We start from the raw sequence: 112,673 nt of genomic DNA on the forward strand, positions 1-112,673 counted from the left end.
ATTTGGTGAGACGGGTGGTGCCGGGGCCGATCAGTGGAGCAGACTTCCTTGTAGTTCGGCGCGCAGGTCCGGGGTGAGGACCGCCCCCGCGCGGTCCACCAGGAGCGCCATTTCGTAGCCGACGAGGCCGATGTCGCACTCGGGGTGCGCGAGAACGGCCAGGGACGAGCCGTCCGAGACGGACATGAGGAAGAGGAATCCCCGCTCCATCTCGACGACCGTCTGGGCCACGTTGCCGCCTTCGAAGATCCGGGAGGCGCCGGCCGTCAGGGAGGTCAGTCCCGAAGCGACGGCCGCGAGCTGGTCCGCGCGGTCGCGCGGGAACCCCTCGGACAGTGCCAGCAGGAGGCCGTCGGCGGACACGACGACGGTGTGGGACACCCCGGGGGTGTTGTCCACGAAGTTGGTGATCAACCAGTTGAGGTTCTGTGCCGCCTGGCTCATCGGGCTCAACTAACGCTCCTGCTGGTGAGTGGGGTTCGGGAAGCTGCCGGTCTGGGTGGTACCGGCCTGACGACCCTGTGCGATACCCCGACGGAGATTGGTCAGCCGGCCGCGCACGTCATCGGGGGCGCGCGAGACCTGGGGACCGCTCTGGTGCTGTTGCTGCTGAGCCGTGCCCGGGACGAGGTTCGCCTTGGGCACCCGGCGCGGCAGGCCGGAGGTGGTGACGCCGCCCGCGGCCGGCTGCCGGACGCGTTCGGCCTGCCGGACCAGCTCGTCGTTGGGCGAGCTGCGCCAGGCGGTGGAAGCGGACCGCTGCGGGCCGGTGGGGCCCTGCGGCTGCTGCGGCTGCTGGGGTTGCTGTTGCTGCTGGGGTGCCGGAGCCGGGTCGTTGCCCTGCTCCTGTCCGCCGCCACCGTGGAACCAGTTGGTCTCCAGCGTGTCGTACAGCGGCGTACGGCCGTCGCCCGGGCCGGACGCGGGCGGCAGCGCCCACGCGTCGGACACCGCGCGCTCGTCGGGCCGCTGCGCGGAACCGCCGTTGCCCTGCTGCTCCGGGTGGACCGGCCGCTGCTGCGGGGCCGGCGGACGCGGGGCGCCCGGGCCGGCTCCGTGCATGCCGTTCGGCTGCGGACGCTCGTACTGGCCGGTGACGGCCGGGCCCGCGGTGTTCGGACGCTCCGGGAGGGAGTGACGGCCCGTGGCACCGTTGTCCTGGCCCGGCATCTGGAACTGGCCGGTGGAGCCGTTGTCGTAACCCTGCGGAGCGGGGAACTGGCCCGTCGCGGCCGGGTTCTGCCCGCCCGGACCGCCCTGCGGGGCGCCGAAGATGTCACCGCGGGTGTACTGGCCGGTGTTCTGGGCGCCGTTCGCACCGGGCTGGGTGTACTGGCCGGTGTTCTGGGTGCCGTTCATACCGGGCTGGGTGTACTGGCCCGTGTCCTGGGAACCGTTCGCACCGGGCCGGGCGTACTGGCCCGTGTTCTGCGGGGCATCGGCACCGGGGGCGCCGTAGGCGGGCGCACCGGGGTTCTGACGCTCGTCGAACCGGGGGATCTCCGCCGTCGCACCGGGGCCCTGCCGGTCGTCGAACCGGGGCATGGCCGAGGTCCGGGCGACGTCCGGCTCCTCGTGACCGCGCGGGGCGTCCAGAGAAGCACGCGGCACCGGCGGCTGGGCGTTCTCGTCGCTCCAGCTGGGCACGCGCGGCTGCTGCTGGTCACCGCCGGGCAGCTCCGGGCGCGCACCACCGCGCGGCGGCAGCTGCGGACGACGGCCGCGCTCGGGCTTTCCGCTGCCACGCTGCGGCGGCACCTGGCCGCGACCGCCACCGAAGGCGTCCTGCTCCTGCAGTCCGCCCGCACCCGCGGCCTGCATGCCCTGCGGGACACCGGGTGCCTGGCCACCGAAGCCGGCACCCGCACCGGCCGGAGCCGGACGGCCCTGCGGAGCCGGGCCGGGAGCACCCCGGTCGAACAGCGACGGCGTGGAGTTGCCCGGCTGACCCTGCGGCCCCCGCGCTCCGTCGGGCCGGCCCGCGCCGTCCCGCCCGGGCAGTGCGGCCCGCGGCCCCTGACCGGCACCGAGCAGGCCACCGCCGGACGCGCCGGCACCGAGAGCACCGCCCGCGGACTGACCGGCACCGGCGGCACGCCGTGCGGCCGCGGCACCCGCGGCCGCCTGCGCGGCGGCGGGGCCACCGCCACCCGCGCCCGGCTGACCCGGCTTGCCCTGCGGCTTCTTGCCGCCCTGGGCGACGTCGACGGGCAGCATGACCAGCGCGGTCGTACCACCGGAGTCGGACGGACGCAGCTGGATGCGGATGCCGTGGCGCTGCGACAGACGGCCGACCACGAACAGACCCATGCGGCGGGAGACGGAGACGTCCACGGTGGGCGGCGAGGCGAGCCGCTCGTTGATCGCCGCCAGGTCCTCCGGCGACAGACCGATACCGGTGTCGTGGATCTCGATCAGCACGCGACCGTCGGGCAGCGCGTGACCGGTGACCTTGACCTTGGTCTGCGGCGAGGAGAACGAGGTCGCGTTCTCCAGCAGCTCGGCGAGCAGGTGCACGAGGTCGTTGACCACGCGGCCGGCCACTTCGGTGCTCGGCACGGAGGACAGCTCGATGCGCTCGTACTGCTCCACCTCGGAGGCGGCGGCACGGAGGACGTCGACCAGCGGGACCGGACGGGTCCACCGGCGGCCGGGCTCCTCACCCGCGAGGACCAGCAGGTTCTCACCGTTACGGCGCATACGGGTGGCGAGGTGGTCCAGCTTGAACAGCGAGGAAAGCTGGTCCGGGTCGGCCTCGCGGGACTCCAGCTCGGAGATCAGCGACAGCTGGCGCTGGATCAGGCCCTGGGAGCGGCGCGAGAGGTTGGTGAACATCGCGTTGACGTTGCCCCGCAGAAGGGCCTGCTCGGCGGCGAGGCGGACCGCCTCGCGGTGCACGTCGTCGAAGGCCGCGGCCACCTTGCCGATCTCGTCCCGGGAGTGCACACCGACCGACTCCACGGACGTGTCGACGTCCTGCGGGTCGGACTCGGACAGCTGCTTGACCAGCTCGGGCAGCCGCTCCTGGGCGACCCTGGTGGCGGTCTCCTCCAGTCGGCGCAGCGAGCGGATCATGGAGCGGGCCACGACGAAGGCGCCGACCAGCGACACACCGAGCACGAGCAGGATCAGCACACCGGAGACGATCGCGTCGCGCTCGGTGGCGCTGCGCAGCTCACGGGCCTTCTGTTCCATGTCCTCGAGCAGCGTGAGCTCGATGTTCTTCATCTGCTGGATCTTGGTGGAGCTGTCGTCCAGCCAGTCGCGGTAGGACCGCTTGCTGACCGACGAGAGGCCGAACTCCGAGGCCAGGGCACGCCCGGCGTACTCGTCGGTGGCCTTGATCGTGCTGTTGCCCTCCTCGATCGGCAGCAGCAGCTCGGTGGCGGCGACATCGCCGTAGATGCTCTTGAAGCTGCGGATCTCGGACTTCTGGCTCGCCAGCGCCGACTCGGCGTAGAGCCGGTCGTTGTCGGAGAGTTCGCCCTTGGTGGTGTTGCTGGCGGGCAGCGCCGCGGCGAGGACCGCGCGCTGGATCGACGCGTACTCCTTGGCGGAGGAGAAGGACGCCAGGGCGCGGGTGCGCTGGATCATGTCGGGGTTGCTGGTCGCCTCCGCCATGTCCTGCGAGAGCTCGACCAGCTTCTCGATCAGACGGTGGTAACCCTCGACGGTCTGCGTGGAGTTCTTCTCCGACTGGAACGCCGTGTTGCGGATCTTCTCGAGCTCGCCCAGTTCACCGGCGAGCTGCACCAGGTTGTCGCGGACGCCCTTGAGGTTGCCGTCCTTGCTGGCGTCGTCGATCTCCTCGGAGCTGTCGATGAAGAGGTTGCGCGCCCGGTCGGTCTTCTCGCGGTAGCCCTTGACCGAGAAGTCGGTGGCCTTGCCGCCGTGTGCCAGCGGGCCGGCCGACTGGTCGCGCTCCTCCTGGAGCGCGTGGGCCAGTTCGGTGGCCTGCTTGGTCATGTCCGTCAGCAGCTTCATGTTGTCGAGCTGCTGGATGTCGTCCATCGACTGGTTGATACGCAGCGCGCCCAGCGAGGTGGCCGCGACCACCGGGAGGGCGAGCAGCGACACCAGACGGGTCGAGATGCGCCAGTTCCGCAGGGCTACTCGCGACCCCGGGCCGGTCGGGTTCTTCGGGGCGGCCGAGGCGGGGCTCGGCGCGGTGGCGCCGGACCCTTCACCGCCCTTCCCGGCCGCGTCCGGGCCCTGGATCTGGGCGTGCTGGGGCGAGGAGCTGACGGCCTTGGGGCCAGTCCCGCCCTGCGGCTCCGGCTCCGCCGAAGCGCTGCCATCCCTCTTGAAACGTCCCTGCACTAGCGTCGCAACCTCTGAACCAGGCACCCCTCCGCGTGAACGGCGAGGCACGGTGTCGGCGTCATAGGGGCGCCCTGAATACGCCCCCGTGGTGGTCGTGAGTGACCGGCGCTGGTTCCCCTCTTCTCGCCCGCCACTCGGCGCGTCTGTGCGCCCCCTGTGCGCCGGCTCGATCCTGCGGCGGTCCGTGGAATTCCAGCACAGTGCAGGATCTCCAACAAGGCCCACAGCCCTACCCGTGAGATACGTGACACCGCGTGAGTGACGAATCACCAGGGGTAGAAAGTGATCTCGTCCATAAGGGACGTATGCCCGCGAGTCGGTGGGGTGGTCCGGGTGTCCCAGTCGCCATGATCAGGAGCGGAATGATGGCTTCAGGGGGTGAATGTCCGATTCCACCTCGATGGAGCGCGAGTCGGAATGGGTGGTTTGTCCGGTACCTCGTGAGCAAACTCACACCCTGATCAAGGTCTTCGGCCACGGTCGGCGGGGAATTGCATGTTTAGCCTGACGCTTTACAGGGATGGCGAAACCGACAACCCGCGCCCTCGCCGGGGTCTCCGACCCCCTCCGGGCGCCCGTGAACAGGACAGGGTCAAGTAAACAGTGAAGACGACGACGATGTTCCACAAGATCGCCAACCCGCGGCGCACCACGCTGGCGCACCTGGACGGCGCCGATGAACTGCAGACTCCGGTCCAGCAGGAGCACACCGTCGACCTCCCGGCCCAGACCGCCAACCCCAAGCGCACCGTCCTCATGGAGATCCCGGTCGCGGCCGACGCCGCGCAGTGACACCGGTCCATACGCACACCGGCCGCGAAACACTCAAGGCCCACCGGACGAGGGGCGCCCCACGGCAACGGGGGCGCCCCTCGTCGTTGCGTGAGGCGAGGACCCCTGCGCGTTAGCCTGGAGCGTCAGACTTCAGCCGATCGGTCAAGGGGACAAGCATCCCGTGCGCATCGCCAGATTCTCCATCGACGGGAACGTCGCCTTCGGCGCGGTCGAGGGCGAGAGGCAGGACGAGCTCGTCCTGGACATCATCAAGGGCATCCCGTTCGCGGACTTCGAGCTCTCCGGCACCAAGGTCCCGGTGAGCAAGGTCAGGCTGCTGCCCCCGGTGCTGCCCAACAAGGTGGTGGCCTTCGGCCGCAACTACGCCGAACACGCCAGGGAACTCGGCAACGAGGTGCCCGACGCCCCGTTCGCCTTCTTCAAGCCCTCCACCTCGGTGATCGGCCCCGGCGACGAGATCCAGTACCCCTCCTTCTCCCAGGAGGTGCACCACGAGGCCGAGCTGGCCGTGGTCATCGGCCGGATGTGCCGCGAGGTCCCGCGCGAGCGCGTCAAGGACGTGGTCTTCGGCTACACCTGCGCCAACGACATCACCGCGCGCGACGTGCAGAAGCGCGAGAAGCAGTGGGCCCGGGCCAAGGGCTTCGACACCTCCTGCCCGCTCGGCCCCTGGGTGGAGACGGACATCGACATCGCCACCGCGGGCGACCTGACCATCCAGCTCACGGTCAACGGCGCCCAGCGCCAGCTCGGCCGCACCAGCGAGATGATCCACTCCATCGAGGACCTGATCGTCAACATCTCCGAGGCCATGACGCTGCTCCCGGGCGACGTCGTCCTCACGGGCACCCCGGCCGGCGTCGGCCCCCTCAACGTCGGCGACGAGGTCGCCGTCACCATCGAAGGCATCGGCACTCTCACCAACAAGGTTGTCAAGCGTGGCTAGCGCACCCGGCTCCTCCGTACGCGTCCGTTTCTGCCCGTCGCCCACCGGTAACCCCCATGTGGGCCTGGTCCGCACGGCCCTGTTCAACTGGGCGTTCGCCAAGCACCACGGCGGCACCCTGGTCTTCCGCATCGAGGACACCGACGCGGCCCGCGACTCCGAGGAGTCCTACGCCCAGCTGCTCGACTCGATGCGCTGGCTCGGCTTCGACTGGGACGAGGGCCCCGAGATCGGCGGCCCGCACGCCCCGTACCGGCAGTCGCAGCGCACGGACCTCTACAAGGACGTCGCGCAGAAGCTCCTCGACGCCGGTCACGCCTACCGCTGCTACTGCTCCCAGGAGGAGCTGGACAGCCGCCGCGAGGCCGCCCGCGCCGCCGGCAGGCCCTCCGGGTACGACGGCCACTGCCGCGAGCTGACCGACGCCCAGGTCGCGGAGTACCAGGCCCAGGGCCGCGAGCCGATCGTCCGCTTCCGGATGCCCGACGAGACGATCACCTTCACGGACCTGGTCCGCGGCGAGCTGACCTTCACCCCGGAGAACGTCCCGGACTACGGCATCGTCCGCGCCAACGGGGCCCCGCTGTACACGCTGGTCAACCCGGTCGACGACGCCCTGATGGAGATCACCCACGTCCTGCGCGGCGAGGACCTGCTCTCCTCCACCCCGCGCCAGATCGCCCTGTACAAGGCGCTGACCGAGCTGGGCATCGCCAAGCGGACCCCGGCCTTCGGCCACCTGCCGTACGTGATGGGCGAGGGCAACAAGAAGCTCTCCAAGCGTGACCCGGAGTCCTCCCTCAACCTGTACCGCGAGCGCGGCTTCCTCCCCGAGGGCCTGCTCAACTACCTCTCCCTGCTCGGCTGGTCGCTCTCCGCCGACCAGGACGTCTTCTCCGTCGACGAGATGATCGCGGCCTTCGACGTCGCCGACGTGCAGCCGAACCCGGCCCGCTTCGACCTGAAGAAGTGCGAGGCGATCAACGGCGACCACATCCGCATGCTGGACGTGAAGGACTTCACCGAGCGCTGCGCCCCCTGGCTCAAGGCCCCCTTCGCGCCCTGGGCCCCGGAGGCCTTCGACGAGGCCAAGTGGGAGGCCATCGCCCCGCACGCGCAGACCCGCCTCAAGGTCCTCTCCGAGATCACGGACAACGTCGACTTCCTGTTCCTGGCGGAGCCGGCCTTCGACGAGGCGTCCTGGAACAAGGCCATGAAGGAGGGCAGCGACGCCCTGCTCCGTACGGCCCGCGAGAAGCTGGAGGCGGCCGACTGGACGTCCCCGGACTCCCTCAAGGAGGCCGTCCTGGCCGCCGGCGAGACCCACGGCCTCAAGCTCGGCAAGGCCCAGGCCCCGGTCCGCGTCGCCGTCACCGGCCGCACGGTCGGTCTGCCGCTCTTCGAGTCCCTGGAGGTCCTGGGCAAGGAGAAGACGCTGGCGCGCGTCGACGCGGCGCTGGCGAAGCTGGCGGCGTAGTCCATAGGACGTTGAAGGGGCGGTGCCCGGACACTTCCGGGCACCGCCCCTGGCCTGATGCTGGATGAGCTGGATGAGCGGACCCCGGCCGCCGCACAGGCCGATGCGGCGGGCGATGAGGTCGGCCTCGCGCTGCCGAAGCTGATCGACGGCACCGGTGACCCACCGACTCCCACCCCCGGGCGCGCGGCACGGTCATGGAGCGGGGGCCGGGCGGGCACCCCCGGAAACGGTCACGCACCGGGCTTCCGTGCCCGTTCTAGATGCGCGAGTTACGCAGGGACTGCCATACAGCCCCGGTCAGCGCCCGCGTCGCCCGTGGGACCGACAGACGCTCGTGCTCGCGGTACAGAGCCCAGTTGTATCGCACGAGCGACAGCTTGTTGGAGGACAGCGATCCCGCCTGGTGGGCCCTGTACACCGCAAGCGGCTCAGTCAGGCCCCGGGCGTCAGCGCCGTCCCGCATGATCGACAGCCAGAGGGCGTAGTCCTGACGCTTGCGCATCTCAGGCATCAGCCTCGTGCCCAGGGCATTGCGGTCGTACATGGCGGTGAGAGCACCGATGTGGTCCTGGACCAGCATCGCGCGGTAGTCCACGTGCTTCCGCGCACGGACCACCCGCCCGTTCGGGACCCAGTCGGTGCTCTCGCCGTCGTAGTCGGCGTCCATCTTGAAGTACGAGGTGAACGTCAACGGCGCAGTGGCCTCCGCGGCGAAGGCGAGCTGCTTCTCGGTCTTCTCCGGAAGCCACATGTCGTCGCTGTCGAGAAAGGCGATGTAGTCCCCGCGGGCCCGCTCGATCGCGAGGTTGCGGGCCCGGCCCGCACCTCCCTGTTCGGGTGCCGACTCCGGCAGGACGCGCTCGTCCTGCTCGGAGAACTCGCGAAGCAGGTCCATGGAGCCATCGGAGGACTGGTCGTCGGTGACCAGGAGCTCCAGGTCGCTGTGGGTCTGCGTGAGTACCGATCGGACGGCTGCGCCGAGGGTGGGTGCCGAGTTGTACACGGGCATCACGACAGACACCAGGGGCACAGCGTTTCTCCTTGCCGGATCAGGAACGACGGTCCATTCAAACATCGCAATCGAGCAGCCGATGTGCCCCGGTTCACGGAGATCCGCAGGAATCTCCGTGAACCGGGGCGGACGGTCCGGCCCACGACTCCGGCTGCCTAAGCTGGGTGTCATGCCGGTCAAAGCCGTGGTCTGGGACGTCGACGACACGCTCTTCGACTACACCACCGCCGACCGCGAGGGCATGCGCGCCCACCTGGTGGCCGAGGGGCTCCTCGCCGGGTACGGGTCGGCCGAGGAGGCCCTCGCGCGGTGGCGGGAGGTCACCGAGCAGCAGTGGGCGCGGTTCGCCGCGCGGGAGGTGGACTTCGAGACACAGCGGCGCGACCGCACCCGGGTCTTCCTGGACCGGCCGCAGCTGACGGACACCGAGGCCGACGACTGGTTCCGGCGGTACGTCACGCACTACGAGTCCGCCTGGAGCCTCTTCCCGGACGTGCTGCCCGTCCTCGACGCCCTCGCCGCCGGCCACCGCCACGCCGTGCTCTCCAACTCCAGCCTCCATGTCCAGGACCGCAAGCTGCGCGTCCTCGGCATCCACGACCGCTTCGAGGCCATCCTGTGCGCCGCCGAACTGGGCGTCTCCAAGCCCGAGGCCGGCGCGTTCCTCGCCGCCTGCGACGCGCTGGCGCTGCCCCCGCACCAGGTGGCGTACGTCGGTGACCACCCGGAGATCGACGGCCGGGGAGCCGCGGAGGCAGGGCTGCTGTCGGTGTGGATCGACCGCGGCGGCGCGTACGCGACCGTCGACCCGCCCGTCGGACCCCGCCGTATCGCCTCCCTCGCCGAACTTCCCGCGATACTCGCCGCCGATACCCGTTTTGGAGCCCCGTCCTCCTTCAGGTAATGTTCTTCCTGCGCCGAGGGGAGCGGGCCGGAAGGCCGGAGCCCCGAGCGTCGAACTAGAACAAGAACCCCTTGCGGGGGCTTGCGTTCCAGTGGCCTATGGTGTAATTGGCAGCACGACTGATTCTGGTTCAGTTAGTCTTGGTTCGAGTCCAGGTAGGCCAGCTCGCAGAGCTCATCTGCACCCGCGGATCTGATCCGCAAAGCCCCCGTTGTGTAGCGGCCTAGCACGCTGCCCTCTCAAGGCAGTAGCGCCGGTTCGAATCCGGTCGGGGGTACTGGTTCCGATCATCTCGGGACTGCTGGGGCCCCCGTTGTGTAGCGGCCTAGCACGCCGCCCTCTCAAGGCGGTAGCGCCGGTTCGAATCCGGTCGGGGGTACGACTGGTCTAAACCATCATTGGTCTATGGTGTAATTGGCAGCACGGCTGATTCTGGTTCAGTTAGTCTTGGTTCGAGTCCAGGTAGACCAGCAGGATCTGCGGCGACGCATGATCCACGCCCCCGTTGTGTAGCGGCCTAGCACGCCGCCCTCTCAAGGCGGTAGCGCCGGTTCGAATCCGGTCGGGGGTACACAGTGAAAGCCCTCCACCTCGGTGGAGGGCTTTCGGCGTTCCCGGACACGCACCCGGGAAGCGAGGGAGGGCCCGCCGCGGCGTTGAGGCGGGCCCGTTCCCACGGGACGGTACGGAAAGAGTGGTCAGGAGCGGCGCAGCGCCTCGGAGAGACGGGCTGCGGCGTCGATGATGGCCTGGGCGTGCATCCGGCCCGGGTGGCGGGACAGGCGCTCGATGGGGCCGGAGACCGAAACGGCGGCCACCACGCGGTTCGACGGCCCGCGCACCGGCGCGGAGACGGACGCCACGCCCGGCTCGCGCTCGCCGATCGACTGGGCCCAGCCCCGGCGTCGTACGCCCGAGAGGGCCGTCGCCGTGAACCGGGCGCCCTGCAGGCCCCGGTGCAGTCGCTCCGGCTCCTCCCAGGCCATCAGGATCTGCGCCGAGGAACCGGCCTTCATCGTGAGCGTGGAGCCCACCGGCACCGTGTCCCGCAGACCCGAGAGACGCTCCGCCGCGGCCACGCAGATGCGCATGTCGCCCTGGCGGCGGTAGAGCTGGGCGCTCTCGCCGGTGATGTCGCGGAGATGGGTGAGCACCGGGCCCGCCGTGGCGAGCAGCCGGTCCTCACCCGCCGCCGCGGCCAGTTCGGCCAGGCGCGGGCCGAGAATGAAGCGGCCCTGCATGTCGCGCGCCACCATGCGGTGGTGTTCCAGCGCCACGGCCAGGCGGTGGGCCGTGGGTCGTGCCAGTCCGGTGGCCCCGACCAAGCCCGCGAGGGTGGCCGGACCGGACTCCAGAGCGCTCAGGACGAGGGCCGCCTTGTCCAGAACGCCGACGCCGCTACTGTTGTCCATGCAACGATACTTGCGTCTCACTCTGTGAAACGCAAGTTCAATTTTCCGTGGAACCCGCCACTCTGGAAGTACGGAAGCAACGCGGCCCGTGGACCACCGGGCCTGGCGGCGGACGCCCGGAAGCAGGGGTGCGGGCGCCGTCTCCCCACAGATCTAGTTGGACCGGCGCACCACGTGCCGGCCGGAGGGACAGCGATGGGTAGGACACTCGCGGAGAAGGTCTGGGACGACCACGTCGTCCGGCGCGCCGAGGGCGAGCCCGACCTCCTCTTCATCGATCTGCACCTGCTGCACGAGGTGACCAGCCCGCAGGCCTTCGACGGCCTGCGCAAGAACGGCCGCCCGGTGCGCCGTCTCGACCTCACCATCGCCACCGAGGACCACAACACCCCGACCCTCGACATCGACAAGCCGATCGCCGACCCGGTCTCCCGGGTCCAGCTGGAGACGCTGCGGGCGAACTGCGCCGAGTTCGGCGTCCGGCTGCACTCGCTGGGCGACGTCGAGCAGGGCGTCGTACACGTCGTCGGCCCGCAGCTGGGTCTGACCCAGCCGGGCATGACCGTCGTCTGCGGCGACTCGCACACCTCCACGCACGGCGCCTTCGGCGGACTCGCGTTCGGTATCGGCACCTCCCAGGTCGAGCACGTCCTGGCCACCCAGACGCTGCCGCTGGTCCGCCCGAAGACCATGGCGATCACCGTCAACGGCGAACTGCCCGACGGTGTCACGGCCAAGGACCTGATCCTGGCGATCATCGCGAGGATCGGCACCGGCGGCGGCCAGGGCTACGTCCTGGAGTACCGCGGCGAGGCCATCGAGAAGCTCTCGATGGAGGCCCGGATGACCATCTGCAACATGTCGATCGAGGCCGGCGCCCGCGCGGGCATGATCGCCCCCGACGAGACGACGTTCGCCTACCTCGAGGGCCGCCCGCACGCCCCGAAGGGCGAGGACTGGGACGCGGCCGTCGCCTACTGGAAGACGCTCAGGTCCGACGAGGACGCCGAGTTCGACGCCGAGGTGGTCATCGAGGCCGCCGAACTGTCACCGTTCGTCACCTGGGGCACCAACCCGGGCCAGGGCGCCCCGCTTTCCGCGTCCGTCCCCGACCCGGCTTCGTACGAAGACGCCTCGGAGCGGCTCGCCGCCGAAAAGGCCCTGGAGTACATGGGGTTGGAGGCCGGCCAGACGCTGCGCTCCATCAACGTGGACACCGTCTTCGTAGGTTCCTGCACCAACGGCCGCATCGAGGACCTGCGCGCCGCCGCGGACATCATCAACGGCCGCAAAGTCGCCGACGGCGTACGGATGCTGGTCGTCCCGGGCTCCGCGCGGGTCGGCCTGCAGGCCGTCTCCGAGGGCCTGGACGTGGTCTTCAAGGAGGCCGGCGCCGAATGGCGGCACGCGGGCTGCTCGATGTGCCTGGGCATGAACCCCGACCAGCTCGCCCCCGGTGAGCGCTCCGCCTCCACCTCCAACCGCAACTTCGAGGGCCGGCAGGGCAAGGGCGGCCGCACCCACCTGGTGTCCCCGCAGGTCGCCGCCGCCACCGCGGTCCTCGGTCACCTGGCCTCCCCGGCCGACCTCGCCGCCGCCGACGCCCGTACGCCCGCTGGAGTCTGATCAGTCATGGAAGCATTCACCACCCACACCGGCCGGGCCGTCCCGCTGCGCCGCGGCAACGTCGACACCGACCAGATCATCCCCGCCCACTGGCTCAAGAAGGTGACCCGGGACGGGTTCGAGGACGGGCTGTTCGAGGCCTGGCGCAAGGACGCGTCCTTCATCCTCAACCAGCCCGAGCGGGAGGGTGCGACCGTGCTGGTCGCCGGCCCCGACTTCGGCACCGGCTCCTCCCGTGAGCACGCCGTCTGGGCGCTGCAGAACTACGGCTTCAAGACCGTGATCTCCTCCCGCTTCGCCGACATCTTCCGCGGCAACTCGCTGAAGAACGGCCTGCTGACGGTGGTGATCGACCAGAAGACCGTGGACGCGCTGTGGGAGCTCACCGAGGCCGACCCCACGGCGGAGATCACCGTCGACCTCCAGGCCCGCGAGGTGCGCGCCGAGGGCATCACCGCCTCCTTCGAGCTCGACGAGAACTCCCGCTGGCGGCTGCTGAACGGGCTCGACGACATCTCCATCACGCTGCAGAACGAGGCGGACATCGCCGCGTACGAGGCGAAGCGCCCGTCGTTCAAGCCGAGGACGCTCACGGCCTGATCCGCGCCGCGGCCGAAGTCCTCGCCGGAGGTCGACTTTCGGCCACCGGATCATCCCTCCCGTACCCCCGATCGCCTCGATCGGGGGTACCGGCATGTCTGCACCCGTTCGGCCCCGCGTGCCGCCTTGAGGGCCATCAACTTGCCGCGTTATGAAGGTGGTTGTTGGGGTACACGTGTCACGTGCCCGTGATCCCCGCGTGTGCCCGGACGGCCGTCCGAGGCGGCAGTTGCCCCCTGCGCAGGCGACAACTCGCCCCAGATGGCACAATCTGTGCATGGAACACGACGGCCAACTCCGGCTCTATACGGCGGTCGCGGTCCAGCTCAAGGAAGCGCACGCAAAGGTGCGCGCACTGCAAGTCCCGGAGGGCGTACGGATGGCGCTGGCCCGGAAGCTGCTGGTCATTACGGCCGCGGCCAAACATGATCTCGCCGGTGCGGCAAGGCGTCTGGAGCGGTTCACCGAGGACCTCGACGAGGGTCGATTCCCCGAAGAGGAACGCTGAACCAGTCGAGACAACCGAGTTCGTTGCGGCACAAGGGTGATTAGCCCGTTTCGTGTTTGATTTGCGGTATATATCTGCCTAACGTGCGAAAAAGCTTGAACACTTTCGTTCTGGCGATGTCTCCGAAGGGGAAGACGTGAACAAGGCGCAGCTCGTAGAAGCGATTGCCGACAAGGTGGGCGGCCGCCAGCAGGCCGCCGAGGCCGTCGACCACGTACTGGACGCCATCGTCCGCGCGGTCGTCTCGGGTGAGCGGGTCTCGGTCACCGGCTTCGGTTCGTTCGAGAAGGTCGACCGTCCGGCCCGCTATGCCCGTAACCCCCAGACGGGCGAGCGGGTTCGGGTCAAGAAGACCTCCGTTCCGCGCTTCCGTGCGGGTCAGGGCTTCAAGGACCTGGTGAGCGGCTCGAAGAAGCTGCCGCGCGGCGGTGAGGTCTCGGTCAAGAAGGCGCCCAAGGGCAGCCTGACCGGCGGCGCTTCGGCCACGGTCAAGAAGGCCGCCGCGAAGAAGACGGCGGCGAAGAAGGCCGCCACCGCGAAGAAGACGACGGCCAAGAAGGCCCCGGCGAAGAAGGCCACCACCAAGACGGCGGCGGCCAAGAAGACCACGGCCAAGAAGGCGCCCGCCAAGACCACGGCGACGGCGAAGACCACCGCCGCGAAGAAGACGGCCGCCCAGAAGGCCCCGGCGAAGAAGGCGACGGCCAAGAAGGCGCCCGCCAAGAAGTCGACCGCGCGCAAGACCACCGCCAAGAAGACCACCGCCCGCAAGAAGTAGCGGGCCGGGGCCCGTCCCTTCGGGTAAGCGGCACTCACGCGCCGGGCCGGACTCCCTCGGGAGCCCGGCCCGCGGTGTGTTCCGGAACCCGGGGCCGGCGCCCGGGCGGTCAGAACGTCTGGAGCGTCACCAGCGTGATCCGCCGGGCCGCGCCCTCGCCCTCGGTCTCGATGCGCACCCGCTGCCCGGGACGCAGCAGCCGCAGACCCCCCGCGTCGAACGCCGGGGCGTCGAAGGGCACCGGTGTGCCGTCGTCCAGGAGCACCTGACCGCTGCGGCTGTCGGGGTCGTAGGTGTACGCGGTGGCCTGCATGCCGGCAGCCTACTGCTCCGTGATGAGCGACCGCGCGGCGACCGCGGCCGTGTGAGGGCCCACGCCCAGCGCCAGCGCCGCCCGCAGATCGTCACCGGTGTCCACGTCCTGCCGTACCGAGTCCACACCGTCGAGGTCCAGCTCCACGGCTCCGGACTCCCGGTGCCGGACCCGGGAACCGGGGCCGAAGAACGGGCGCAATTCCCGGCCCCGGCTCGCGGCCAGCAATGTCGTGCCGAACCCGGCGGCGTCGGCGAGAAACGCCCGCGGGAATTCGGCGGCCGTATCGAGAACACGGGTCAGTTCCGGCGGGCGAAGCGCCGGGAGATCGGCGTTGAGGGCCGCGACACAAGCCGCGCGGCGAGCGGCGCCCGCCACCGTCGCGGCATGGGTGAGAGCCGCGTTGAGGCCACCGCGCGGCTCGTCCGGGACGATTCCGGCACCCAGCGCGGCCAGCTCCCGGGAGGCGAGGGCGTCGTCCGTGACGACCACCACATCCCGTACCGCCGGGCATTCCAGCGCGGCCGCCACCGTGTCCTGGGCGAAGGAGAGCGCGAGGCCCGGACGCAGATCGTCGTCCGCGGTGTCCGAGAGCCTGCTCTTGGCCTGGGCCAGCGGCTTCAGGGGTACCACCAAGGTCCACTGCACGAGTGTCACGTCCCTCTCCTGTCGCGGCCATTGTCACCCGGAGCACGGGGCCGCCGGGGGGCCGGGGAAGGGGTGCGGGGCTCCTTGCGAGGGCGGTGGCGGGGAACGGGCGGGCGTACGGTGTTCTCGACAGACCGGCGGCCCGGGGCGACACTTGTGCGGCCCGCCCGGCCTCCGGGTCCGGGCCCCGGGCCCGTCATTCGGAAGAGGAAGGTGTACTTGTGCCGCGCCGCAGAATCGGCTTCTGGTACCGCTTCGCCGCGGTTCTCTGCAAACCGCCGCTGGTGGTTCTGCTCAAGCGGGACTGGCGTGGAATGGAGAACATTCCGGCCGAGGGTGGATTTATCACCGCGGTGAACCATAATTCGCACATCGATCCCTTCGCCTACGCGCACTTTCAGTACAACACCGGACGCGTTCCGCGATTCCTGGCGAAGAGCGGGCTTTTCAACAAGGGATTCATCGGCGCCGCGATGCGCGGCACCGGGCAGATCCCCGTCTACCGCGAGAGCTCGGACGCGCTCAGCGCCTTCCGGGCCGCGATCAACGCCGTGGAGCGCGGCGAATGCGTCGCCTTCTACCCCGAGGGCACCCTCACCCGCGACCCGGACGGCTGGCCCATGACCGGCAAGACCGGTGCCGCGCGCGTCGCCCTGCAGACCAAGTGCCCCGTGATCCCGGTCGCCCAGTGGGGCGCCAACGAGTTGCTGCCGCCGTACGCCAGGAAGCCCAGCCTGCTGCCGCGCAAGACCCACCGGGTGCTGGCCGGGCCGCCGGTGGACCTCGACCGCTTCTACGAGCGGGAGATGACCCCGGAACTGCTCAAGGAGGCGACGGAGGTCATCATGGCGGCCGTGACCCGCCAGCTGGAACAGATCCGCGGCGAGGAGGCCCCCGAGACGCCGTACGACCCGCGCCGGGAGCGGATCGAGCAGCGCCGCAGGACATATAGGCAGAAGCGGCAGAAGCGGGAGGAGCGGACGCGGGGCGGCCGGCCCACCGCGCGGGAAGAGGGGCTGGGCACGTGAGCGAGCCGGTCAAGGCGGCCGTCTTCGGCACCGGATCGTGGGGGACGGCCTTCGGCATGGTCCTCGCCGACGCGGGCTGCGACGTCGTGCTGTGGGGGCGGCGCCCCGAACTCGCCGAGGCGGTCAACTCCACCCGCACCAACCCCGACTACCTGCCCGGGATCGAACTCCCGAAGAACCTGCGGGCCACCGCGGACGCCGCCGAGGCCGCGCGCGACGCCGATTTCACCGTCCTCGCGGTCCCCTCGCAGACACTGCGCGGCAACCTCGCCGACTGGACGCCGCTGCTCGCGCCCGGCACGGTCCTGGTGTCGCTGATGAAGGGCGTCGAACTCGGTTCCGCGATGCGGATGAGCGAGGTGATCGACGACGTCGCCGAGGTCGGCGCCGACCGCATCGCCGTGGTCACCGGGCCCAACCTGGCCCGGGAGATCGCCGCCCGGATGCCGGCCGCCGCCGTGGTGGCCTGCACCGACGAAGGTGTCGCCCAGCGGCTCCAGACCGCCTGCCACACGCCCTACTTCCGGCCGTACACCAACACCGACGTCATCGGCTGCGAGCTGGGCGGCGCCGTGAAGAACGTGATCGGGCTGGCCGTCGGCATCGCGGACGGCATGGGGCTCGGCGACAACGCCAAGGGCTCGCTCATCACCCGCGGCCTCGCCGAGACCACCCGGCTCGGCGTCGCGCTCGGCGCCGACCCGCTGACCTTCTCCGGACTGGCGGGCCTGGGCGACCTGGTCGCCACCTGCTCCTCGCCGCTGTCGCGCAACCACACCTTCGGCACCAACCTCGGCAAGGGCCTGACCCTCAAGGAGACCATCGCGGTCACCAAGCAGACCGCGGAGGGCGTCAAGTCCTGCGAGTCGGTGCTGGACCTGGCCCGCAGGCACGGCGTCGACATGCCGCTCACCGAGACGGTCGTCTCCATCGTGCACGAGGGCAAGCCCCCGGTGGTCGCCGTCAAGGAGCTGATGTCGCGCAGCGCGAAGCCCGAACGACGCTGAGCGACGGCCCCCTCCGTTCGGCTCACGCACGGCGTTGCGGGCGCTGCGTCCCGGCACCGCGGGCGGGTACTCTCATCGCGATATGAGCACCGAGAACCTCCCCCAGAGCCCCGAGCAGCCGTCCCGCAAGCCGCGTGTGGCCGTCGTGTTCGGCGGGCGCAGCTCCGAACACGGGATCTCCGTGGTCACCGCCGGCGCCGTCCTCAAGGCCATCGACCGGACCGCGTACGACGTCCTGCCGATCGGCATCACCCAGGACGGCCGCTGGGCGCTCACCGCCGACGAGCCGGAACGCATGGCGATCACCGACCGCCGTACGCCCAGCGTCGACCAGCTCGCCGAGTCGACGGAGGGCGGTGTGGTGCTCCCCGTCGACCCCGCCGACCGCGAAGTCGTCTACAGCGAGCCGGGTTCGGTGCCCAAGGCGCTCGGCGAGGTCGACGTGGTCTTTCCGGTGCTGCACGGCCCCTACGGCGAGGACGGCACCCTCCAGGGGCTCCTGGAGCTCTCCGGCGTCCCCTACGTAGGCTCGGGGGTGCTCGCCTCGGCCGTCGGCCAGGACAAGGAGTACATGAAGCGGGTGTTCACCTCCTTCGGGCTGAAGGTCGGCCCGTACATGGTGATCCGGCCGCGCGAGTGGCAGCGGGACGAGTCCGCCGCCCGCAGGAGGATCGTCGACTTCGCCGGCGAGCACGGCTGGCCGCTGTTCGTGAAGCCCGCGCGCGCGGGCTCGTCGATCGGCATCACCAAGGTCGACGATCTGTCCGGCCTGGACGAGGCGATCGCCGAGGCCCGGCGCCACGACCCGAAGATCCTCGTGGAGGCGGCGCTGCGCGGCCGCGAGATCGAGTGCGGTGTGCTGGAGTTCGAAGACGGCCCGCGCGCCTCGCTGCCGGCCGAGATCCCGCCGCCCGACGCGCACGCGTACTACGACTTCGAGGCCAAGTACATCGACTCCACGCCCGGCCTCGTGCCCGCGCCGCTGACCGAGGAGGAGACGGCCGAGGTGCGGCGGCTCGCGGTGGACGCGTTCGACGCGGCCTCCTGCGAGGGGCTGGTCCGCGCGGACTTCTTCCTCACCGAGGACGGCGAGTTCGTGATCAACGAGATCAACACCATGCCCGGCTTCACGCCCATCTCGATGTACCCGCAGATGTGGCAGGCCACCGGGGTGAGCTACCCGGAGTTGGTCGACCTGCTGGTGCGGGCGGCGCTGCGCCGGCCGACCGGGCTGCGCTGAGCCGCGTACGCACCCTTCAGAAGGCGATCCCCTCGGGGATCGCCTTCTTGACGACCGGGGCGAGATCGATCAGTACGCCCGTGCTGTCCCGTCCGTCGACCACCTCGACCTCGACATACGCCTCGCGGTTGGCGGTGGTGAAGCGCTGCACGTCGTCGTCCTGCGTCTCCATGAGCCAGTCGACGCCGTTCACTCCGCCCGGCACCGCGTCGGCGTCGCTTCCGTTGGCCACCTTGGGGTCGGCCATCTTCGGCGGCCGCTCGACACCGCACCGCAGTATGATCGCCACGCCGCCCCAGCCCGCGGTCAGTTCGGACGCGGGTTCGGGATCGTCGCGACTCTCACCGTCCACCTTCGCCGGCAGGGCCTTGTCCAGGTTCTGACACAGCTTGGTGACCTTCGCGTCCGGGCGGGGAACCGCCGCGGACGCGCTGTCGTCTGCTGAGGAGCAGCCCGCGGCGGTGATCAGCACCGCGAGCGCGGACAGGACGGCGTGCCGGTGACGGAAGGAGTTCACCGGCACAGGGTAGACGGGGGCTACAGATGGACGACCGGGCAGGTCAGGGTACGGGTGATGCCGTCCACTTGCTGGACTTTGGCGACCACCATGCGCCCCAGGTCGTCGACGGTGTCGGCCTGGGCGCGCACGATCACGTCGTACGGTCCGGTCACGTCCTCGGCCTGGATGACTCCAGGGATCTTGCCGATCAGCTCGGCGACGGTCGACGCCTTGCCGACCTCCGTCTGGATCAGGATGTAAGCCTGTACCACGGAACCTCCAGGGCGGCCACGAGGATCATGTGGGGAAAAGGAACGCCACGGTATCGCGTTGCCGCTCCTCGCGGGGAGACCTGCGGGAACCGGGCCTTGCGCGCCGGGGTACAGACACGAGAGAAGTTGACGGTCACTTCGACCGTAGCGAGGGCTCGAACGGCTCGCGACCGGGCACGGACAGGGATAGAAGGGTCGAAAGGGAAATGAAGGGCACTGTTGGTGAGCTCGGGGAGTTCGGGCTCATCAGGGAGCTCACCTCCCGTCTCACCACCACCCCGGCGGTCCGGGTCGGCCCCGGCGACGACGCCGCGGTGGTCTCCGCGCCCGACCGCAGGGTCGTGGCCAGCACCGACATCCTGCTGGAGGGCCGGCACTTCCGCCGCGACTGGTCCACGGCCTACGACGTCGGCCGCAAGGCCGCCGCGCAGAACCTCGCCGACATCGCCGCCATGGGCGCCGTACCGACCGCGCTGCTGCTCGGCCTCGTCGTCCCGGCGGAACTGCCGGTGACCTGGCCCAGCGAGCTGATGGACGGCCTGCGCGACGAGTGCCAGGTCGCCGGTGCCGCGGTCGTCGGCGGCGACGTCGTACGCGGCGACACGATCATGGTGTCGATCACCGCGCTCGGCGATCTGCGCAACCAGGAGCCCGTCACCCGGGCCGGCGCGCAGCCCGGTGACTTCGTCGCGGTGACCGGCTGGCTGGGCTGGTCCGCGGCCGGGCACGCGGTGCTCTCCCGCGGTTTCCGCTCGCCGCGCGCCTTCGTCGAGGCGCACCGGCGCCCCGAGCCGCCGTACCACGCGGGACCGGCCGCCGCCGGTCTCGGCGCGTCCGCGATGTGCGACGTGAGCGACGGGCTGATCGCCGACCTCGGACACATCGCCGAGGCCAGCAAGGTCCGCATCGACATCCGCTCCGGGGCGATCGACATCCCCTCGCAGATGAACGACATCGGCCAGGCCGTCGGCGTCGACCCCATGCAGTGGGTGCTGACCGGGGGAGAGGACCACGCGATCGTGGCGACCTTCCCGCCGGACGTGAAGCTGCCGGCCCGCTGGAAGGTGATCGGCGAGGTGCTCAACCCCTCGGCGCTGCCCCAGGTGACGGTCGACGGGGCGCCCTGGACGGCCCAGGGCGGCTGGGACCACTTCGGGGACATCGAGTCGTGAGCGCGCCACCCAGGGTGCTCACCGTGGCCGGCTCCGACTCGGGCGGCGGCGCCGGCATCCAGGCCGATCTGAAGACGATGCTGGCGCTCGGGGTGCACGGCATGAGCGTGCTCACCGCGGTGACCGCGCAGAACTCCCTGGGCGTGCAGGGCGCCTGGGAGCTGCCCGTGGAGGCGGTGCGGGCCCAGTACCGCAGCGTCGTCGACGACATCGGGGTGCAGGCGGTCAAGACCGGCATGCTGTCCTCCGCCGAACTCGTCGAGGCGGTGGCCGACTTGGTCGCCGGCACGGACGTGCCGGCGGTCGTCGACCCGGTGGGGGTCTCCAAGCACGGGGACCCGCTGCTCGCGGCCTCCGCGCTGGACTCCGTACGGACGAGGCTGCTGCCGGTGGCGACCGTGGCCACCCCGAACCTGGACGAGGTGGCACAGCTCACGGACGTACGGGTCGGGTCGGAACCCGACATGCGCCGGGCCGCGGAGGCGGTGCTGGCGTTCGGGCCGCGCTGGGTGGTGATCAAGGGCGGCCACCTGTCCGGTGACGCCGTGGACCTGCTCACCGACGGTTCTGAGGAACACTGGCTGCGAGCGCCGAGACACGACAACCGCCACACCCACGGCACGGGCTGCACACTGGCGTCGGCGATCGCGTCGGAGCTGGCGAAGGGCCGGTCCGTGCCGGAGGCGGTGATGGCCGCCAAGGACTACGTCACCGGTGCGATCGCAGCAGGCTTCGCCCTGGGTACGGGCATAGGCCCGGTGAACCACGCCTGGAACCTCCAGAAGCGAAGCTGAGCCCGCCGCTCCCGCCGCTCCCGCCGCTCCCGCCGTTCCCGCGGGCAGTCGTGCCGCAGGGCGGCACGGGTGGGCGCGACGGCACCCCGTAAGCGCCGGGCTGCGCAACCACCCCCGGCCCACCCTCACGCCGGCCACCTCGCAAACGCGTCGGCCCACAGCAAGAAGCCGGCCCACCCAAAGGTGGACCGGCTCGTTGCGGCGAAACCGACTATGGCCGCGCGCTCAGCGAAAGCGTCAGCGCGAGACCTTGCCGGCCTTGATGCACGAGGTGCAGGCGTTCACGCGCTTCGGCGTCCCACCGACCACGGTACGTACACGCTGGATGTTCGGGTTCCAGCGACGGGGCGTACGGCGGTGCGAGTGCGAGATGTTGTTGCCGAAGCCCGGCCCCTTGCCGCAGACGTCGCAGTTGGCAGCCACGGGTCACTCCAAAGACTTCAGATGCACTTACGGTTGATCCCGGCATGCCGGGATCAACATTCCGAGCTCCAGGAGCCCTGTGGAATCTGAGTGGCGGTGCCGGGGGAGAGGCCCGATCGGATCGGGCAACCGGAGCAGCATACAACGACTGCATCCGTAGAACGAAACTACCACGGCGGCTCAGGGGCCCGCCCCCGGCCCTCTTCCGGTGGGCGGCGTCCCACGGTCTACGCTGCCTGCCACGGTCGGCAGCCCAGGGAGGCGCAGGTGGCGCAGGTGCCGCAGACATTCTTCGATGCTCTCGCGGTGCGTTCCTGGTGCGGTCTCGCGCTCGAGGCGCTGGGACGGGCCCGTGAGGAGATCGACGCGATCAACGTCTACCCGGTGGCGGACGGGGACACCGGGACGAATCTCTATCTGACCGTCGAGTCGGCGACCGCGGCGGTGGAGGCGGTGTTCGCGGGGCACGAGGCCCGCGGGGACCAGGAGCCGGCGCTGGCCGACGCCGTACGGGCGATGGCGCACGGGGCGCTGATCGGCGCCCGCGGCAACTCCGGGACGATCCTGGCGCAGCTGCTGCGCGGCATGGCCCAGGTACTGGCCGGGGACCGGGCCCCGGCCCACGCCGACGGGGAGGGACTGCGGACCGCCCTGCGGCACGCGGCCGACTCCGCGCGCCGGGCGGTCGCGCACCCCGTCGAGGGCACGGTCCTCACCGTCGCCTCGGCCGCCGCCGAAGCGGCCGGTGAGGCGGAGGGCGACTGCGGGGCGGTGGCGCGGGCGGCCCACGAGGGAGCCCGCGCGGCACTCGCCGAGACCCCGGCCCGGCTGGCCGTCCTCCGTCGCGCCGGAGTGGTGGACGCGGGCGGCAGGGGACTGGTGGCGGTGCTCGCGGCGCTGGTGGAGACGTTCACGGGGGAGGCGCCGCGGAGCATGCCGGCGGTGGGCGGGCCGTGGAGCGGCTCCGTACGCATCGCCGGTCCCGGGCCGCACGCGCGCGTGGAGGAGGCCGGCGGCCTCGGTGAGTGTGCGGACGGAGGTGCCGCACCGGGGCCGGGGACGGAAGCCGGGGGCCCCGCCTTCGAGGTGATCTATCTGCTGGAGGCCGGGGACGCGGCCGTCGCGCGGCTGCGTGACCGGCTCGACGCGCTGGGCGACTCGCTCGTGGTGGTCGGCGGGGACGGGCTGTGGAACGTCCATGTGCACGTCGACGACGCGGGCGCCGCCGTGGAGGCCGGGGTCGAGGCCGGGCGGCCGTACCGGATCCGGATCACCCACTTCGGCGCGGAGGACGTCCACACGACCGGGGCCGAGCCGACGGCGCCCGGGGAACGCGCCCAGCGGGCCGTCGTGGCCGTGGTGCCCGGCGAGGGACTGGCGGATCTGTACACCGGGGCGGGTGCGACCGCCGTGCTCGCCCGCCCCGGGGAGCCGCCCGCGAGCGGTGAACTCGTCCAGGCGGTACGGCGTGCGCACGCGCGGGAGGTGGTGCTGCTGCCCAACGACGCCGACCTGCGCCACACCGCCGCCGCGGCGGCCGAGCAGGTCCGGGCGGAGGGCGTCCGGGTGGCTCTCATCCCGACCCGCTCCGCGGTCCAGGGCATCGCGGCGCTCGCCGTGCACGAGCCGGAGCGCCGCTTCGACGAGGACGTGGTGTCGATGACGTCGGCGGCGGGCGCGACCCGCTACGCCGAGGTCACCGTCGCCGAGCGCCAGTCCTGGACCATGGCGGGCATCTGCCAGGCCGGGGACGTCCTCGGCCTGGTCGACGGGGACGTGGCCGTGATCGGGCAGGACCTCACGGCCACCGCGGAGGCCGTCCTCGACCGCATGCTCGCGGCCGGCGGCGAACTGGTCACCCTGGTTCTCGGCGACGGCGCCTCCGACTCCGTCGCCGCCCACCTGGAGGCCCGTGTCCGCGAGGGCTACCTCGCCGTCGACACGGTGGTGTACCACGGCGGCAGACAGGGCGCCCTGCTGCTCATCGGGGTGGAGTGACCCCCGTTGTCAGTGGTGTGGTGTGCAATGGATCCCGTGCCCGCACTGGAAGAACCACTGAAGAAGGTGCTCGGCCCCGCCACCGCGAAGGTGATGGCCGAGCACCTCGGCCTGGACACCGTAGGCGACCTCCTGCACCACTACCCGCGCAGATACGAGGAGCGCGGCCAGCTCACCCACCTCGCCGACCTCCCCATGGACGAGCACGTCACGGTGGTCGCCCAGGTCGCCGACGCCCGGCTGCACACCTTCGCCTCCGCCAAGGCCCCGCGCGGCAAGGGCCAGCGCCTGGAGGTGACCATCACGGACGGCAGCGGCCGGCTGCGGCTGGTCTTCTTCGGCGCCGGTGTCCACAAACCGCACAAGGAACTCCTGCCGGGCACCCGCGCGTTGTTCGCCGGCAAGGTCTCCGTCTTCAACCGCCGTCTCCAACTAGCCCATCCGGCATACGAGTTGCTGCGCGGTGACACCGAGGAGACGGTCGAGACCTGGGCCGGCGCCCTCATCCCGATCTACCCCGCCACCGCCAAGCTGGAGTCCTGGAAGATCGGCAAGGCGCTCCAGACGGTCCTGCCCAGCGCCCAGGAGGCCGTCGACCCGCTCCCGGAGTCCCTCCGCGCGGGCCGCGGCCTGGTCGCCCTCCCCGAGGCCCTGCTGAAGATCCACCGTCCGCAGACCAAGGCGGACATCGACGACGCCCGCGCCCGCCTCAAATGGGACGAGGCCTTCGTCCTCCAGGTCGCCCTGGCCCGCCGCCGCCACGCCGACGCGCAACTTCCCGCCGTGGCCCGCCGCCCCAAGCCGGACGGCCTCCTCGCCGCCTTCGACGACCGCCTCCCCTTCACCCTCACCGAGGGCCAGCGGAAGGTCTCCGCCGAGATCTTCACCGACCTTGCCACCGAACACCCCATGCACCGCCTGCTCCAAGGCGAGGTGGGCAGCGGAAAGACCCTCGTCGCCCTGCGCGCCATGCTCGCTGTCGTCGACGCCGGCGGGCAGGCGGCGATGCTCGCGCCCACCGAAGTGCTCGCCCAGCAGCACCACCGGTCGGTCACCGAGATGATGGGGGAGCTGGCCGGGGGAGGGATGCTCGGGGGAGCGGACGACGCCACCAAGGTGGTGCTGCTCACCGGGTCCATGGGAGCGGCGGCGCGGCGCCACGCGCTGCTCGACCTGGTCACCGGCGAGGCCGGCGTCGTCATCGGCACACACGCGCTGATCGAGGACAAGGTGCAGTTCCACGACCTGGGTCTGGTCGTGGTCGACGAACAGCACCGCTTCGGTGTGGAGCAGCGCGACGCCCTGCGCGGCAAGGGCAAGCAGCCCCCGCACCTGCTCGTCATGACCGCCACGCCCATTCCGCGCACGGTCGCGATGACGGTCTTCGGTGACCTGGAGACCTCCGTCCTCGACCAGCTCCCGGCCGGCCGCTCGCCCATCGCCAGCCATGTCGTACCGGCCGCCGACAAGCCGCACTTCCTCGCCCGCGCCTGGGAGCGGGTCCGCGAGGAGGTCTCGAACGGGCACCAGGCGTACGTGGTCTGCCCGCGCATCGGCGACGAGGAGGACGGCCCGAAGGCGGCGGCGAAGAAGAAGTCCGCCGAGGACGAGGCGGAGAAGCGGCCTCCGCTCGCCGTCCTGGACATCGCCGACCAGCTGGCGAAAGGGCCGCTGCGGGGGCTCGGGGTCGAGGTCCTGCACGGGCGCATGCAGCCCGACGACAAGGACGCCGTCATGCGCCGCTTCGCCGCCGGCGAGATTGATGTCCTGGTCGCCACGACCGTCATCGAGGTCGGGGTCAACGTCCCCAACGCCACCGCGATGGTGATCATGGACGCCGACCGCTTCGGCGTCTCGCAGCTCCACCAGCTGCGCGGCCGGGTCGGCCGTGGCTCGGCCCCGGGCCTGTGTCTGCTGGTCACCGAGATGCCCGAGGCGAGCGCGGCCCGGCAGCGGCTGAACGCCGTCGCCTCCACCCTCGACGGCTTCGAACTCTCCCGCATCGACCTGGAACAGCGCCGCGAGGGAGATGTCCTGGGCCAGGCCCAGTCCGGCACCCGTTCCAGCCTGCGCATGCTCGCCGTCATCGACGACGAGGAGATCATCGCCGAGGCCCGGGAAGAGGCCGCGAGGATCGTCGCCGCCGACCCGGACCTGGCGGACCTGCCCGCCCTGCGCACGGCGCTGGACGCGCTGCTGGACGAGGAGCGGGAGCAGTATCTGGAGAAGGGCTGACAGACTGGGACGGTCACCGACCAGCACACACCGACAAGGACCGAGGACATGACTCGCGTGATCGCCGGCGCGGCCGGCGGACGTCGCCTGGCCGTTCCGCCGGGACAGGGGACCCGCCCGACCTCCGACCGTGCGCGCGAGGGCCTCTTCTCCACCTGGCAGTCCCTGCTCGGCGGCCCGTTGGACGGCGAACGCGTCCTCGACCTGTACGCCGGTTCCGGCGCCGTCGGCCTGGAGGCCCTGTCCCGCGGCGCCGGACACGTCCTGCTCGTCGAGGCCGACGCCCGCGCCGTCCGCACGGTCCGGGAGAACGTGAAGTCGCTCGGGCTGCCCGGCGCCGAGGTCGGATCAGGCAAAGCGGAACAGATCATCCGCACCGCGCCCCCGCAGGAGCCGTACGACATCGTCTTCCTCGACCCGCCCTACGCCGTCCCGGACGACGGTCTTCGCGAGATTCTGCTCACACTCCGCTCGCAGGGCTGGCTCGCCGAAGAAGCCCTCGTCACCGTGGAGCGCAGCACCCGAGGCGGGGAATTCGTCTGGCCGACCGGCTTCGAGGCGATCCGGGCCCGCCGCTACGGCGAGGGAACGTTTTGGTACGGTCGCGCCGCCTCTACGTGCGAAGACGCACGATGACCGGACCGGAGAGCGAGGGATCACAAGTGCGCCGCGCCGTATGCCCCGGGTCGTTCGACCCGATCACCAACGGACACCTCGACATCATCGCCCGGGCCTCCCGGCTGTACGACGAGGTCTACGTCGCGGTGATGATCAACCAGTCCAAGAAGGGCCTGTTCGAGATCGAGGAGCGGATCGACCTGATCCGCCGGGTCACCGCCGAATACGGCAACGTCCGGATCGAGGCCTTCCACGGCCTGCTCGTCGACTTCTGCAAGCAGCGCGAGATCCCGGCCATCGTCAAGGGTCTGCGCGCGGTCAGCGACTTCGACTACGAACTGCAGATGGCCCAGATGAACAACGGCCTCTCGGGCGTGGAAACCCTCTTCGTCCCCACCAACCCCACCTACAGCTTCCTGTCCTCCTCGCTCGTCAAGGAGGTCGCGGCCTGGGGCGGCGACGTCGCCCATCTGGTGCCGCCGGAGGTCCTGACGGCCCTCACCGAACGCCTGCGCGAGGACTGACCGTTCGTACGGCCGTCCGGTGTCCACCGGACGGCCCGTGGCCGTACAGTCGTCCCGTCCGTCTCCAACACAGCTGTAGAGAGTGGCGAGCACACGGTGGACGTGCAGAAGAAGCTCGATGAGATCGTCGCCGCGGTCTCCAGTGCCCGGTCGATGCCCATGTCGGCCTCGTGCGTGGTCAACCGCGCCGAACTGCTCTCGATGCTCGAAGAGGTGCGTGCGGCGCTGCCCGACTCCCTCGCCCAGGCCGAGGAACTGATCGGCGGCCGGGAGCAGATGGTCGAGCAGGCCCGCCAGGAGGCCGAGCGGATCATCGAGGGCGCGCACGCGCAGCGCGGCTCCCTGATCTCCGACACCGAGGTCGCCCGCCGCTCCCGGTCCGAGGCCGACCGGATCCTCGGGGAGGCCCGCAAGGAGGCCGAGGAGGTCCGCGCGGAGGCCGACGACTACGTCGACTCCAAGCTGGCCAACTTCGAGGTCGTCCTCACCAAGACGCTCGGCTCGGTCGGTCGGGGCCGCGAGAAGCTGCTCGGCACCGGCCCCGGCCTCGACGAGCAGGGCTACGAGGACGAGGACGCCCCCGAGCGCAGCCACGACCCGGAGACCCTGCGCCGTACCGCCGACGAGTATGTCGACGTCAAGCTCGGTGCCTTCGAGGCGGTCCTCGCCAAGACCCTGGAGGCGGTCGGCCGGGGCCGCCAGAAGCTGCACGGCCGGATCGCCTCCGACGACCTCGGCGCCCTCGCCGACGACCCGACGACCGTCCAGCACTCCAGCGACGCCGACTACCTCGCCGACCTCGCGGCCCTCGCGGAGCAGGACGCCGCCCCGGCCAGGCAGCCCGAGCCGCAGCAGCAGAGCTACGCCCAGCCGGAGCCCGCCTACGGCTATCAGCAGCAGCCGGACCCGTACGCCGGCTACCAGCAGCAGTACGGCGGACAGCAGGACGCCTACTCCTCCGGCTACGCTCCGGCGGGAGGCGCCCCCGTCCAGCAGGCCGATCCGTACGCCGCGTACCAGGGCTACGACGCGCAGGGGCAGGCGTACGACCCGAACCAGGGGCAGCAGGCCGGGCACGACCAGCAGGCCCAGCAGGCCCAGCAGCAGGGCTACGCCCTGGACGAGACCAGCCTCTTCGACACCAGCATGATCACGCCCGAACAGCTGCGGGCCTACGAGCGCGAGCGGGGGCTGTAGGGGCGGATTGGGCCGAGAGCGAAAGGTCCAGTATCCTGGCTCTTCGGTCGCGCTTACGTCCGCGATCCACGCTGCCCGGGAACATCGCAGGGCAGTGGTACCTCTGAGCTCGAAGACCGAAAGCAGGAATGGCCCTGAACGCCCGCCTCGACCACCGCAACCCCCTCGTGTTCGATACGCACGAGCTGGGGCGGCGGCCCGGTGCGCTGCAGCGCCTGACCCGCACGGTCGACGCTCCCAAGGACTTCGGGATCAAGGACGTCATCGGAGTGCCGGAAGGCACCCCGGTGGAGCTGGGACTCCGCCTCGAGTCGGTCATGGACGGTGTGCTCGTCACAGGCACCGCCCGTGCCAAGGCCGAGGGGGTGTGCGTAAGGTGTCTGGAGCCGCTGGAGCAGGAGCTCGAAGCGGACTTCCAGGAGATGTTCTCGTACCCTGACGCCGACGACCGGGGCCGCGTGATCGCGGAACCGGGCGACGACGCCGAGGACGACGAGGACAGGCTCTATCTCGAGGACGGTCTGTTCGACCTCGAGCCCGTGCTGCGCGACGCGGTGGTGCTCGCACTGCCGATGCAGCCGGTGTGCCGGGAAGACTGCCCGGGTCTGTGTTCCGAGTGCGGAGCACGGCTCGCGGACGACCCGGACCATCACCACGACGCCGTCGACATCCGTTGGGCGGCTTTGCAGGGACTCGCCGGCACCATGAAGGACGGCGAGAAGGACGAGATGAGCGGCGCCGAACCGGGCGTCGACGAGAAGCAGGAGAAGTAGCCGTGGCTGTTCCGAAGCGGAAGATGTCGCGCAGCAACACGCGCCACCGCCGGTCGCAGTGGAAGGCTGCGGTCCCCACCCTGGTTGCGTGCGAGCGCTGCCACGAGCCCAAGCTGCAGCACATCGCGTGCCCGTCTTGCGGCACTTACAACAAGCGCCAGGTCCTCGAGGTCTGAGCGGCTGGTGAGAGGCACTGTGTCGACGCCGAAGAAGAACTCAGCGGACAACCAGGCCTCGTCCCACACGCTTCTGGAAGGGCGGCTCGGCTACCGGCTCGAGTCCGCCCTTCTGGTGCGTGCGCTGACCCACCGTTCCTACGCGTACGAGAACGGCGGTCTGCCGACGAACGAGCGGCTGGAGTTCCTCGGGGACTCCGTGCTCGGCCTCGTCGTCACGGACACGCTGTACCGCGTCCACCCCGACCTGCCCGAAGGACAGCTGGCCAAGCTGCGGGCCGCGGTGGTCAACTCGCGTGCGCTGGCGGAAGTGGGCCGTGGGCTCGAACTGGGCTCCTTCATCCGGCTGGGCCGCGGTGAAGAGGGCACGGGCGGCCGGGACAAGGCCTCCATCCTCGCCGACACCCTGGAAGCGGTGATCGGCGCCGTCTATCTCGACCAGGGCCTGGACTCGGCGGCGGAGCTGGTGCACCGTCTGTTCGACCCGCTGATCGAGAAGTCCTCGAACCTCGGTGCCGGCCTGGACTGGAAGACCAGTCTCCAGGAGCTCACCGCGACCGAGGGACTCGGCGTGCCCGAGTACCTGGTCACGGAGACCGGCCCCGATCACGAGAAGACCTTCACCGCTGCCGCCCGCGTCGGAGGCGTCTCGTACGGCACCGGCACCGGCCGCAGCAAGAAGGAGGCGGAGCAGCAGGCCGCCGAGTCCGCGTGGCGGTCCATCCGGGCCGCGGCGGACGAGCGCGCCAAGGCGGCGGCGGAGGCCGAGGAGGCCGTCCGGGTCGCCGAAGCCGATGCCTCCGGGAAGAGCGCCGACGCCCCGTCGGCCTCCGCCTGACGAACAACGCGACCCGAGCGCCCGCCCCGCACCGGGGTGGGCGCTCGGTGTTCGGGGTGCCGTTCGGATCTCGCCGGGGTCGTGGGGTCCGGCACGCGTTCCCCACCGCCTGAAGGGCGTGGGCGGTGCCCCCGGCGGCATTGTCGTCGGTCGCCGGTTCCCCCCACGCCCGGTTCGGCGGCAAGGCGCCGTCACCTGAAGTCGGCCCGCTCCGAACGACACCCCCGGTCCACCGGTCCTGGAAGGGGACACCATGCCCGAGCTGCCCGAGGTCGAGGTCGTACGGCGCGGACTCGAGCGGTGGGTCGCCCACCGGACCGTCGCCGACGCCGAGGTGCTGCATCCGCGCGCGGTACGCCGTCACCTCGCCGGCGCCGACGACTTCGCGCACCGGCTCAAGGGGCACCGCGTCGGCGTTCCCAGCCGCCGCGGCAAGTACCTGTGGCTGCCCCTGGAGGACACCGACCAGTCGGTCCTGGCCCACCTCGGCATGAGCGGCCAGCTGCTGGTCCAGCCGCACACGGCGCCGGACGAGAAGCACCTGCGCGTCCGCGTCCGCTTCACCGACGCCCTGGACACCGAGCTCCGCTTCGTCGACCAGCGCACCTTCGGCGGTCTGTCGCTGCACGACACCACCCCCGACGGACTGCCCGACGTCATCGCGCACATCGCCCGGGACCCCCTCGACCCGCTCTTCGACGAGGAGGCGTTCCACCAGGCGCTGCGCCGCAGGCGGACCACCATCAAGCGGGCCCTGCTCGACCAGTCACTGATCAGCGGCGTCGGCAACATCTACGCCGACGAGGCGCTGTGGCGGGCCCGCGTCCACTACGAGCGCCCGACGGCCGGCTTCACCCGCCCGCGCACCCTGCTCCTGCTGGGCCATGTCCGGGACGTCATGAACGCCGCGCTCTCGGTGGGCGGCACCAGCTTCGACAGCCTCTACGTCAACGTCAACGGGGAGTCCGGCTACTTCGACCGGTCCCTGGACGCGTACGGCCGTGAGGGTCTGCCCTGCCGCCGCTGCGGTACGCCGATGCGCCGGCGGGCGTGGATGAACCGGTCCAGCTACTTCTGCCCGAGGTGTCAGCGGGCGCCGCGCGTCCCGTCGTAGCGCTCACGGGCCTGGAGCACGGCGTCCATGCTGCCCTCGACACACTGGATGAGGGACAGCAGGCGCCGGGTGACCTCGTGGCCCAGCGGGGTCAGTTCGTAGTCCACGCGGGGCGGGTTGGTGGGCTGGGCCTCGCGGTGCACCAGCCCGTCGCGCTCCAGCGCGTGCAGCGTCTGGGAGAGCATCTTCTCGCTCACCCCGTCGACCCGGCGGCGCAGCTCGTTGAACCGCAGCGAGCCCTCGTGGAGCGCGCCGAGGGTCAGCGCGCCCCAGCGCCCGGTCACGTGCTCCAGCGTGCCGCGGGACGGGCAGGCCTTGGCGAACACGTTGAAGGGGAGCTCCTGCTCCTCCGGGCGTCGCACGGTCGTCATGAAAGCAAGCCTACGCCAGAGCAGCGCTGGCCATCAGATTGCGCTAACCGGAAGTCAGTACCCGAAGTTCTGGGTCCACCACGGACCGCCCGACCCCATGTGGACACCCACGCCCAGCGTCTTGAAGTCGCAGTTCAGTATGTTCGCCTTGTGGCCGGGGCTGTCCATCCAGGCCTGCATCACGGCCTCGGCGTCGGCCTGGCCCCGGGCTATGTTCTCGCCGCCCAAGTTGCTTATGCCGGCCGTCCGGGCCCTGTCCCACGGGGTGTCGCCGTCGGGGTCGGTGTGGTCGAAGAAGCCCCGGGCGGCCATGTCGTCGCTGAACGCGGTGGCCAGATCGGTCAGCGCGCTGTTCGCGACGACCGGACTGCAGCCCACCTTGGCACGCTCCACGTTGACCAGCCGGAGCACCTCGGCACCGGCGACGGCCTCCGCCGACCCGGCCACCGGACCGCTCGTCTTCTTCTCCGGCTCCGGCGTGGCCTTGCGGGACGGCGTCTCCTCCGCGGTCTTCTCCGGGGCCGCCGCGGTCTCCTTCTTCTCCGGCTTCTCCGGAGTCTTCTTCTCCGGGGTCTTCGTCGGCGCGGCCGACGCCGACGCGGACGGCTCGGGTGAGGTGGGGCGCTCGGCGTCGCGGCTCGCCGGGGTGCCGGCGTCACGGCTCTGGTTCTCCAGGCTGCCGGACGTGCCGCCCTGCTCGCCGGGCGAGTTGGTCGGCGCGTTCCCGGCCTGCACGCTGTCACCGGGGGCGCTGTCGCCGCCGAGCCGGTAGTTCTCCAGACCGGGCACCGCGCCCGTGGCCACCGCCACCGTGCCGAGGGCCACCGCGGCGGAGACCCCGAGCAGGCCGGTACGGACCGGGGTCGCGGCCTTCTTCTTCCGGCGCCGGGGTCCGCCGGTGCGAGGCGCGTCGTCGCCGGGCGCGAGGCCGTCACCGGCGAAGGCGTGTCCGATCCGGTCCGGCCCCGTCGAGAAGTCGGCGCCCGGGAAGCCGCCGCGGGTGAAGTCGCCGCCCCCGGCGGGGGTTCCGGCGCCGTCCGGCGCGTAGAGATCGTCCGGCGCGTAGAGATAGGCCTCGCTCTTCGCGTACGTCTCCGCGTACGCCTGCGGGTTCAGATACGGCGCGGTGCCCATCGTGGGCGGGCCGTCCCCCCGGTCACCGCTCGGAAACGAGCCGCCGTCGTAGGGGGCGTCATGAGTGATCCCGGTGGCGCGGCCCGTGGCGGCGCGGCCGGCGGCGGAGCGTCGGTGGCGTCCCATGTCCTGGCCTTCCTCGTCCATGCGGTCGACTCGTGCTGGCGACCAACCCGAAACTCGACGATCACGAAACTCACACGAACGAGTGAGTTTCATATGAGATTCATGGGTGGGGACGCTACCGCATGGTCACTGACGGCCGAGTGCCCTCAGTGACTTCGTCCGGTTAAGTTGCAGCCATGAGCGAGGATGTGCGACTGGTCGCCTGGGTGCGCGGACGCGTCCAAGGTGTGGGTTTCCGCTGGTTCACCCGGGCGAAGGCGCTGGAGATCGGCGGCCTGAGTGGTTTTGCTCTCAATCTGGGCGACGGCAGGGTCCAGGTGGTCGCAGAGGGCGCCCGCGAACGCTGCGAGGGGCTGCTCGACTGGCTCCAGGCCGGCGACACGCCCGGACGCGTGGACGGAGTCACCGAGATCTGGGACACACCGCGCGGCGGCTACGAGGGTTTCGCCGTCCGCTGATCCCGCCCGCTCGGGCGGCCCCGGACGCCACGGGCGATCCGCGCGACGAGCTCTCCCCGACGAAAAAGTCCTGGTGATTGCCGAGAAGGGCTTGCCGCGGGCGGCGCCGCCCGCCAAGATGATCGCCACGTCCCGAGGACCCGTGAGACTCGCGCCGCCGCCGCTCGCCGGCCGTGCGCACCCGGTTGTCCGCCGATACGGGGCGTGATCGTGTTGACCCTCAAACTTTTTGGTGAGACGCTGAAAGCCCCGCGCACCTTAGCTGTTTGGCATGGCTGAACGGCAGCACAACTCCAGGCCTGCCAAGCACCGCGGGTGCGAATCCCTCACGACCCACACCGCATCGGTCGGTCACTCATTGTGGAGGACCATCCATCATGGCAAAGGCGCTTCTCGGTTACGTCGGCGGCTCCGACCCTCGACTCCTCGCCGAGATGCGACGGCTCCAGCGGCGTGTCCAGGACCTGGAATCCGAGCTCGTAAGGATCCAGGCGGAGAAGGACGCGCTGGCGGCTGCCGCTTCTCACGACAGGATCATGGAGAGCGTTGACGCACACCAGGCGGAGCCTGCGCTCACCTGATCACTGCACCGCTGATCACTTCACCGCTGCACAAACAACACAGCAGTGGTCGGGCCCGCCCGTCACCACCGCCGAGCAGTCAGAACTGCAAGGGACGCCCCGGCGTCCCTTCTTTCTTTCCCGCCTCCGCGCCCCCGCGCACGGCGCTCAGCGCTCGCTGGCCCGCGCATCCTTTCACCGTCTTCAACGTCTGGTGTGCCCTGCGCGTTCACCCGCGAAACCGTGCGTTCATGGAGTGAGATCTGCCCGGCGGGTAGAGTCCGGCGGCGTGCACCTCAAGGCTTTGACCCTCCGCGGCTTCAAGTCGTTCGCTTCCGCGACCACGCTCCGGTTCGAGCCGGGGATCACGTGCGTCGTGGGTCCGAACGGCTCGGGCAAGTCCAATGTCGTGGACGCGCTCAGCTGGGTCATGGGCGAGCAGGGTGCCAAGTCACTGCGCGGCGGCAAGATGGAGGACGTCATCTTCGCCGGCACCACCGGCCGTCCCCCGCTGGGCCGTGCCGAGGTGTCCCTGACCATCGACAACTCCGACGGCGCCCTTCCCATCGAGTACGCCGAGGTCACCATCACGCGGATCATGTTCCGCAACGGCGGCAGCGAGTACCAGATCAACGGCGACACCTGTCGGCTCCTCGACATCCAGGAACTGCTCTCCGACTCCGGCATCGGCCGGGAGATGCATGTCATCGTCGGCCAGGGCCGGCTCGACTCCGTACTGCACGCCGACCCCATGGGCCGCCGCGCCTTCATCGAGGAGGCCGCCGGCGTCCTCAAGCACCGCAAGCGCAAGGAGAAGGCGCTGCGGAAGCTGGACGCGATGCAGGCCAACCTCGCCCGCGTGCAGGACCTCACCGGCGAGCTGCGGCGCCAGCTCAAGCCGCTCGGCCGCCAGGCCGCCGTCGCGCGGCGGGCCGCCGTCATCCAGGCCGACCTGCGCGACGCCCGGCTGCGGCTGCTCGCCGACGACCTCGTACGGCTGCGTGAGGCGTTGCAGGCCGAGATCGCCGACGAGGCCGCCCTCAAGGGGCGCAAGGAGACGGCCGAGGCCGAACTGAGGAAGGCCCTCCAGCGCGAGGCCCAGCTGGAGGACGAGGTACGCCGGCTCACTCCCCGGCTGCAAAGTGCCCAGCAGACCTGGTACGAGCTCTCCCAGCTCGCCGAGCGGGTGCGTGGCACGATCTCGCTGGCCGACGCGCGTGTGAAGAGCGCGACCTCCGCGCCCCCCGAGGAGCGGCGTGGCCGGGACCCGGAGGACATGGAGCGCGAGGCCGCGCGCATCCGGGAACAGGAGGCCGAACTTGAGGCCGCCCTGGAGGCCGCCGAACACGCGCTGGAGGACACGGTCGCCCACCGCGCGGAGCTGGAACGCGAACTCGCCCAGGAGGAGCGGCGGCTGAAGGACGCCGCGCGGGCCATCGCCGACCGGCGCGAGGGGCTCGCCCGGCTCAAGGGGCAGGCGGGAGCGGCCCGTTCGCGTGCCGCCGCCGCCCAGGCCGAGATCGAGCGGCTGGCCGTCGCCCGTGACGAGGCCCAGGAGCGGGCCGTCGCCGCGCAGGAGGAGTACGAGGCACTGCGGGCCGAGGTCGACGGCCTCGACGCGGGCGACGCCGAACTCGCCGAGCGGCACGAGGACGCCAAGCGGCGGCTCGCGGAGGCCGAGACCGCCCTCACCACCGCCCGCGAGGCGGTCACCGCGGCGGAACGAAAGCGCGCCGCGACCCAGGCCCGCCACGAGGCACTGGCGCTCGGCCTGCGCCGCAAGGACGGCACCGGCGCCCTGTTGGACGCGAAGGACCGCCTCATGGGGGTGCTGGGCCCGGCCGCGGAGCTGTTGGCGGTGACGGCCGGCTACGAGGTACCGCTCGCGGCCGCGTTCGGCACGGTGGCGGACGCCCTCGCGGTGACCTCACCGTCCGCCGCGGCCGAGGCGATCCGCCTCCTGCGCAAACAGGACGCGGGCCGAGCGACCCTGCTCCTGACAGGAACACCGGCCCCTCAAAGGGGCGCGGGGAACTACGCGACCGGCCCCGACGCACCCGCAGCCGCCGACCCGCCCGCCTCCCTCCTCCCCGCCGAGCACCTCGTCAGCGGACCCGCCGACCTCATGCCGGCCGTACGACGGCTGCTGCACGGCATCGTCGTCGTCGGGACCCTGGAGGACGCCGAGGAGCTCGTCCGCGCCCACCCCCATCTCACCGCCGTCACCGCCGAAGGCGATCTGCTCGGCGCACACTTCGCGCAGGGCGGTTCGGCAGGAGCCCCCAGCCTGCTGGAAGTACAGGCGTCCGTGGACGAGGCCGCCGCCGAGCTGGAGGAGCTGGCCGTACGGTGCGCGGAGCTGGCCGAGGCGCAGGAGGCTGCGGCCGGGCGGCGCCGGGAGGGCGCGGGCCTCGTCGAGGAACTCGGGGAGCGGCGCCGGGCCGCCGACCGGGAGAAGTCCTCCGTCGCCCAGCAGCTCGGCCGGCTCGCCGGGCAGGCGCGCGGCGCCGCCGGGGAGGCGGAACGGGCCGGCGCCGCCGCGACCCGGGCACAGGAGGCCCTCGACAAGGCGCTCACCGACGCCGAGGAACTCGCCGAGCGGCTCGCTGTCGCCGAGGAGATGCCGTTCGAGGAGGAACCCGACACCGCCGTACGCGACCGGCTCGCCGCCGACGGGGCCAACGCCCGCCAGACCGAGATGGAGGCCCGTCTCCAGGTCCGTACGCACGAGGAGAGGGTCAAGGGGCTCGCCGGACGGGCCGACTCACTGGACCGCGCGGCCCGCGCGGAACGCGAGGCACGCGCGCGTGCCGAACAGCGCCTGGCCCGGCTGCGGCACGAGGCCGCCGTCGCCGGGGCCGTCGCCTCCGGCGCCCGGCAGCTCCTCGCGCACGTCGAGGTCTCCCTCGTCCGCGCCGACCGGGAGCGCACCGCAGCCGAGGCCGCCAGGGCCCGCCGCGAGCAGGAACTCGCCCGCGCCCGCACCGAGGGACGCGACCTCAAGGCGGAACTCGACAAGTTGACGGATTCAGTTCACCGGGGCGAGGTACTAGGAGCCGAGAAGCGGCTGCGGATGGAGCAGTTGGAGACCAGGGCGCTGGAGGAACTGGGTGTGGAACCGGCCGGGCTGGTGTCGGAGTACGGCCCGCACCAGCAGGTGCCGCCCTCGCCCCCCGCCGAGGGTGAACAGCTGCCGGAGGATCCGGAGCATCCGCGCAACCGGCCCCGTTCCTTCGTACGGGCCGAGCAGGAGAAGCGCCTGAAGGCCGCCGAACGTGCCTACCAGCAGCTCGGCAAGGTGAATCCGCTCGCCCTTGAGGAGTTCGCGGCGCTGGAGGAACGCCACCAGTTCCTCAGCGAACAGCTGGAGGACCTGAAGAAGACCCGCGCGGACCTGCTCCAGGTCGTCAAGGAGGTCGACGAGCGTGTCGAGCAGGTCTTCACCGAGGCGTACCGGGACACCGCGCGCGAGTTCGAGGGCGTCTTCTCCCGGCTGTTCCCGGGCGGTGAGGGGCGGCTGGTGCTGACCGACCCCGACAACATGCTCACCACGGGCGTGGACGTCGAGGCGCGTCCGCCCGGCAAGAAGGTCAAGCGGCTCTCCCTGCTCTCGGGCGGCGAACGGTCGCTGACCGCCGTGGCGATGCTCGTGTCGATCTTCAAGGCGCGGCCCAGCCCGTTCTATGTCATGGACGAGGTGGAGGCCGCCCTCGACGACACCAACCTCCAGCGGCTGATCCGGATCATGCAGGAGCTGCAGGAGGCCTCGCAGCTGATCGTGATCACGCACCAGAAGCGCACCATGGAGGTCGCCGACGCGCTCTACGGCGTTTCCATGCAGGGCGACGGCGTGTCCAAGGTCATCAGCCAGCGTCTGCGCTAGAGCGACACCAAGCCTTCAACTTCTGAACATTTTGTCCTCCGATGCGTCTCCAAGCTCACACGGCATCGCCTATTGACTTCAAAAGTTGAAGACATAGTCTCTGCAATGTTGCTTTTACCTTCAGGTACCTTCAGTTGGACCTCGAAGGGCTGACCCCCCATCCGGCGATGTTGCCGGTGGCCCGAGGAGTACAACGTGACCAGCACATCGCAGGCACCACAGTCAGGAGCCAAGGCGGCTCACCCCGAACATCTCGGGCACGTCGTCTTCATCGCGGCGGCGGCCGCCATGGGCGGTTTCCTCTTCGGCTACGACAGCTCCGTGATCAACGGTGCCGTCGAGGCCATCCGCGACCGCTACGACGTCGGCTCCGCCGCGCTCGCGCAGGTCATCGCCATCGCCCTGATCGGCTGTGCCGTCGGCGCCGCGACCGCCGGCCGGATAGCCGACCGCATCGGCCGCATCCGGTGCATGCAGATCGCCGCGGTCCTGTTCACCATCAGCGCCGTCGGCTCCGCGCTGCCCTTCGCGCTGTGGGACCTCGCCTTCTGGAGGGTCGTCGGCGGCTTCGCCATCGGCATGGCCTCCGTCATCGGCCCGGCCTACATCGCCGAGGTCGCCCCGCCCGCCTACCGCGGCCGGCTCGGCTCCTTCCAGCAGGCCGCGATCGTCGTCGGCATCGCCATCTCGCAGCTGGTCAACTGGGGCATCCTCAACGCCTCCGACGGCGACCAGCGCGGTGAGCTGATGGGCCTGGAGGCCTGGCAGGTCATGCTCGGCGTCATGGTCGTCCCCGCCGTCCTCTACGGCCTGCTCTCCTTCGCCATCCCCGAGTCCCCGCGCTACCTGATCTCCGTCGGCAAGCACGAGCGTGCCCGGCGGATCCTCGAAGAGGTCGAGGGCAAGGACATCGACCTGACCGCCCGCGTCACCGAGATCGAGTCGGCGATGCACCGTGAGGAGAAGTCCAGCTTCAAGGACCTGCTCGGCGGCAGCTTCTTCTTCAAGCCGATCGTCTGGATCGGTATCGGCCTGTCGGTGTTCCAGCAGTTCGTCGGCATCAACGTCGCGTTCTACTACTCCTCGACGCTGTGGCAGTCGGTCGGCGTCGACCCGACGGACTCGTTCTTCTACTCGTTCACCACGTCGATCATCAACATCGTCGGCACCGTCATCGCGATGATCTTCGTCGACCGCATCGGCCGCAGGCCGCTCGCGATCATCGGCTCCGTCGGCATGGTGATCGGCCTCGCCCTCGAGGCCTGGGCCTTCTCCGCCGACCTCGTCGACGGATCGCTGCCCGCCACCCAGGGCTGGGTCGCCCTGATCGCCGCGCACGTCTTCGTCCTCTTCTTCGCCCTGTCGTGGGGCGTGGTCGTCTGGGTCATGCTCGGCGAGATGTTCCCCAACCGGATCCGCGCCGCCGCCCTCGGTGTCGCCGCCGCCGCGCAGTGGATCGCCAACTGGGCCATCACCGCGAGCTTCCCCTCGCTGGCCGACTGGAACCTGTCGGCCACCTACGTGGTCTACACGGTCTTCGCCGCGCTCTCCATCCCGTTCGTCCTGAAGTTCGTGAAGGAGACAAAGGGCAAGGCGCTGGAGGAGATGGGCTGAGCAGCGGCCCGCCAAGCCCAGGGAGAAGGGCCCAAGTCCCCGCTGCCCCTCTCCCCGTACTGTTCACCGCCGTCCCGGCCGGGCCACCGCCCGAGCCGGGGCGGCGGCGCGTTTCCCGGGGCCAGGCGTCCATGTCGCCTTCGCGGACCCCACGCGTCCGATACCGGACGCGTTGTGCCCCCACCCTTGAGGGCTCCCCGCTCGGCACGGTGCCGAAAGCGGGCCGGCCCGGCGGGGCCGACGGCCCCGCGCGTACAACGAACGGCCTCCCGAGAGACCACGCCATACTGGGGCTGTTATGGACATCGTCATCCTTGCTGTAGTCATCGCCGTGGTCGTGCTCGGCACGCTCGGCGGGCTCATCGTCGGCAGCCGGCGCAAGAAGCCGCTGCCTCCGCCGCCGCCCGCCGCGCCCGACATCACCGCCCCCCCGGCCGAGCCGCACGTCGGCGAAGAGGCCGAGACGCCGCGGGAGGAACCGCGGCGCACCATAGAGGAGGTTGATCTTCCGGCGGGCGCCGGTCCCGTCGTCATCGAGGAACCGCCCGCCGCCGAGGCTCCCGAGATCGAGATCCCGGAGCCCACCGCCGGCCGTCTGATCCGGCTGCGCGCCCGTCTCTCCCGTTCGCAGAACGCCCTGGGCAAGGGCCTGCTCGTCCTGCTGTCCCGCGAGCACCTCGACGAGGACACCTGGGAGGAGATCGAGGACACCCTGCTCACCGCCGACGTCGGTGTGCAGCCCACCCAGGAGCTGGTCGAGCGACTGCGCGAGCGCGTGAAGGTGCTCGGCACCCGCACCCCCGAGGAGCTGCGCGGGCTGCTCCGCGAGGAGCTGATCACGCTGGTCGGTCCCGAGATGGACCGCACCGTGCACACCGAGAACGCGGCCGGCGGCCCCGGCATCGTGATGGTCGTCGGCGTCAACGGCACCGGCAAGACCACCACCACCGGCAAGCTCGCCCGCGTCCTGGTCGCCGACGGCAACACCGTGGTGCTCGGTGCCGCCGACACCTTCCGTGCCGCCGCCGCCGACCAGCTGCAGACCTGGGGCGAGCGGGTCGGCGCCCACACCGTGCGCGGCCCGGAGGCCGGTGACCCCGCCTCCGTCGCGTTCGACGCGGTCAAGGAGGGCAAGGAGATGGGCGCCGATGCGGTGCTCATCGACACCGCCGGCCGGCTGCACACCAAGACCGGCCTCATGGACGAGCTCGGCAAGGTCAAGCGGGTCGTGGAGAAGCAGGCCCCGCTGGACGAGGTGCTGCTCGTGCTCGATGCCACCACCGGTCAGAACGGCCTGGTGCAGGCACGGGTCTTCGCCGAGGTCGTCGACATCACCGGCATCGTGCTCACCAAACTGGACGGCACGGCCAAGGGCGGCATCGTGATCGCCGTGCAGCGCGAGCTGGGCGTGCCGGTCAAGCTGGTCGGGCTCGGCGAGGGCGCGGACGATCTGGCGCCGTTCGAGCCGGACGCGTTCGTGGACGCCCTCATCGGGGAGTGACACCCGGAGCCCGAGAAGAACCCGGCAGACGCGAGAAGCGCCCGCCCCCGAGCCGGTCGGGGGTCGGGCGCTTCGCCGTCCCCGGAGGGCGGATCACCGGCTCCGGGTGACCACGCCCTTGCCCGGTGTCCGCAGGACCGGGTCCTCGACCGGTGTCCGTCGGGACCGCGTTCTGACGGTGTCCGCAGGACCGGTCCTTCGACCGGTGTCCGCAGGACCGGGGCCCTGGCCGGTGTCCGTCGGGACCGCGTTCTGACGGTGTCCGCAGGACCGGTCCTTCGACCGGTGTCCGGCGTGGCCGGGTCCGTGCCGGTGTCCGCGGGGTCGCCGCGTGGCCGATGACCGGAGGTCTACGCCCCCGACCGGTGCGCCACGTACGCCAGCGTGCCCAGCAGCAGGCGGGCCTCGGGCGGGCGGTGGGACGCCGAGTCCAGGGCGGGGGAGCGGAGCCAGCGCACCGGGCCCAGGTCGCCCCGGTCGGACGGCGGTGCCGTGATGTGCGTACCGGGTCCGAGACCGCGCAGGTCCAGGGCGGCCGGGTCGTCCCAACCCATGCGGTAGAGCAGCTCGGGGAGCGCGGCGGCGGCGCCGGGGGCGACGAAGAAGTGGGCGCGGCCGTCCGGGGTGGCGGCGACCGGGCCGACCGGCAGGCCCATGCGTTCCAGCCGGGCCAGGGCGTGGCGCCCGGCGGCTTCCGCGACCTCGATCACATCGAACGCCCGCCCGACCGGCAGCATCAGTGAGGCCCCCGGGAACTCCGACCAGACCGCGGTCGCCTCGTCCAGCGGGGCCCCGGCGCGGATCACCGGCGCGAGGTCCAGCGGATGCGCGCCCGGTGCCCCGCAGTCGGCGCGGCCGCAGGAGCAGGCACCCGCGGCGGCCCGGACGCCCGGCACCACGTCCCAGCCCCACAGTCCGGTGTACTCCGCCACGACGGTGCCGTCCGAGGAGCGGCTCCGGCGACGCGTGCCGGACCGGATGTCGCGGATGCCCCGACTGATACCGATCGTGAAGCCCATGCCCCCTCCAACGGGTCCGGTGCGCCAATGGTCACGTAGCGAATGCAGAATGTGACTCTCTGTTTCCGACTTCCCGACGCGGCTCCGCTCAACCAGCGCCTCGAAGCGCCCGGGGTGGTGCGTCCGGCGGTGCGCGCCCCTCAGCGCATCGCTGCATCCGCTCTTGGTCGTCCTGTGTCAAGTGAATCGCGAGATGACAACGGTGAGTTCATTCGAAGGGGTGGCGAATGGTGGCGATTGCGGTTCCGCCATGGTGAGACGGGTGATCGTAGGGTTACTTTGTGTGCACGGCTTCTTGGGGCACATGCACTCGTGGGTATGCCGGAGGCAACTCGGCTTTCCGTTCGAAGGGTGACAACCGTCGGACGGGCGGCCCCGACGACCGGCATTCTGATAGGGCTTGGCGCACTCGGCGACAAGTGGTCTTCAGGGATGGGGGCGTTCCAGTGAGCGGCAACGGCGGTAGCGGGACGAACGCTGCGAGTACGGAGAAGCGTCCGAACGGGCTGCTCGCGTCGTGGTTCGTCCGCAGCGGCTGGTCCAAGGGTGAACTCGCCCGACAGGTCAACCGCAGAGCACGCCAGTTGGGCGCCAATCACATCTCCACCGACACCTCGCGCGTACGCCGTTGGCTGGACGGTGAGAACCCGCGCGAGCCGATCCCCAGAATCCTGTCCGAGCTGTTCTCCGAACGCTTCGGCGTCGTGGTCTCCGTCGAGGACCTGGGTCTGCGCAGCACCCGCCCGGCACCCTCCGCGACCGGTGTCGACCTGCCCTGGACGGGCCCGCAGACCGTGGCCCTGCTCAGCGAGTTCTCGCGCAGCGACCTGATGCTGGCGCGGCGCGGCTTCCTCGGGAGCTCGCTGGCCCTCTCCGCGGGCCCGTCCCTCATCGAGCCCATGCAGCGCTGGCTCGTCCCCTCCCCGTCCGCCACGCCGGCCCGGCCCGAGGCCGAACCGGTGTCCTCCGCCGCCCGCGCCCGCGGCCGGCTGTCCAAGCCGGAGCTGGACCTGCTGGAGACCACCACCGTGATGTTCCGGCAGTGGGACGCCCAGTGCGGCGGCGGCCTGCGCCGCAAGGCGGTCGTCGGACAGCTGCACGAGGTGACCGACCTGCTCCAGGAGCCCCAGCCCGAGGCCGCCACCCGGCGCCTGTTCAAGGTCGCCGCCGAACTCGCCGAACTGGCCGGCTGGATGTCGTACGACGTCGGGCTCCAGCCCACCGCGCAGAAGTACTTCGTGCTCGCCCTGCACTCCGCCAAGGAGGCCGGCGACCGGCCGCTCGGCTCGTACGTGCTGTCCAACATGAGCCGGCAGATGATCCACCTCGGCCGGCCCGAGGACGCCCTGGAGCTGATCCACCTCGCGCAGTACGGCAGCCGGGACTGCGCGAGCCCGCGCACCCAGTCCATGCTGTATGCGATGGAGGCCCGCGCCTACGCCAACATGGGCCAGCCCGGCCGGTGCAAGCGGGCGGTGCGGATGGCCGAGGACACCTTCGCCGAGGCCGACGAGTGGGACGAGCCCGACCCCGACTGGATCCGCTTCTTCTCCGAGGCCGAGCTGTACGCGGAGAACTCCCACTCCTACCGCGACCTCGCCTACGTCGCCGGCCGCAGCCCCACCTACGCCTCGCTCGCCGAGCCGCTGATGCGGCGGGCCGTGGAGCTGTTCGGCCAGGAGGGCGGCGAACACCAGCGTTCCTACGCCCTCAACCTGATCGGCATGGCCACCGTCCATCTGCTGCAGAGCGAGCCCGAGCAGAGCGCGGTTCTCGCCACCGACGCCATCAAGGCGGCCAAGAAGGTCCGTTCCGAGCGCGTCAACACTCGTATCCGAAAGACGGTCGACACCGCCGTACGCGACTTCGGGGACCTCGCCGACGTCGTGGAACTCAGCGAGCGGCTCGCGATCGAGCTGCCCGAGACCGCGGACGCGGTCTGACACTCCCGAGGTACCGCCAGGCCCCGGCCGCGGCCGGCCCTCCCGAACTGCCCGACTCGGCTCCCCCATGCCAGGTCATTCGGAGGCCGACCGCGGCCGGTTGTGTGCCTCCCCGGCCACGGCTCACCACCGGGCACCGAAGGTTGCGCCACGATAACGATCGGCGCGCCCCGGATCCGGCAGTTCATCGACCCGTAACACGCCGGGTGCCTTCGTCACGGCGGCGAAACAACGAGGGGCTTCCACCGAAACGGCGCTGCGCCAATCTCATGGCGCATAACCGGCCCACCCCTCAATCCGCTCGAGGCTTCGCCCGCACGGGGCCGTACCAACGACGAGGAGACGCCGATGGCATCAGCCATCACCCTGGCCGCAGACGGGCCCACGCTGTCCGCCGCCAACACAGGGTTCATGCTCATCTGTTCCGCCCTGGTGATGCTCATGACCCCGGGCCTGGCCTTCTTCTACGGAGGCATGGTCCGCGTCAAGAGCACGCTGAACATGCTGATGATGAGCTTCATCAGCCTGGGGATCGTCACCGTCCTGTGGGTGCTGTACGGCTTCTCCATGGCGTTCGGCACCGACTCCGGGGGCGTCATCGGCTGGAACTCCGACTGGGTCGGCCTGAGCGACATCGGCCTGACGGAACTCTGGGACGGCTACACCATCCCGGTCTTCGTCTTCCTGGTCTTCCAGATGATGTTCGCCGTCCTCACGCCCGCGCTGATCAGCGGAGCGCTCGCGGACCGCGTGAAGTTCACCGCGTGGGCGCTGTTCATCGCCCTGTGGGCCACCGTCGTCTACTTCCCGGTCGCGCACTGGGTCTGGGGCGCCGGCGGCTGGGCCTTCGAGCTGGGCGTCATCGACTTCGCCGGCGGTACGGCGGTCCACATCAACGCCGGTGCCGCCGCGCTCGGTGTGATCCTGGTGATCGGCAAGCGCGTCGGCTTCAAGAAGGACCCGATGCGCCCGCACAGCCTCCCGCTGGTCATGCTCGGCGCCGGTCTGCTGTGGTTCGGCTGGTTCGGCTTCAACGCCGGTTCCTGGCTCGGCAACGACGACGGCGTCGGCGCCCTGATGTTCGTCAACACCCAGGTCGCCACCGGCGCCGCGGTCCTCGGCTGGCTCGCCTACGAGAAGATCCGCCACGGCGCGTTCACCACGCTGGGCGCCGCCTCCGGCGCGGTCGCCGGTCTGGTCGCCATCACCCCGGCCGGCGGCGCGGTCTCCCCGCTCGGCGCGATCGCCGTCGGCGTCATCGCCGGTGTGCTGTGCGCCATGGCCGTCGGCCTGAAGTACAGGTTCGGCTACGACGACTCCCTCGACGTCATCGGCGTCCACCTCGTCGGCGGCATCCTCGGCTCCCTGCTCATCGGCTTCTTCGCCACCGGCAAGGGCCAGTCCGACGTCGCGGGCCTCTTCTACGGCGGCGGCCTGGACCAGTTCTGGAAGCAGTGCGCCGGTGTCTTCGGTGTCCTCGCCTACTCCCTGGTCGTCTCCGCGGTCCTCGCCTTCCTCCTCGACAGGACCATCGGTATGCGAGTCTCCGAGGACGACGAGGTGGCCGGCATCGACCAGGCCGAGCACGCCGAGACCGCATACGACTTCAGCGGCGCCGGCGGCGGCGCGGCCCGCACCGCGGCCACCGCCCCCGCCGCCCCGGCCGAGAACAAGAAGGTGGACGCATGAAGCTCATCACCGCCGTCGTCAAGCCGCACCGGCTCGACGAGATCAAGGAGGCCCTGCAGGCCTTCGGAGTGCACGGTCTGACCGTCACCGAGGCCAGCGGCTACGGCCGCCAGCGCGGCCACACCGAGGTCTACCGCGGTGCCGAGTACACCGTCGACCTGGTGCCCAAGATCCGCATCGAGGTACTGGTCGAGGACGACGACGCCGAACAGCTCATCGACGTCGTGGTCAAGGCGGCCCGCACCGGCAAGATCGGTGACGGCAAGGTCTGGTCGATCCCGGTCGAGACGGCCGTACGGGTGCGGACCGGCGAGCGCGGTCCGGACGCGCTCTGACGCGGACGAACGGAACAGGAGTCGCCGGGTGACGGGAACGGACATGCGCAACGAGGCAGAGGACTCGGGACCCAGCGGCTACGCGGCGGCCCGGCTGCGCCTTCTCACCGAGAAGGCGCGGTCCGGGCCGCCGCGCCGTGCCGCCCTCGCGGACCTCACCGACAACTGGCTCGGCGGGCTGTTCGCGGCGGGCGCCGAAGGGGCGCGCGGGGTGTCCCTGGTCGCCGTGGGCGGCTACGGGCGCGCGGAACTCTCCCCACGCAGCGACCTCGACCTGCTCCTGCTGCACGACGGCACCGACCCCGAGGCGGTCGCCGCCCTCGCGGACCGCCTCTGGTACCCCGTCTGGGACCTGGGCCTCGCCCTCGACCACTCCGTCCGCACCCCGGCCGAGGCACGCAGGACAGCGGGCGAGGACCTCAAGGTGCAGCTCGGGCTGCTGGACGCCCGGCACATCGCCGGTGACCTCGGCCTCACCACGTCACTGCGCACGGTGGTCCTCGCCGACTGGCGCAACCAGGCGCCGAAACGTCTCCCCGCCCTGAGGGAGCTGTGCGAGGAACGCGCCGAACGCCAGGGCGAACTGCAGTACCTCCTGGAACCCGACCTCAAGGAGGCCCGCGGCGGACTGCGCGACGCCACCGCCCTGCGCGCCGTCGCCGCCTCCTGGCTCGCCGACGCCCCGCGCGAGGGCCTCGCCGACGCCCGCCGCCGGCTCCTCGACGTACGGGACGCCCTGCATCTGACGACCGGCCGCGCCACCGACCGGCTCGCGCTCCAGGAACAGGACCAGGTCGCGGCCGAACTGGGCGTGCTCGACGCGGACGCGCTGCTGCGGCAGGTCTACGAGGCCGCGCGGGTCATCGCCTACGCCGGGGACGTCACCTGGCGCGAAGTGGGACGCGTACTGCGCTCCCGCGCGGTACGGCCCCGGCTGCGCGCCATGCTGGGGGGTGGGAAGCAGGCCCCCGAGCGGTCGCCGCTGGCCGAAGGGGTCGTGGAGCAGGACGGCGAGGTGGTGCTCGCCCGCACCGCGCGCCCCGACCGCGATCCCGTGCTCCCCCTGCGCGCCGCGGCCGCCGCCGCCCAGGCCGGACTCCCGCTCTCCCTGCACGCCGTACGGCGCATGGCGGCCGGCGCGCGCCCGCTGCCCGCACCGTGGCCCGCCGAGGCCCGTGAGCAGCTCGTCACCCTGCTGGGCTCCGGGCGCCCCACCGTCGAGGTCTGGGAGGCGCTGGAGGCGGAGGGCCTGGTCAGCCTGCTGCTGCCGGACTGGGACCGGGTGCGCTGCCGCCCGCAGCGCAACGCCGTGCACCTGTGGACCGTCGACCGGCACCTCATCGAGACCGCCGTGCGCGCCTCCGCGTTCACCCGCCGCGTCAGCCGCCCCGACCTGCTGCTGGTCGCCGCGCTGCTGCACGACATCGGCAAGGGCTGGCCCGGCGACCACTCGGTGGCCGGCGAGGTCATCGCCAGGGACGTGGCCGCCCGCATCGGCTTCGACCGGCACGACGTCATCGTGATCGCCGCACTTGTACGCCATCATCTGCTGCTCGTCGAGACCGCCACCCGGCGTGACCTGGAGGACCCCGCCACCGTACGCGCGGTCGCCGACGCCGTCGGCACCCAGGGCACCCTCGAACTGCTGCACGCCCTCACCGAGGCGGACGCCCTCGCCACCGGGCCGGCCGCCTGGTCGTCCTGGCGCGCCTCACTCGTCGCCGACCTGATCGAACGGGTCTGTGCCGTGCTGTCAGGGGGCGCCCCGGAGGGGCCCGAGGAAGCCGCGCCCACCGCGGAACAGGAGCGCCTCGCGATCGAGGCCGTCGCCACGGGCGCGCCGGTGCTGTCCCTGCGGGCCCGGGCCGAGCCGCCCACCGAACCCTCCGGCGACCCCGAGCCGCTGGGCGTGGAGCTGCGCATCGCCGTGCCCGACCAGGAGGGCGTGCTGCCCGCCGTGGCCGGGGTGCTCGCCCTGCACCGGCTGACCGTACGGACCGCCGAGCTGCGCGCGGTGGACCTCCCGGACGGCGTGGACGGCTCCGTGCTGCTGCTGGACTGGCGGGTCGCCGCCGAGTACGGCTCCCTGCCCCAGGCCGCCCGGCTCCGTGCGGACCTCGTACGCGCCCTCGACGGCACCCTGGACATCGCCGGCCGCCTCGCCGAACGGGACGCCGCCTACCCGCGCCGCCGGGGCGTGGTCGCCCCGCCGCCGCGCGTGACGGTCGCCCCGGCCGCCTCCCGGCACGCCACCGTGATAGAGGTCCGCGCGCAGGACGCGCCGGGGCTGCTGTTCCGGATCGGACGGGCGCTGGAGGACGCGGCCGTACGGGTGCGCAGCGCGCACGTCTCCACGCTCGGCGCGAACGCCGTGGACGCCTTCTACGTCACCGGCCCCGACGGCACGCCCCTGCCCGCCGAGGAGGCCGTGGCGATGGCGCGGAAACTGGAGGAGACGCTGCGTGGGTGAGGACACTCCGGTGTTCCGCCGCGCCGGGATACCCTGGAGGGCGATTCCCCAGCCTGTCTCCGACTCCGAGGACCGACGCCGCCGTGTTCGATACTCTTTCCGATCGCCTTTCAGCGACCTTCAAGAACTTGCGCGGCAAGGGGCGCTTGAGCGAAGCGGACATCGACGCCACGGCGCGTGAGATCCGCATCGCCCTCCTCGAAGCGGACGTGGCGCTGCCCGTCGTCCGCACGTTCATCAAGAACGTCAAGGAGCGCGCGCTCGGCGCCGAGGTCTCCAAGGCGCTGAACCCCGCCCAGCAGGTGCTGAAGATCGTGAACGACGAGCTCGTCACGATCCTGGGCGGCGAGACCCGTCGGCTGCGCTTCGCCAAGCAGCCGCCGACCGTGATCATGCTGGCCGGTCTGCAGGGAGCCGGTAAGACCACCCTCGCGGGCAAGCTCGGCCGCTGGCTGAAGGAACAGGGCCACTCGCCGGTGCTGGTCGCCGCCGACCTCCAGCGCCCCAACGCCGTCAACCAGCTGAGCGTCGTCGCCGAGCGCGCGGGAGTCGCCGTCTACGCGCCCGAGCCGGGCAACGGCGTGGGCGACCCGGTGAAGGTCGCCAAGGACTCCGTCGACTTCGCGCGGACCAAGGTCCACGACATCGTGATCGTGGACACCGCCGGCCGCCTGGGCATCGACCAGGAGATGATGCGGCAGGCCGCGGACATCCGGGACGCGGTCTCGCCCGACGAGATCCTGTTCGTCGTCGACGCGATGATCGGCCAGGACGCCGTCAACACCGCCGAGGCGTTCCGCGACGGCGTCGGCTTCGACGGCGTGGTGCTCTCCAAGCTCGACGGTGACGCGCGCGGTGGTGCGGCCCTGTCGATCCGGCAGATCACCGGCAAGCCGATCATGTTCGCGTCCAACGGTGAGAAGCTCGACGAGTTCGACGCCTTCCACCCGGACCGGATGGCCTCCCGCATCCTCGACATGGGTGACCTGCTCACGCTGATCGAGCAGGCGGAGAAGACGTTCAGTCAGGAAGAGGCCGAGAAGATGGCCTCCAAGCTGGCGTCGAAGAAGGGCCAGGACTTCACCCTGGACGACTTCCTGGCCCAGATGGAGCAGGTCCGGAAGATGGGCAGCATCTCCAAGCTGCTCGGCATGCTCCCCGGCATGGGCCAGATCAAGGACCAGATCAACAACCTCGACGAGCGGGACGTCGACCGCACGGCCGCGATCATCAAGTCGATGACCCCGGCCGAGCGCCAGGAACCGACGATCATCAACGGCTCGCGCCGTGCTCGTATCGCCAAGGGTTCCGGTGTCGAGGTCAGCGCGGTGAAGGGCCTGGTCGAGCGGTTCTTCGAGGCCCGCAAGATGATGTCCCGCATGGCTCAGGGCGGCGGCATGCCGGGGATGCCCGGGATGCCGGGCATGGGTGGCGGTCCGGGCCGGGCGAAGAAGAAGCAGAAGCAGGCCAAGGGCAAGCAGCGCTCCGGCAACCCGATGAAGCGCAAGCAGCAGGAGCAGGAGGAGGCCGCGCGCCGCGCCGCCGCCGCGGAGGGCGGCAACGCCTTCGGCCTGCCGCAGCAGGGCGGCAAGGACTTCGAGCTGCCCGACGAGTTCAAGAAGTTCATGGGCTGAGCCGACTCGCCGGTGTGCCGCTGGGGCGTCCCTCGTCGGAGGGGCGCCCCGGCGGCGTTTCTCAGGGCACGCGCGCGACGAGGTACCGGAACACGTTCGGCATCCACACGGTCCCGTCCTGCCGCTGGTACGGGTGGAGGGCCTCCGTCAGCTCCTTGTCGACCTGCACCTGGTCCGTGGCCGTGACCGCCGGGTCGAACAGGCCGGTCGACTTCAGGCCCCGTACCGCGCTGTCCATGTCGGCGTAGCCGAACGGGCAGGCCACCCGCCCGGAGCCGTCCGGCCGCAGCCCCGCCCGCGCGGCGACCCGTTCCAGGTCGTCGCGGCCCGTGGGGCGCCAGGCGCCCGCGCCGCGCAGCGGCTCCGCCAGTTCGGTGGCCACCCGGAGCACGGACGCCGTGGCGCACCGCTCCGGCGGGCCCCAGCCGGCCAGCACCACCGCCGCTCCGTGCCCGGCGAGCGGCACCGCCTCGGCGAGCAGCTCGCCCAGCCCCTCCGCGTCGCCCGCGAGGCAGCCGATCGGCTGGAAGGCGGTCACCACGGTGTACGTGTCCGTGCGGGCGGCCTGCGCGGGCGAGCCGTGCACGACGACCCGGGTGTCGTCACGCGTGCGTGCGTCCCGTACGTCGGGCAGCAACCGCTCCCGGGCGAGGGCCAGCCGGTCGGCACAGGTGTCGACACCGGTGACCGCGGCACCGCGCGAGGCCGCCATCAGCAGGGCCAGCCCGGAGCCGCAGCCGAGGCCGAGCAGTCGTGTCGCGGGCCCCACGGCCAGTCGCTCGTGGACGGCCTCGTAGAGCGGTACGAGCATCCGCTCCTGGATCTCGGACCAGTCACGCGCGCGTGCACGCAGGTCCGCACGGGGGACGGCCCCCGTGCGAGGCAGGTGCTGCCGCACGAGCGTAGGTGTCATAGGTAAGCGCCCCAATCAGCCGAGAGTTGCCGCAGTGTCCGATCCCCTGGCCCCCGTGCAGTGCGCCCCGCACACCCCCCGTATGCCAGGAAACTCCGCCCTCGTCGTGTCGTCCAGTGGAATGCGGCGACGGCTTGGTAGTCGCCTGTGCCAGTGGCAAGAACTCACATTCCGGTGATCGCGGGCCGTACGGTCCGCCATGGCGAAGGCACCCGTACGCCGATTCCGGCCAAGGTCGACGGGACCGGGAGTGGCTTGTGGTGGGGCGGTGCGCGGTGCCGGGGGAGGACCCGGTAACGTCGCGCCCGTGGCGGGCCCGCCGAGCCGGACGCCATGTCCCCGCGAGAGCGACCGAAACGCCTCTTGCGCATTCGCGAGCCTCACGCGCACCGGCGCGCGGAGACCGCTCACGCGCGGGGCGTACGTCAGCCTACGCACCACCTTGAGATGAGCTGCGAGGCTTCTCCGCAGATCAGCGCACCCGTACTCGTCAGGACGCATCAGCGGCAACTGACGGGTACGTGCAAATTATTTGGGATGCCCCGGAATCGGAACACAGAGGCACCCAGGCTCGTTGTCATTACGTGAGCACGACACAGACACCACCTGTTCTCGCCGCAGAGCTGGCGCAGGCGTGGGCCGACATTCAGCGGTACCACCCCGAGCTGCCCGATCTTGCCGCGCCCGAGTCCCTGATCGGGGAGTCGTCGTCCGCGTGCGGTCACGAACTCTCCTTCGAACGACTGCTGCACGAGGCAGTCCACGGCGTCGCCGCCGCGCGCGGCGTACGCGACACATCCCGCGCCGGCCGCTACCACAACCGCAGATTCCTCGCGATCGCCGAGGAGCTGGGCCTGGACCATCCCGATGAACCGCACCCCAGCAGCGGCTTCTCACTGGTCACGCTCACTCCCGAGGCGAAGCGCCGCTACCGCCCGACGACGGAGCGCCTCCAGCGCGCCCTGAAGGCCCACTCCGCGGCGACCGCGGGGGACACGGCCCGCAGCTTCCGCGGACCGGCCGCACGGCACGGCTCCTCCGGGGGCGGTGTCCGCGTCAAGGCCGTCTGCGACTGCGGCCGCAACGTCCGTGTCGTCCCCTCGGTCCTCGCCCAGGCCCCCATCGTCTGCGGGGGCTGCGGCAAACCCTTCCAGATCCCGGAAGTAGTAGCGGCGGCAAGCTGATCGTCTCCGGCATCTCGTGGGTGTCGGAGACGCGGGATGCCGTCGCTCGCGCCGCGACCGCGGGCAGTCGTGCCGCTGGGGCGGCACAGGCGGGCGCGGCGTCCCGCAGACGCCGGGCTGCGCGATCCACCCCGGCCCGCGCCGCCGCCGGGTGCCGGTGAAGCGCGCCCACCCCTCCGTCAGGCGCGCCCCGCCGGGTGTGGCACAATGGCTAGCTGTACTCGACAGTCGCACAGGACCCCTCTCTCCTCCGGCTGACGCGTCCATCGGGCACTCGGGTACCGCAACCCCACGCGGCACATCTCGCCGTGCCCAATCACGTCAATTCCAGGAGAACCCACTCCCGTGGCAGTCAAGATCAAGCTGAAGCGTCTGGGCAAGATCCGTTCGCCTCACTACCGCATCGTCGTCGCCGACTCCCGCACCCGTCGTGACGGCCGTGCGATCGAGGAGATCGGCAAGTACCACCCGACGTACAACCCGTCGGTGATGGAGGTCGACGCCGAGCGCGTGGCGTACTGGCTCGGTGTCGGCGCCCAGCCGACCGAGCCCGTGCTCGCCATCCTGAAGAAGACCGGCGACTGGCAGAAGTTCAAGGGCGAGCCCGCCCCGGCTCCGCTGCTCCAGGCCGCCGAGAAGTCGGCCCGTCCGTCCTTCGAGGCACTCGGCGGCGACGACGAGGGCAAGGGTGAGGCGATCACCCAGAAGAAGAAGGCCGAGAAGAAGGACGAGGCCGCCGCCGCGTCCTCTGCGTCTGCGTCGACCGAGGCCTGAGCATGCTCGAGGAGACTCTCGAGCACCTCGTGAAGGGCATCGTCGACAACCCTGACGATGTACAGGTCGCCTCGCGCGACCTGCGTCGCGGCCGCGTGCTCGAGGTCCGGGTCCACCCGGACGACCTCGGCAAGGTGATCGGCCGCAACGGTCGCACCGCACGTGCTCTGCGTACCGTCGTGGGCGCCATCGGCGGCCGTGGTGTCCGCGTCGACCTCGTCGACGTGGACCACGTCCGCTGACGCCAAACGCAGCACCGGCTCGGGCCGGGGAGGGCCACTGGGCCGTCCCCGGCCCGCAGTCGTACGAGCCGTGAGCGGCTCGTCGCAGTTCGACAGGAGATCAAGCACAGTGCAGCTGGTAGTCGCTCGCATCGGTCGCGCCCATGGCATCAAGGGCGAGGTCACCGTGGAGGTCCGCACCGACGAACCGGAACTGAGGCTCGGGCCCGGTGCCGTCCTGACCACCGACCCCGCCTCCGTCGGGCCGCTCACCATCGAGACCGGCCGCGTCCACAGCGGCCGCCTCCTGCTGCGCTTCGAGGGGGTCCGCGACCGCAACGGCGCCGAGGCCCTGCGCAACACCCTCCTCATCGCCGACGTCGACCCGGCCGAGCGGCCCGAGGACGAGGACGAGTACTACGACCACCAGCTGATCGACCTCGACGTCGTCACCAAGGACGGCGAGCAGATCGGCCGGATCACCGAGATCTCGCACCTGCCCACCCAGGACCTCTTCGTGGTCGAGCGCCCCGACGGCACCGAGGTGTACGTGCCGTTCGTCGAGGAGATCGTCACCGAGATCGACCTGGAGGAGCAGCGCGCGGTCATCGACCCGCCGCCCGGTCTGATCGACGACCGCGCGGACCGCGACGAAGTCGCCGACGGACCCAGTGGGTCCGCGCGGGGCGCCGCCGAGGAAGAGGCGTAATGCGGCTCGACGTCGTCACGATCTTCCCCGAGTACCTCGAACCGCTGAACGTCTCCCTCGTCGGCAAGGCACGCGCGCGCGGACAGCTCGACGTGCACGTGCACGACCTGCGCTCCTGGACGTACGACCGGCACAACACCGTGGACGACACCCCGTACGGCGGCGGCCCCGGCATGGTGATGAAGACCGAGCCGTGGGGTGACGCGCTCGACTCGGTCCTGGCGGACGGCTACGAGACCGGCTCCCGCGAACCGGCCCTGATCGTTCCCACCCCCAGCGGCCGTCCCTTCACCCAGGAACTGGCCGTCCAGCTCTCCGAGCGCCCCTGGCTGGTCTTCACCCCGGCCCGCTACGAGGGCATCGACAGCCGTGTCATCGACGAGTACGCCACCCGGATGCCCGTGTACGAGGTGTCCATCGGCGACTACGTCCTGGCCGGCGGCGAGGCGGCGGTCCTCGTCGTCACGGAGGCCGTCGCACGGTTGCTCCCCGGCGTCCTCGGCAACGCCGAGTCGCACCGTGACGACTCCTTCGCACCCGGGGCGATGGCGAGCCTTCTGGAGGGCCCCGTCCACACCAAGCCGCCGCAGTGGCGCGGGCGCGGCATCCCGGACGTACTGCTCAGCGGCCACCACGGGAAGATCGCCCGCTGGCGGCGTGACGAGGCGCTGCGCCGCACCACCGCCAACCGGCCCGACCTCATCGAGCGCTGCGACCCCGAGGCCTTCGACAAGAAGGACCGCGAGATGCTGTCCGTCCTGGGCTGGGAGCCGGACCCCGCCGGAGAGTCGTACGGCCGATTTTGGCGCAGGACCGACGGCGTGGAAGAATAGGCCGCTGCCGTGCGTCGTCCGGTGTGCGCCCCTGCCGCAGGGGGACACGACGCCCGCCCCGAACCGCACGGCATCGATCCCAGCCTCTAGTTGCCGTTGATGACCTGCGGCATCAGCGAAGAAAGCAGACGAAATGTCTCACCTGCTCGACTCCGTCGACTCCGCGTCGCTGCGCAGCGACGTCCCCGCCTTCCGTCCCGGCGACACGGTCAACGTCCACGTGCGCGTCATCGAGGGCAACCGCTCCCGTGTGCAGCAGTTCAAGGGCGTGGTCATCCGCCGTCAGGGCGCCGGCGTGCGCGAGACCTTCACGGTCCGCAAGGTCTCCTTCTCCGTCGGCGTCGAGCGCACCTTCCCGGTGCACACCCCGATCGTGGAGAAGATCGAGCTCGTCACCAAGGGTGACGTCCGCCGCGCCAAGCTGTACTACCTGCGCGAGCTGCGCGGCAAGGCGGCGAAGATCAAGGAGAAGCGCGAGAACTGAGCGCTTTACCGGCGTCATATCGGGGCCGGATAGCATCTGGCCCCGATGGACACCGAAGCACAGCCGACGGAGCGCGACCGCTCCCTCCCCCCGACCGGCCCCGAGAACACCTCGGGGCCGGCGGGTCCGGAGGGGCGGTCGCGTTCCGCATTGGTGCCACGCCTCACGCCATGGCTGCCCGGCGGGCGGATTACCCTGACCCTGTTGCTCTGCCTGTTGTTCCTGCTGGCGGTGAACACGTTCGTGGCGCGGCCGTTCCAGATCCCCAGCGGATCGATGGAACACGGATTGAGGGTCGGGGACCGCGTGCTCGTAAATAAGTTGGCGTACCGCTTCGGCACCGGGCCGCAGCGCGGCGACGTGGTGGTGTTCGACGGCACCGGGTACTTCGGTGACGCCGACTACATCAAACGGGTCGTCGGGGTGGGCGGGGACCACGTGGTCTGCTGTGACGGGGAGGGGAGGATCCGGGTGAACGGCCGGTCGGTCGACGAGTCGGGCTTCCTGTTCCCCGGCGACAGTCCCTCCACGGTGTCCTTCGACGTCGTCGTGCCCGACGGGCGCCTGTTCGTCCTCGGGGACCACCGCGGCGACTCCAGCGACTCCCGTGACCACCTCGGCTCGCCCGGCGGCGGCATGATCCCGGTCGACACCGTGATCGGCCGCGCCGACGGGATCGTCTGGCCCTTCGACCACGCCACCCGGCTGCACCGGCCCGACGCCTACGCGCGCGTGCCCGCCCCGGCGACGAACGCGGCGGAGGGCGCCCATGGGTAACCGCGGTAAACCGCGCGGCGTCCCGGACAGCGCCGCGGAGAACCTGCTGCCCACCGGCTTCCGCCGCACGGCCGGACCGGGCCCCGGACGCAGCCGGGCCGAGCGGCGCAAGCTCCAGCGCAAGGTCAAGCGGCGTCGCAGGCGCAGCGCCGTCAAGGAGATCCCCCTCCTCGTGGGGGTCGCCGTCGTGATAGCGCTGGTGCTGAAGACGTTCCTCGTCCAGGCCTTCGTCATCCCGTCCGGCTCCATGGAGCAGACGATCCGGATCGGCGACCGGGTGCTGGTCGACAAGCTCACCCCGTGGTTCGGCTCCAGGCCGCAGCGCGGGGACGTCGTCGTGTTCAAGGACCCCGGCGGCTGGCTCCAGGACGAGCAGACCACGCCGAAGAAGGACGACCCCGTCGGGATCAAGCAGATCAAGGACGGGCTCACCTTCATCGGACTGCTGCCGTCCGAGAACGAGAAGGACCTCATCAAGCGGGTCGTCGGCGTCGGCGGCGACCGCGTCCAGTGCTGCGACAAGCAGGGCCGGGTCACCGTCAACGGCGTCCCCCTGAACGAGGACTACCTGTACCCCGGCAACGCCCCGTCCACGACTCCGTTCGACATCACCGTCCCCGAGGGGCGGCTGTGGGTGATGGGTGACCACCGGGCGAACTCCGCCGACTCCCGTTCCCACCAGGACACCGACTACGGCGGCACGGTCTCCGAGGACGAGGTGGTGGGCCGGGCCATGGTCATCGCCTGGCCGCTCGGCCACTGGAGCACGCTGGAGGAACCGACGACCTACGCGTCCGTGTCGGACTCGGCGCCGGGGTCGACCGCTGCCGCCCCGCTGTCGCATAGGGTTGCCCCGGACGGTCCCGATGGAATGGTCCAGCTCCCGAGCCCTGCGGAACTCCCGCTCGTTATGGGAGTGGTGGGCCTGCGCCGGGCATGGCGCGGGCGGCGGCAGAGAGTGAGGAGTTGGCGTGGGGGATGCGGCGGTTGGCGCACGGTCCGGGCGCGAGGGCGAGGAGCACCGCGGGCGTCCCGTGGAGGCGGCCGGCCCGGCGGCTGACGACTTCGTGACCTTCGGGAAGGACTCCCCGGCGGGGGACGGCGACGGACCGGGAGACGGGCAGCCTCCCACGGCGCAAGGCGGTTCGGGCGACGGCACTCCCCAGGCGAAGCAGCCCCGCTCCTTCTGGAAGGAGCTGCCGATCCTGATCGGTATCGCGCTGGTGCTGGCGCTGCTGATCAAGACGTTCCTGGTGCAGGCGTTCTCCATCCCCTCCGACTCGATGCAGAACACCCTCCAGCAGGGTGACCGGGTGCTCGTCGACAAGCTCACCCCCTGGTTCGGCTCCGAGCCCGAGCGCGGTGAGGTCGTCGTCTTCCACGACCCCGACAACTGGCTGGCGGGCGAGCCGACCCCCGACCCGAACCCCCTGCAGAAGGTCCTCAGCTGGATCGGTCTGATGCCGTCCGCGGAGGAGAAGGACCTGATCAAGCGGGTCGTCGGCGTCGGCGGTGACACGATCGAGTGCAAGGGCACCGGGCCGCTGACGGTCAACGGCAAGGCGCTGAACGAGCCGTACGTGTATCCGGGCAACACCCCGTGCAGCCAGGACGACCAGGGCGGCCAGTTCAAGGTGAAGGTCCCCGAGGGCCACATCTGGGTCATGGGCGACCACCGTCAGAACTCCCGGGACTCGCGGTACAACCAGGCCGACAAGAACGACGGGTTCGTCCCCGTGGACAAGGTCGTCGGCCGCGCCGTCGTCATCGCCTGGCCGATCAACCGCTGGACCAACCTGCCCGTCCCGGACACCTTCGACCAGCCCGGCCTGGCCGCCGGATCGTCGTCCGCCGCGGTCCTGGCGGCCGCGCCCCAGGGACTCGCGCTCGCGGGCGCGGTGCCGCTGGTGCTCTGGCGGCGCCGGCGGTACGGCGTCGGAGAGGGCCGCCGGGAGGGCTGACCCGGTCCGGTACTGCCGGGTAGGGTGCCGCCCATGAGTGGTCAGAGCACGACGCGTACGGTCCCCGGCAACAGCGGCTCGGGCCCCGCCCGGGCGGGTGGCCGGACCGGGCAGCGGCTGTCCGGGCTGGCCGTGGCCCTGGGGCTGGTGCTGTTCCTCGGCGGATTCGCCTGGGGAGCGGTGCTGTACCGGCCGTACACCGTGCCCACCCCGTCGATGGCGCCGACGATCGGTGCCGGTGACCGGGTGCTGGCCGAGCGCATCGACGGCGGTGACGTCCGCCGCGGTGACGTCGTCGTCTTCACGGACACGACGTGGTCGGACCTTCCCATGGTGAAGCGGGTGGTCGCCGTCGGCGGTGACACGGTCTCCTGCTGCCAGGACGGCAAGCTGGAGGTCAACGGCAAGGAGATCGACGAACCGTATCTCTCCGAGGGCACGGCGGCCGAGTTCGGCGCCATCCCCGAGGTGACCGTACCGAAGGGGCGTCTGTTCCTGCTCGGTGACGAGCGCTCCGGGTCACTGGACTCCACGGCTCATCTGACCGACGCCGCCGGCGGCACCGTCTCCCGCGGCGCGGTCCAGGCCAGGGTCGACGCCGTGGTCTGGCCGATGAACGGCATGCTCCAGGCACCCACCGGTTTCGAACAGCTCGGTGCGCTCTCCTCGCCGGGGCCGTTCAGGACCGTCGTCGCGCTGGTGATCGCCGGTACCGTGCTCATTTTCGGCGGGGCCGCGTACGGTCCCTTCGCCAAGCGGGCGGGCGCGTCCCGGGCCCGGGCCAACGCGGGGACCGCCGGTGCCCGCTGAGCCCGTTCCGGCGGTCGAGGACTCCTGTGCGGGCGGACCGCGCAGGGTCGCCCGGGTCGTCCTGCTCGACCCGCGGGACCGCATCCTGCTGCTGCACGGCCATGAACCGGACGACCCTGCCGACGACTGGTGGTTCACGCCCGGCGGCGGTGTGGAGGGCGACGAGACCCGTGAGCAGGCCGCCCTGCGGGAACTCGTCGAGGAGACCGGCATCACCGAGGTCGAGCTCGGGCCCGTGCTGTGGCGGCGGAGGTGCTCCTTCCCGTTCGCCGGCCGCCGATGGGACCAGGACGAGTGGTACTACCTCGCCCGCACCACCCGGACCACGATCGGGGCCACGGCGCTGACCGAGCTGGAGCGGCGCAGTGTCACCGGAGCACGCTGGTGGACGTGCCCGGAACTCGCTCGGGCACGTGAGACGGTGTATCCGACCAGACTCGCCGGGCTGCTGCGCACGCTGCTCGACGAAGGTCCCCCGGCCGGACCTGTGACCCTGGACACCGAAATCGTCCAGTGACTCCCGGGACTGGCGCACAATGGTGGGATCGCACGGCTGAAGGGGAACATGCCATGAGCGCCGAGGACCTCGAGAAGTACGAGACCGAGATGGAGCTCAAGCTCTACCGGGAGTACCGCGATGTCGTCGGTCTGTTCAAATACGTGATCGAGACCGAGCGGCGTTTCTATCTCACCAACGACTACGAGATGCAGGTGCACTCGGTCCAGGGTGAGGTGTTCTTCGAGGTGTCGATGGCGGACGCCTGGGTCTGGGACATGTACCGGCCGGCCCGGTTCGTGAAGCAGGTGCGCGTGCTGACATTCAAGGACGTGAACATCGAGGAGCTCAACAAGAGCGATCTGGAGCTGCCGGGCGGGTGACCGGCGTGCTCGTGCGGGTGACGGAGTTGTCCACAGCCGCCGAGTTCTGCACCAAGATCCACTCCGTCGGGCGGGATGCGTGACCGTTGGCGCCGGAGGTGGTGCCGACATGAACGCACATCACGCACGCGGCGCACTCGGCAGGTACGGCGAGACATTGGCCGCACGGCGGCTGACCCGGTCCGGGATGACGGTCCTGCAGCGCAACTGGCGCTGCGGCAGGACCGGCGAGATCGACATCGTGGCCCGGGACGGGGACGCCCTGGTCGTCTGCGAGGTGAAGACCCGCAGGGCAGGGCCCTTCCAGCACCCCATGGAAGCGGTCACGCCGGCCAAGGCCGACCGCTTGCGGGGCCTCGCCGAACGCTGGCTCCAGGAACACGGGGGAGCGCCGCCCGGCGGGGTCCGCATCGACCTGGTCGGCGTGCTGCTGCCGGCCCGCGGCGCACCCGTCGTCGAGCACGTCCGGGGGGTGGCCTGACATGGGGTTCGCGCGTACGTGCTCGGTGACGCTGGTGGGCGTCGAGGGCGTGGTAGTGGAGGTCCAGGCCGACCTGGAGCCCGGGGTCGCGACCTTCACACTGGTGGGGCTGCCGGACAAGAGCCTGACGGAGAGCAGGGACCGGGTCAGGGCGGCCGTGGTCAATTCCGGCGGCGAGTGGCCGCAGAAGAAACTCACCGTGGGACTCAGTCCGGCATCGGTCCCGAAGGCCGGCAGCGGTTTCGACCTGGCGGTCGCCTGCGCCGTGCTCGGCGCCGCCGAACGGATCGATCCGAGGGTGCTCGGCGACATCGTCATGATCGGCGAGCTGGGTCTTGACGGCCGGGTGCGGCCGGTGCGCGGCATCCTGCCGGCCGTACTGGCCGCGGCCGACGCGGGATACGAGCAGGTGGTGGTGCCCGAGTGCGCCGCCGCCGAGGCCTCGCTGGTGCCGGGCGTGTCCGTCCTGGGCATCCGCAGTCTGCGCCAGCTGATCGCGGTCCTCACCGACGAGCCCGTACCGGAGGAGGACACCGAGGAGCAGACGCGGCCCGACCCGCTGCTGGCGGGGCTGCGCGCCCCGGGCACCGGAGCGGACACCGGGATGCACACCGTCGGCGCGGCGTCGCACGACCAGGGCCATGACCTCGCGGACGTCGTGGGCCAGCTCTCGGCGCGGACGGCCGTGGAGGTGGCCGCGGCGGGCGGACACCACCTCTTCCTGGAAGGACCGCCGGGGGCCGGCAAGACCATGCTCGCGGAGCGGTTGCCGTCGGTCCTGCCACCGTTGGACCGGCAGGCCTCGCTCGAGGTGACGGCCGTGCACTCGGTGGCGGGACTGCTCCCCCCGGGCAAACCCCTGATCGACACGGCCCCCTACTGCGCTCCGCACCACTCGGCCACCATGCAGGCACTCGTCGGCGGTGGCCCCGGTACGGCCCGGCCGGGAGCGGTGTCCCTCTCGCACCGGGGCGTCCTCTTCCTGGACGAGACACCGGAGTTCAGCAGCCGGGCGCTGGACGCCCTGCGGCAGCCGCTGGAGGCCGGGCACGTGGTCATCGCGCGCAGCGCCGGTGTCGTGCGCTTCCCGGCGCGCTTCCTGATGGTGCTCGCCGCCAACCCGTGCCCCTGCGGGCGCTTCTCGCAGACGAACGAGCAGTGCGAGTGCCCGCCCTCGGCGATCCGCCGCTACCAGGCCAGACTGTCCGGGCCGCTGCTCGACCGGGTCGACCTGCGGGTCGAGGTCGACCCCGTCAAGCGCACCGAGCTGATGGCGAGCGGCGCCCGGGGCGATACCACCGCCATGGTCGCCGACCGGGTGCGGACGGCCCGGGACCGCGCCGCGGCGCGGCTCACCGGTACCCCGTGGCGCACCAACAGCGAGCTCCCCGGACGGGAGCTGCGCAGCCGCTGGCGCGCCGCCCCCGGCGCCATGGACGACGCCGAGCGGAGCCTGGAACGGGGCGTGCTCACCGCCCGGGGCCTCGACCGGGTCCTGCGGGTCGCCTGGACCGTCGCCGATCTGACCGGCCACGACCGGCCCGACGCCGCGGACGTCGCCCTCGCCCTGCAACTGCGCACCGGCGTTCCGCGCGGTGTGCCCATGGCCATCGGGGCGGGGGTGTGAGCGCCGTGGACGGATCCGACGACGAACTGCTCGGCCGGGTCCTCCTCACCCGGGTCATCGAACCCGGTGACGAGACCGGCGGGCGCTGGGTGCGGGAGCTCGGTGTGGACGCCGTGGTGCGACGGCTGCGGGAACGGGGGGATCCGCTGCCGGGAGCGAGCGGCAAGCGGTGGGCCGGGCTACTGGCCCGGGCCGAGCGGGCCGAACCGCGCGGGGACCTCGCCGCCGCGCGGGACGCCGGCGTGCGCTTCGTGGGTCCAGGCGCCCCGCAGTGGCCCGGGCAACTCGACGACCTGGGCGACGCCCGGCCGCTCGGGCTGTGGGTGCGCGGGGGAGCGGACCTGCGGATGTGGGCGCTGCGCTCGGTCGCCGTCGTCGGCGCCCGCGCCTGCACCGAGTACGGCGCCCACATGGCGGCCACCCTCTCCGCCGGCCTCGCCGAACGCGGCTGGATCGTGGTCTCCGGCGGTGCCTACGGGATCGACGGCGCCGCCCACCGCGGCGCCCTCGGCTCGGGCGGCGCCACCATCGCCGTACTCGCCTGTGGAGTCGACCGGCCCTACCCGCGCGGACACACCGGGCTGATCGGCAGAATCGCGGAACAGGGACTGGTCGTCGGCGAGTTGCCGCCCGGCGATCACCCGACACCCAGCAGATTCATCCTCCGCAACAGGGTGATCGCCGCTCTCACCCGGGGCACCGTCGTCGTCGAGGCCGCCCACCGCAGCGGCTCCCTGGCGACCGCCCGGGCGGCCCGCCGGCTGGGACGTCACACGATGGGAGTGCCCACACCTCTTTCCGGGGGTGCCACTCTGGCTCCGATCCGGTTCCGGGTGGCCATCGCCGCCTGAGCCCACGGACGGCCCTCCCGCCGCCCAGAAGACCGCCCCGGGGCCCGAGTGCCCGGGGCGGTCTTCTGTGTCCAGGGAGAGCCACGGAGACCCCACGACGGGCCCCACGGCCCGATCTGGCCATTCCGGGGGATCGCTGTACAGACCAGCGCATTCCGGCCTTATGATCCTCGCCATGACGACACAGAACCCCAACCAGCCTTGTGCCTGCGCCCGTTACTCGTTCGAAGTGCTCGTTCACGAGGGCTCGACCGGCGAGGCGGTGTGGCAGGCGAACACAACCGAATGCACCGCCACGACCCAAAGCAAGTTCGCCCCAGGACATGACGCCAAGCTGCGGTCGCTGCTGGCCCGAGCCCAGGCCGGTGGCCACCCCGTACGTCAAGTCAGCGGGCGCGCAGTGGTCATCGCTGATGCGGCCACGGCCGCCGCTGCCCTGGGCTGGTCCGACCTGACGCCTTAGCGGCGCCGCAGCTCGCCCGGTGTGCCCTCGCCCTTGCACTTCCAGCAGCGGCACAGCGGCCACCGCGTATCGATCAGCGGCAGATTCGGCATCGTGTCGATCGACCACTCCCGCGCGCTGACCTCGTGCATCTCCTTGGTGGCGGCGTTGTACCTGAGCACTCGAATGCTTAACCCCGTCATGGTGGCCCCCTCGTTGCGCTGACCAGGACTTATCGCGCTTATCGCGTGATCGAGTGTACGCGTGCTCTGGTGCTCGCGGTAGCACACCGTAGTGAGTGTTCGTATGTTCGCGACATGGGTGATCTTGAGCTGGACCGCAGCCGACCGATCTGGAAGCAGATCAGCGAAGATCTGGCACGCCGGATCGACGCGGGGGAGTGGGCTGGCGAGCGACTCCCCGGCCTGGTCGAGCTGTCGACGCGGTATGGCGTCGCGGTGTCCACGATCCAGAAGGCGATCACTCACCTGAAGACCACCGGGCACGTCCGCGTCGAGCTTGGCCTGGGCACGTGGCCGGTACCTCCGGCCGAACGTCAGCAGGGTTAGGCACCCTGCGCCCCGGAACGGGGCACGGAAGACCACGAGAGCCGCCCCCACGGCCGGACGCCGGGGGGCGGCTCTCTGTGCGCCCGGAGATACCGTCCCGGGCCGCGACGACCTATGCGGCGGCGGGCGGCTCCTCGTCGTCCGCCGGGACCGTCACCGGGGGCGGCGGCTCCTCGGCCTCGATTGTCTCGTTGTGCTTCTTCCTGAAGCGTTCCCACGCATCGCGCGCCCGGCTGGCGGAGTCGATCACGTCCGGGACCTGGTCGAGCAACCCCTTCAGAGCGAAAAGGGAGATCGAAGCCACGCCAGCGATGGCGAGAATGAAGAGGATGGCTGCGCCGTCCACTGATCCTGACCTTCTCTGTCATGGGTCGGATCGGTGCGCAGGCGGCCTCGATCCGAACCCTACGGTTCGGACCGAGACACCCGCGCGGACGCACGGGGCGCAAAGGTGCTCTCGGGGTGGGCTGAGGGTGTCAGCCCGGTTTTGCAGTCACTTCTTCTTAGGCACAGCACAACCCGTCTTCATAGCTGCCGTGCATCCGAGCCCCCCTCAGTGAGAGTTTCGGGAGGCTCGCCAGCTCCAACGGGTCCGGCGTCCTGGTTTCTGCGACGTGCAGACGCCCAGGTGCGGAGGGGGCCGTCAAGCGGCTCCTCAGCGCCGATAGTAGCGCAGACCGATAAGCAGTGCGGCGGTATCGGGCACAAGTCAGCCCCGGCCCGGACGAGTTGGGTCCGGCTGACGGAACGTTGGGTCAGCGGGCCGGCTCACGTCGACGGCGGCGTGTGGCCGCGAGCGTGGCCGCTTCACGGAGCGCAGCCGCAAGGCGTTCGTCGGCGGCCTTCGACTCCTCGATCGCCTGAGTGCCGACCTCGACCGCAGCGTTGATGCTCCGCTGCCTCCTCGGCCTGTCGCTCTCCGGGCCGGAATCTGCAAGCGCAAGCTCCAACCGCATGACATGGCGCAGCGAGTTCCAGAACGCCTTATTCGACTCGCTGTACGCCTGCACCAGCTCCGGCGTCGTGTACAGCATCAGCTTGGTGACAACCAATCGGAACTGCTCGTCCTGGTGGCCGGGGTCGAGACTTTCCGGGCTGAAGCCGCTGGGCACCCGCCGTAGGGACCAGGCGGTGTCGCGCGTATCGCCGTGAGCGACCATCTTCCGGTGCGCTTCCTCGATCGCGTCGGCCCTGCGCTCCCAGACCTTGAACTCGGTCTCGCGGTCGCGGGTCGCGCGCTGGGTGAGGCTGGCCGACGCCAGGGTGGCCATCGCCCCGATGACGGCCCCGAGCAACCCGGCACCGGTGCTGATCAGGGCGAGGGTTACCGGTGTGATCGTCACAGGATGAGCGTAGGCACGGGTGTGACGCCATGAGGGTGAATCGGGCGAAGCCCCGGAGAGCCATCGTGGCCTCCGGGGCTCCCGCCCGTTCAGAAGACGCCGAGCGCTGACAGCACCACCACGGCCAGCGTCAGCGAGCCCCCGAACACGCCGCCGCCAAAGATCACCGACTTACGCTTGGGTGTTCCCGGGTCGTGGTTCAGGAGAGCTGCCAGCCCTCCGACGATGACGGAGAACAGGGCGCAGGTGACGACGATGAGCACCTTGACACCGAGAGAGAGATTCAACGGTCCGAGTACCTTTCTGGTGATCGGACCTTCGGCACGTAGCGCTCAGCCCGACCACCACGTGATGTACGTGAGGTCATGCTGAGGCCGTACCGACGTCAGGCTCTCGGTGCCTTTCCAGGGCCTACTTAGGAAACCTTCACCCTCTGACTGTGCGCATCCTGTGCGCCTGGCTTCTGGCATGACGTCCCGAGGAAGCTTGCTCAGGATCGCGGACGTTTCTGCGGCCCAATTTCCTTGCACTGCGACTCGGTCCGAACTGGTCCATCAACTAAGGACGGCCAGCTACTCAACCTCACGGAGATGTCGGGTACTCCGCTCGCAGCACGGACAACCGTACCTGAAAAAACGAGAGTTGGGTGGCCGGGCTCTCTGTGGGGTCTCCCCGGGCCTCGTGCTGGCGGGTACGGCCGGACGCCCCGGGCGGGGGCTCCAGGCCGCCGGAGACCCCACGGGAGGCCGCCGCTGGGTATGCCCGTGCCCGCTGGCCGGAGCCCTGGACGGCCGGGCGTCATGTTGAGCCCCCGGGTGCTCGCCGGCCATAACCTCCCGTGCTTGGCGATCACGAGTCGTGACAGCCGCGGAGAGGGTCGACGACCCCGAGGGGACTTGCGTCAACCGCAAATTGCAGCAGGTGTAAATCCCGTGCTCCACTGGGTGTAGCCGGGCGGCACAGCCCCCGGCCAGGGCCCCGCTTCGGCGGTGCGGCCCGAAGATCCCCGCCGTGTTCGGCACGTCCTTGCCAGACCTTCGACGGGAACCCCAATGCTTACTCTCGCGTTCGATCCTGACGCGCTGCGCCGAATCCGGCAGGAACGCGGCATGACCCAGCGGGACCTTGCCGAGGCGCTCGGTGTCACCGTGCCCACGGTCTGCCGCTACGAGACCCACGTCAGCACGCCGTCCATGGACGTCATCGACCTGATGGCGCAGGCCCTCGGCGTCGACTTCTTCGACCTGACGAACCGCCCCGTCAGCCGAGAGCTGGTGTCGGCCTGATGGACATCAAGGACGCGCGCCCCATGACGGAGTCCGAGCGCCGACGCCTCCTCCGTCTCCTCTTCGGCAAGCAGCAGCCGAAGTAACCCACCCCCGAACACAGCTCAGCCCCCGGGTCCTGGCGACCAACCTGACCGGGGGCTGTGTGGAGGTACCACGATGAGCTACACCACGAGTACAACACCCGCTTTGGATCTGGCGCAAGCGGGGGCTGACCTGGCCACCAACCCGTACCAGGCGTACGAGCTGTACCGCTCGGCCGGATGGCTCGGCACGTTGCCGATCCCGTACAAGAAGAAGACCTTTCCGCCGTCCGGATTCACGGGCGAGCAGGGCAAGTTCCCGACCGACGCGCAATGCGCGGCCTGGCTCGGCGAGTACAAGGCGGCGAACATCGCGCTGCGCGTCCCTGAGGGCCTGGTCGGCATCGACATTGACCAGTACGTCAAGGACGGCAAGCAGAAGCGCGGAGCTGAGAACCTTCGGGCGATGGCGGAGCGCGAGGGCTTGAGCCCCCTTCCGGCTACCTGGTCGAGCACTCGCCGCGACCCCGACGGCCCGGCGCGCATCCGATGGTTCCGGGTGCCCAAGGGCATCAAGTTCGACGGTCAGCCGGTGGAGGACGTTGAGATCGTCCAGCACGGCCACAGGTACGCGATGGTCTGGCCCTCGGTCGCGCCGGGGGATGAGTCCGGCGAGTGGTCGCAGTACGCCTGGTACGACCCGGAGGGCGCGGAGGCCACTCACGTCCCCGGGCCTGACGAGATGCCTTGGCTTCCGGCTGACTGGGTGGAAGCGCTCCGCGAGGTTGAGCACCGGCCTGCTCGCGGGTCGGCGTCGGTCGGCGGCAAGGCCACGTCGAGCCTCCAAGAGCTGATGGCGCTTCCTGCTGACGCCTCCGGGCGCAATAACGCCTGGTTGACCAAGGTGGCCGGGCACCTCGCCCGGCTGCACGAGGACGACCGGGACACCTACTGGGCGCGGCTCGAAGAGGCCGACCAGGCGTCGGACCGTCCGCACCACCCGACCGCGTTTCGGAAGACCGCCAACAGCGTCTGGCGCAGGCACCAGGAGAGCCGGGAGGGCCGCAAGATGACCAACGAGACCACAGGAGGACTCGACCTCGTGCCCTCTCCGTTCAAGCCGGTGAAGGTTGCCCGGCTCTGCCTCGATCAGATCTGGACCGTCCAAGGTGCCTGCACGCTGCACCGCTGGCGCGGCTCGTGGATGTCCTGGACCGGCGCGCACTGGCGCGACGTCGAAAGCCAGTGGGTCAGCAGCAAGGTTCAGGACCGCCTTGAGGACGCCAAGTTCCTCGACAAGGGCGAGAACGACGACAAGCCGCTGTTGAAGGACTGGGACCCCAACAACGCCAGCGTGAACAACGTCGTGAGCGCGATCAAGAACATCACGCTTCTGGACGAGGAGACCGACTCCGGAACCTGGCTCGACGCCCGGCCCTCCGGCCGGATGGTCGCCTTTCAGAACGGGCTGTTGGACATCCGCACCCGAGAGCTGGTGGCCCCCACCCCGGCCTTCTTCAACACCACCTCGCTCCCGTACGACTACAGCGACGCCGACGCCGCGCCGGGCGAGTGGCTGAAGTTCCTGCACTCGATCTGGCCGGACGACAAGCAGTCCGTCGAGACGCTGCAAGAGTGGTTCGGCTACGTGCTCTCGGGCCAGACCGACCTTCAGAAGGCGTTGATGATGGTCGGCCCCACCCGGTCCGGCAAGGGCACCATCGCGACCGTGCTCGAAGCGCTCGTCGGCAAGCAGAACGTCGCTGGTCCGACTCTGTCGAGCCTGGCCACGAACTTCGGCCTTCAACCGATGCTCAACAAGACCTTGGCCATCATCGACGACGCCCGCTCTCCCAAGCGGGACCGCGAGGTCATCCTTGAGCGTCTGCTGTCCGTGATCGGTGAGGGCATCCTGACCGTGGACCGCAAGAACCGCGATCAGTGGATCGGGCGCATTCCGGCCCGGCTGGTCCTCCAGTCCAACGAGCTTCCGGCGTTCGCCGACAGCTCCGGGGCCATCGCTGGCCGGTTCGTCATCCTCACCATGGCCAAGTCGTTCCTCGGTCAGGAGGACACCGGCCTGAAGGGTCGGCTCCTCCAGGAGATCCCGGCCATCCTGCGTTGGGCTCTCGATGGACTCGACCGGCTGACGCAGCGCGGGTACTTCCTTGAGCCCGAGGCGTCCGGAGACGCTCGCGCGCTGCTCCAGGAGTCCACCTCACCGATCAAGGCGTTCATGGAGGACTGGTGCCGTCTCGGCAGCGACCTTGAGGTGCCCAAGAACCACCTCTTCGAGATCTGGAAGACGTGGTGCGAGGTACGCGGGTTCAAGCCGGGCAGCATCTCCACCTTCGGTAAGCAACTGGTCGCCGCTGAGAACTCCATCAGCAGTCGCCGGGAGCGGCCCCGGAACAAGCCGACGGTTCACTACTTCACCGGAATCTCGCTGATCGAGTAGCCGTCATCTGGCACGCCACATATGGCACGCGGCCACCCCTGCGCCGACCTCGCAGCCGCGTGCCATATGTGTAACCCGGGCGTGCCATATCTCGTGCCATATGACGTGCCATATGACGAGAGCTTGCGCGAGAGGAAAGCCTCGCAGGCCAGCGGGGGTGCAGGGCCCTGCGTGCCATATGTGCCATATCTCGTGCAACGTACTCAGTTCTTACGAGGGGCGCGCTCTCCGGGGCGACGAGACCACGGTGCGCACGCCATATGGCACGTATGGCACACCTGGCACGGCGGTTTGCCGCTGTGGACCGGAGCGCGGGAGTGGCCCGGTCCACGCCTGTCTTGGCGGGTCAGGAGGGCTGAGGCCCGGGACGGTATCCCGGAGGGCACGAGAGGGGCCCGGCGGCACGAGGGCCCCGGGGACGGCACGAGAGGCCGCCGGACGGCCAGAAAGACCCCACGACGACACCAGGGCACGGCAGCCGGTGGCCCCCGGGAGCGCCCAGGCTCGCTGAAGGCCGGCGAGCACCTTGCCGCCAACATGCGTGAGCCCCCAACCGGACGCCCGACGAACGGTTGGGGGCTCTGCTTCGGGCGGTTGGTCCACCCAGGGGGAAGTGGTGGACCCGCGACTTCCCCCGGAGTCCAGAAAAGCAGCCGCCGAGACCCCTGTCTATTTGCCGTAAACGCAACCCCCGATGGGTATTTCTCGGGCGGTATCACTCCTGATTCCATAGAGGTATGGACGCCGGACAGAAGTTGCGGCGGTTTCGTGAGCAGCTCGGTTTGTCTCAGCGGGCGGTGGCCGACGAACTCGGCACGACGCACGTGGTGATCGGCCGCTGGGAACGCGGCTATTTCAAGCCCAACGTGACGAGCCTTGCCAAAATCGCTGCATTCATGGACTGCACGATTGACGACCTGATCAAGGAGGAGGTGACCGAATGAGCCAGCCGGTCATCACCGAGGAATGGCGCAAAGTGCCGGGGCTGCGACCCATCTACGAGGTGTCGAACTTCGGAGAAGTGCGGAGCAATAGCAGTGTGGCCAAGGGGCAATTGCTTAAGGCTAGGGTGCACGAGTTCCACGGGTTCCCACAGGTCCGGATAACCGACCCGAGGGGGCGGCGCCGGTGGTTCCTGGTGCATGAGCTGGTGGCCAGGGCTTTCCCGGAGGGGGAGAAATGAGTTTTGAGATTGCCGAGCCCGGGTGGGTGGCCATCGGGCGGGACGACGTGACCGGCCGCATCAGCGTGAAGCATGTGGGGTTCTTCGAGGTCGATGACGAGGGCATAAGGCCGCTGGTCAAAGACCACGAGGGGGTGTTCTGGGAGCCGGGACCGGAGACCGTCGAGGTTATCAAGACGGACCCGCTGCACGCGGCCAAGCTGGCATGGATGCACAAGCTGGCGGGGATGGCCGAGCGGGCAACGACCTCGGCGGAATTCGACGCGGTCGAGGGGCTGGCGGACTTCGTAATGAACTGGGAGCCGCGCAATGGCGGCTGAACTGATCCCATTTCAACCGGAGCCGGAAAAGGGGCGAGGGTCAGACGAACAACTGGTAGACCTTACGTACGAGGAACAGCAAATTCTCGAATATTGCCGCGAGGGCAAGGGGCGAAATGAAATCGCCAAACTGACGGGCTTGTCCACCTGGAAAGTCAGCACGGTTGCCGCAAGGCACGGGCACTACTTCGGCCGGGCCGAGTGGCTGAACGTCGCCAACAGGGTTCGCGCGGCTCAGCTAAAGGAGCGCAGGCAGCGGCTGGCCGCTCAACTCGTAGACACCGCCGAGCTTTATGCCGACGCCCTGTCGGGGGTCGGTACGCCCAAGGACGGCCAGCTCGTGGCCAAGGCGTTGCGAGACATTCTCGAATCGTCCGAGCTGCTCAGCCGAGGCAGCGAGGAAGAGACCGCCGAAGACGCCAAGGACTTCCTGGTCGATCTGCACGATCAGTTGGGCAGGGTGGTCGACGAATTCGAGGCGCAACACGGCGTTCCCTTCGCCAGCGAAGAGGCACGTCGAATCATCGAGCAGCAAGCGCAAGAGGAAAGCAGCAATGAGTGACGAACCCTTGACCGTCGACGAATTGCGGATGCTGTACCGCCGCCGGGCGGGTGGCCACGTCCGGACCGACGACCACACCATGACCGACGCCGAGTTCCGGGCCATCCGGCAGGGCGTCACCGACACCACCGAGGAGCAGCAGTGACCGACGACCTGATGACCCGCGCCCGGCAGGCGATCGAGGCCGAGGAGACCGCCCGGCTGGAGGCCAAGGCCGCCGAGCTGGCCAGCGCCGACGACCGGGCCCGGCTCCAGGCCGAGCAGGAGGCCAGGCGCCAGCAGGCCCGCGAGACCGCGACCAAGGCCCTGAACGCCCCGGGCGTCACGCTGCCGGACCTCGCCCGGCAGTTCGACACCGCCGTGGCCGCCCTGGTGGAGCTGGCCAAGGCCGCCGACCAGCGCAACCGCGTGATCCAGGAGCAGGCCACCGCTCTGGCCGCCGCCGACGTGTTCGGGGCGAGCAGCCGTGGCGGCAGCGCCGTGGACCTGGACGGCGAGATCCACTCGATCCGGGACGCCAAGCCCGCCGAGCTGCTGGCGCGGGCGGTGGCCGTGGCCGCCAGTGAGGTCGGCACCCCGGGCAACGGCCTGAAGCAGCTGGCCAGCGACCTGCTGCCGCACTCCGGCCCGCTGGCCCGCCGCACCGCTGTGGAGCGCGCCCAGCGGTAGGCCCGTCGTGGGGCGGGACGGGGGTCCGGACGGCCTCCCGTCCCGCCCGGGGCCCACGGGCCCGGCCAGCCCCGGAGAGATCCAGGGAGAGCCGCCGGGAGCCGGAGCCAGAACGACACCCGGAACAGGCGTCAGCCCGCCTCTTCCGGGTGACACTCCTCGGTCCGCTCGGACCCCCGGCCGGGTCCGCTCGGACCCCCAGGCGGACCCGGCCTGATCGGCCCGATCCTGCCGACCGCGCAAGCCGAGTCCGGACCAGGTCCGGCCGGGTCCGAATTCGGGGCCCGGACCCAGCTCGCAGGTCCGGACCGACCTCGACGACCCAGCAAATCGGATCCGGGCCGACCACCGGACCCGAACACAGGTGAACCCCGGATCTCACCGCCAAGCAAATTCCGGGGTCCACCGCCCACCAAATGACCTCCGAGGTCACCGGCTGCCCTTCCAGCAAAACACGGGCGGCAGGTGGCCGGAAGGGACCACCAATGGCCACCGCCAAGGCGTTTCAACCGGAATTTAAGACGCGCGACGGAAAGCGCGTCAGCTTCGGCGCGAACTACACCCACGACACCAAGGCAAAGCGCAGGGCAGGACTCACCAAGGCCGGTCGGCCGAGGGTGGCCACCGTGGGCGCTGGCACGGTCGTCCGGCGGCCTCGGCGGTGGGTGCCCTGGGCCGTCTTCGGCGTGAACTCGGCGGCGGTCGGAGGGGCGTACGCGGTCCACGAGCTGGGCCCGGTACCCGGTGGCCTGGTCGTCGGCGCAGGTCTCTGGGCGGGTTACCGGGTCGTGCGCTGGACGGCGGGGGAGTGGGCCTACTTCGCCAGCAAGGCCCGCCAGATCAGGGGTGGCCACCGTCCGGCCGAGGTGGACGACGCCAGCGCGTGGGGGCTGGAGCCGGGCACCAGCATCCCCGCCGACACGGTCAGTCGACCCTGAGCCGGCCATCACCTCTTGTGATTGTGACTGTGACTGTGGCGCGTCCCCAGAGACCCCCTCCCACCGGGGCCGTGCCCAGGCACGGGGGGTGTCCCGGTTCCAGTCACAATCACAGTCACAATTACGAGCAGTGACAAAAGGCGGCCATCACTTGCCGTGAATGACGGTGCGCGGATGGGTGTGGTCACGCCCATTCCGCGCACCTTTTTAGATTCGGCCAAATTTCAGAAATTGTGCGCTGTGCAAATCCCCTGATTTAATCGAATTCTCGGCAATTCCGCCGGGGTTCGGAATTCGGAATTAGGGAGACTGGAAATGGCCGCCAAGGACACCGCCGCGAAGAACACCACCGCCCAGGCCGAAGAGCACGCCTGCACCTGCTCGCAGTTCGCCACCGCCGACGGCCGGACGACCGGCTGCACCGCCACCACGAAGCGGCTGTTCGCTCCGGGCCACGACGCCAAGCTGAAGTCGTTCCTGATCCGCATGGGGGCCGACGGCGCCGAGGTCATCCGCACCGTGGACGGCATCACCAGCCCGGCCGACGCCCTGACCCACGCCCAGAAGTTCGCGTTCGGCCACATGGTCATCGCGGGGGTGGCCCTGGCCGGTGAGAAGGCCCGGAAGAAGGCGGAGCGGCTGGAGGCCAAGGCCGCCGCGAAGGCCGAGGGCCGGACCGCCCGCGCGAAGCAGCCCAAGAAGGTCACGGCCAAGGTCGGGCGCGCGACCTTCACCGGCCGGATGGACGGCGAGCACTTCGTCTACGAGGTGAAGGGCAAGGAGCGCCGCACCCTCAAGTTCCAGGCTGTCTGACCGACCCACCCCCGCCGGGCGGTCGGCTCAGGCCGCCCGGCTCCGAGAGGAGCCCAAGTGTTCAAGATCCAGTTCCGCAACGCGCAGGGGCGCATGGTCACCGCCCGGCTCGTGAGCCGCGACGAGACCAAGCAGCTCGCCGACAAGGCCCGGCGCGACGTGCCCGACGCCAGCGTGAACCAGCTCCGCATCCACGAGGTGGCCGTGGACGAGATCACCGGCGACTTCATCTGGGCCGACTGCACAGCCGACTTCACTCGTTAAGACGAACGGGCCCGGCCGGGGTGGCACCCCCGGCCGGGCCGCAACGCTGAGAACTAAGGAGAGAAACCCAGCGTGAACCAGCAAAGCACGGCGGTCATGAGGGCCGCCATCCTGGAGCGCGTCAGCACCGAGGAGCAGACGCGCGGCTACGGCCTCGACGTTCAAGACGACGCCTGCCGGGCCTACGTCGAGAGCAAGGGCTGGCGGCTGCACGACGTCTATAAGGACGAGGGCGTCAGTGGCTCGCTGACCAAGCGCCCCGGCTTCGATCGGCTGATGGCCGACGTGAAGGCCGGCTTGGTCGACGTGGTCGTGGTCCACAAGTTCGACCGAGTCGGCCGGACGGGTCGCGCCTTCTGGCGGTGGGTCTGGCAGCTCGAAGACCTCGAAACCGCGATCGTGTCGGTCACCCAGGACATCGACACCACCACCACGCACGGCAAGTTCATGTTGCAGCAGTACGCGGCCCTCGCGGAGATGGAGTACAACCTGATCCGCGAGCGCACCCAGGGCGGTCTCCAGAAGAAGGCCGAATCGGGCGGGTGGCCTGGGGGTGCACCGCCGTACGGCTACCGCATCGAGGGCAAGGGCAAGCGCGGGTCGTTCCTGGTCATCGACGAACACGAGGCGGCCATCTTGAAGGCCGCGCGCACGATGGCCGTAGAAGAGGGACTGAACACGCGCGAGATGGCACAGCGGCTCAACGCGCTCGGGATGCTCACCCGATCCGGTAAGCCCTGGTCGCACTCGAACCTTCGGGCCAAGCTCATCAGCGAATCGACGCTCAAGGCGGTCGTGACCTTCCGGAACCCGAACCGGGCACACGCCGGACACGGCGCAGCCCTTAATAAGGACGGAACGGCCAAGCATGGGCCGACCGTCACCATCAAGCTGGACCCGATCTTCACGCCGGAGGAGGCCGCCGACCTCGGCCGGGCCATGGGGCGGCTCGGCAACGGCAAGCCCAAACCGAAGCCGCAGGGCTACCCGCTCTCGAAGCGACTGTTCAACGAACACACCGGTTGCAACTCGCATCACGTCGGCATGGCGCGCACCAGCCGCCCGGGTCGCTGGTACCGCTGCACCGGGCTGGCCGCGAAGTACCCGGGGGACCCGACGTGCGCCTGCAAGATGGTGGACGCTGACGCGATGGAGGCCGCCGTCTGGGGCGAGGTGGTCAACCTGCTGGGGGACCCGGAACGCCTGAAGGCGATGGCCGCCGAGTGGGTCGGCATGGCCCAGGGCGACCAGACCAACCACGCCGACCGGATCGCCGACCTGGACCGCCAGATCAAGGAGCGCGAGCAGGCCATCACCACCACCGTCACCGACTACGCCAAGGCGGGTCTTCCGGCGGTTGCTGTGCAGGCGGCCACCCGCGCACTGACCGAGGAGCTGGAGCAGCTCCAGGCGATGCGCGACGAGGCCGCCCAGTGGATGGAGGAGACCGAGGCCACCGCGCAGCGTGCGCGCGACCTGGAAGCGCTGGCGACCGTGGCGCGCACCCGGCTGGCCGACATGGACCCCGCCGAGCAGGCCGAGGTCTTGGCACTGCTGGACGTGCGGGTCACCATTACCGGGCCGGTGCCCAAGCCCAAGCTCGGGCTGTCGTGCTCAATGGCGGAGTGGTTCAAGGAACATGACCGGCTGGTGCCGGACGGGCTGACCGACGAGGCGTGGGCCCTGGTCGAGCCGATCGTGAAGGCGTGGGAGCCGGAGCACCCGAACCGTCGGCTCATCCCGAGCCGCCCGATGCTCGACGCAATGTTCTACAAGGCGCGCACCGGGTGCCGCTGGGAGGACCTGCCCGAGCGGTTCGGCCTGTGGAAGAGCATCCACAGCCGTTACAAGCGGTGGCGCACTGAAGGCGTCTGGGACGCGATCATGGCCGTCCTGCCGAACACGGGTCAGCCAGTGTGGACGCCGTCCCTGGTGCCGCCGTTCCGGGTGGAGGGCCGTGTGGACCCGCGCGTCTTGACCGACGCCGATACGGGAGCCGAAGCGGCACCTGCAGAAACAGGCGTCCCGGGGCCGGCCACCAGCGGACTCTCCGCCGGGGTGCACGAGCTGCTGCGGCAGGACGCGGTGCTGGTCACCGATGCCGCCGAGGTCGTCGAGCTGGTCGGCGACATGGGCGAACTCGCGCCGGAACGCCGGGGGCCGGTGCTGCCCCGGGACCTGCTCGACCCGGCCGGACAACAGGTCCTCGCCGCGCTGCCGGGGCGCGGAACGGCCCGGCCGGAGGAGATCGCGCTCGCCGCGCAGACCACCCCGGACGACGCGATCGCGCGACTGTACGAACTGCGAGCACTTGGTTACGTCGAACGACACGGCGACGGCTGGAAGTTGACGCGCCAGGCGACGATCCCGGTCCGGGACGGTCCCGAGCCCTGCTGACACAGCGTGTTCGGCCGTCCGGGGGAACCCCGACATCCCTTGGAATTTACGTCAGTTGGGCTACCCCGTCGATCACTCAGAGCGACGGGTGTGCCCCGGTGGAACGGCACCCGGAACGCATCTGCGCACGGTCCTACCTCCCTTCTTCGCACACCGCGACGCCGCAGTCACGCTACGCTCACGAGGGTCCCGACACGGACAGGCAAGGACAGGCACCCAGACATCGGACAGACAGCGCACCCAGGCAGCACCAGTCCACGGCAGAACGGCACAAGGCGACGAATGCCCCAGCACACCTCCGGGTCCGACCGGGCGGCGATCCCCCCAGCCGCCCGCGACGGTGGCAGCGTGCGGCCGCCCGCTCCCTCGACGCTCGACGAGCTGTGGCGGTCGTACAAGGCGACGGGGGAAGAACGGCTGCGGGAACAGCTGATCCTGCACTACTCGCCGCTGGTGAAATACGTCGCCGGCCGGGTCAGCGTGGGGCTGCCGCCCAATGTCGACCAGGCGGACTTCGTCTCCTCCGGGGTCTTCGGGCTGATCGACGCGATCGAGAAGTTCGACGTCGACCGGGAGATCAAGTTCGAGACCTACGCGATCACCCGCATCCGGGGCGCGATGATCGACGAGCTGCGGGCGCTGGACTGGATCCCGCGCTCGGTACGGCAGAAGGCGCGCAACGTGGAGCGCGCCTACGCCACGCTGGAGGCGCGGCTGCGGCGCACCCCCTCCGAGAGCGAGGTCGCCGGCGAGATGGGTATCGCCGTGGACGAGCTGCACGCGGTTTTCAGCCAGTTGTCGCTCGCGAACGTCGTCGCCCTGGAGGAGCTGCTGCACGTCGGGGGCGAGAGCGGCGACCGGCTGAGTCTGATGGACACCCTGGAGGACACCGCCGCGGACAATCCGGTGGAGGTGGCCGAGGACCGGGAGCTGCGGAGATTCCTCGCGCGGGCCATCAACACACTGCCGGACCGGGAGAAGACGGTGGTCACCCTGTACTACTACGAGGGCCTCACCCTCGCCGAGATCGGCAATGTACTGGGCGTGACCGAGAGCCGGGTCAGCCAGATCCACACCAAGTCCGTGCTGCAGCTGCGCGCGAAGCTGGCGGGTTTCGGCCGCTGAGCCCGGCGGACGCGGAGCCGGCCGATCCCCTGGCCGCCAGGGGCGGGGCGTCCGTAAAGTGGACGACGTGCCAAGGATTCGAGCGGCCTCCGTGGCCGAGCACCGGTCGATGCAGCGAGCCGCCCTGCTGGACGCGGCACGCTCCCTGCTGTCCGAGGGCGGGACGGAGGCACTGACCTTCCCGGCCCTCGCCGAGCGCACCGGCCTCGCGCGCTCGTCCGTGTACGAGTACTTCCGCTCGCGGGCCGCCGTGGTCGAGGAGCTGTGCGAGGTCGACTTCCCGGTCTGGGCGGCGGAGGTCGAGGCGACGATGGCGGTCGCCGACGGTGCCGAGGCCAAGATCGAGGCGTACGTCCGCAAGCAGCTGGAACTGGTCGGGGACCGACGGCACCGCGCCGTGGTCGCGATCTCCGCGAGCGAACTCGACGCCGGCGCCCGGGAGAAGATCCGCGCGGCCCACGGCGGACTCATCGCGATGATCGTCGAGGCCCTGGCGGACCTGGGCCATGCCGAGCCCCGCCTCGCGGCGATGCTCCTCCAGGGTGTGGTCGACGCGGCCGTACGCCGCATCGAGCTGGGCGCGGCGGAGCACCCGGACGCGATCACGGAAGCGGCGGTCTCGATGGCACTCCGGGGCGTACGGGGCTGACGGGCGTGTTATCGGGCCCGGCGCGGGTCACCTCTCCGGAGGCCGCTCGGCGGCGATTCCCGGATCCGGCCGCCTGAGGATCCGGCCGTGCCGGGCCCGGCTGTTCCGGTTGTTCCGGCTGTTCCCGGCCGGTGCGGTGCGGCGCGTCATCGGGAGTCACGGGGCCCGCGGCCGAGTCGGCGCACGCCGGTCCGGGACGGCCTTCCCCGGGTGACCGGCTGCACGCATCCAGGAGGGCGGGAACCGCACGCGGGCCGGTCGCACCTGGGACGGCCCCGCCCCGACCGCACCGACACGAGATGTCCCGTACGCCTCAGTCCGGCACCGGTACCCCCAGCACCGGCAGCAGTCTCGACGGGCCCCTGCGCAGGAGCCGCGGGGGCAGCAGGGTGAGCGGATTCAGGTAGGTGTCACCCCTCAGCAGGCCCCAGTGGACGCATGGGGCCGCGCAGTGGGAGCCCGTGAGGGCCACCGTGCCGATCACCTCGCCCGCCGTCACCTCGTCGTCCTCGGTCACCGACGCGCGGACCGGTTCGTAGGTGGTGCGCAACGGCGGGTCACCCGTACCGGTCAGCTCCACCGAGACGACGCCCTTTCCGGCCACCCGGCCCGCGAAGGAGACCCGGCCCGCCGCCACCGCCCGTACCGGTGTCCCCGGTGGAGCCGCCAGGTCCACGCCCCGGTGTCCGCGCCCGTACACCGTCGCCGGCGGCTCCCAGCCGCGCAGTACCCGCGGTCGTACCCCCACCGGCCACGCCCGTCCGACGGCCGGAGTCCCGGCGTCCTCGCCCTCCGGCGTCACCGCCCCCGTCGACGACAGGCTCGACGGGGGCGGGGCCAGCAGCACCGCCAGGGTCAGGACCACCAGAAGGACCAACCGCGTACACGCCCTCGTGAATGCACTCATTCGCATGCCGCAGAGCCTTCCGGACCTCCGTGATCAGCGCCCGGACCTGTGGACCACCGCCCGGTTGTGGACAACGGCGTCACCCGGCGCCCCGCGGGTCCCGTACAATTCTGGTGGCGACCCGGGCCACCGGGTCGACTTCGCACGCCCCGACATCAGGACCGGTCACGGCCGGAACCCGGATGTCAGCGCCCCTCGGTCCTTCGTGGCAACGGCGCGTCGTGGGCGTCAGGCGCGGAAGCCGTCCGGCATCCGCGGCACAACCGAGAAATTCAAGGAGATACGGCCATGGCCGTCGTCACGATGCGGGAGCTGCTGGAAAGCGGCGTCCACTTCGGTCACCAGACCCGTCGTTGGAACCCGAAGATGAAGCGCTTCATCTTCACGGAGCGCAACGGCATCTACATCATCGACCTGCTCCAGTCGCTGTCGTACATCGACCGCGCCTACGAGTTCGTCAAGGAGACCGTCGCCCACGGCGGCACGGTCATGTTCGTCGGCACGAAGAAGCAGGCGCAGGAGGCCATCGCCGAGCAGGCCACCCGCGTCGGCATGCCCTACGTCAACCAGCGCTGGCTGGGCGGCATGCTCACCAACTTCTCGACCGTCTACAAGCGTCTGCAGCGCCTCAAGGAGCTCGAGCAGATCGACTTCGAGGACGTGGCCGCCTCCGGCCTCACCAAGAAGGAGCTGCTGGTCCTCTCCCGCGAGAAGGCCAAGCTGGAGAAGACCCTCGGCGGTATCCGCGAGATGTCCAAGGTGCCCAGCGCCGTCTGGATCGTGGACACCAAGAAGGAGCACATCGCGGTCGGCGAGGCCCGGAAGCTCAACATCCCGGTCGTCGCCATCCTCGACACCAACTGTGACCCCGACGAGGTCGACTACAAGATCCCGGGCAACGACGACGCGATCCGCTCCGTCACCCTGCTCACCCGTGTGATCGCCGACGCCGTCGCCGAGGGCCTCATCTCCCGCTCCGGTGCCGCCACCGGTGACAAGGGTGACAAGGCCGCCGGCGAGCCGCTCGCCGCGTGGGAGCGCGACCTGCTCGAGGGCGAGAAGAAGGCCGACGAGGCTGCTCCGGCCGCCGCCGAGGCCGAGAAGCCGGCTGAGGAGGCCCCCGCCGCCGAGGCCGAGAAGCCGGCTGAGGAGGCCCCCGCCGCCGAGGCCGAGAAGCCGGCTGAGGAGGCCCCCGCCGCCGAGGCAGCTCCCGCCGCCGAGGCCGAGCAGGCCTGACCGCCCAGTCAGAGCCGATGACGGCGGGAGCGGTGACATCACATCCGCTCCCGCCGTTCACCCGTAGGTCGGCGGTGCGTCGGGCACCTGCCCTCGAGCAGGTCCCTGACCTCGCGGATCTCCGATCCTCCAGACTTCGAGAAAGATTCACAGACTCATGGCGAACTACACCGCCGCCGACGTCAAGAAGCTCCGGGAGCTCACCGGCGCCGGCATGATGGACTGCAAGAAGGCGCTGGACGAGGCCGAGGGCAACGTCGAGAAGGCCGTCGAGGCGCTCCGTATCAAGGGCCAGAAGGGCGTCGCCAAGCGCGAGGGCCGCTCCGCCGAGAACGGCGCCGTGGTCTCGATCATCGCCGACGACAACTCCTCCGGCGTCCTCGTCGAGCTGAAGTGCGAGACGGACTTCGTCGCCAAGGGCGACAAGTTCCAGGCCGTGGCCACCGCCATCGCCGAGCACGTCGTCAAGACCTCCCCGGCCGACCTCGAGGCCCTGCTCGCCTCCGAGATCGAGGCCGGCAAGACCGTCCAGGCGTTCGTGGACGAGGCCAACGCCAACCTGGGCGAGAAGATCGTCCTGGACCGCTTCGCCCAGTTCGCCGACGGCTACGTGTCGGCGTACATGCACCGCACGATGCCCGACCTGCCCCCGCAGATCGGTGTCCTCGTCGAGTTCGACAAGCCGAATGCGGAGATCGCCAAGGGCGTCGCCCAGCACATCGCCGCCTTCGCGCCGAAGTACCTCTCCAAGGACGACGTGCCGGCCGAGGTCGTCGAGTCCGAGCGCCGTGTCGCCGAGGAGACCACCCGCGCCGAGGGCAAGCCCGAGGCCGCCCTGCCGAAGATCGTCGAGGGTCGCCTCAACGGCTTCTTCAAGGACGCCACGCTGCTCGGCCAGCCCTACGCGCTGGACAACAAGAAGTCCGTCCAGAAGGTCCTGGACGAGGCCGGTGTCACCCTGAAGCGCTTCACGCGCATCAAGGTCGGCATCTGAGTCCGTACCGCGACGGGCGCGCGACCCCGATAGGGTCGACAGCAGTCGTTCGGACACGCGTCCACGCGCGCGTGCCGGACGACAGCAGATCTGACGAGGAGGCCATTGCCGCATGGGATGCGAACCACGCCCCACCGGCAATGGCCTTCTTCGTATGTGCAACACGTGAAAGAGGCGGGATCCCCGATGACCACCAAGGCTGAGAAGAGCGACGACGGCAAAGTAAGCGGCCGGTTTCTGCTGAAGCTGTCCGGAGAGGCCTTCTCCGGTGGCGGGGGCCTGGGCGTCGACCCCGACGTGGTGCACGCCATCGCGCGTGAGATCGCGGCCGTCGTACGGGACGGCGCGCAGATCGCGATCGTCATCGGCGGCGGCAACTTCTTCCGCGGCGCCGAGCTCCAGGTGCGCGGCATGGACCGCGCCCGCTCCGACTACATGGGCATGCTCGGCACCGTGATGAACTGCCTCGCCCTCCAGGACTTCCTGGAGAAGGAGGGCGTCGACTGCCGCGTGCAGACCGCCATCACCATGGGGCAGGTCGCCGAGCCCTACATCCCGCTGCGCGCCGTACGGCACCTGGAGAAGGGCCGCGTGGTCATCTTCGGTGCCGGAATGGGCATGCCGTACTTCTCCACCGACACCACCGCCGCCCAGCGCGCCCTGGAGATCGACGCCGAGGCACTGCTCATGGGCAAGAACGGTGTGGACGGCGTCTACGACTCCGACCCGAAGACCAACCCGGACGCCGTGAAGTTCGACGCGCTCGGCTACGGCGAGGTCATCACCCGGGACCTGAAGGTCGCCGACGCCACGGCCGTCACGCTCTGCCGTGACAACAGCCTCCCGATCGTCGTCTTCGAGCTTCTGAAGGAGGGCAATATCGCCCGCGCCGTCAAGGGTGAGAAGATCGGCACGCTGGTGGGCGACCAAGCCGGCCGCAACTGACCGGGGGATGGACAATGTCCTGCCGGTCGGGAACCGTGCAGGAAGAAGACGCGACGCAGCCGGCCGCCGCCCCCGATGAGGAACCGCGGCCGGGCCTACTCAAGACACGCAGGAGCAAGTGGTGATCGAAGAGACCCTCCTCGAGGCCGAGGAGAAGATGGAGAAGGCCGTCGTGGTCGCCAAGGAGGACTTCGCCGCGATCCGCACCGGCCGTGCGCACCCGGCGATGTTCAACAAGATCGTGGCCGACTACTACGGCGCGCTGACGCCGATCAACCAGCTGGCCTCGTTCTCCGTGCCCGAGCCGCGCATGGCCGTGGTGACCCCGTTCGACAAGAGCGCGCTGCGTAACATCGAGCAGGCGATCCGCGACTCCGACCTGGGCGTCAACCCGAGCAACGACGGCAACATCATCCGTGTGGTGTTCCCCGAGCTCACCGAGGAGCGCCGCCGTGACTACATCAAGGTCGCCAAGACCAAGGGTGAGGACGCGAAGGTCTCCATCCGCTCCGTCCGCCGCAAGGCCAAGGACGCCATCGACAAGCTGATCAAGGACGGCGAGGTCGGCGAGGACGAGGGCCGCCGTGCGGAGAAGGAGCTCGACGACACCACCGCGAAGTACGTCGCCCAGGTGGACGAGCTCCTGAAGCACAAGGAAGCGGAGCTGCTCGAGGTCTGATGAACGAATCTTCCTGGGGGACGCCGCAGACCGGGTACTGGGGGTCGTCCGATCACGGGCCCGGCCGGGGGGCTGCCCCGGCGGGTCACGCGTACGATGCGCACAACGCGCAGCACACGCGTCCCATGCCCATCGTGCCCGACGTAACCGAACACGGCGGAGACCAGGATGTGGACCGGGGGGCCGTCCGGCTGAGCGGCCCCTTGTTCCGAGACGAGCCGACGCGGGCCCGCCCCCTTCCGGGGGAGGTGCCGCAGAATCCGGAGCCCATGCCCGACGCCCCGCAGCCGGCGCCCGCACCGCAGAAGAAGAGCGCGGGGCGCGATCTGGGTGCCGCGATAGGTGTCGGCGTCGGACTCGGCGTGGTGATCGTCGCGTCGCTGTTCGTCGTCAAGGCCGTCTTCGTCGGCGTGGTCGCCGTCGCCGTGGTGGTGGGCCTGTGGGAGCTGACGTCGCGGCTGCAGGAGCGCAAGGGCATCAAGGCGCCCTTGGTGCCGCTCGCGCTGGGCGGTGCGGCCATGGTCGTCACCGGGTACGCCCGGGGGGACGAGGGCGCGTGGGTCGCCATGGCGCTCACCGCGCTGGCGGTGCTGGTCTGGCGTATGGCGGCGCCGCCCGAGGGCTACCTCAAGGACGTCACGGCGGGCGTCTTCGCGGTGTTCTACGTGCCGTTCCTGGCGACCTTCGTCGCCATGATGCTCACCGCCGACGACGGCGCGTGGCGCGTCCTGACCTTCCTGCTGCTGACGGTCGTCAGCGACACCGGCGCGTACGCGGTCGGCTGGCGCTTCGGCAGGACCAAGCTCGCCCCGCGCATCAGCCCCGGCAAGACCCGCGAGGGCCTGCTGGGCGCGGTGACCTTCGCGATGGCCGCAGGCGCGTTGTGCATGCAGTACCTGATCGACGACGGCAGCTGGTGGCAGGGCCTGCTCCTGGGCCTCGCGGTCGCGGTCAGCGCCACACTGGGTGACCTCGGCGAGTCCATGATCAAACGCGATCTGGGCATCAAGGACATGGGCACGCTGCTTCCCGGCCATGGCGGCATCATGGACCGTCTGGACTCGCTGCTGCCCACGGCACCGGTGGTGTGGCTGTTGCTGGTGTTGTTCGTCGGGTCCGGCTGACCCGTACCCGCGTGGCCGGATTCGGGCCCCCGTCCTCTCCGGGCGGGGGTCCGCCGCTGTCCGGGAGGGCCAAGGCCGCTCCATGGCGCAGGCGAGGCGGGGGGACGACGGCAGGTACTGCGGTGACCTGCCGTGTCGATGGTGCGAGGCGCTCCTCGACCAGAAGGGCCGCCGCAGGCCGCGCCGCTACTGCGGCCCATGGCACCGCACGAAGAGCCACGTCGCCAACGTCTTCGTCGTGATCGCCGGCCTGTTCCGAGTCCGACCGGGCCACCCGTGTGGATCTGCGACACTGGTAGAGCCATGCCTAAGCCCGGAGAACTCATTTTTGTCGCGCCGCGCGGAGCCAAGAAGCCGCCGCGGCACCTTGCCGACCTCACGCCCGCCGAGCGCAAGGAGGCGGTCGCCGCGGCCGGTGAGAAGCCGTTCCGCGCCAAGCAGCTCTCGCAGCACTACTTCGCGCGGTACGCGCACGACCCGGAGCAGTGGACCGACATCCCGGCCGGTTCGCGCGGCAGGCTCCAGGAGGCACTGCTTCCCGAGCTGATGACGGTCGTACGGCATCTGTCGACCGACCAGGGCACCACCCGTAAGACGCTGTGGAAGCTGTTCGACGGGACGCTCGTCGAGTCCGTGCTCATGCGTTATCCGGACCGGGTGACGATGTGCATCAGCTCCCAGGCCGGCTGCGGCATGAACTGCCCGTTCTGCGCGACCGGGCAGGCCGGCCTCGACCGGAACCTGTCCACCGCCGAGATCGTGCACCAGATCGTGGACGGGATGCGGGCGCTCCGGGACGGCGAGGTGCCCGGTGGCCCGGCGCGGCTGAGCAACATCGTCTTCATGGGCATGGGTGAGCCGCTCGCCAACTACAACCGGGTCGTCGGGGCCATCCGTCGCCTCACCGACCCCGAGCCGGACGGGCTCGGGCTGTCCCAGCGCGGGATCACCGTGTCCACCGTCGGTCTCGTCCCGGCCATCCACCGGTTCACCGGCGAGGGCTTCAAGTGCCGGCTCGCCATCTCGCTGCACGCCCCCGACGACGAGCTGCGCGACACCCTCGTCCCCGTGAACACGCGGTGGAAGGTGCGCGAGGTCCTCGACGCCGGGTTCGAGTACGCGGCCACCTCCGGGCGGCGGCTGTCCATCGAGTACGCGCTCATCCGGGACATCAACGACCAGGCCTGGCGCGGCGACCGCCTCGGACGGATGCTCAAGGGCCGGCCGGTGCACGTCAACCTCATCCCGCTCAACCCCACGCCCGGCTCCAAGTGGACCGCCTCCCGCCCCGAGGACGAGAAGGCGTTCGTGGAGGCGATCGCCGCGCACGGCGTGCCGGTGACGATCCGGGACACCCGTGGACAGGAGATCGACGGGGCGTGTGGTCAGCTCGCCGCGAGCGAGAGGTAATGTGACTCGCGTAAGCACATCTTCATATTCCGACAGGGGAGCGCCACAGCGCTGAGAGTGCGGCACCGGCCGCAGACCCTCCGAACCTCGCCCAGGTCATTCTGGGTAGGGAGATCGGTCATCACTCGAGCTGTTGCGCCCTGCCCGGGACCTCTCAGAGGGGTCCCGGGCAGGGCCGCGTCTCTTCCTGGTCACTCCAGGAGGAATCAAGTGGGCATCACCAAGAAGGTCACGGTCCTGGCCGTCGGGCTGGGGCTGGTCACGCTGTCCGCGTGCGGGTCGTCCGACGGCGACGACTCGAGCGGGGGCGGGTCGTCCAAGACCGTGACCCTCGTCAGCCACAACTCGTGGGCCGTGTCGAAGGACGTCGTCGCCGCCTTCGAGAAGCAGTCCGGCTACCAGCTGAAGGTCCTCGAGGACGGCGACGCCGGGCAGGCCGTGAACAAGGCCATCCTCACCAAGGACAACCCCCAGGGCGATGTCTTCTTCGGCGTCGACAACACCCTGCTCTCCCGCGCCCTCGACAACGGGCTGTTCCAGCCGTACGAGGCGAAGGGCTCCGATCTGATCCTGCCCGAGTACCGGGTGGACCAGGACAAGCACCGGGTCACCCCCGTCGACAGCGGTGACGTCTGCGTCAACTACGACAAGGCGTGGTTCAGCGAGCACGGCCTGACCCCGCCGAAGAGCCTCGACGACCTGGTCGAGCCCGAGTACAAGGACCTCCTCGTCACCGAGAACGCCTCCACCTCCTCGCCCGGCCTCGGCTTCCTGCTCGGCACGGCAGCCGAGTACGGCGACGAGGGCTGGCAGGACTACTGGAAGAAGCTCAGGGCCAACGGCGTGAAGGTGGTCGACGGCTGGGAGCAGGCCTACAACGAGGAGTTCTCCGGCTCGGCCGGCGGCAGGAAGGCCAAGGCCGACCGTCCGCTGGTGGTGTCCTACGCCTCCTCGCCGCCCGCCGAGGTCATCTACGCCGACCCCAAGCCGGACACCGCCCCCACCGGCGTCGCCGAGGGCACCTGCTTCCGCCAGGTCGAGTACGCGGGCCTGCTGGACAACGCGAAGAACCCCGAGGGCGGCAAGGCGCTGCTGGACTTCCTGATCAGCAAGCGGTTCCAGGACGACATGCCGCTCAACATGTTCGTGTACCCGGTGCGGGAGGCCGCCCAGGTGCCCGAGGAGTTCGTGAAGTTCGGACCGCAGGCGAAGGACCCGCAGACGATGGACCCGGAGAAGATCGCCACCAACCGTGACCAGTGGGTCAAGTCGTGGGCCTCGCTCGTACTGAAGTGACGCGGACCGCGGCGGGGCGGCGCGGGAGCGCGGCGCGGCTCGGCCTGATGGCCGTGCCCGTCGCGTTCTTCGCCGTCTTCTTCGCCTACCCCGTCACCGCGATCGTCGCGCGCGGACTGAAGGCCGACGGGACCTGGCACCTCGGGCGGATCGGGGACGTACTGGCGCAGTCCGACGTCCGGCAGGTCCTGTGGTTCACCACCTGGCAGGCCCTGCTCTCGACCGCCCTCACCCTGCTGGTCGCCCTGCCCGGCGCGTATGTCTTCGCCCGTTTCGACTTCCCCGGCAAGCAGGTGCTGCGGGCCGTGGTCACCGTGCCGTTCGTGCTGCCGACGGTCGTCGTCGGTACGGCGTTCATGGCGCTCGTCGGACGCGGCGGACTCCTCGACGAGCTGTGGGGTCTGCGGCTGGACACCACCGTGTGGGCGATCCTGCTCGCGCACGTCTTCTTCAACTACGCCGTCGTCGTACGCACCGTGGGCGGGCTGTGGTCCCAGCTCGACCCGCGGCAGGAGGAGGCCGCGCGGATGCTCGGCGCCTCGCGGTTCGCGGCCTGGCGGACCGTCACCCTGCCCGCGCTCGCGCCCGCCGTGGCGGCGGCGGCGCTGATGGTCTTCCTGTTCACCTTCACCTCCTTCGGTGTGGTGCAGATCCTCGGCGGGCCGACTTTCTCCACCCTCGAAGTGGAGATCTACCGGCAGACCTCCGAGATCTTCGACCTGTCCACGGCCGCCGTCCTGACGATGATCCAGTTCGTTGCGGTGGGCGCGATCCTCGCCCTGCACGCCTGGACCGTACGGCGCCGGGAGACCGCGCTGCGGCTGGTGGACGCCTCGGTGACCGCACGCCGGCCGCGCGGCGCCGGGCAGTGGGCGCTGCTGGGCGGAGTCGTCGCCACCGTCGCCGTACTGCTCCTGCTGCCGCTCGCGGTGCTGGTGGAACGCTCCTTCGGGGCCGCCGGCCTCGGCTACTACCGGGAGCTGACCCGGGACGACGGGGGAGTGTTCCTGGTCGCGCCGATCGAGGCGGTCGGCAACTCGCTCCAGTACGCTGTCGCCGCCACCGCCATCGCCGTGGTGATCGGCGGCCTCGCCGCCGTGGCGCTGACCCGGCGGGACGCGGGACGGCTGGTGCGCGGCTTCGACGCGCTGCTGATGCTGCCGCTCGGGGTGTCCGCGGTGACCGTCGGCTTCGGTTTCCTGATCGCCCTCGACGAGCCGCCGCTGGACCTCCGCGCCTCCTGGATCCTGGTCCCGCTCGCGCAGGCGCTGGTCGGCGTCCCCTTCGTCGTACGGACGATGCTGCCGGTGCTGCGGGCCGTGGACGTACGGCTGCGGGAGGCGGCGGCGGTGCTCGGGGCGTCGCCGTGGCGGGCGTGGCGGGAGGTGGACCTGCCGCTGGTGCGGCGGGCGCTGCTGATCGCGGCCGGGTTCGCGTTCGCGGTGTCGCTGGGCGAGTTCGGGGCGACGGTGTTCATCGCGCGGCCGGAGAACCCCACCCTGCCGGTCGCCGTGGCGCGGCTGCTGGGGCGGCCCGGGGACCTCAACTACGGCCAGGCGATGGCCCTGTCGACGATTCTGATGATCGTGTGCGCGGTGGCGCTGCTCGTCCTCGAGCGGCTGCGGACCGACCGGACCGGGGAGTTCTAGATGCTGCTGAGCCTTCAGGCCGCGACCGTCCGCTTCGGCGGGCGGCCGGTGCTGGACGCCGTCGACCTGGGGGTCGCGGAGCACGAGATCGTGTGCGTGCTCGGTCCCAGCGGCAGCGGCAAGTCCACGCTGCTGCGGGCGGTGGCCGGACTGCAGCCCCTCGACGCCGGGCGGGTGTCGCTCGACGGGCACGACCAGTCGGGCGTGCCCGCGCACAAGCGCGGCGTCGGGCTGATGTTCCAGGACCACCAGCTCTTCCCGCAGCGGGACGTGGGCGGCAACGTCGCCTTCGGCCTGCGCATGCACGGTGCCTCGCGGGGCGAACAGGCGGACCGCGTACGGGAGTTGCTGGACCTCGTGGGACTGCCGGACGCGGCCGGACGCGCCGTCGCCGCGCTGTCCGGCGGTGAACAGCAGCGCGTGGCGCTCGCCCGAGCCCTCGCGCCCAGCCCCCGGCTGCTGATGCTCGACGAGCCGCTCGGGCAGCTCGACCGGTCGCTCAGGGAACGGCTGGTCGTCGAACTGCGCGAGCTGTTCGGCCGGTTGGGCACCACGGTGCTCGCCGTGACCCACGACCAGGGTGAGGCGTTCGCGCTGGCCGACCGGGTGGTGGTGATGCGGGACGGACGGATCGCCCAGTCCGGTACGCCGCTCGAGGTGTGGCAGCGTCCGGCCGACGCCTTCGTGGCCCGCTTCCTCGGCTTCGAGAACGTCGTCGAGGCCACGGTGGGCGACGACGTCGCGGTGACCCCCTGGGGCAAGCTCCCCGTCCCGGAAGGCGCCCCGCAGGGCACGCGGACCCTTCTCGTCCGCCCCGCCGGTGTCCGTCTGGTCCCGGCCGGTGAGGGCCTGCGCTGCACGGTGGCCGCGCGCACCTTCCGCGGCACCCATGTCACCGTCCACCTCCAGCTCGAGGACGCGCCCCGCCTGGAGGCGGCCTGCGCGCTCAGGGCCGCGCCGGAGGCCGGGGACGAGGTCGGCGTGGAGTTCGACGCGGCGGAAATCGTCGTGCTGGGATGAGCGCGGCTGCCTAGGGTGTGCGGCATGACATCACTCGCGCATGATCGCTACTGCGAGGAAATCGCACACCAGGTCGGGCAGTTGCGGACGGTCGTGACGTCCGGCGCCGATCTGTCCGGCACCGTGCCCACCACGCCCGACTGGTCCCTGGAGCAGCTCGTACGGCATACCGGCGGCGCCCTGCGCTGGGTGGACGTCATGGTGCGGACCGGGGCCGAGGACGACGTCCCCGAGGATCAGGTGCCGGGGTTCGACGGGCCCGGGGCGTGGGGCGATCCCGGCGCGCTGGACGCCTGGCTGGCGGAGTCCGGCGAGCTGGTCGTCGGCGCGCTGCGCGAGGCCGGGCCGGACGCGAAGGTGTGGAGCTGGGCAGGGATTCACAACGCCGGGTTCTGGGCCCGCCGTATGACGCACGAGGTGACCGTCCACCGCGCGGACGCCACCCTGTCCGCCGGGCTGCCCTACGAGGTCGCGCCCGAGATCGCCGCCGACGCGGTCGACGAGTGGCTGGAGATCGTGGAGTGGGCGCAGCGGACGCTGCCGGACGACACGGTGCACGACCTGCGCGGGCCCCGGCGCACCGTCCATCTGCACGCCACCGGGACCCGGCCGGAGGTTCACTCGGAGTGGCTGATCGAGCTCGGCGAGGAGGGCGTCTCCTGGCGGCGCGGCCACGAGAAGGCCACCGTCGCCCTGCGTGGCCCGCTCACCTCCGTGCTCCTCGCCTTCTACCGCCGGCTGCCGCTGGACGCCCCCGGACTCGAGGTGCTCGGCGACCGGAAGCTGCTGGAGTTCTGGCTGGAGCGGGCGACGTTCGGCTGAGCCGCCGGCGACGGAAGCGGCCCGCCCCCGGGAAAGGGGACGGGCCGCCACTGCGTGCGTGAGGCGTCAGCGCTGGCTGTTCGCCCCGCGGCGGCGCATGCCGAAGAAGACCGCGCCACCGCCGGCCACGACCAGGGCGGCCGCGATGCCGGCGATCAGACCGGTGTTGGAGTCGGCACCGGTCTCGGCGAGGTTCGACTCACCGGCCGGGGACGGCGCGTTGCTCGCGGTGTCCGCCGGAGCGGTGCTCTCGCTCTCCGACTCCGAAGGGGCCGGCTCGGGCTCCTCGGCCGGGGTGGAGGAGGACTCCGACGGAGTCGGCTTGGGCTCCTCCTCGGCCGGGGGCTCCTCTTCCTCCGTCTTGCAGGCCGTCGCCGGAGTGACCAGGTTCGGCTTGATGTCCTCGTCGACGTAGGGCTTCGCGTCGACGTGGATGCGGTACTCGGCGTTCGGCTTCCAGTCCTCCTCGAAGGTGATGGTGGTGCCCTCAGCGGTGCCCTTGACCACCTGCTCGCCGACCTGCTTGTCCTGCAGGAACACGGTGATGGTGGCGGGGACGCCGGCCGGGTCCTTGTCGGTGACGGTGATGACGCCCTTGTCACCGACGCACTTGGCCTCGGCCGAGAACTCGGTGATGTTGCAGGCCGCCGCGCTGCCGGCGACGCCGATCGCGAGGGCGGCGGACGCGGAGACGACACCGAGGACGCGCACGGAGCGCGCGACGGTACGGCGGGATACGGACAGAACTGCCACGTTTGTCCTTACGGGAGAGCGTAAATGCGGGGGGTGGAGGGAGTGTTGATGGAGCATCAGCACTCCCGTACGGCTCTCAGGTCTATAAGCGCCGCATAAGTAGTGTCAACGCATATGCCTACAGTGGCGCCGGGCTTTACCTTCTTATTAACCGCCCAGACGTTTCAAGGCCTCCGGGGCCTCTTCGATCCGGTCGACCAGGGCGATCCGGGCCTCCATCGAGCGCTCCCGGGCGAGCGACCGCAGCAGCGGCCAGGCCGGCAGCCTCTCCGTCCAGTGCGCCCGGTTCACCAGCACCATGGGCGTGGGCTCACCGCGCGACCCGTAGTAGTTCGGCGTCGCGTTGTCGAAGATCTCCTGTACGGTGCCGGCGGCGCCCGGCAGGAACACCACGCCCGCGTCGCAGCGGGCCAGCAGCCCGTCCTCACGGGTGGCGTTGGCGAAGTACTTCGCGATGTGCGAGGCGAAGGCGTTCGGCGGCTCGTGGCCGTAGAACCAGGTGGGGATGCCGATCGAGTGGTTGCCCTTCGGCCAGCGGGTGCGCACCTCGAAGGCGGCACGCGCCCAGTCGGTGATCGACGGCGTGAACGAGGGCGCGGAGGCGAGGAGTTCGCAGGCCTCGTCCAGCACGGCGTCGTCGTACGGGGCCGCGTAGGCGCCGAGGTTCGCCGCCTCCATCGCGCCCGGACCGCCGCCCGTCGCCACCGTGAACCCGGCATGGGTCAGCGCCCGCCCGAGCCGGGCGGCACCCCGGAACTCCTCGGTGCCGCGGGCCATCGCGTGACCGCCCATCACGCCCACGACCCGCGCCCCGCGCAGGAGTTCGTCCAGGGCGTCGGACATGGAGTCGTCGTGGACCGCGCGCAGCATGGAGGCGAAGATGTCGCCGTCCGCCTTGGTCCGCTGGAACCAGGTGTAGGCCAGCGCGTCCGGGGTCGCCTCGTAGCCCTTGTCGAGCGAGGCGAACAGGTCGCCGGGCGTGTAGAGATGCCCCCGGTACGGGTCGAAGGGCAGGCCGGGGACGGGAGGGAGCACCAGGGCGCCGTCGGCGCGGAGCTTCTCCGCCGCGTCGGGGCGCATCCGGCAGCCGAGGAAGACGGCCCCGGCGGTGTCGTGGGTGAGCAACTCCCGTGTCCGGTCGGTCAGATCGACGGACTGGACACGGAATCCGGAGAGTGTGTTGCGGGACGAGACGATCGCGTCGAACTCCTCGAGCGTCTCTATCTCGCGGTCCCCGTGATGGGCGGCATGGGCGGGACTCGTCTGCACCCGCCCATGCTAAGGGGGCGTCGTTCGGACCAGGCCGGCTTCGGGCGACGGTGCCTCGTGGCCGACCCGGGCGCGGTCGAGCGTGGGGAGCCGGCAACCGGCGCCGACGCCGCTCGGCGCCCTCCGGGAGAGTGCGCGCCGGGTCCGCGGCCCCGGCAGGATCCGAGCGGCACTCCCTGGACCCGCGTGTGCGTCAGCCCTGCACCGCGGCCGGGTCCATCCAGATGACCTCCCAGGTGTGGCCGTCGAGGTCGTCGAAGGCGCGGCCGTACATGAAGCCGTGGTCCTGGGTCTCGCCGGCGACCGAGCCGCCCGCCGCGACGGCCTTCTCCACCAGCTCGTCGACCTTCTCGCGGCTCTCCGCGCTCAACGCGAGCAGCACCTCGCTGCTCTTCGTGGAGTCCACGATCTCCTTCTTGGTGAACTCCGCGTACTTCTGCCTGGTCAGCAGCATTGCGACGATCGTGTCGCTGATCACGACCGACGCGGCGGTCTCGTCGCTGAACTGCGCGTTGATCGAGTAGCCGAGCTCCGTGAAGAACTTCTTCGAGGCGTCGAGGTCGTTGACGGCCAGGTTCACGAAGATCATCTGCTGGTACATGGCGGGGCCTCTTCCGTTCGGTTCCGTAGCGTTCGTGGGGGTAGACCGGGGGCCCGCGCGGAACTCATCGGCCCGCGGAGATCTTTTTCGGACCGGTTCCCGGATGCCCCGTTCAGCGGGCCAGCGGCCACGCCGACAGCTCGGCCACGACCAGGGTCAACGGTCCGAACAGGGCGAGCAGCGCACCCGCGCGGAGCACGGCGGCCCGGCGCAGCGTTCCCGTGGCCGCCCCGAGGCGCCGCAGCGCGGCGGTGGTGCCGGCGCGGGACTGCTTGGCCTCGACGGCGGCCGTCAGCAGCGTCGCCGTCGTGCAGCCGGCCACCAGCAGCACTCCGAGCACGACGAGCGGGCCGGCGGACGCGTCCTCGCGGTCGTGCAGCGAGGCCATGGCGTACGCGGCCGACAGCACCGCGCAGACCACGCCCAGCGGGCGTCCGATGCGCGTGGCCTCGGCCATCAGGACCCGCCCGGCCAGCAGACGCAGCGCGCCGGGCCGTGCCGTCTGCAGCAGCCTGCCGCACAGATGGGTGAGACCGGGACCGGCCAGGGCGAGACCGACGGCGGTCAGGGCCAGACCGAGCAGCGCGGAGGGCCGGTCACCCGGCGTGCCCCCGCCGCCCGTACGGCTCGCGAAGGCCTCCACGGCCAGACCGACCGCCAGCACCGCGATCCCCCACGGCAGCCCGGACGGCGGTGCGAGCGGTACGGCGGGCCCGGCGTCGGCGGCCGTCCCGGGGACCTCCTCCGCCGCGCCTTCCCGCTCCGGTGCCGCCTCGGCCGTACGCCGGCCGCGCGCCGCCGTACCCAGCTGCTTGCCGAACCGTCCGTACGCCCCGAACGACTCGCGTACCGCCGTACGCCGGTACGCGCCGAACCGGCCGTACGCCCGTCCCGCGCGGGACGCGCCCGCCGCCGGCCGGCGCGGCCGCAGCGCCACCGCCACGGCCGCCGACGCACTCAGCGGCACAAGTGCCAGCAGGGTCAGGACGGCCGGCAGCGGAAGCGGCCGTCCGGCGGCGAGGAAGTCCGTCGCGGCGCCGTCGAAGGGCATGCCGGTGAGGTCGCCGCGCAGATGGAGGAAGACCAACAGGGCCAGCATCGAGCCCAGCACGCAGGACAGCGCCGTGGCGGCCGCGGAGAGCGCCATCAGCCGGGCGGGACCGAGACCGATCGCCGACAGACCGGGCCGGGGGCGGGTGCCCGGATCGGTGCGGGCGACCGCGACCGCGAAGTGCACCGTGGCCGCCAGCGGGACCGCGCACCAGGCCAGCCGGAGTGCCGAGGAGGACGGGCCGGGGTGGCCCAGCGCGTGGCCGAGGGCGCTGAGCAGCAGAAAGCCCGTGCCCGCGGACGCGGACGCGACCAGGAGACGGCGCAACTGGACGGCGGGGTGGGCGCCTCGGGTCAGACGGAGAGCGAGCATGCCGCCCGGCCTTCCGTCTCGGCCGTCCCGGCGACCGGCGGCAGATGTACGGTGCGCACGCGTCGCCCGTCGAGCAGCGACACCGTGCGGTCGGCGAGGGCCGCGGTCTGCGGGTCGTCGGTCGCGAGGACCACCGTGATGCCGTGCGAGCGGGCCGCGGTGGTGAGCGTGCGCAGCACGTGGGTGCGGTCGACGCGGTGCAGCGGGGCGGTCGGCTCGTCGGCGAACAGCACCGAGGGCGCCGGGGCGAGGGCGCGGGCGACGCAGACCCGCTGCCGCTCGGCCTGCGTCAGCTCCCCGGGGTGCTTGCGGGCGCTGTCACCGATGTCCAGGCGCTCCAGCCACTCCAGGGCCGCCGTCCTGGCGCGGCGCCGTCCGGTGCCGCGCAGCATCAGCGGCAGGGCGGCGTTCTCCCAGACGTTCAGCTCGGGCACCAGCACCGGGGCCGGGCCGATCCAGCCGAAGCGGTCCCGGCGCAGCCGCTCGCGGGTGAGGGAGCTCATGGTGTGCACGGGCACGCTGTTGAACCAGACCTCGCCGCTCTTCGCGGGCAGCAGTCCGGACAGACAGTGCAGCAGGGTCGTCTTGCCGCTGCCGCGCGGGCCGCCGACGGCGAGGATCTCGCTCTCCCGGACGCCGAGCGAGACCCCGCTCAGTGCGGGCGAGCCGTCGTCGTACCGGTAGTGCAGGGCTCGTGCCCAGAGCACGTCGTTGTCCGGTGGGGCCACCATGGGCGTACACCTCGGTTCGGATCGGAAGGGCCGTGCGCGGTTCGGGTCAGTCCCCCGTCCGGGGGAACGAAGGCAGGGCCGATCGGTCACAGGCACGCTAGGCAGGCCGCGGCGGGAGGCCGGACAGCACGCGGCCCCGGGCGCCCGTTTCTCACTCGAACGGGCGGCACCGGGGGTGGTGTTGATCATCCAAAGGGAAGATCGGAACCTCTGATGGCCTACAGCCTGGTCCACGCCTCCGAGAGGGTCGCGCGCAGGATCTGCTCGATCTCGTCGAAGGTCTCCTGGTTCGAGATCAGCGGCGGGGCGAGCTGGACGACCGGGTCGCCGCGGTCGTCGGCCCGGCAGTACAGGCCGTTCTCGAAGAGCTTCTTCGACAGGAAGCCGTACAGGACGCGCTCGGTCTCGTCCACGTCGAAGGACTCCTTGGTGTTCTTGTCCTTGACCAGCTCGATGCCGTAGAAGAAGCCGTTGCCGCGGACGTCGCCGACGATCGGCAGGTCATGCAGCTTCTCCAGGGTCGCGCGGAAGGCGCCCTCGTTGTCGAGCACGTGCTGGTTGAGGCCCTCGCGCTCGAACAGGTCGAGGTTGGCGACGCCCACCGCCGCCGAGACCGGGTGACCGCCGAAGGTGTAGCCGTGCAGGAAGGTGTTGTCGCCCTTGTAGAAGGGCTCGGCGAGGCGGTCGGAGACGATGCACGCGCCGATCGGGGAGTAGCCCGAGGTCATGCCCTTGGCGCAGGTGATCATGTCCGGCACGTAGCCGAACTTGTCGCAGGCGAAGGTGGTGCCGAGCCGGCCGAAGGCGCAGATGACCTCGTCGGAGACGAGCAGCACGTCGTACTGGTCGCAGATCTCGCGCACCCGCTGGAAATAGCCGGGCGGGGGCGGGAAGCAGCCGCCGGCGTTCTGCACCGGCTCCAGGAAGACCGCCGCCACTGTGTCCGGGCCCTCGAAGAGGATCTGCTGCTCGATCTGGTCGGCGGCCCAGCGGCCGAACGCCTCCGGGTCGTCGGCGTGGATCGGCGCCCGGTAGATGTTGGTGTTCGGGACCTTGTGCGCGCCCGGGACGAGGGGCTCGAACGGGGCCTTCAGGGCCGGCAGGCCGGTGATGGACAGGGCGCCCTGCGGGGTGCCGTGATAGGCCACCGCGCGGGATATGACCTTGTACTTGGTCGGCTTGCCGACGAGCTTGAAGTACTGCTTGGCGAGCTTCCAGGCGGTCTCCACCGCCTCGCCGCCGCCGGTGGTGAAGAAGACCTTGTTGAGGTCGCCCGGCGCCTCGTGCGCGAGCCGCTCCGCCAGCTCCACGGCCTTGGGGTGGGCGTAGGACCACACGGGGAAGAAGGCCAGCTCCTGGGCCTGCTTGGAGGCGGTCTCCGCGAGTTCCTGACGGCCGTGACCCGCCTGCACCACGAACAGGCCCGCGAGACCGTCGAGGTAGCGCTTGCCCTTGTCGTCGTAGATGTGGGTGCCCTCACCCCGGACGATGGTGGGGACGGGGGAGTTCTCGTACGAGGACATGCGGGTGAAGTGCATCCACAGGTGGTCGTACGCGGACTTGCTGAGGTCCTTGGGGCTGTCGGTGCTCACGATTATCGGGTTCCCCACATGTAGGTCTGCTTCTTGAGCTTGAGGTAGACGAAACTCTCGGTGGAGCGCACTCCGGGAACGGCCCGGATGCGTCCGTTGATGACCTCCAGAAGGTGGTCGTCGTCCTCGCAGACGATCTCGACCATGAGGTCGAAGGACCCCGCGGTCATCACCACGTACTCGCACTCGTCCATGACGGTCAGCGCGTCGGCCACGGACTCCACGTCGCCCTCGACGTCGACCCCGACCATCGCCTGGCGGCGGAAGCCCACGGTGAGCGGGTCCGTGACGGCGACGATCTGCATCACGCCCTGGTCCAGCAGCTTCTGCACCCGCTGGCGCACGGCCGCCTCCGACAGGCCCACGGCCTTGCCGATGGCGGCGTACGGCCGACGGCCGTCCTCCTGGAGCTGCTCGATGATGGCGAGGGAGACGGAGTCCAACTGGGGACCGCCGCCGTTCTTGGACTCGCGGGAGTCCTTCGGGTCTGCGCTTCGACTGGCCACGGTGCCACTGTGCACGACGTATCGACAGTTTCGCAAGGCTCGATCGATGAAATTCGTTGTCTGTGACGCCCTCTCATGCGGATTTCGCAGGAGCGGGGCCGGTGGGGGTGTTGAAAACATCAGCTGTCGGTCTAGGGTGGGTGTCTCAGAGGTTGGACACTCGACATTTCTCGACACCCCAGACACCTCGGACACCCACGAGGAACACCAGGAGGGCCTGCAGTGAGCACCGAGCTGCGTCGTCTGCGCAATTACATCGGCGGTGAGTTCCGGGACGCCGCCGACGGCCGGACCACCGAGGTGGTCAACCCCGCGACGGGCGAGGCGTACGCGACCGCTCCGCTGTCCGGGCAGGCGGATGTGGACGCCGCGATGGCGGCCGCCGCCGAGGCGTTCCCCGGCTGGCGCGACACCACCCCGGCCGAGCGCCAGAAGGCCCTGCTGAAGATCGCGGACGCCTTCGAGGAGCGCGCCGAGGAACTCATCGCCGCCGAGGTGGAGAACACGGGCAAGCCCACCGGGCTGACCCGCACCGAGGAGATCCCGCCGATGGTGGACCAGATCCGCTTCTTCGCGGGCGCGGCGCGGATGCTGGAGGGCAAGGGCGCCGGCGAGTACATGGAGGGGCTGACCTCCTTCGTGCGCCGTGAGCCGATCGGCGTGTGCGCCCAGGTCGCCCCCTGGAACTACCCGATGATGATGGCCGTGTGGAAGTTCGCCCCGGCGATCGCCGCGGGCAACACCGTCGTCCTGAAGCCCTCGGACACCACCCCCGCCTCCACGGTCCTGCTCGCGGAGATCCTCGGCTCGATCCTGCCCAAGGGCGTCTTCAACGTCGTCTGCGGCGACCGTGACACCGGCCGCCTGATGGTCGAGCACCCGACCCCGGCGATGGCGTCCATCACCGGTTCGGTGCGCGCGGGCATGTCGGTCGCCGAGTCCGCGTCCAAGGACCTCAAGCGGGTCCACCTGGAGCTGGGCGGCAAGGCCCCGGTCGTCGTCTTCGAGGACACCGACATCGCCAAGGCCGTCGAGGACATCTCCGTCGCGGGCTTCTTCAACGCCGGCCAGGACTGCACGGCCGCCACGCGCGTGCTCGTCCACGAGTCGATCCACGACGAGTTCGTCTCCGCGCTCGCCAAGGCCGCCGCCGACACCAGGACGGGCATGCCGGACGACGAGGACGTCCTCTTCGGCCCGCTCAACAACCCCAACCAGCTCAAGCAGGTCGAGGGCTTCATCGAGCGGCTGCCGGCGCACGCGCGCGTGGTCGCCGGCGGCAAGCGCGTCGGCGACAAGGGCTTCTTCTACGCCCCGACCGTCGTCTCCGGCCTCAACCAGGACGACGAGATCGTCCAGAAGGAGGTCTTCGGCCCGGTCATCACCGTCCAGCGCTTCGCCGACGAGGACCAGGCCGTCGAGTACGCCAACGGCGTCGAGTACGCGCTGGCCTCCTCGGTGTGGACCAAGGACCACTCCCGCGCGATGCGGATGTCCAAGAAGCTGGACTTCGGCTGCGTGTGGATCAACACGCACATCCCGCTGGTCGCGGAGATGCCGCACGGCGGCTTCAAGAAGTCCGGCTACGGCAAGGACCTCTCGGCGTACGGCTTCGACGACTACACGCGCGTCAAGCACGTGATGACGTCCCTGGACGGATAGGAGTCCAAGCGCGTCGGCCCCGGACGGTGAACCACCGCCCGGGGCCGACGTGTCTCCACGGGCGAACCCTGTTTTTGAACATGTTCAACTCTCGGCGTACGCTGCTGTCATGAGCGACAGAGCCGCCCTGCTCAAGGGCATTCGCGCCTGGCTGGTCTTCTTCGTCGTCTGCCTGGTGCTCAGCGGTGCCACGGCCTTTCCGCTGGTGCACGAACTGCGCTGGACCGAGGACCTGCTCCGGTCCCTGTCGGCGCCGGAGCACCTACCCGCCCTCATGGACTGGATCGAGCGCGTACGCCAGGGGCTCGACACCGCCGACGCCGAGTACCCCTTCCTCCTCTACGGCACCGACTGGCTCGCCTTCGCGCACCTCGTGATCGCGGTCGCCTTCCACGGCCCCTACCGCGACCCCGTCCGCAACATCTGGGTCGTCGAGTTCGGCATGATCGCCTGCGCCGGCATCATCCCGCTCGCCCTCGTCTGCGGCCCGGTCCGCGGCATCCCCTTCTGGTGGACCGTCATCGACATGGCGTTCGGCGTGTTCGGCGTGATCCCGCTGTACGTCGTACGCCGGAAGATCAAGCGGCTGGAGGCGCTCACGCCGAACACGGCGCCGGCGCTCGCTACTTGAGGGCGGCCTCCCGGATCCGCTCGGCGACCGGGTTCGGTGTCGTGTCCTTCGCGTCGGTGTCGGAGAGCGAGTACACGAGGGTGAGGCTCAGGTCCTCGGTCGCGGCGACCGCCGTGCTGTAGCCGGGGCGGCCGCCGGTCTTGAGCCAGTAGACCGTTCCCTCGTGCTCCCAGCGGGTCAGGCCCGCACTGTAGGCGGCGCCCTCGATGCCCGCCGGGACCGTGAACATCTCCCGCAACTGCGGTTCGGGCACGATCCGCCCACTGAAGAGGGCCGTGACGAGCCGTTCCAGGTCGGCGGTGGTCGAGATCATGTCCCCGGCCGCCCAACGATCGGCCACGTTCCACTCGGTGACGTCGACGAGCCGGGTCGTCCCGTCCGCCAGGGGCACCGCCTGGTAGCCGCGGTGGTGCGGTCCGCGGATGCGGGGGTCGGTGCCGGGGAAGTACGTGTGCCGCATCCCGGCGGGACGCAGCACCAGCCGGGTGGCCTCGGAGGCGTACGACCGCCCGGTCACCTTCTCGATCAGCATGCCGAGAATCGTGTAGTTGATGTTGAGGTACTGCTGCCGCTCACCGGCGGTGAACGCCGGCCCCTTCGCGACCGCCGACGCCACGACCCGCTGCGGGGTGAGCGTGTCGTAGCGGTGCGCGTACAGCTCCTCGAAGGTGTCGCCCCAGCTGTCGCCCGGCTGGATGCCGCTGGTGTGGTTCAGCAGGTTCCGTACGGTGACGGGCGTCTCGAAGTCGGGGCCGAGCAGGCCGGGCAGGTAGCGCTCGATGGACGCGTCGAGATCGACCTCGCCCTGGGCCGCCAGTCGGAGGACGGCGGCGGCCGTCACCACCTTGGTCGTCGAACCGGCCCTGAACCGCGCGTCCGGGTCGGCAGCCCGGCCGCTCACCAGGTCCCGCACCCCCGAACTGCCCTGCCAGGAACCCTCGGTGCCGCCCAGCCGGACCAGTGCGGCGGTCGTGGCCGCGTCGGGCAGCCCTCCGATCGCCTCGCACAGCGCCTTGTTCGACGGGTGGACACTGCACACGGGCGCCCGCGGGGCGGGGGAGGCGAACGCGGGCGCGGCGAGCGGGCCCGTGCCCAGGGCGAGGACGAGGGAGGCGGCGAGAAGGGTGGTACGACGACGGGCGTGCATCGGCTGCTCCTCGGAGGAGTTCGGCGGAGGGACGTGATCATCCTCCGGCGGTGCGGACCGCCTCCGGATCGTCATCAGGGAGGGCGCCCGCCCTGGCGCATCCCCAACCAACTCCCCTGGGCATACAGGTAAGTTGTCAGGGGTTGCCCCTAAGGTGCCTGCCGCCCCGGCCGGCCGCCGGCCGCACGCAGCGCGCACAGGACGTCGATGCGGTTGGTGGTGATCGAGTCGACGCCCAGGGCCAGCAGACGGCGCATGGAGCGGCGGGTGTCCGGGGTCCAGACGGACAGCAAATAACCGGCGTGGTGGACGCGGTCCGCGAGAGCGCGGTCCACCAGGCCGAAGCGGTAGTTCAGCCAGCGCGGGCGGATCGCCTCCAGCAGACCGGTGCGGGCCGGTGCCAGGGTCGTACGCGTGAGCGCGATCTCGGCGGACGGGTCCGCCGCGCGCACGGCGAGCATGGCGGGGGCGCCCGCGCAGTAGTAGACGCGGTCCTGGGCACCCCGCTCGCGCACGGCGTCCACGACCCGGCGCACCGCGCGGACGTCCGGCGCGCCGGGCAGGTCGATCATCACCCGGCCGCCGTCCGTCGCCGCCAGCGCGTCGGAGAGCGTGGGCACCCCGTCGTCCGTGACCCCGCGCACCTCCTCCCACGACAGCGACAACAGCGGACGGTCGTGCTCCCAGAGCCGCTTCAGCGTGTCGTCGTGCAGCAGCACCGGGACGCCGTCCCGGGTGAGGCGCACGTCGACCTCCACCGCGTCCGCACCCCGGTGGAGCGCGGAACGCAGCGAGGCGAGGGTGTTCTCGCGGACGCGGTAGGGGTCGCCGCGGTGGGCCACGGCGGTCACGTTCTGCATGGCGGCCCTTCGCGGGGTGGTCAGGAGGCGAACCAGGACGAGGTGTAGGCGTCGATCTCGGCGGCCAGCCCCGCCTTGCCCGCCGGGTCCATGAACGACGCCTCGACCGCGTTCTTCGCCAGGCCGGCCAGTCCCCGCTCGTCGAGCTCCAGCAGCCGCGCGGCGACCGCGTACTCGTTGTTGAGGTCGGTGCCGAACATCGGCGGGTCGTCGGAGTTGACGGTGACGAGCACGCCGGCCCGCGTGAACTCCTTGATGGGGTGCTCGTCGAGGGTGGCCACCGCGCGGGTGGCGATGTTGGAGGTGGGGCACACCTCCAGCGGGATGCGCTGCTCGGCCAGGTGCCGGAGCAGCTCGGGGTCGCGGGCCGAGCTGGTGCCGTGCCCGATGCGCTCCGCCCCCAGCTCGCCCAGCGCGTCCCACACCGTCTCCGGTCCCGTGGTCTCACCGGCGTGCGGCACGGAGTGCAGTCCGGCGGCGATCGCGCGGTCGAAGTACGGCTTGAACTGCGGCCGGGGCACGCCGATCTCGGGTCCGCCGAGACCGAAGGAGACCAGGCCCTCCGGACGCAGCCGGTCGTCGGTGGCGAGCCGCACGGTCTCCTCGGCGGACTCCAGCCCGGCCTCGCCGGGAATGTCGAAGCACCAGCGCAGCACCGTTCCGAACTCGGCCTCGGCCGCCTTGCGGGCGTCCTCGATCGCGTCCATGAAGGCACGCTCGTCGATCCCGCGCCGGGTGGAGGAGAACGGGGTGATGGTCAGCTCGGCGTACCGCACCTGCTGCCGGGCCAGTTCACGCGCCACCTCGTAGGTCAGCAGCCGTACGTCCTCGGGGGTGCGGATGAGGTCGACGACGGACAGGTACACCTCGATGAAGTGGGCGAAGTCCGTGAAGGTGAAGTAGTCGGCCAGGGCCTCGGGGTCGGTGGGAACCTTGGAGTCGGGGTGGCGGGCGGCCAGCTCCGAGACGATGCGGGGGGAAGCGGACCCGACGTGGTGCACATGCAGTTCGGCCTTGGGCAGCCCGGCGATGAAGGCGTGCAGGTTGCGTGGGACGCGCGGCTCGACGAGACGGTCGGTCAAGGGTTCCTCCCCGGAACGGCGTCCCGGGGCCGCACGGGCGGCGGGACGCGGGTGATCGGCTGATCGATGACTCGGGGTCATCGTAGGCGGTGAGGGGGTGCGGGACGGCTCGGGGCGGTGGAGCCGTAACATGGCCGGACGATCGAGGGCCAAGGGGTAACTCCAGATGACGGACGCGACGCAGCCGGGCGGGGACACGGGAGCCGGCGATCCCTGGGCAGCTCCGGAGGACAGGACCTCACCGGACAAGGACCGCACGTCCGCCGCCGGCCGGCCGCCGCAGCCACCGGCCACGCCGACGGTCGCCGACGGACTGTCCGCGCCGCAGCCGCCGTCCGTGCACGACCAGCCCACCGTCGTGGGGATGCCGGGTGCCGGCTTCGTCCCGCCCGCCGGGGGCATGCCCCCGGGCGGCAGCGCGCCGTACGACACCCAGGGCTCCGTGCTGCCCCCGCCGCCCGTCGCGCCCACCGGCCCCGGCGCACCGGGCGGTTACGGATACCCCGGCTACCCGGCGGGCTACGGCTGGCCCGGCATGCCGATGCAGCGGCAGAACGGCATGGGCGTCGCGGCCATGGTGCTCGGCATCCTGGCCTGCTGCCTGTTCTGTCTGTACGGCGTGGTCTCCGTCGTCCTCGGCATCCTCGCCATCGTCTTCGGCATCAAGGGCCGCCAGAAGGCCGAGCAGGGCCTGGCCGACAACCACGGGCAGGCCCAGGCCGGCCTGATCACGGGCATCATCGGCCTCGTCCTCGGCATCGCCGTGATCGTCCTGATAGCGATCGGCGTCGTAGCCGCCATCAACAGCGAGGAGGACAGCTGGGAGGACGAGGACTACTACGGCGCCCACCGCCCGGCCGTCACCGCTCCCGCCTTCCGCTGACCACACCGGTCGTCATGGACCGACGGCCCGAGCCCCCGCACAGCGGGCTCGGGCCGTCGGTCTGTCGGAGGCGGGTCAGAGCGCGAGGCCCGTCAGGACCATCACCCGCTCGTAGGTGTAGTCGTCCATCGCGAACTTCACGCCCTCGCGGCCCACACCGGACTGCTTGGCGCCGCCGTACGGCATCTGGTCGGCGCGGTAGGAGGGCACGTCACCGATGACCACACCGCCGACCTCCAGCGCGCGGTGGGCGCGGAAGGCGGTCCCCAGGTCGTGGGTGAACACGCCCGCCTGGAGGCCGTACTTGGAGTCGTTGACGGCGGCGAAGGCCGCGGCCTCCCCGTCCACCTTCTGCACGGTCAGCACCGGTCCGAAGACCTCCTCGCGGGAGATCGTCGCCCCGGCCGGTACGTCGGTGAGCACGGTCGGCGCGTAGGAGGCGCCGTCGCGCTTGCCGCCGGTGTGCAGCGTGGCGCCCGCGGCGGTGGCCTCGTCGACCCAGGACTCCACGCGCTGCGCGGCGGCCTCGCTGACCAGCGGGCCGACGTCGGTGGCGTCGTCGTTCGGGTCGCCGGTGACCTGTGCCTCGACGGCGGCGACGATGCGCGGCAGCAGACGGTCGTACACGGACGCGTCGGCGATCACGCGCTGCACGGAGATGCAGGACTGGCCGCCCTGGTAGTTGGAGAAGGTCGCGATGCGCTGCGCGGCCCGGTCCAGGTCCTCGTCGCTCGCGAAGTCGGCGAGGACGACGGCCGCGCCGTTGCCGCCCAGCTCCAGGGTGCAGTGCTTGCGCGGCACCGAGTCCATGATCGCGTAACCGACCGTCTCGGAGCCGGTGAAGGAGATCACCGGCAGCCGCTCGTCCTGGACCAGGGCGGGCATGCGGTCGTTGGGAACCGGGAGGATGCTCCAGGAGCCGGCGGGCAGCTCGGTCTCGGCGAGCAGCTCACCCAGGATCAGGCCGGAGAGGGGCGTGGCGGGCGCCGGCTTCAGGATGATCGGGGCGCCCGCGGCGATCGCGGGGGCGATCTTGTGGGCGCACAGGTTCAACGGGAAGTTGAACGGTGCGATGCCGAGGACGACGCCCTTGGGGAAGCGGCGGGTGAAGGCGAGCCGGCCCTGGCCGCCGGCGTCGGTGTCCAGGCGCTGGGCCTCGCCGCCGTTGAAGCGGCGGGCCTCCTCGGCGGCGAAACGGAACACGGAGACGGCGCGGCCGACCTCTCCGCGGGCCCACTTGACCGGCTTGCCGTTCTCGGCGGAGATCAGGCGGGCGATCTCCTCGGTGCGCTCGACGAGGCGGCGGCTGACGTGGTCGAGGGCGGCGGCGCGGGCGTGGGCGGGGGTGGCGGCGAAGTCCTCGCGGACGGCGTGGGCGGCGGAGACGGCGTCTTCGACCTGGGCGTCGGTGGGGACGCTCACCGTGCCGACGGTGTGGCCGTCCCAGGGGGAGGTGACGTCGAAGGCGGTCTCGCCGGTGGCCTGGCGGCCGGCGAGCCAGAAGGCGGTGGTGGAAGTCATGTGCGGGTTCCGGCCCTTCCGCGGTTGGGGGTTGGTCCTGGGGTGTGGGGTCCACGGTAGGGGCGGGGTGCTCGCGGGGGGTTTGTCCGGGACGTAGTGGTGGGGGGTGGGGGTTCGACGGTTTGGCGGAGTGGGGACGGGGTTCGGTTTTCGCCCCCGTCGTCCCTTCCCGTCCCCGGGGCTGCGCCCCGGACCCCCATCGGCCCTGGACGGGCCTTGTCCTCAAGCGCCGGACGGGCTGGAAGCGGCGCACCGGCTGGAAGTGGCGGACGGGTTGGTTGTGCTAGTCCGACGTTGTCGCCTTCAGGGCCAGCCACAGCTCCATGCGGGTGTCCGGGTCGTCGAGGGAGCGGCCGAGGATTTCCTCCACCCGGCGCATGCGGTAGCGGAGGGTGTGACGGTGGACGCCGAGGTCGGCCGCCGCCGCGTCCCATTGGCCGTGGCGGGAGAGCCAGGCGCGGAGGGAGGCGACGAGGTCGCCGCGGCCCGTCGCGTCGTGTTCGCGCAGGGCGCGCAGCAGCCCGTCGGCGAACGCCCTGACCGCGTCGTCGGCGAGCAGCGGCAGGACCGATCCGGCGGCCATGTGCTCGTGCTCCACCAGCACCCTCCCCCGTCGCCGCGCCACCGAAAGCGCCTGTTCGGCCTGCTTGTAGGCGGCGGCCGCGGCGATCGGTCCGGCCGGTGCGGACAGCCCGGCGACCAGTTCGTCGTCGTCGGCCTTGCGGGCCGCCTCCCGCGCGGCGGCGTGGTCGCAGCAGGCGGCCACGGCGGCGCCGCCGTCGCAGGCCAGTATGACCAGCCGGTTTCCCTCCGGCACGGCCAGGACCACCTCCCCGGAGCGGGCGGCGGCGGACTCCGCGACCTCGGCGAGGGCTCCGAGAGCCTCACCGCTCGCCTCGCCCCCCGCGGCCACGATGATCCGGAAGGGCGCGTCGAGCAGGTCGCCGTACAGGTCCCCGGCCACCGCGCGGGCGTGGTCCGGTTCCCCGGCGAGCAGCATGCGCAGGACGGCGGCGCCGATGCGCTGCTCGGCGGCGTGCAGGGAGCGGGAGCGTTCCGTGGTCAGGGTGAGCAGGGCGATCGCGGAGTGGACCGCGTACCGTTCGGCGGTGCCCGGGGCGGCGGCCGTGCCGACGGCGAGCGCCGCGCGGGGACGCCGGCCGGTGCCGAGGGAGTGCAGTTCGACCCGGTCCTCGTTCTCCGGGCCGGCCACGACCGAGGAGGCGGGCGCGGGCCGCTCCCGCAGCCGGGTCACGTCCGGGGTGAGCCGCGCGGCGCGCCGGCCCGCCCACTCCGGTGCCGTGGCCACGACGGCGCCCGAGGCGTCGTACAGCGCGGCCCACCCGTCGACCTGGGCGGCGAGCGCGGCCAGCAGGCCCGTCGGCCCCTCGGCCAGCGCCTGTCTGGTCAGTTCCCGCTGGGCCGCGAAGCCCGCGGTCACCGCGCGGTACTGGTCGGCGGCGATGGCGGCGGACACGGCCTTGCTGATCGCGAGGAAGGGGGTGCGGCGCGGCACCTCGAGGAGCGGCAGCGCCTCCTCACGGGCCGCTTCGACGAGAGCGTCGGGGATGTCCTCGTAGTGGACGCCGACGGCGAAGCCGAGCCCGACGACCCCCGCCCCTGCCAGCCGCCTCACATAGCGGCGCATCGCCTCCCGGTCCTCCGCGTCGAGCTTCAGCGCGGTGATCAGCAGGAGCTCCCCGCCCTCCATGTAGGGCACGGGGTCGGCGAGCTCGCTGGCGTGCGCCCAGCGGACCGGCACGTCGAGGCGGTCCTCGCCCGCGCGCACGGTCAGTTTGAGCGCGGAGTGGTGGACGAGCGAGGCGAGCGTCGGGGGCATGGGTGCCTTGAGCCTTCGGGTCTGCGTCGGGTGTGTGAGAACGCGCTGATCTTTTGGCCGCCGCGTATGAACGGTTCCTGTCGATTCTGCCTCACTGTACGGTTCCCGGCTGCCCCGACCGGACGGCTCACTCCCGGAGGTCCACCAGCAGCGGCGGCGTGTGCTCGCCCTCGACGGTCGTCAGTGACAGCACCGCGTGTCCCGGCGGCACCGTGTGTGCCAGCTCCGAAGCCGACCACCGCTCCCGCTCGACCTGCCGCACGGTGACCGCGTCCGTGGTCACCGCCTTGCCCGTCAGCCGCCTGCGCAGCGCGTGGATGACCCGGGTCATCGGCTGGTCGGCGAAGACCGTGTGCTTGGCGACCTCCGTCGTCTCCACCCACTCGGTGCCCCAGGCCTGCGCGAACCGGCTGCCGTCCCACGTGGTGACGCCGCAGAAGGCCATACGGCAGCCCACCGCTCCGTAGAGCGGGCCGTGCAGCGCCTCGGGGACGTCACCGATGGTGCGCAGGGCGAGCAGCACGCCCGCGTTCTGCGAACGCAGCCGCTGGATGCGGCGCACCGACTCCGCGGTGACCGTGCCCGTCGCGTCGTCCAGGACCAGGCAGGCGAAGTGGGCGCGCCGGCCCTCCCGGACGACGGCGTGGAACTGTGCGAGGACCAGCCGGGTGATCAGCCGTCCGGCCTCCTCGTGGCCGCGTTCGGGCAGGTCGATCCGCACCCGCAGGGGGTGGTGGGCGACCGCACGCAGCGAGAACGGCCTGCCGGGACCGCCCCCGCCGAAGAAGTCCGCGAACACCGGCCGGTCCAGCAGCGCCAGCCGGTCGGCCAGGGTGCGGCCCGCGTCGCCCGGCGCACCGGTCTGCCGGACGCGCGCGTCGAGCTCGCGGCGCATGACGTCGTTCCCGCTCGCGGCGAGCGCCTCCCGCAGCGGGACCAGCGTCCTCTCCTCCCCCTCCAGCAGCTCGCGCAGCTCCGGCAGGGTGGGGAAGCGGCCGTGCACCGCCCGGAAGGGGCCGAGCAGCTGCGCCAGCGCGGTGGCGGCGCCCTGCGCGCCGATCGTGTCGAGGTCGCCCACCAGCGCCTCGGCGAGGATCGCGGCCGCCTCGTCCGGATCGTCGGACTCGGCGTACGGGTCGAGGTCGTGCACCGAGGACGGATCACCGATCCGCACGATCACGTCGAAGGCGTCGTCCGCGCCGAGCGGGCTGCCGGCGGCGCAGACGGCGACGACGGCGCAGCGCCCGGTGAGCGCCTGCAGCGCGAGCGCCTCGGTCACCGGCTCGACGAGGGTGCGGGTCTTGCCGGAACCGGAGGGGCCGATGGCGAGCAGCGAGGTGCCGAGCACGTCCGGACCGAGGGCCGCCCCCGCGTCGTGGTACGGCTGGGGAGCGCGCTCGGCCGCCACCCAGCGGCCGATGCGCACCTGACCGGCGAGCAGGTCGTGACGGGCGGTCCGGCGCGGCAGGTCCCGGGCGCCGGAGGGGTGCGTCCGGGCCGCGCCGCCCTGGCGCAGGACGGTGTCGCGGAAGGTGTCCAGTGCGGCGGTGCGCCGGGCGACGTCGAAGGCGTGCTCGACGCGGATGCAGTCGACGTCGTTCATACGGTCGCCGGCGACCTCGGCGGTGAGCAGCTCGGCGGCCTCGTGCTGGCCGGCGTCGCGGAGGGCCGGCCACTGGGAGCGGGGGCGGACGGGCACGGAGGTGCTGGGGGCGGTGCTCGCCGGGCGGGGGGCGAACCGCTCCCTCGCGTACGGCAGCCAGGCCCCCAGGCGGGCGAACGGCCACACCACGAGCAGCGTGACGACCGTGTACAGCGTGTTCGTGAAGAGGCGGGAGGCCATCGGTTCGTAGCTGTCCGTGAGGAGCACGGTCAGGGAGAGCAACGGGTCGACGACCGGCACCGTGGACCATCCGAAGCCCGGGAAGGCGTCGGGGAAGACGAGACCGAGGGCGACGAGGGCGAGGCCGGCGGAGACCAGGACCTGTACGGGCCGGGACATGCGGTTCATGTAGTGACGGACGATGGCGCGCCAGCTGCCGAGCACGCCGACCGCGAGAACGAGCGCGGCGAAGAAGAGGCCGTCGGCGAGCAGCAGGGCGTGCTCCGCGGGGCGCCCCACCGCCCAGCCCTCGACCGGCTTGGGCGTCAGCGAGAGCTGGTACCACCAGTCGTTCGGCGTGAACATCCGCAGGAGGGCGCTCTTGTACGGGAAGTAGCCGCTGCTCCAGAGGGACCACACCCCGAGCGCCAGGACGAGCGGGAGCAGCATGCCGACGACAGTCACCGGAGCAAGGCGTTCCGGGATCTCCTTCGGACGATGGCCGTACCGCCAGATCCCGGGCCGGGCGGCCGGCCTCGTCTCGTCGAGCCAGGCGGCGACGCCGGACGGGGGACCGGGGGCCCGTCGGGGCACGGGTGGCACCCCCGGCGCCCGGCTCGGCCGTGGTGGCACCGTCGGCACGTCCGGTGGGCCCGCCGGGCGCGGTACGGGGTTCGCATGCGTGCCCCGTGCGTCCTGGGTACCGTCGCTGTCCATCGCCCTTGCCCCCTGAGCAGCCGCTCCATCCGCCATCAGCGAGTCAATCTAACGCCCCGGCAGACGGAGTCCACCTCTCACGTGGCCGAGGCCGGGCGGGGCGGGCCGCACGTGCCCGGGGAGGCACGATGGCCCGCGGCCGCGCACGCGTCACCCCCGCTATGTCCACCACGGACAACCCCACCCCCCGGACAGCGCCCACATGGAGCATGCCCAGCCCCCGCTCACCGCCCTAGCCTGCGAGAAAAGAACGCACGTGTCCGAAACACCCCCCAGGAGCCCCGCATGACCGCACTTCCGCAGGAGCGCCGCGTCGTCACCGCCATCCCCGGACCGAAGTCGCAGGAGCTGCAGGCCCGCCGCACCGCCGCGGTCGCGCAGGGCGTGGGCTCCGTACTGCCCGTGTTCACCACCCGCGCGGGCGGCGGCATCATCGAGGACGTCGACGGCAACCGGCTGATCGACTTCGGTTCCGGCATCGCCGTGACCTCCGTCGGCGCCTCCGCCGAGGCCGTCGTCCGCCGCGCCTCCGCCCAGCTCGCCGACTTCACCCACACCTGCTTCATGGTCACGCCGTACGAGGGCTACGTGGCCGTCGCCGAGGCGCTCGCCGAGCTGACCCCGGGCGACCACGCCAAGAAGTCCGCGCTGTTCAACAGCGGTGCCGAGGCCGTCGAGAACGCCGTCAAGATCGCGCGTGCCTACACCGGGCGGCAGGCGGTCGTCGTCTTCGACCACGGCTACCACGGCCGCACCAACCTCACCATGGCGCTGACCGCGAAGAACATGCCGTACAAGCACGGCTTCGGTCCGTTCGCGCCCGAGGTGTACCGCGTTCCGGTCGCCTACGGCTACCGCTGGCCGACGGGTGCGGAGAACGCGGGTCCGGAGGCCGCCGCGCAGGCCATCGACCAGATCTCCAAGCAGGTCGGCGCCGAGAACGTGGCCGCGATCATCATCGAGCCGGTGCTCGGCGAGGGCGGCTTCATCGAGCCGGCCAAGGGCTTCCTGCCCGCGATCAGCGAGTTCGCCAGGGACAAGGGCATCGTCTTCGTCGCCGACGAGATCCAGTCCGGCTTCTGCCGCACCGGCCAGTGGTTCGCCTGTGAGGACGAGGGCATCGTCCCGGACCTGATCACCACCGCGAAGGGCATCGCCGGTGGTCTGCCGCTGGCCGCCGTCACCGGCCGCGCGGAGATCATGGACGCCGCCCACCCGGGTGGTCTGGGCGGCACCTACGGCGGCAACCCGGTCGCCTGCGCGGGTGCGCTCGGCGCGATCGAGACGATGAGGGAACTCGACCTCAACGCGAAGGCGAAGGCGATCGAGGCCGTCATGAAGGCCCGGCTCACCGCCATGGCCGAGAAGTTCGACGTCATCGGCGACATCCGCGGCCGGGGCGCGATGATCGCCATCGAGCTGGTCAAGGACCGCGACACCAAGGAGCCGAACCCCGAGGTGACGGCCGCGCTGGCCAAGGCCTGCCACCAGGAGGGCCTGCTGGTCCTGACCTGTGGCACCTACGGCAACGTGCTGCGCTTCCTGCCCCCGCTGGTCATCGGCGACGACCTGCTGGGCGAGGGCCTCGACATCATCGAGCAGGCGTTCGCGCGCATCTGAGCCGGCGTCGGGGCAGGTGAGCCGCCCCGGACCGGCCGCCGGGACCGGAGAGCGGCAGAGCGTGTGAAGAACGTGTGCGGGGTGGATGACAGGACCCTGTTGGCCCTGTCGCGGGGCCACCCCCTGTCGTAGGTTTCTTCGCGGATGAGAGATACACCCCGCCCACAGGGAACTGTGGGTGGTTCAGGCCGGGGCCTCCCCAGCTTCGACCTGGTCGTGCCCTCGCGCACACAAACCGGGGCCTGAAGGCTTCGGGTCTCCTCACGATCGGACGGTCGCCCGCCCCAAACCCCCCGGGGCGCGCGACGTTCCGGTCCGGACGGCCGTCCGGGCACCTCACACGGCAAGCCGTTCCCCGAAGGGCCAGTGCACACCCCCCCTTTGCACTGGCCCTTCGGCGTGTGCCGGGCCCCCACCTGCGAAGCTGTGCACCATGCTGCTGCTGGGACCGCCCGTTCTCCTCTTCGCGCTGATCACCTGGCAGGTCGTCGCCGACGGTCCGCTGGTGGGCCTCGACGAGCGGCTGAGCCGGGCGCTGGTCCATCCGGACCGGGCCTCCGAACTGCTCGCCGACCTCGGCAACGTCCAGGTCGCCGTGCCGGTCCTGGCGATCGCGCTGGCGTACGTCGCCCGGCGCGGGCGTGCCACAGGTACGGACCGCTGGTGGCTGCCGCCCGCCGCCGGGCTCCTGGCGATGATGCTGGTGCCGGCGCTGGTCGCGCCCTTGAAGGAGTGGACCGACCGCCCCGGCACCCCGGCCGTGCCCCCGGCGGTCGGCTACTACCCCTCCGGTCACACGGCCACCGCCGTCGTGGCGTACGGCGCGGCGACGCTGCTCCTCCTCCCGCTGCTGCGTTCGCCGGCGGTGCGTCGCACGCTCGTCGTGGCCTGCGCCGCCCTGGTCGTCGGCGCCTCGTTCGGGCTGGTGCGCCGGGGCTACCACTGGCCGTTGGACGTGGCGGCCAGCTGGTGCCTCGGCGCGGTGCTGCTGATCGGCCTGTGGCTGCTGGTCGGCCGGGGCGGCCGCCGGAGACCCGCCGGGGCTCCCGGCCCTCGAACCGGTACCGGATCGAGGGCCGGCTGACCGGCCTGGCGGCTCAGCTGTCGAAGCCGAGGCCCAGCCGGTCCATCGTGCGCAGCCACAGATTGCGGTGCCCGCCGTGTGCGTCCGCCCTGGCCAGGGACCACTTGGTGAGGGCGATGCCGGTCCAGGCGAACGGCTCCGGCGGGAAAGGCAGCGGCTTTCTGCGCACCATCTCCAGTTCCGTGCGTTCGGTCCGTTCCCCCGCCAGCAGGTCCAGCATCACCTCGGCGCCGAAACGGGTGGCACCGACGCCGAGCCCCGTGTAACCCGCCGCGTACGCCACCCTCCCCGCGTGTGCCGTGCCGAAGAACGCCGAGAAGCGGGAGCAGGTGTCGATCGCGCCGCCCCAGGCGTGGGTGAAGCGCACGCCCTCCAGTTGCGGGAAGCAGGTGAAGAAGTGCCCGGCGAGCTTGGCGTACGTCTCCGGCCGGTCGTCGTACTCGGCACGCACCCGGCCGCCGTACGGATAGACCGCGTCGTAGCCGCCCCACAGGATCCGGTTGTCGGCGGACAGCCGGAAGTAGTGGAACTGGTTGGCGCTGTCCCCGAGGCCCTGCCGGTTCTTCCAGCCGACCGACGCCAGCTGGTCGGCGGTGAGCGGCTCGGTCATCAGGGCGTAGTCGTAGACCGGGACGATGTAGGAGCGGACCCGTCTGACCAGGTTGGGGAAGACGTTGGTGCCGAGCGCGACCGTGCGGGCGCGGACCCCGCCGTACGGGGTGCGTACGGCCATGCCGGCGCCGTACGGCCGCAGGGTCAGCGCCGGGGTGTTCTCGTGCACGCGGACGCCGAGGTCGAGACAGGCCCGTTTGAGACCCCAGGCGAGCCTGGCCGGGTTGACCATGGCCACGCCCCGGCGGTCGTACAGGCCCGCGCGGAAGGTGGGTGAGTCGACCTGCTCCCGCACGGCCCCGGTGTCCAGGTACTCGACGCCGTCGGCGAGGCCCTCGGCCCGGATCTCCTCGTACCGGTCCTTGAGCTCCCGGGCCTGGTACGGCTCGGTGGCGACGTCGATCTCACCGGTGCGTTCGAAGTCGCAGTCGATGGAGTGGCGGGCGACCGTCTCCTCGATGGCGTCGAGGTTGCGGGCGCCCAGCCGCTCCAGGGCGTGGATCTCGTCCGGCCAGCGGGCCAGTCCGTTGGACAGGCCGTGGGTGAGGGAGGCGGCGCAGAACCCGCCGTTGCGGCCGGAGGCGGCCCAGCCCACCTCGCGGCCCTCCACCAGCACGACGTCCCGCGCGGGGTCGCGCTCCTTGGCGATCAGCGCGGTCCACAGCCCGCTGTAGCCGCCGCCGACGACCAGCAGGTCGCA

At 71.0% G+C, this 112,673-nt stretch carries 108 protein-coding genes, 5 tRNA genes, 3 pseudogenes and 1 riboswitch (1 of these 117 cut by a window edge); of the genes and pseudogenes, 84 read left to right on the forward strand and 32 right to left on the reverse strand.

Going from position 1 to position 112,673, the window contains the following annotated elements:
* Positions 1-30: 30 nt before the first annotated feature.
* Together ACH4VX_RS12990 and ACH4VX_RS12995 are read right to left on the reverse strand one after the other, a co-directional pair.
* A complete protein-coding gene (locus tag ACH4VX_RS12990) occupies positions 31-444 on the reverse strand; it encodes a roadblock/LC7 domain-containing protein (protein ID WP_004983056.1) in 414 nt (137 codons plus the stop codon).
* A gap of 9 nt (positions 445-453) precedes the next feature.
* Positions 454-4,320, reverse strand: coding sequence for a nitrate- and nitrite sensing domain-containing protein (locus tag ACH4VX_RS12995; protein WP_398367456.1), 3,867 nt, complete (start codon positions 4,318-4,320; stop codon positions 454-456).
* Positions 4,321-4,926: 606 nt separating this feature from the next.
* On the opposite strand from ACH4VX_RS12995, the gene ACH4VX_RS13000 reads away from it, so the two are divergent.
* The 3 genes from ACH4VX_RS13000 to gltX all read left to right on the forward strand — a co-directional run bounded on the left by ACH4VX_RS13000 (position 4,927) and on the right by gltX (position 7,541).
* Positions 4,927-5,115: a hypothetical protein gene (locus ACH4VX_RS13000; RefSeq protein WP_398367457.1), complete on the forward strand. Its 189-nt coding sequence runs from the start codon at positions 4,927-4,929 to the stop codon at positions 5,113-5,115.
* Between the two features lie 163 nt (positions 5,116-5,278).
* The gene (locus tag ACH4VX_RS13005) at positions 5,279-6,064 is read left to right on the forward strand and encodes a fumarylacetoacetate hydrolase family protein (protein WP_398367458.1); all 786 of its coding nucleotides are present in this window, start codon (positions 5,279-5,281) and stop codon (positions 6,062-6,064) included.
* A complete protein-coding gene (gene gltX, locus ACH4VX_RS13010) occupies positions 6,057-7,541 on the forward strand; it encodes a glutamate--tRNA ligase (RefSeq protein WP_398367459.1) in 1,485 nt (494 codons plus the stop codon). Before ACH4VX_RS13005 ends, gltX begins: the two co-directional genes overlap by 8 nt.
* A 259-nt stretch (positions 7,542-7,800) precedes the next feature.
* Here the strand turns inward: gltX and ACH4VX_RS13015 are convergent, their stop codons facing one another.
* A complete protein-coding gene (locus ACH4VX_RS13015) occupies positions 7,801-8,574 on the reverse strand; it encodes a glycosyltransferase family 2 protein (RefSeq protein ID WP_398367460.1) in 774 nt (257 codons plus the stop codon).
* Between the two features lie 151 nt (positions 8,575-8,725).
* Here ACH4VX_RS13015 and ACH4VX_RS13020 point away from each other — a divergent pair, with 151 nt between their 5' ends.
* The 6 genes from ACH4VX_RS13020 to ACH4VX_RS13045 all read left to right on the forward strand — a co-directional run bounded on the left by ACH4VX_RS13020 (position 8,726) and on the right by ACH4VX_RS13045 (position 10,031).
* Positions 8,726-9,460, forward strand: a complete 735-nt coding sequence (locus ACH4VX_RS13020; RefSeq protein ID WP_398367461.1) for an HAD family hydrolase — start codon at positions 8,726-8,728, stop codon at positions 9,458-9,460.
* Positions 9,461-9,552: 92 nt separating this feature from the next.
* Positions 9,553-9,624, forward strand: a tRNA-Gln gene (locus ACH4VX_RS13025).
* A 40-nt stretch (positions 9,625-9,664) separates the two neighbouring features.
* Positions 9,665-9,737, forward strand: a tRNA-Glu gene (locus tag ACH4VX_RS13030).
* A 29-nt stretch (positions 9,738-9,766) separates the two neighbouring features.
* Positions 9,767-9,839, forward strand: a tRNA-Glu gene (locus ACH4VX_RS13035).
* A gap of 20 nt (positions 9,840-9,859) precedes the next feature.
* Positions 9,860-9,931 (forward strand) — tRNA-Gln (locus tag ACH4VX_RS13040).
* A 27-nt stretch (positions 9,932-9,958) separates the two neighbouring features.
* Positions 9,959-10,031, forward strand: a tRNA-Glu gene (locus ACH4VX_RS13045).
* 127 nt (positions 10,032-10,158) lie between these two features.
* Here ACH4VX_RS13045 and ndgR read toward each other — a convergent pair.
* Positions 10,159-10,872 carry an IclR family transcriptional regulator NdgR gene (ndgR, locus tag ACH4VX_RS13050; RefSeq protein ID WP_398367462.1) on the reverse strand — a complete coding sequence of 238 codons (714 nt, stop codon included), beginning with the start codon at positions 10,870-10,872 and terminating at the stop codon, positions 10,159-10,161.
* Between the two features lie 195 nt (positions 10,873-11,067).
* On the opposite strand from ndgR, the gene leuC reads away from it, so the two are divergent.
* From leuC to ACH4VX_RS13070, 4 genes are all read left to right on the forward strand, one after another.
* Positions 11,068-12,498 carry a 3-isopropylmalate dehydratase large subunit gene (gene leuC / locus ACH4VX_RS13055; protein ID WP_398367463.1) on the forward strand — a complete coding sequence of 477 codons (1,431 nt, stop codon included), beginning with the start codon at positions 11,068-11,070 and terminating at the stop codon, positions 12,496-12,498.
* Between the two features lie 6 nt (positions 12,499-12,504).
* On the forward strand, positions 12,505-13,098 hold the full coding sequence (leuD, locus tag ACH4VX_RS13060) for a 3-isopropylmalate dehydratase small subunit (RefSeq protein ID WP_398367464.1): 594 nt from the start codon (positions 12,505-12,507) through the stop codon (positions 13,096-13,098).
* Between the two features lie 277 nt (positions 13,099-13,375).
* Positions 13,376-13,606: a hypothetical protein gene (locus ACH4VX_RS13065; RefSeq protein WP_398367465.1), complete on the forward strand. Its 231-nt coding sequence runs from the start codon at positions 13,376-13,378 to the stop codon at positions 13,604-13,606.
* A 136-nt stretch (positions 13,607-13,742) separates the two neighbouring features.
* Positions 13,743-14,384 (forward strand): HU family DNA-binding protein, encoded by a 642-nt coding sequence (locus ACH4VX_RS13070; RefSeq protein ID WP_398367466.1) that lies wholly within the window; start codon positions 13,743-13,745, stop codon positions 14,382-14,384.
* Positions 14,385-14,493: 109 nt separating this feature from the next.
* Here ACH4VX_RS13070 and ACH4VX_RS13075 read toward each other — a convergent pair whose 3' ends face one another.
* Both ACH4VX_RS13075 and cofC read right to left on the reverse strand, forming a co-directional pair.
* A complete protein-coding gene (locus tag ACH4VX_RS13075; RefSeq protein WP_398367467.1) occupies positions 14,494-14,697 on the reverse strand; it encodes a hypothetical protein in 204 nt (67 codons plus the stop codon).
* Between the two features lie 9 nt (positions 14,698-14,706).
* Entirely contained in the window at positions 14,707-15,345 is a 639-nt protein-coding gene (cofC, locus tag ACH4VX_RS13080; protein WP_398367602.1) for a 2-phospho-L-lactate guanylyltransferase, read from the reverse strand.
* Between the two features lie 221 nt (positions 15,346-15,566).
* Here cofC and ACH4VX_RS13085 point away from each other — a divergent pair, with 221 nt between their 5' ends.
* The 3 genes from ACH4VX_RS13085 (at position 15,567) to ACH4VX_RS13095 (ending at position 18,620) form a co-directional block, all read left to right on the forward strand.
* Positions 15,567-16,373: a lysophospholipid acyltransferase family protein gene (locus ACH4VX_RS13085; protein WP_398367468.1), complete on the forward strand. Its 807-nt coding sequence runs from the start codon at positions 15,567-15,569 to the stop codon at positions 16,371-16,373.
* Entirely contained in the window at positions 16,370-17,380 is a 1,011-nt protein-coding gene (locus tag ACH4VX_RS13090; protein WP_398367469.1) for an NAD(P)H-dependent glycerol-3-phosphate dehydrogenase, read from the forward strand. Before ACH4VX_RS13085 ends, ACH4VX_RS13090 begins: the two co-directional genes overlap by 4 nt.
* 82 nt (positions 17,381-17,462) lie before the next feature.
* The gene (locus tag ACH4VX_RS13095) at positions 17,463-18,620 is read left to right on the forward strand and encodes a D-alanine--D-alanine ligase family protein (protein WP_398367470.1); all 1,158 of its coding nucleotides are present in this window, start codon (positions 17,463-17,465) and stop codon (positions 18,618-18,620) included.
* A 16-nt stretch (positions 18,621-18,636) separates the two neighbouring features.
* On the opposite strand, the gene ACH4VX_RS13100 is transcribed toward ACH4VX_RS13095, so the two are convergent.
* Positions 18,637-19,137, reverse strand: coding sequence for a DUF3515 domain-containing protein (locus ACH4VX_RS13100; RefSeq protein WP_398367471.1), 501 nt, complete (start codon positions 19,135-19,137; stop codon positions 18,637-18,639).
* Between the two features lie 20 nt (positions 19,138-19,157).
* Positions 19,158-19,391 carry an Lrp/AsnC family transcriptional regulator gene (locus ACH4VX_RS13105; RefSeq protein ID WP_037933238.1) on the reverse strand — a complete coding sequence of 78 codons (234 nt, stop codon included), beginning with the start codon at positions 19,389-19,391 and terminating at the stop codon, positions 19,158-19,160.
* A gap of 206 nt (positions 19,392-19,597) precedes the next feature.
* Between ACH4VX_RS13105 and ACH4VX_RS13110 the strand changes: the two genes are divergently transcribed.
* Together ACH4VX_RS13110 and thiD are read left to right on the forward strand one after the other, a co-directional pair.
* Positions 19,598-20,563, forward strand: coding sequence for a thiamine-phosphate kinase (locus ACH4VX_RS13110; RefSeq protein ID WP_398367472.1), 966 nt, complete (start codon positions 19,598-19,600; stop codon positions 20,561-20,563).
* Positions 20,560-21,357 carry a bifunctional hydroxymethylpyrimidine kinase/phosphomethylpyrimidine kinase gene (gene thiD / locus ACH4VX_RS13115; RefSeq protein WP_398367473.1) on the forward strand — a complete coding sequence of 266 codons (798 nt, stop codon included), beginning with the start codon at positions 20,560-20,562 and terminating at the stop codon, positions 21,355-21,357. The genes ACH4VX_RS13110 and thiD overlap by 4 nt, the downstream gene beginning before the upstream one ends.
* A gap of 237 nt (positions 21,358-21,594) precedes the next feature.
* Here the strand turns inward: thiD and rpmB are convergent, their stop codons facing one another.
* Positions 21,595-21,780 (reverse strand): 50S ribosomal protein L28, encoded by a 186-nt coding sequence (gene rpmB / locus ACH4VX_RS13120; RefSeq protein ID WP_004924906.1) that lies wholly within the window; start codon positions 21,778-21,780, stop codon positions 21,595-21,597.
* A gap of 267 nt (positions 21,781-22,047) precedes the next feature.
* Here rpmB and ACH4VX_RS13125 point away from each other — a divergent pair, with 267 nt between their 5' ends.
* From ACH4VX_RS13125 to mutM, 9 genes are all read left to right on the forward strand, one after another.
* Positions 22,048-23,778: a DAK2 domain-containing protein gene (locus tag ACH4VX_RS13125; RefSeq protein ID WP_398367474.1), complete on the forward strand. Its 1,731-nt coding sequence runs from the start codon at positions 22,048-22,050 to the stop codon at positions 23,776-23,778.
* A gap of 27 nt (positions 23,779-23,805) precedes the next feature.
* Complete coding sequence (recG, locus tag ACH4VX_RS13130; protein WP_398367475.1) at positions 23,806-26,013, forward strand: ATP-dependent DNA helicase RecG; 2,208 nt, start codon at positions 23,806-23,808, stop codon at positions 26,011-26,013.
* A gap of 48 nt (positions 26,014-26,061) precedes the next feature.
* Positions 26,062-26,649 carry a 16S rRNA (guanine(966)-N(2))-methyltransferase RsmD gene (gene rsmD, locus ACH4VX_RS13135; protein WP_398367476.1) on the forward strand — a complete coding sequence of 196 codons (588 nt, stop codon included), beginning with the start codon at positions 26,062-26,064 and terminating at the stop codon, positions 26,647-26,649.
* 26 nt (positions 26,650-26,675) lie between these two features.
* Positions 26,676-27,155, forward strand: a complete 480-nt coding sequence (gene coaD, locus ACH4VX_RS13140; protein WP_398367603.1) for a pantetheine-phosphate adenylyltransferase — start codon at positions 26,676-26,678, stop codon at positions 27,153-27,155.
* A gap of 96 nt (positions 27,156-27,251) precedes the next feature.
* Positions 27,252-28,352, forward strand: coding sequence for a cell division initiation protein (locus tag ACH4VX_RS13145; protein ID WP_398367477.1), 1,101 nt, complete (start codon positions 27,252-27,254; stop codon positions 28,350-28,352).
* Positions 28,353-28,480: 128 nt separating this feature from the next.
* On the forward strand, positions 28,481-29,125 hold the full coding sequence (locus ACH4VX_RS13150) for a YceD family protein (RefSeq protein WP_398367478.1): 645 nt from the start codon (positions 28,481-28,483) through the stop codon (positions 29,123-29,125).
* Between the two features lie 2 nt (positions 29,126-29,127).
* Positions 29,128-29,301 (forward strand): 50S ribosomal protein L32, encoded by a 174-nt coding sequence (rpmF, locus tag ACH4VX_RS13155; RefSeq protein ID WP_007493396.1) that lies wholly within the window; start codon positions 29,128-29,130, stop codon positions 29,299-29,301.
* A gap of 19 nt (positions 29,302-29,320) precedes the next feature.
* On the forward strand, positions 29,321-30,139 hold the full coding sequence (gene rnc, locus ACH4VX_RS13160) for a ribonuclease III (RefSeq protein WP_398367604.1): 819 nt from the start codon (positions 29,321-29,323) through the stop codon (positions 30,137-30,139).
* Positions 30,140-30,392: 253 nt separating this feature from the next.
* Positions 30,393-31,253, forward strand: coding sequence for a bifunctional DNA-formamidopyrimidine glycosylase/DNA-(apurinic or apyrimidinic site) lyase (gene mutM / locus ACH4VX_RS13165; RefSeq protein ID WP_398367479.1), 861 nt, complete (start codon positions 30,393-30,395; stop codon positions 31,251-31,253).
* Here the strand turns inward: mutM and ACH4VX_RS13170 are convergent.
* Both ACH4VX_RS13170 and ACH4VX_RS13175 read right to left on the reverse strand, forming a co-directional pair.
* Positions 31,226-31,624: a winged helix-turn-helix transcriptional regulator gene (locus ACH4VX_RS13170; protein WP_398367480.1), complete on the reverse strand. Its 399-nt coding sequence runs from the start codon at positions 31,622-31,624 to the stop codon at positions 31,226-31,228. The genes mutM and ACH4VX_RS13170 overlap by 28 nt on opposite strands.
* Before the next feature lie 54 nt (positions 31,625-31,678).
* Positions 31,679-32,884 carry a CAP domain-containing protein gene (locus ACH4VX_RS13175; protein ID WP_398367481.1) on the reverse strand — a complete coding sequence of 402 codons (1,206 nt, stop codon included), beginning with the start codon at positions 32,882-32,884 and terminating at the stop codon, positions 31,679-31,681.
* 176 nt (positions 32,885-33,060) lie between these two features.
* On the opposite strand from ACH4VX_RS13175, the gene ACH4VX_RS13180 reads away from it, so the two are divergent.
* The 5 genes from ACH4VX_RS13180 (at position 33,061) to ftsY (ending at position 40,900) form a co-directional block, all read left to right on the forward strand.
* Positions 33,061-33,342 carry an acylphosphatase gene (locus ACH4VX_RS13180; RefSeq protein WP_398367482.1) on the forward strand — a complete coding sequence of 94 codons (282 nt, stop codon included), beginning with the start codon at positions 33,061-33,063 and terminating at the stop codon, positions 33,340-33,342.
* 377 nt (positions 33,343-33,719) lie between these two features.
* Positions 33,720-33,923 (forward strand): hypothetical protein, encoded by a 204-nt coding sequence (locus ACH4VX_RS13185; protein WP_398367483.1) that lies wholly within the window; start codon positions 33,720-33,722, stop codon positions 33,921-33,923.
* 268 nt (positions 33,924-34,191) lie between these two features.
* Positions 34,192-37,785 (forward strand): chromosome segregation protein SMC, encoded by a 3,594-nt coding sequence (gene smc, locus ACH4VX_RS13190; protein ID WP_398367484.1) that lies wholly within the window; start codon positions 34,192-34,194, stop codon positions 37,783-37,785.
* A 195-nt stretch (positions 37,786-37,980) separates the two neighbouring features.
* The gene (locus ACH4VX_RS13195; RefSeq protein ID WP_398367485.1) at positions 37,981-39,399 is read left to right on the forward strand and encodes a sugar porter family MFS transporter; all 1,419 of its coding nucleotides are present in this window, start codon (positions 37,981-37,983) and stop codon (positions 39,397-39,399) included.
* 298 nt (positions 39,400-39,697) lie between these two features.
* Complete coding sequence (ftsY, locus tag ACH4VX_RS13200; RefSeq protein WP_398367486.1) at positions 39,698-40,900, forward strand: signal recognition particle-docking protein FtsY; 1,203 nt, start codon at positions 39,698-39,700, stop codon at positions 40,898-40,900.
* 350 nt (positions 40,901-41,250) lie between these two features.
* Here ftsY and ACH4VX_RS13205 read toward each other — a convergent pair whose 3' ends face one another.
* Positions 41,251-41,919 carry a bifunctional DNA primase/polymerase gene (locus ACH4VX_RS13205; protein WP_398367487.1) on the reverse strand — a complete coding sequence of 223 codons (669 nt, stop codon included), beginning with the start codon at positions 41,917-41,919 and terminating at the stop codon, positions 41,251-41,253.
* 446 nt (positions 41,920-42,365) lie between these two features.
* On the opposite strand from ACH4VX_RS13205, the gene ACH4VX_RS13210 reads away from it, so the two are divergent.
* From ACH4VX_RS13210 to ffh, 5 genes are all read left to right on the forward strand, one after another.
* Positions 42,366-43,862, forward strand: coding sequence for a hypothetical protein (locus ACH4VX_RS13210; protein WP_398367488.1), 1,497 nt, complete (start codon positions 42,366-42,368; stop codon positions 43,860-43,862).
* A gap of 348 nt (positions 43,863-44,210) precedes the next feature.
* Positions 44,211-45,551 carry an ammonium transporter gene (locus ACH4VX_RS13215; protein WP_398367489.1) on the forward strand — a complete coding sequence of 447 codons (1,341 nt, stop codon included), beginning with the start codon at positions 44,211-44,213 and terminating at the stop codon, positions 45,549-45,551.
* Positions 45,548-45,886, forward strand: a complete 339-nt coding sequence (locus ACH4VX_RS13220) for a P-II family nitrogen regulator (RefSeq protein ID WP_030231663.1) — start codon at positions 45,548-45,550, stop codon at positions 45,884-45,886. Before ACH4VX_RS13215 ends, ACH4VX_RS13220 begins: the two co-directional genes overlap by 4 nt.
* 43 nt (positions 45,887-45,929) lie before the next feature.
* Positions 45,930-48,356: a [protein-PII] uridylyltransferase gene (locus tag ACH4VX_RS13225; RefSeq protein WP_398367490.1), complete on the forward strand. Its 2,427-nt coding sequence runs from the start codon at positions 45,930-45,932 to the stop codon at positions 48,354-48,356.
* An 83-nt stretch (positions 48,357-48,439) separates the two neighbouring features.
* The gene (gene ffh / locus ACH4VX_RS13230) at positions 48,440-49,990 is read left to right on the forward strand and encodes a signal recognition particle protein (protein ID WP_398367491.1); all 1,551 of its coding nucleotides are present in this window, start codon (positions 48,440-48,442) and stop codon (positions 49,988-49,990) included.
* 61 nt (positions 49,991-50,051) lie between these two features.
* Here the strand turns inward: ffh and ACH4VX_RS13235 are convergent, their stop codons facing one another.
* The gene (locus ACH4VX_RS13235; RefSeq protein ID WP_398367492.1) at positions 50,052-50,903 is read right to left on the reverse strand and encodes a methyltransferase domain-containing protein; all 852 of its coding nucleotides are present in this window, start codon (positions 50,901-50,903) and stop codon (positions 50,052-50,054) included.
* A 584-nt stretch (positions 50,904-51,487) separates the two neighbouring features.
* Between ACH4VX_RS13235 and ACH4VX_RS13240 the strand changes: the two genes are divergently transcribed.
* The 16 genes and pseudogenes from ACH4VX_RS13240 to ACH4VX_RS13315 all read left to right on the forward strand — a co-directional run bounded on the left by ACH4VX_RS13240 (position 51,488) and on the right by ACH4VX_RS13315 (position 62,957).
* Positions 51,488-52,087, forward strand: coding sequence for a hypothetical protein (locus tag ACH4VX_RS13240; protein ID WP_398367493.1), 600 nt, complete (start codon positions 51,488-51,490; stop codon positions 52,085-52,087).
* A 345-nt stretch (positions 52,088-52,432) separates the two neighbouring features.
* Entirely contained in the window at positions 52,433-52,861 is a 429-nt protein-coding gene (gene rpsP, locus ACH4VX_RS13245; protein ID WP_398367494.1) for a 30S ribosomal protein S16, read from the forward strand.
* A gap of 2 nt (positions 52,862-52,863) precedes the next feature.
* Positions 52,864-53,103, forward strand: coding sequence for an RNA-binding protein (locus tag ACH4VX_RS13250; protein WP_217162204.1), 240 nt, complete (start codon positions 52,864-52,866; stop codon positions 53,101-53,103).
* A gap of 109 nt (positions 53,104-53,212) precedes the next feature.
* Complete coding sequence (rimM, locus tag ACH4VX_RS13255) at positions 53,213-53,791, forward strand: ribosome maturation factor RimM (RefSeq protein WP_398367495.1); 579 nt, start codon at positions 53,213-53,215, stop codon at positions 53,789-53,791.
* Entirely contained in the window at positions 53,791-54,624 is an 834-nt protein-coding gene (trmD, locus tag ACH4VX_RS13260) for a tRNA (guanosine(37)-N1)-methyltransferase TrmD (RefSeq protein WP_398367496.1), read from the forward strand. Before rimM ends, trmD begins: the two co-directional genes overlap by 1 nt.
* 133 nt (positions 54,625-54,757) lie before the next feature.
* Entirely contained in the window at positions 54,758-55,108 is a 351-nt protein-coding gene (gene rplS / locus ACH4VX_RS13265) for a 50S ribosomal protein L19 (RefSeq protein ID WP_190098062.1), read from the forward strand.
* 45 nt (positions 55,109-55,153) lie between these two features.
* Positions 55,154-55,885, forward strand: a complete 732-nt coding sequence (lepB, locus tag ACH4VX_RS13270) for a signal peptidase I (protein WP_398367497.1) — start codon at positions 55,154-55,156, stop codon at positions 55,883-55,885.
* Positions 55,878-56,945 (forward strand): signal peptidase I, encoded by a 1,068-nt coding sequence (lepB, locus tag ACH4VX_RS13275; protein WP_398367498.1) that lies wholly within the window; start codon positions 55,878-55,880, stop codon positions 56,943-56,945. Before lepB (ACH4VX_RS13270) ends, lepB (ACH4VX_RS13275) begins: the two co-directional genes overlap by 8 nt.
* Positions 56,857-57,846, forward strand: a complete 990-nt coding sequence (lepB, locus tag ACH4VX_RS13280; protein WP_398367499.1) for a signal peptidase I — start codon at positions 56,857-56,859, stop codon at positions 57,844-57,846. The genes lepB (ACH4VX_RS13275) and lepB (ACH4VX_RS13280) overlap by 89 nt, the downstream gene beginning before the upstream one ends.
* Positions 57,847-57,879: 33 nt before the next feature.
* Positions 57,880-58,656, forward strand: a complete 777-nt coding sequence (lepB, locus tag ACH4VX_RS13285; RefSeq protein WP_398367500.1) for a signal peptidase I — start codon at positions 57,880-57,882, stop codon at positions 58,654-58,656.
* Positions 58,646-59,173 (forward strand): NUDIX hydrolase, encoded by a 528-nt coding sequence (locus tag ACH4VX_RS13290; RefSeq protein WP_398367501.1) that lies wholly within the window; start codon positions 58,646-58,648, stop codon positions 59,171-59,173. Before lepB (ACH4VX_RS13285) ends, ACH4VX_RS13290 begins: the two co-directional genes overlap by 11 nt.
* Positions 59,174-59,226: 53 nt before the next feature.
* On the forward strand, positions 59,227-59,535 hold the full coding sequence (locus tag ACH4VX_RS13295; RefSeq protein ID WP_003965949.1) for a DUF2469 domain-containing protein: 309 nt from the start codon (positions 59,227-59,229) through the stop codon (positions 59,533-59,535).
* A gap of 79 nt (positions 59,536-59,614) precedes the next feature.
* Positions 59,615-60,016 (forward strand): YraN family protein, encoded by a 402-nt coding sequence (locus ACH4VX_RS13300; protein WP_398367502.1) that lies wholly within the window; start codon positions 59,615-59,617, stop codon positions 60,014-60,016.
* A gap of 1 nt (position 60,017) precedes the next feature.
* The gene (locus ACH4VX_RS13305) at positions 60,018-61,643 is read left to right on the forward strand and encodes a YifB family Mg chelatase-like AAA ATPase (RefSeq protein ID WP_398367503.1); all 1,626 of its coding nucleotides are present in this window, start codon (positions 60,018-60,020) and stop codon (positions 61,641-61,643) included.
* Positions 61,640-62,449, forward strand: a pseudogene (locus ACH4VX_RS13310) (DNA-processing protein DprA); the annotation flags it as partial. The gene ACH4VX_RS13305 and the pseudogene ACH4VX_RS13310, both read left to right, overlap by 4 nt.
* 220 nt (positions 62,450-62,669) lie before the next feature.
* Complete coding sequence (locus tag ACH4VX_RS13315) at positions 62,670-62,957, forward strand: hypothetical protein (protein ID WP_398367504.1); 288 nt, start codon at positions 62,670-62,672, stop codon at positions 62,955-62,957.
* On the opposite strand, the gene ACH4VX_RS13320 is transcribed toward ACH4VX_RS13315, so the two are convergent.
* A complete protein-coding gene (locus ACH4VX_RS13320; protein ID WP_398367505.1) occupies positions 62,954-63,139 on the reverse strand; it encodes a hypothetical protein in 186 nt (61 codons plus the stop codon). The two genes, ACH4VX_RS13315 and ACH4VX_RS13320, sit on opposite strands and share 4 nt — an antisense overlap.
* 114 nt (positions 63,140-63,253) lie before the next feature.
* Between ACH4VX_RS13320 and ACH4VX_RS13325 the strand changes: the two genes are divergently transcribed.
* Complete coding sequence (locus ACH4VX_RS13325; protein WP_398367506.1) at positions 63,254-63,505, forward strand: GntR family transcriptional regulator; 252 nt, start codon at positions 63,254-63,256, stop codon at positions 63,503-63,505.
* 112 nt (positions 63,506-63,617) lie between these two features.
* Here ACH4VX_RS13325 and ACH4VX_RS13330 read toward each other — a convergent pair whose 3' ends face one another.
* The 3 genes from ACH4VX_RS13330 to ACH4VX_RS13340 all read right to left on the reverse strand — a co-directional run bounded on the left by ACH4VX_RS13330 (position 63,618) and on the right by ACH4VX_RS13340 (position 65,135).
* On the reverse strand, positions 63,618-63,851 hold the full coding sequence (locus ACH4VX_RS13330) for a hypothetical protein (protein ID WP_398367507.1): 234 nt from the start codon (positions 63,849-63,851) through the stop codon (positions 63,618-63,620).
* 409 nt (positions 63,852-64,260) lie between these two features.
* On the reverse strand, positions 64,261-64,848 hold the full coding sequence (locus ACH4VX_RS13335; RefSeq protein WP_398367508.1) for a hypothetical protein: 588 nt from the start codon (positions 64,846-64,848) through the stop codon (positions 64,261-64,263).
* An 89-nt stretch (positions 64,849-64,937) separates the two neighbouring features.
* The gene (locus ACH4VX_RS13340; protein ID WP_398367509.1) at positions 64,938-65,135 is read right to left on the reverse strand and encodes a hypothetical protein; all 198 of its coding nucleotides are present in this window, start codon (positions 65,133-65,135) and stop codon (positions 64,938-64,940) included.
* A 765-nt stretch (positions 65,136-65,900) separates the two neighbouring features.
* On the opposite strand from ACH4VX_RS13340, the gene ACH4VX_RS13345 reads away from it, so the two are divergent.
* The 15 genes and pseudogenes from ACH4VX_RS13345 (at position 65,901) to ACH4VX_RS13415 (ending at position 77,535) form a co-directional block, all read left to right on the forward strand.
* On the forward strand, positions 65,901-66,134 hold the full coding sequence (locus ACH4VX_RS13345) for a helix-turn-helix domain-containing protein (RefSeq protein WP_398367510.1): 234 nt from the start codon (positions 65,901-65,903) through the stop codon (positions 66,132-66,134).
* A 159-nt stretch (positions 66,135-66,293) separates the two neighbouring features.
* Positions 66,294-68,615 carry a phage/plasmid primase, P4 family gene (locus ACH4VX_RS13350; RefSeq protein WP_398367511.1) on the forward strand — a complete coding sequence of 774 codons (2,322 nt, stop codon included), beginning with the start codon at positions 66,294-66,296 and terminating at the stop codon, positions 68,613-68,615.
* Positions 68,616-69,352: 737 nt separating this feature from the next.
* On the forward strand, positions 69,353-69,559 hold the full coding sequence (locus ACH4VX_RS13355) for a helix-turn-helix domain-containing protein (RefSeq protein WP_398367512.1): 207 nt from the start codon (positions 69,353-69,355) through the stop codon (positions 69,557-69,559).
* A complete protein-coding gene (locus tag ACH4VX_RS13360) occupies positions 69,556-69,798 on the forward strand; it encodes an NUMOD4 domain-containing protein (protein WP_398367513.1) in 243 nt (80 codons plus the stop codon). Before ACH4VX_RS13355 ends, ACH4VX_RS13360 begins: the two co-directional genes overlap by 4 nt.
* On the forward strand, positions 69,795-70,118 hold the full coding sequence (locus ACH4VX_RS13365) for a hypothetical protein (protein ID WP_398367514.1): 324 nt from the start codon (positions 69,795-69,797) through the stop codon (positions 70,116-70,118). The genes ACH4VX_RS13360 and ACH4VX_RS13365 overlap by 4 nt, the downstream gene beginning before the upstream one ends.
* Positions 70,108-70,680, forward strand: coding sequence for a hypothetical protein (locus ACH4VX_RS13370; RefSeq protein WP_398367515.1), 573 nt, complete (start codon positions 70,108-70,110; stop codon positions 70,678-70,680). The genes ACH4VX_RS13365 and ACH4VX_RS13370 overlap by 11 nt, the downstream gene beginning before the upstream one ends.
* On the forward strand, positions 70,673-70,825 hold the full coding sequence (locus ACH4VX_RS13375) for a hypothetical protein (RefSeq protein WP_398367516.1): 153 nt from the start codon (positions 70,673-70,675) through the stop codon (positions 70,823-70,825). The genes ACH4VX_RS13370 and ACH4VX_RS13375 overlap by 8 nt, the downstream gene beginning before the upstream one ends.
* The gene (locus ACH4VX_RS13380; RefSeq protein ID WP_398367517.1) at positions 70,822-71,349 is read left to right on the forward strand and encodes a hypothetical protein; all 528 of its coding nucleotides are present in this window, start codon (positions 70,822-70,824) and stop codon (positions 71,347-71,349) included. Before ACH4VX_RS13375 ends, ACH4VX_RS13380 begins: the two co-directional genes overlap by 4 nt.
* 485 nt (positions 71,350-71,834) lie before the next feature.
* Entirely contained in the window at positions 71,835-72,287 is a 453-nt protein-coding gene (locus ACH4VX_RS13385; RefSeq protein ID WP_398367518.1) for a hypothetical protein, read from the forward strand.
* A 315-nt stretch (positions 72,288-72,602) separates the two neighbouring features.
* Positions 72,603-73,100, forward strand: coding sequence for a hypothetical protein (locus ACH4VX_RS13390; protein ID WP_398367519.1), 498 nt, complete (start codon positions 72,603-72,605; stop codon positions 73,098-73,100).
* A 57-nt stretch (positions 73,101-73,157) separates the two neighbouring features.
* Positions 73,158-73,364 carry a hypothetical protein gene (locus ACH4VX_RS13395; RefSeq protein WP_398367520.1) on the forward strand — a complete coding sequence of 69 codons (207 nt, stop codon included), beginning with the start codon at positions 73,158-73,160 and terminating at the stop codon, positions 73,362-73,364.
* A 96-nt stretch (positions 73,365-73,460) separates the two neighbouring features.
* Positions 73,461-75,239: pseudogene (locus tag ACH4VX_RS13400) on the forward strand (recombinase family protein); the annotation flags it as partial.
* Between the two features lie 144 nt (positions 75,240-75,383).
* A pseudogene (locus tag ACH4VX_RS13405) lies at positions 75,384-75,761 on the forward strand (DNA-protecting protein DprA); the annotation flags it as partial.
* Positions 75,762-76,043: 282 nt separating this feature from the next.
* Positions 76,044-76,886, forward strand: coding sequence for an RNA polymerase sigma factor WhiG (whiG, locus tag ACH4VX_RS13410; protein ID WP_398367521.1), 843 nt, complete (start codon positions 76,044-76,046; stop codon positions 76,884-76,886).
* 91 nt (positions 76,887-76,977) lie between these two features.
* Positions 76,978-77,535: a TetR/AcrR family transcriptional regulator gene (locus ACH4VX_RS13415; protein ID WP_398367605.1), complete on the forward strand. Its 558-nt coding sequence runs from the start codon at positions 76,978-76,980 to the stop codon at positions 77,533-77,535.
* A 313-nt stretch (positions 77,536-77,848) separates the two neighbouring features.
* Here the strand turns inward: ACH4VX_RS13415 and ACH4VX_RS13420 are convergent, their stop codons facing one another.
* Entirely contained in the window at positions 77,849-78,448 is a 600-nt protein-coding gene (locus ACH4VX_RS13420) for a M23 family metallopeptidase (protein WP_398367522.1), read from the reverse strand.
* Between the two features lie 282 nt (positions 78,449-78,730).
* Between ACH4VX_RS13420 and rpsB the strand changes: the two genes are divergently transcribed.
* The 10 genes from rpsB (at position 78,731) to ACH4VX_RS13470 (ending at position 89,617) form a co-directional block, all read left to right on the forward strand.
* Positions 78,731-79,678 carry a 30S ribosomal protein S2 gene (gene rpsB / locus ACH4VX_RS13425; RefSeq protein WP_398367523.1) on the forward strand — a complete coding sequence of 316 codons (948 nt, stop codon included), beginning with the start codon at positions 78,731-78,733 and terminating at the stop codon, positions 79,676-79,678.
* Positions 79,679-79,835: 157 nt separating this feature from the next.
* Complete coding sequence (gene tsf / locus ACH4VX_RS13430) at positions 79,836-80,672, forward strand: translation elongation factor Ts (protein WP_398367524.1); 837 nt, start codon at positions 79,836-79,838, stop codon at positions 80,670-80,672.
* A gap of 186 nt (positions 80,673-80,858) precedes the next feature.
* On the forward strand, positions 80,859-81,617 hold the full coding sequence (pyrH, locus tag ACH4VX_RS13435) for a UMP kinase (RefSeq protein WP_030866081.1): 759 nt from the start codon (positions 80,859-80,861) through the stop codon (positions 81,615-81,617).
* Between the two features lie 121 nt (positions 81,618-81,738).
* Positions 81,739-82,296 carry a ribosome recycling factor gene (gene frr, locus ACH4VX_RS13440; RefSeq protein WP_131559753.1) on the forward strand — a complete coding sequence of 186 codons (558 nt, stop codon included), beginning with the start codon at positions 81,739-81,741 and terminating at the stop codon, positions 82,294-82,296.
* Positions 82,296-83,420, forward strand: a complete 1,125-nt coding sequence (locus tag ACH4VX_RS13445) for a phosphatidate cytidylyltransferase (RefSeq protein ID WP_398367525.1) — start codon at positions 82,296-82,298, stop codon at positions 83,418-83,420. Before frr ends, ACH4VX_RS13445 begins: the two co-directional genes overlap by 1 nt.
* Positions 83,421-83,723: 303 nt before the next feature.
* Positions 83,724-84,830 carry a 23S rRNA (adenine(2503)-C(2))-methyltransferase RlmN gene (gene rlmN / locus ACH4VX_RS13450; protein ID WP_398367526.1) on the forward strand — a complete coding sequence of 369 codons (1,107 nt, stop codon included), beginning with the start codon at positions 83,724-83,726 and terminating at the stop codon, positions 84,828-84,830.
* A gap of 24 nt (positions 84,831-84,854) precedes the next feature.
* Positions 84,855-84,960, forward strand: a riboswitch (TPP riboswitch).
* An 80-nt stretch (positions 84,961-85,040) separates the two neighbouring features.
* A complete protein-coding gene (locus tag ACH4VX_RS13455) occupies positions 85,041-86,126 on the forward strand; it encodes a thiamine ABC transporter substrate binding subunit (protein ID WP_398367527.1) in 1,086 nt (361 codons plus the stop codon).
* A gap of 47 nt (positions 86,127-86,173) precedes the next feature.
* Complete coding sequence (locus ACH4VX_RS13460) at positions 86,174-87,775, forward strand: ABC transporter permease (RefSeq protein ID WP_398367606.1); 1,602 nt, start codon at positions 86,174-86,176, stop codon at positions 87,773-87,775.
* Positions 87,776-88,795: an ABC transporter ATP-binding protein gene (locus ACH4VX_RS13465; protein WP_398367528.1), complete on the forward strand. Its 1,020-nt coding sequence runs from the start codon at positions 87,776-87,778 to the stop codon at positions 88,793-88,795.
* Positions 88,796-88,819: 24 nt separating this feature from the next.
* On the forward strand, positions 88,820-89,617 hold the full coding sequence (locus ACH4VX_RS13470) for a maleylpyruvate isomerase family mycothiol-dependent enzyme (protein ID WP_398367529.1): 798 nt from the start codon (positions 88,820-88,822) through the stop codon (positions 89,615-89,617).
* Between the two features lie 66 nt (positions 89,618-89,683).
* On the opposite strand, the gene ACH4VX_RS13475 is transcribed toward ACH4VX_RS13470, so the two are convergent.
* From ACH4VX_RS13475 to ACH4VX_RS13505, 7 genes are all read right to left on the reverse strand, one after another.
* Complete coding sequence (locus ACH4VX_RS13475) at positions 89,684-90,370, reverse strand: LAETG motif-containing sortase-dependent surface protein (protein WP_398367530.1); 687 nt, start codon at positions 90,368-90,370, stop codon at positions 89,684-89,686.
* 147 nt (positions 90,371-90,517) lie between these two features.
* Positions 90,518-91,639 carry an LOG family protein gene (locus tag ACH4VX_RS13480; RefSeq protein ID WP_398367531.1) on the reverse strand — a complete coding sequence of 374 codons (1,122 nt, stop codon included), beginning with the start codon at positions 91,637-91,639 and terminating at the stop codon, positions 90,518-90,520.
* 193 nt (positions 91,640-91,832) lie between these two features.
* Complete coding sequence (locus ACH4VX_RS13485) at positions 91,833-92,240, reverse strand: VOC family protein (protein WP_398367532.1); 408 nt, start codon at positions 92,238-92,240, stop codon at positions 91,833-91,835.
* A gap of 112 nt (positions 92,241-92,352) precedes the next feature.
* Positions 92,353-93,663: a hypothetical protein gene (locus ACH4VX_RS13490; protein ID WP_398367533.1), complete on the reverse strand. Its 1,311-nt coding sequence runs from the start codon at positions 93,661-93,663 to the stop codon at positions 92,353-92,355.
* Positions 93,645-94,394 (reverse strand): ABC transporter ATP-binding protein, encoded by a 750-nt coding sequence (locus ACH4VX_RS13495; RefSeq protein WP_398367534.1) that lies wholly within the window; start codon positions 94,392-94,394, stop codon positions 93,645-93,647. The genes ACH4VX_RS13490 and ACH4VX_RS13495 overlap by 19 nt, the downstream gene beginning before the upstream one ends.
* 218 nt (positions 94,395-94,612) lie before the next feature.
* On the reverse strand, positions 94,613-95,986 hold the full coding sequence (locus ACH4VX_RS13500; RefSeq protein WP_398367535.1) for an aspartate aminotransferase family protein: 1,374 nt from the start codon (positions 95,984-95,986) through the stop codon (positions 94,613-94,615).
* 2 nt (positions 95,987-95,988) lie between these two features.
* A complete protein-coding gene (locus ACH4VX_RS13505) occupies positions 95,989-96,507 on the reverse strand; it encodes an Lrp/AsnC family transcriptional regulator (RefSeq protein WP_398367536.1) in 519 nt (172 codons plus the stop codon).
* Positions 96,508-96,714: 207 nt separating this feature from the next.
* Here ACH4VX_RS13505 and ACH4VX_RS13510 point away from each other — a divergent pair, with 207 nt between their 5' ends.
* Together ACH4VX_RS13510 and ACH4VX_RS13515 are read left to right on the forward strand one after the other, a co-directional pair.
* Positions 96,715-98,154, forward strand: a complete 1,440-nt coding sequence (locus ACH4VX_RS13510) for a gamma-aminobutyraldehyde dehydrogenase (protein WP_398367537.1) — start codon at positions 96,715-96,717, stop codon at positions 98,152-98,154.
* A gap of 109 nt (positions 98,155-98,263) precedes the next feature.
* Positions 98,264-98,785: a hypothetical protein gene (locus ACH4VX_RS13515; protein ID WP_398367538.1), complete on the forward strand. Its 522-nt coding sequence runs from the start codon at positions 98,264-98,266 to the stop codon at positions 98,783-98,785.
* Here ACH4VX_RS13515 and ACH4VX_RS13520 read toward each other — a convergent pair.
* From ACH4VX_RS13520 to ACH4VX_RS13530, 3 genes are all read right to left on the reverse strand, one after another.
* Positions 98,778-99,932: a serine hydrolase domain-containing protein gene (locus ACH4VX_RS13520; RefSeq protein ID WP_398367539.1), complete on the reverse strand. Its 1,155-nt coding sequence runs from the start codon at positions 99,930-99,932 to the stop codon at positions 98,778-98,780. The genes ACH4VX_RS13515 and ACH4VX_RS13520 overlap by 8 nt on opposite strands.
* A gap of 149 nt (positions 99,933-100,081) precedes the next feature.
* Positions 100,082-100,792: a glycerophosphodiester phosphodiesterase gene (locus ACH4VX_RS13525; RefSeq protein WP_398367540.1), complete on the reverse strand. Its 711-nt coding sequence runs from the start codon at positions 100,790-100,792 to the stop codon at positions 100,082-100,084.
* Between the two features lie 20 nt (positions 100,793-100,812).
* A complete protein-coding gene (locus ACH4VX_RS13530) occupies positions 100,813-101,874 on the reverse strand; it encodes an adenosine deaminase (protein WP_398367541.1) in 1,062 nt (353 codons plus the stop codon).
* A 166-nt stretch (positions 101,875-102,040) separates the two neighbouring features.
* Between ACH4VX_RS13530 and ACH4VX_RS13535 the strand changes: the two genes are divergently transcribed.
* The gene (locus tag ACH4VX_RS13535) at positions 102,041-102,757 is read left to right on the forward strand and encodes a DUF4190 domain-containing protein (protein ID WP_398367542.1); all 717 of its coding nucleotides are present in this window, start codon (positions 102,041-102,043) and stop codon (positions 102,755-102,757) included.
* A gap of 75 nt (positions 102,758-102,832) precedes the next feature.
* On the opposite strand, the gene ACH4VX_RS13540 is transcribed toward ACH4VX_RS13535, so the two are convergent.
* The 3 genes from ACH4VX_RS13540 to ACH4VX_RS13550 form a co-directional block, all read right to left on the reverse strand.
* Entirely contained in the window at positions 102,833-104,278 is a 1,446-nt protein-coding gene (locus ACH4VX_RS13540) for an aldehyde dehydrogenase family protein (protein WP_398367543.1), read from the reverse strand.
* A 283-nt stretch (positions 104,279-104,561) separates the two neighbouring features.
* Positions 104,562-106,118, reverse strand: a complete 1,557-nt coding sequence (locus ACH4VX_RS13545) for a PucR family transcriptional regulator (RefSeq protein WP_398367544.1) — start codon at positions 106,116-106,118, stop codon at positions 104,562-104,564.
* 127 nt (positions 106,119-106,245) lie between these two features.
* Positions 106,246-108,657 (reverse strand): ATP/GTP-binding protein, encoded by a 2,412-nt coding sequence (locus ACH4VX_RS13550; protein ID WP_398367545.1) that lies wholly within the window; start codon positions 108,655-108,657, stop codon positions 106,246-106,248.
* 285 nt (positions 108,658-108,942) lie between these two features.
* Here ACH4VX_RS13550 and gabT point away from each other — a divergent pair, with 285 nt between their 5' ends.
* Both gabT and ACH4VX_RS13560 read left to right on the forward strand, forming a co-directional pair.
* Positions 108,943-110,277, forward strand: a complete 1,335-nt coding sequence (gabT, locus tag ACH4VX_RS13555; protein ID WP_398367546.1) for a 4-aminobutyrate--2-oxoglutarate transaminase — start codon at positions 108,943-108,945, stop codon at positions 110,275-110,277.
* A gap of 433 nt (positions 110,278-110,710) precedes the next feature.
* Positions 110,711-111,361 carry a phosphatase PAP2 family protein gene (locus tag ACH4VX_RS13560; RefSeq protein WP_398367547.1) on the forward strand — a complete coding sequence of 217 codons (651 nt, stop codon included), beginning with the start codon at positions 110,711-110,713 and terminating at the stop codon, positions 111,359-111,361.
* Between the two features lie 13 nt (positions 111,362-111,374).
* Here ACH4VX_RS13560 and ACH4VX_RS13565 read toward each other — a convergent pair whose 3' ends face one another.
* Positions 111,375-112,673: the 3' portion of an NAD(P)/FAD-dependent oxidoreductase gene (locus ACH4VX_RS13565; RefSeq protein ID WP_398367548.1), read on the reverse strand. The gene runs 120 nt beyond the window's last position; 1,299 of the gene's 1,419 nt are visible here — the last part of the coding sequence; its start codon lies beyond the right edge, outside the window; the stop codon is at positions 111,375-111,377.

It is taken from the genome of Streptomyces sp. NPDC020731, assembly GCF_044334705.1.
Taxonomy (GTDB): Bacteria; Actinomycetota; Actinomycetes; order Streptomycetales; family Streptomycetaceae; genus Streptomyces.

Coding starts and splice junctions, on each gene's coding strand:
- ACH4VX_RS12990 (WP_004983056.1), bottom strand. CDS start 444: ATGAGCCAGGCGGCACAGAACCTCAACTGGTTGATCACCAACTTCGTG.
- ACH4VX_RS13020 (WP_398367461.1), top strand. CDS start 8,726: ATGCCGGTCAAAGCCGTGGTCTGGGACGTCGACGACACGCTCTTCGAC.
- ndgR (WP_398367462.1), bottom strand. CDS start 10,872: ATGGACAACAGTAGCGGCGTCGGCGTTCTGGACAAGGCGGCCCTCGTC.
- leuC (WP_398367463.1), top strand. CDS start 11,068: ATGGGTAGGACACTCGCGGAGAAGGTCTGGGACGACCACGTCGTCCGG.
- leuD (WP_398367464.1), top strand. CDS start 12,505: ATGGAAGCATTCACCACCCACACCGGCCGGGCCGTCCCGCTGCGCCGC.
- ACH4VX_RS13065 (WP_398367465.1), top strand. CDS start 13,376: ATGGAACACGACGGCCAACTCCGGCTCTATACGGCGGTCGCGGTCCAG.
- ACH4VX_RS13075 (WP_398367467.1), bottom strand. CDS start 14,697: ATGCAGGCCACCGCGTACACCTACGACCCCGACAGCCGCAGCGGTCAG.
- ACH4VX_RS13095 (WP_398367470.1), top strand. CDS start 17,463: ATGAGCACCGAGAACCTCCCCCAGAGCCCCGAGCAGCCGTCCCGCAAG.
- ACH4VX_RS13110 (WP_398367472.1), top strand. CDS start 19,598: ATGAAGGGCACTGTTGGTGAGCTCGGGGAGTTCGGGCTCATCAGGGAG.
- recG (WP_398367475.1), top strand. CDS start 23,806: ATGGATCCCGTGCCCGCACTGGAAGAACCACTGAAGAAGGTGCTCGGC.
- rsmD (WP_398367476.1), top strand. CDS start 26,062: ATGACTCGCGTGATCGCCGGCGCGGCCGGCGGACGTCGCCTGGCCGTT.
- ACH4VX_RS13150 (WP_398367478.1), top strand. CDS start 28,481: ATGGCCCTGAACGCCCGCCTCGACCACCGCAACCCCCTCGTGTTCGAT.
- mutM (WP_398367479.1), top strand. CDS start 30,393: ATGCCCGAGCTGCCCGAGGTCGAGGTCGTACGGCGCGGACTCGAGCGG.
- ACH4VX_RS13170 (WP_398367480.1), bottom strand. CDS start 31,624: ATGACGACCGTGCGACGCCCGGAGGAGCAGGAGCTCCCCTTCAACGTG.
- ACH4VX_RS13175 (WP_398367481.1), bottom strand. CDS start 32,884: ATGGGACGCCACCGACGCTCCGCCGCCGGCCGCGCCGCCACGGGCCGC.
- ACH4VX_RS13180 (WP_398367482.1), top strand. CDS start 33,061: ATGAGCGAGGATGTGCGACTGGTCGCCTGGGTGCGCGGACGCGTCCAA.
- ACH4VX_RS13185 (WP_398367483.1), top strand. CDS start 33,720: ATGGCAAAGGCGCTTCTCGGTTACGTCGGCGGCTCCGACCCTCGACTC.
- ftsY (WP_398367486.1), top strand. CDS start 39,698: ATGGACATCGTCATCCTTGCTGTAGTCATCGCCGTGGTCGTGCTCGGC.
- ACH4VX_RS13205 (WP_398367487.1), bottom strand. CDS start 41,919: ATGGGCTTCACGATCGGTATCAGTCGGGGCATCCGCGACATCCGGTCC.
- ACH4VX_RS13215 (WP_398367489.1), top strand. CDS start 44,211: ATGGCATCAGCCATCACCCTGGCCGCAGACGGGCCCACGCTGTCCGCC.
- ACH4VX_RS13220 (WP_030231663.1), top strand. CDS start 45,548: ATGAAGCTCATCACCGCCGTCGTCAAGCCGCACCGGCTCGACGAGATC.
- ACH4VX_RS13225 (WP_398367490.1), top strand. CDS start 45,930: ATGCGCAACGAGGCAGAGGACTCGGGACCCAGCGGCTACGCGGCGGCC.
- ACH4VX_RS13235 (WP_398367492.1), bottom strand. CDS start 50,903: ATGACACCTACGCTCGTGCGGCAGCACCTGCCTCGCACGGGGGCCGTC.
- ACH4VX_RS13250 (WP_217162204.1), top strand. CDS start 52,864: ATGCTCGAGGAGACTCTCGAGCACCTCGTGAAGGGCATCGTCGACAAC.
- trmD (WP_398367496.1), top strand. CDS start 53,791: ATGCGGCTCGACGTCGTCACGATCTTCCCCGAGTACCTCGAACCGCTG.
- rplS (WP_190098062.1), top strand. CDS start 54,758: ATGTCTCACCTGCTCGACTCCGTCGACTCCGCGTCGCTGCGCAGCGAC.
- lepB (WP_398367497.1), top strand. CDS start 55,154: ATGGACACCGAAGCACAGCCGACGGAGCGCGACCGCTCCCTCCCCCCG.
- lepB (WP_398367498.1), top strand. CDS start 55,878: ATGGGTAACCGCGGTAAACCGCGCGGCGTCCCGGACAGCGCCGCGGAG.
- lepB (WP_398367500.1), top strand. CDS start 57,880: ATGAGTGGTCAGAGCACGACGCGTACGGTCCCCGGCAACAGCGGCTCG.
- ACH4VX_RS13295 (WP_003965949.1), top strand. CDS start 59,227: ATGAGCGCCGAGGACCTCGAGAAGTACGAGACCGAGATGGAGCTCAAG.
- ACH4VX_RS13305 (WP_398367503.1), top strand. CDS start 60,018: ATGGGGTTCGCGCGTACGTGCTCGGTGACGCTGGTGGGCGTCGAGGGC.
- ACH4VX_RS13315 (WP_398367504.1), top strand. CDS start 62,670: ATGACGACACAGAACCCCAACCAGCCTTGTGCCTGCGCCCGTTACTCG.
- ACH4VX_RS13320 (WP_398367505.1), bottom strand. CDS start 63,139: ATGACGGGGTTAAGCATTCGAGTGCTCAGGTACAACGCCGCCACCAAG.
- ACH4VX_RS13325 (WP_398367506.1), top strand. CDS start 63,254: ATGGGTGATCTTGAGCTGGACCGCAGCCGACCGATCTGGAAGCAGATC.
- ACH4VX_RS13345 (WP_398367510.1), top strand. CDS start 65,901: ATGCTTACTCTCGCGTTCGATCCTGACGCGCTGCGCCGAATCCGGCAG.
- ACH4VX_RS13350 (WP_398367511.1), top strand. CDS start 66,294: ATGAGCTACACCACGAGTACAACACCCGCTTTGGATCTGGCGCAAGCG.
- ACH4VX_RS13355 (WP_398367512.1), top strand. CDS start 69,353: ATGGACGCCGGACAGAAGTTGCGGCGGTTTCGTGAGCAGCTCGGTTTG.
- ACH4VX_RS13360 (WP_398367513.1), top strand. CDS start 69,556: ATGAGCCAGCCGGTCATCACCGAGGAATGGCGCAAAGTGCCGGGGCTG.
- ACH4VX_RS13365 (WP_398367514.1), top strand. CDS start 69,795: ATGAGTTTTGAGATTGCCGAGCCCGGGTGGGTGGCCATCGGGCGGGAC.
- ACH4VX_RS13370 (WP_398367515.1), top strand. CDS start 70,108: ATGGCGGCTGAACTGATCCCATTTCAACCGGAGCCGGAAAAGGGGCGA.
- ACH4VX_RS13375 (WP_398367516.1), top strand. CDS start 70,673: ATGAGTGACGAACCCTTGACCGTCGACGAATTGCGGATGCTGTACCGC.
- ACH4VX_RS13385 (WP_398367518.1), top strand. CDS start 71,835: ATGGCCACCGCCAAGGCGTTTCAACCGGAATTTAAGACGCGCGACGGA.
- ACH4VX_RS13390 (WP_398367519.1), top strand. CDS start 72,603: ATGGCCGCCAAGGACACCGCCGCGAAGAACACCACCGCCCAGGCCGAA.
- whiG (WP_398367521.1), top strand. CDS start 76,044: ATGCCCCAGCACACCTCCGGGTCCGACCGGGCGGCGATCCCCCCAGCC.
- ACH4VX_RS13420 (WP_398367522.1), bottom strand. CDS start 78,448: ATGCGAATGAGTGCATTCACGAGGGCGTGTACGCGGTTGGTCCTTCTG.
- rpsB (WP_398367523.1), top strand. CDS start 78,731: ATGGCCGTCGTCACGATGCGGGAGCTGCTGGAAAGCGGCGTCCACTTC.
- tsf (WP_398367524.1), top strand. CDS start 79,836: ATGGCGAACTACACCGCCGCCGACGTCAAGAAGCTCCGGGAGCTCACC.
- pyrH (WP_030866081.1), top strand. CDS start 80,859: ATGACCACCAAGGCTGAGAAGAGCGACGACGGCAAAGTAAGCGGCCGG.
- ACH4VX_RS13445 (WP_398367525.1), top strand. CDS start 82,296: ATGAACGAATCTTCCTGGGGGACGCCGCAGACCGGGTACTGGGGGTCG.
- rlmN (WP_398367526.1), top strand. CDS start 83,724: ATGCCTAAGCCCGGAGAACTCATTTTTGTCGCGCCGCGCGGAGCCAAG.
- ACH4VX_RS13460 (WP_398367606.1), top strand. CDS start 86,174: ATGGCCGTGCCCGTCGCGTTCTTCGCCGTCTTCTTCGCCTACCCCGTC.
- ACH4VX_RS13465 (WP_398367528.1), top strand. CDS start 87,776: ATGCTGCTGAGCCTTCAGGCCGCGACCGTCCGCTTCGGCGGGCGGCCG.
- ACH4VX_RS13470 (WP_398367529.1), top strand. CDS start 88,820: ATGACATCACTCGCGCATGATCGCTACTGCGAGGAAATCGCACACCAG.
- ACH4VX_RS13485 (WP_398367532.1), bottom strand. CDS start 92,240: ATGTACCAGCAGATGATCTTCGTGAACCTGGCCGTCAACGACCTCGAC.
- ACH4VX_RS13490 (WP_398367533.1), bottom strand. CDS start 93,663: ATGCTCGCTCTCCGTCTGACCCGAGGCGCCCACCCCGCCGTCCAGTTG.
- ACH4VX_RS13495 (WP_398367534.1), bottom strand. CDS start 94,394: ATGGTGGCCCCACCGGACAACGACGTGCTCTGGGCACGAGCCCTGCAC.
- ACH4VX_RS13515 (WP_398367538.1), top strand. CDS start 98,264: ATGAGCGACAGAGCCGCCCTGCTCAAGGGCATTCGCGCCTGGCTGGTC.
- ACH4VX_RS13520 (WP_398367539.1), bottom strand. CDS start 99,932: ATGCACGCCCGTCGTCGTACCACCCTTCTCGCCGCCTCCCTCGTCCTC.
- ACH4VX_RS13525 (WP_398367540.1), bottom strand. CDS start 100,792: ATGCAGAACGTGACCGCCGTGGCCCACCGCGGCGACCCCTACCGCGTC.
- ACH4VX_RS13535 (WP_398367542.1), top strand. CDS start 102,041: ATGACGGACGCGACGCAGCCGGGCGGGGACACGGGAGCCGGCGATCCC.
- ACH4VX_RS13540 (WP_398367543.1), bottom strand. CDS start 104,278: ATGACTTCCACCACCGCCTTCTGGCTCGCCGGCCGCCAGGCCACCGGC.
- ACH4VX_RS13545 (WP_398367544.1), bottom strand. CDS start 106,118: ATGCCCCCGACGCTCGCCTCGCTCGTCCACCACTCCGCGCTCAAACTG.
- ACH4VX_RS13550 (WP_398367545.1), bottom strand. CDS start 108,657: ATGGACAGCGACGGTACCCAGGACGCACGGGGCACGCATGCGAACCCC.
- gabT (WP_398367546.1), top strand. CDS start 108,943: ATGACCGCACTTCCGCAGGAGCGCCGCGTCGTCACCGCCATCCCCGGA.
- ACH4VX_RS13560 (WP_398367547.1), top strand. CDS start 110,711: ATGCTGCTGCTGGGACCGCCCGTTCTCCTCTTCGCGCTGATCACCTGG.